Origin of the sequence: Sphingomonas sp., from assembly GCF_050725575.1 — a bacterium.
Classification (GTDB): Bacteria; Pseudomonadota; Alphaproteobacteria; order Sphingomonadales; family Sphingomonadaceae; genus Sphingomonas.
The window spans coordinates 1-113,457 of record NZ_JBOHHW010000003.1; the positions used below are offsets into that span (position 1 = coordinate 1).

Genomic DNA, 113,457 nt, shown 5'->3' on the forward strand with positions numbered 1-113,457 from the left:
AAAGGGCGGCCAGGAGACGGTCAGAAGCGCTCACTGACCATCTCTTCGCTTTTCGCCCACAGCGCTTTGGCGTGCTCGGGGTCGAGCGCATAGGCTTGCACACCGCCGCGAAGGCCCTGGCCATGGACGATTTCAGCGACATGGCAGTCCTCGCAATAGCCTCCGCCAATTTCCTCGGGCGCGGCAACGATCGCCGCCCAGACTGATGTGGCGGCACCTTGCGGCACGGTCTTGTAAGTGAACGGCGGCAGGCCGGCGGCCAATTGTCCAGCATTGATCGATTCGATCAGCGCATCGGTCGCTTCCTCGGTCATATGGCGGGCGAGTTCGGTCCTGATCCCGCCGGGATGGACCGCAGTGGCGCGAACACCCCGCTCCTTGTGACGACGGTCGAACTCGACGGCGAACAGGATGTTCGCGGTCTTTGACCGGCCATAGGCGACGAATTCGGCATAGGGCGTATGGTCGAAATTCGGGTCGTCGAGATCGACATCGGCATAGCGATGCCCCGCCGAGGACAGGTTCACCAGCCGTCCGCCCGGCTTGAGCAGCGCGGCGATACGGTTGACCAGCACGAAGTGGCCGAGATGATTGGTGCCGAATTGGGTTTCGAAACCATCGGCCGTTTTGCCCTGCGGACAGGCCATCACGCCGGCATTAGCGATGATCACATCGAACGGACGGCCATCGGCGTTGAGCGCATCGGCACAAGCCCGCACGCTGGCCAGCGAGGCCAGGTCGAGCTGGACCAGTTCGAGGCCGCCGCCATTGGCCGCCTGATCGCGGACCTGGGCAGAGGCGCGTCGCCCCTTGTCGAGGTCGCGCACCGCGCCGACCACCTGTGCACCCCGTGCCGCCAACGCCCGAGCCGTTTCAACGCCGAGGCCGGCTGAGGCACCCGTCACCAGGATCCGCTTGCCCGACAGATCCACCCCGTCAAGCACGTCGTCCGTGGTCGATTCTGCTCCAAATAACCGGGTCATTTTCTGTTCTCCTGAAAAAAAGGGGCCGGACGCGATCGGTGCGGCTGCCTCTATCTGGGAATAGGGTCGATCAGACCGACGCCCGATCATGTCGATCTCTTGCCTATTCCTATCAAAAGCCGGGCCGCGTTGGTCATCCGGTCTTGTTTGCCGCCGGCGTTGCGCCAATCTTGGCGGCATGCGCGAACAACTGAGCGAGATGTGCCGACTTGCTGAGCGCCATGCCGGCCCGACCGGGCGCGCCACGGTGCTGCCGCGCATGTCATTGTTCGTGACCGGCGCGATGACCAGCCCGACGGCGTCGCTCTATCAGCCGATGCTATGCCTCGTATTACAGGGGGCAAAGCAAGTGATGGTTGGCGACCGTGTGCTGCGTTTCGACCCGGCAAGCTATTTCATTGCTTCGCTGGAACTCCCGGTATCGGGCCGGATCATCGAGGCAAGCGAAGAAAGCCCCTATATCTGCGTCAGCCTCGCGCTCGACCCCGATGTGATCGCCGCGCTGATCCCCGATGTGCCGGCCAGGCCCGACGGTCAGACTGCCGGTTTCGCGGTCAGCCCGGTCACACCGCAAATACTCGATCCCTGGGCGCGGCTGTTAACCTTGCTCGATACGCCCGATGATGTCCCGGTCATTGCGCCGATGCTCGAGCGCGAGATTCTCTATCGCCTATTGCAGGGGCCGCAGGGCGGCGTGCTGCGCCAGATTGCGCGCGCCGACAGCCGCGTCTCGCAAATCCGCCAGGCGGTCGGCTGGATCCGCCTGCATTTCGACCAGCCATTGCGAGTCGAGGCGCTGGCTGACCTTGCCGGCATGAGCCCCGCCTCGTTCCATCGCCATTTCAAGGCGGCAACCGCGATGAGCCCGTTGCAGTACCAAAAGACGCTGCGCCTGCAGGAAGCGCGCCGCCTGATGGTGACCAGTACCGATGCGGCACGCGCCGCCTATCGTGTCGGCTATGAGAGCGCATCGCAGTTCAGCCGTGAATATGCGCGCATGTTCGGGGCGCCGCCGTCGCGCGATGTGGATCGGTTGCGCGGGCTCGATGTGGAGGCTCTTGGCGAGCTTGCCTGAAGCACATGCCTTGCAGACCCGCCGCTGCAGTGCGAATTTGGGCAATTGCAACCGGAGAACTGGCCATCGCGCACGACGAGGATAAACGACTTGCGGCACTTGCCGCCGCGGCAGAGGTGGAGTCCGGCATGATCGTCGGGCTCGGCACCGGTTCGACCGCCGCCTGGCTGATCTATCATCTGGCGGAGCGCGTCCGGGGCGGCCTGTCGATCACTGCCGTCGCCACCTCTCACGCCACTGAGCGCGCCGCACGTGGCGCCGGTATCGCGGTCCTCGCGTTCGACGATCTCGCTACGATTGACCTCGCCATCGACGGCGTGGACGAGATCGACGACGGGCTTCTGGCGATCAAGGGAGCGGGCGGCGCGATGCTGCGTGAAAAGATCGTCGCCACTGCGGCGCGGCGCATGATTGCCATCGCCGACGGATCGAAACGTGCCGTGGAAATCGGGCGTGCGCCGGTACCGGTGGAGATATTGCCCTTTGCCCGCACATTCGCACGCGACCGGTTGAAGGCGCTGGGCGGGACCCCGACATTGCGCATGACGAATGATCGGCCATTCGTCACCGATCAGGAAAATCTGGTGATCGATTGCAGCTTTCCCGCCTTGCACGATGCCGCCGCGACGGCGGCACGGATTGCAGCGATCCCCGGCGTGCTCGGTCACGGCCTGTTCCTGAGCGAGATCGATACGGCCTATATCGCTGAAAACGGCCGGGTCAGCCGAATGGATCGTCTATGACGCCTGTCGCGGCAACCGGGCGGCCCGTGTCGCGTTGGGGTGGCAGCATAAGGAAACCGTGCATATGAGCGATACCGAAGCGCCCGCCCGTCCCGTAACCGGCCTGCACGAAGACGGGTCGCTTCCCCGGTTGACCATCGATACGATCCGCACGCTGGCGATGGATGCGGTGCAAAAGGCCAACTCTGGCCATCCCGGCACGCCGATGGCGCTGGCGCCGGTCGGCTACACGCTCTGGTCGGATTTTCTGCGCACCGATCCGGCGGTGCCCGACTGGCCCAATCGCGACCGGTTCGTGCTCTCGGTCGGGCATGCGTCGATGCTGCTTTATGCGCTGCTCCATCTCGCCAAGATCCGCGAGATCGACGCCGATGGGAAGCCGACCGGCAAGCCCGCGGTCAGCCTTGATGATATCAGGGAGTTCCGCCAGCTCGATTCCAAGACCCCGGGCCATCCCGAATATCGCATGACCACGGGCGTCGAAACGACCACCGGGCCACTCGGTCAGGGCTGCGGCAATTCGGTCGGCATGGCGATCGCCGAGCGGCATCTCGCGGCGTATTTCAACCGCGACGGCTTTCCCGTGTTCGATCATGACGTCTATGTGCTGTGCGGCGATGGCGACATGATGGAGGGCGTGTCGGGCGAGGCCGCCTCGCTTGCCGGGCATCTCAAACTGTCCAACCTGTGCTGGATCTATGACAGCAACACGATCAGCATCGAGGGGCATACCGACCTCGCCTTTATCGAGGATACCGGCAAGCGGTTCGAGGCTTACGGCTGGAACGTGATCCATGTCGATGACGCGAATGATTGCGGCGCGGTGGCCAAGGCGCTGGAGACATTCCGCGCGACCGACGACAAGCCGACCTTCATCGTCGTGCGCTCGATCATCGGCTGGGGAAGCCCGCGCGCCAATAGCGAAAAGGCGCATGGCGAGCCGCTCGGCGAGGATAATGTCCGTGCGACCAAGAAAGCCTATGGCTGGCCCGAGGACGCACAATTTCTCGTGCCCGACGGCGTGGCCGATCATTTCCACGATGCCATCGCCGGGCGCGGCGAGCCGCTGCGCCAGGAATGGGAGGCGATGTTCGAGCGCTACCGCGCGGCGCATCCCGATCTCGCCGCGGAACTCGACCTTGCGCGCAAGGGAGAACTGCCGGATGGCTGGGATGCCAACATTCCGGTGTTTCCTGCCGATGCCAAGGGCATTGCCTCACGCGAGGCAAACGGCAAGGCGCTCAACGCGATCGCCCCGCACCTCCCGCTGTTAATGGGCGGCGCGGCCGATCTGTCGCCCTCGACCAAGACCAATCTGACCTTCGATGGTGCCGGGTCGTTCGAGGCGAGCGACTATGGCGGGCGCAACATGCATTTCGGGGTGCGCGAACATGCCATGGGCGCGATCGCCAATGGCATGGCACTGTCATACATGCGTTCCTACACTGGCACCTTCCTGGTCTTTGCCGATTATATGCGCGCGCCGATCCGGCTTGCCGCGATCATGGAATTGCCGGTGATCTTCGTCTTCACCCATGATTCGATCGGCGTCGGCGAAGACGGTCCAACGCATCAGCCGATCGAGCATCTCGCTACGCTGCGCGCGATCCCCGGGCTCGACACGATCCGCCCCGGCGATGCGAATGAGGCGGCCGAGGCGTGGAAGGTCGCACTGACTCACACGCATGAGCCAAGCGTGCTGATCTTTTCGCGCCAGGCGATCGCGACGCTCGACCGCAGTAAATACGCCCCCGCATCCGGTCTGGCCAAGGGCGCCTATATCCTCGCCGATGCAGAAGGCGGCGATCCCGAGATCATCCTGATCGGTACCGGCAGTGAAGTCCCGATGGTGGTTGCGGCGCACGAGCAGCTGACCGCGTCGGGCGTACGCTCGCGCGTAGTGTCGATGCCGAGTTGGTATCTGTTCGAACGGCAGGATCGCGCCTATCGCGACTCCGTCTTTCCCCGTTCGGTCACCGCACGGCTCGCGGTCGAGCAGGGCGGCGAGCTGGGTTGGGACCGCTATGTCGGGCTCGACGGGCGAACGATCACCATGTCGACCTTCGGCGCCTCCGCGCCGCTGGCGAAATTGCAGGACAAATACGGCTTCACCGTCGAAAATATCGTCGCGGTGGCTGAGCACATGTTGGAGAAGAAATAATGGGACGGCTGAACGATCTCGCGGCGAAGGGCCAGGCAGTGTGGCTCGATTTCGTCGATCGCAAATTCCTCGCGGCGGGCGGCTTGCAGAAGCTGGTCGATGAGGATGGGCTGACCGGGGTCACCTCCAATCCCTCGATCTTCGAAAAGGCAATGGGGCAGGGCGATGCCTATGATGCGGCACTCGCCGAGTATGACAAGGCCAATCCCGGCGCCTCGACCATGGCGCGCTACGAGCATCTCGCGGTCCAGGACATCCAGGCCGCGGCCGACACGCTGCGCCCGGTCTATGACCGGCTCGACGCGAAGGACGGCTATGTCAGCCTTGAGGTGTCGCCCTATCTCGCCGCAGACACCGACGCGACCATCGCCGAGGCGGCCAAGCTATGGGCCGAGGTCGACCGCGCCAACCTGATGATCAAGATTCCCGGCACGCCGCAGGGCGTTCCCGCGATCGCGGCGACGATCGACGCCGGGATCAACGTCAACGTCACGCTGCTTTTTTCGATCGACGCCTATAAGGCGGTCGCGCTGGCCTATGTCGCCGGCCTTGAGAAGCGCGCCGGACGCGGCGAGCCGATCGACCGCATCGCCAGCGTGGCGAGCTTCTTCGTCAGCCGCATCGATACCAAGATCGACGACGCGATCGATGCGCGCGTGAAGGACGGCGATGCAGAGGGCGACGCGCTGAAGTCGGTTCGCGGCAAGGTCGCCATCGCCAACGCCAAGCTCGCTTATGCCTGGTATGAGGAGTTCATCGCCTCGGATCGCTGGCAGGCGCTGGCCGCCAAGGGCGCGATGCCGCAGCGGCTGCTCTGGGCGTCGACCGGCACCAAGAACCCCGACTATCCCGATACGCTCTATCTCGACACGCTGATCGGCGCCGATACGGTCAACACCGTGCCGCCCAAGACGCTCGATGCATTCCGCGATCATGGCATTGTCGCGGAGACGCTGAGTGCTGACGTCGCTAGTGCGCGCCATACGCTGGCGGAGGCCGAACGGCTCGGGCTTGACCTGAACGGCGTGACCGACACGCTGGTCGAGGAAGGCGTGCACAGCTTCGCCAAGGCGTTCGACGACCTGCTCGGCGCGATCGCTGCCAAGCATCCCGAAGCGGTGGCCTGACCTATCTGCTTCCCCCGGCGAAAGGCCGGGGTCCAGTCGGAATGGCCGAAGTAACCAGGCGCATCGCTCAGTTATCAACGTCTCCCAACTGGACCCGGCCGTCGCCAGGGGAAAGCCAATCTTTTTCGACCGTGTTTGAAAGGCGTACGCTGCAATGAAGATCGGTATCATCGGCCTCGGCCGGATGGGCGGCAATATCTCGCGTCGGCTGATGCGCGCGGGGCATGAGACGGTGGTCTATGACCGCAATCCCGATGCGATCGCGGCGCTGGCCGGCGATGGCGCCATCGCGGCCGACTCGCTTGAGGATATGAAAGGCAAGCTCGACAGCCCGGCGATCTTCTGGGTCATGCTGCCGGCGGGCGATCCGACCGAGCAGACGATTGCGACCATCGCCGGCCTGTCCGGCGACGGCGACATCATCATCGATGGCGGTAACAGCTTCTACAAGGACGATATCCGCCGTGCGAAGGAGCTGGCGGACAAGAAGATCCGCTATGTCGATGTCGGCACATCGGGCGGCGTCTGGGGCCTGGAACGCGGCTTCTGCATGATGGTTGGCGGCGACAAGGCGGCGGTCGATCATATCGACCCGATCCTCGCAGCCCTTGCGCCCGGCATCGGCACCATTCCGCGCACCCCCAATCGCATGGCCAATGAAGGCGAGGATGCGCGCGCCGAACAGGGCTATATCCATGCCGGCCCGGCGGGTGCGGGGCATTTCGTGAAGATGGTCCATAACGGCATCGAATATGGCCTGATGCAGGCCTATGCCGAGGGCTTCGATATCCTCAAGTCCAAGGCCTCGGAACGCCTGCCCGAGGATCAGCGCTTCGACCTTAACCTGACCGACATTGCCGAAGTCTGGCGGCGCGGCAGCGTGATCTCGTCCTGGCTGCTCGATCTGTCAGCGGCGGCGCTGGCCAAGGACATGGCGCTCGAGCAATTCTCCGGCAATGTCGCGGATTCGGGCGAGGGGCAATGGACGATCGACGCCGCGATGGAGGAAGCGGTGCCGGTCAACGTCCTCTCCGCCGCGCTGTTCGCGCGCTATCGCAGCCGTGTCGATCATACCTTCGGTGACAAATTGCTCTCGGCGATGCGCTACGGCTTCGGCGGCCATGTCGAGATTCCGCAATGAGTTCACCCGGGGGTGAGCCGGTCAGGCTCGTCGTCTCCGACCTCGACGGCACGCTGGTCGACAAACACAAGCAGCTGACTCCGGCAGTGATCGCTGCGGTCGCACGGCTGCGTGCGGCGGGCATTGGCTTCACCATCATCAGCGCGCGGCCCCGGTCGGGAATGATGCCGATCGCCGATGCGCTGCAGATCGACGATCCGATGGGTGCGTTCAATGGCGGCACCGTATTCCGCCGCGATGGCACCATCCTGTGCCAGCATCGCATCGATCCGGATGTGGTGCGGACGATGTTCGATTTGGTCGGCGATGCCGCCGTGGATCGCTGGGTGTTCGCCGACGATATATGGTATGCCAGCACCGATCAGGGCGCGCATGTCGCCAGCGAGCGCATCGCGTCGAACCAGGCGCCGGTCATCACCAGCGACTTCTCCGCGCTCTATGATCGCGCCGACAAGCTGACTTTCGTCAGTGACGACCCCGCCTTGCTGGCTGATCTCCGTGATCGAGCGACGGGACTGTCTGCACGTGCCACGATCGTTCAGTCGCAGACCTATTATCTCGATGTCACGGCGCTCACCGCCAACAAGGGCGATGGCATCACGCTGCTTGCCGAAGCGATGGTGACGCCGCTCGCCAATGTCGCGGCAATCGGGGATCAGGCCAACGATCTGCCGATGTTCGAACGCGCTGGCCTGTCGATCGCGATGGGGCAGGGGCCGGCTGAAGTGCGCGCCAAAGCGGATCTGATCACCAGCGGGAATGATGCCGATGGTGTGGCGCGCGCGATCGGGGAGATGATCCTGGGTGTCGCTGTTTGAGCGTGCGCGCGACTCTTTTTGAGTTGCGCCGATTCACGACCCCGGTTCGTCTCGAACGGAAGGGTGAGCGGACCCCGTCTTAATCCTCGCTCCGCGCATCGAATTCGGCCCGGCTGCGCTCGATTGCGTCGATATTGGCCATCGCCCAATTGCCCAGCCCGGTCACCGGCACGCACAGCGAATGCCCGAGATCGGTCAGCGCATAATCGACCCGCGGCGGGATCGTCGGGAAGACGGTGCGCGTGACGAGCCCATCGCGCTCCAGCCCGCGTAACGTCAGGGTCAGCATACGTTGCGAGATGCCGTCAATATTGCGCTTCAAGTCATTGAAACGGCGCGGTCCCTGCGACAGGATCATCACCACCAGGATGCTCCATTTATCGCCGACCCGCGCCAGAATCGGCGCGACTGGACGGCAACTTTCCTGAGTCACAGGGAGCTTGACCATGGTCACATCGGTGTGCCCGGGTAACAAAATAGTGCCTCCTTGCGGGCTGTGTGGACAGTCACATATCCAGCCTCGGTTACTGATTGATACCACAAGGACTCGCAAACATGAAACTTCTCCATATCGACTCCTCGATCCTCGGCGACAATTCGGTCAGCCGTGCCTTGTCGGCCTCGGCCGTCGCCCGGTTTCGCGCGATCGATCCGTCGCTGCAACTCATCCGGCGCGACCTGGCGACTGACCCCCTGGTGCATTACGACCTCGCCGCGATGGCAGGTGAAACACCGGGCCCGGCCGCCGAGAGCGCAGCAGTGCTTGAGGAGTTCCTGGCCGCTGACGTGGTGGTGATTGGCGTGGGGATGTATAATTTCTCCGTCCCCAGCCAGCTCAAGGCATGGATCGATCGCTTCCTGGTTGCCGGCAAGACGTTCAGCTATGACGAGAACGGTCCCAAGGGCCTGGTCGGCGATAAGCGCGTGATCATCGCGTTGTCGCGTGGCGGCTTTTATGGCGGGGATGGGGCAATGGCGGCCGCGGAACATACCGAAAATTATCTGCGCACGGTATTCGGCTTTATCGGTATCACGCCCGAATTCGTCATCGCCGAGGGCGTGATGGTGAGCCCCGAGCACAAGGTCAGCGCAATCGATGCGGCCGAACGCCAGATCACCGCGCTGGCTGCCTGAACTCAGCCGCCCAATCTCAGGGGGAATAGGGATTTCGCCCAACCCAATGTCGTTCTAGGGTTCCTCCAACGCCAGACACGGGAAACCGCTTCGCCATCACAAGGTGGCGGGGCGGTTTCATCGTTCCCGCAATGAGGTTCTTCGATGACGCATGATTACGATCCACAGCTCGGCCTGTATATCGGCGGTGAATGGCTGAGCGAGGGCGGGCGAGACACGCAGGACGTGCTCAATCCGACCACCGGCGCAGTGCTCGCGGTGTTGCCGCTCGCGACTGCCGACGATCTGGATCGCGCGCTAGAGGCGGCACAGCGCGGCTTTCTCGCCTGGCGTGCCACGGCGCCTGAGGCGCGCGCGGCGGTGCTGACCAGAACCGCGGCGCTGATCCGCGAACGCATCGACCGGCTCGCCCGGCTGGCGACGCTCGAGCAGGGCAAACCCTTTGCCGAGGCGCGCGGTGAAGCGCTGGCAGCCGCAGCCATGCTCGATTTTCATGCCGGCGAAGCCGTCCGCATCTATGGCCGCGTCCTGCCACGCCCGTCGGGGATGCGCTCGCTGGTGCTGCAGCAGCCGGTCGGCCTGGTCGCCGCATTCTGCGCCTGGAATTTCCCGATCCTGAATGTGGTGCGCAAGCTCTCGCCGGCGCTTGCCTCGGGCTGCTCGATCATTCTGAAGCCAAGCGAAGAAACCCCGGGCAGCGCGGTCGAGACCATACGCTGTTTCCAGGATGCCGGCCTGCCCGGTGATGTCGCGCAATGCGTGTTCGGCGTGCCCGATCTGGTGTCACGGCAACTGCTGACCTCATCGATCACGCGCAAGCTCAGCTTCACCGGCTCGGTGTCGGTCGGCAAGCACTTGCTGCGGCTCGCCGCCGATACGGTGATGAAGACGACGATGGAGCTGGGCGGCCACGGGCCGGTGCTGGTGTTCGACGATTGCGACCTCGACAAGTCGCTCGACACATTGGTCGCGCATAAATTCCGCAATGCGGGTCAGGTCTGCGTCTCGCCGACGCGCTTCTATGTGCAGCAGGGCATTTATGACCGTTTCGCCAGCGGCTTTGCCGAGCGCACCAAACGGCTGAAGGTCGGCGACGGGCTGGAAGCGGGCACGCAGATGGGGCCAATGGCCAATCCGCGCCGTCCCGACGCGATCGCGGCCATGGTCGAGGATGCGCGCAGCATCGGCGCGCGCGTGCTGGCCGGCGGCGACCGGGCGGAGGGAGCCGGGTTCTTCTATAACCCAACCGTCATCGCCGATGTACCGCTCAGCGCGCAGGCGATGAATGAGGAGCCATTCGGCCCGATCGCGCTGATCGCGCCGTTTGCCACGCTGGAGGAGGGGATTGAACAGGCCAACCGCCTGCCGTTCGGGCTTGCCGCGTATTGCTTCACCGAAAATGGCCGGCGGCAGAACATGCTCGGCGATGCGATCGAGGCCGGGATGGTCGCAATCAACAGCGTGCGGCTGACCTGGCCCGACAGCCCGTTCGGCGGCATGAAGGATAGCGGTTACGGGTCGGAGGATGGCCCCGAGGGGATTGCCGCGCACATGATCACTAAATCGGTGCATATCGCATAAGGCGTCAGGCCCTTGGCGTGGCATTCATCCCCGATCCTGGCGTCCGCCCGAACAGGAGCGGCAGGCAGAGCAGATAGAGCGCCGCGCCGGCGACCCAGACCAGGCCCGGAAAGGTCCCGCGCGAGGTGAAATAAGCTTCGCTGATGATCAGCGGACCGACGATCGACACCAGGCTGGTCATGCTGGTCAGCACACCCTGCAGCCGGCCCTGATCGGCATCGTCGACCTGATTCGACAGCAGCGACTGCAGCGCCGGTGCGCCGATCCCGCCGATACAGAATAGCGGGAAGAGCAGAAAGGCGAACCATCCCCTGGTGGTGAAGGCGATCGCGACATAGGCGATGGCATCTGCCGCGATGCCGATGATCACGGCACGGCGCTCGCCCCAGCGCTCGCTGACCGGCCCGGCGACAAATGCCTGTGCCAGGGCGTGGAACAGGCCGAACCCGGCGAGCGAGAGCCCGACCGTGATGCTGTCCCAGGCGAATTTGTCCTGGCCGTACAGCACCCAGATGGTGCCGCCGACTTCGCCGACCAGCGCCAGGATGATGAACATCGCAAGCAGCGGCAGCAAAGCCGGAAAGCTGAGCGCCCAGCGCAGCGGTGCGAAGGGGTGAAAAGCCGTGCGGTCGAGCGTGTCGCGCCGCGCGGTGTGCGATTCAGGCAGCACGAACAGCGTGACGAGCAGATTGAGCGCGTTGAGCAACGCCGCAGCGGCAAAGGGCGCGCGCAGCCAATAGGCGCCGAGCACGCCGCCAAGCGCCGGGCCGATGATGAAGCCGAGCCCAAAACAGGCGCTGAGATAGCCGAATGCCCGGGCGCGCCGGTCCTCCGGCACGATGTCTGTCAGATAGGCGGCGGCAACTGATCCGTTCGCCGCGGTGATCCCGGCAATCGCGCGCCCGAGAAACAGCCACCAGAAGGATGGGGCGAGCGTCATGAAGATATAATCGATCACGGCGCCGGCCATCGAGACGAGCAGCACCGGCCGTCGTCCGAACCGATCACTCAAGCTGCCGAGGATCGGCGCGCAGAGGAACTGTAACAGCGCGTAGAGCGACAGGAACGCGCCGAACCGCCAGCCAAGATCGTCGCTGTGCAACAGCGCGCGCAGCATGGCGGGCAGGATCGGCATGACCAGGCCGATGCCCATGGCGTCGAGGATGACGACTGACAAAATGACGGCGAGGGGTTTGTTCACAGTGATTCTTTATCGTTGATAAGTTCCTTATCGGCGATAAGGTGCTTGTCCATCATAAGTCAAGACGAAGCCGGGAATTGCATGAAGATCGACCGTCAGCAGATCGTCGCCACGGCGCTGGACGTACTCAACGATGTCGGGATCGACCGGCTCACCACGCGGCTGATCGCTGACCGGCTCGGCGTGCAGCAGCCGGCGCTCTACTGGCATTTCAAGAACAAGCGCCTGCTGCTCGATGCGATGAATGGCGAGATATTGACGCGGGGGCACCGTGAGCGGACGCCGCTGCCGGGGGAATCCTGGCAGGCGTTCATTCGCCGCAATGCGTACAGCTTCCGGTCGGCATTGCTCGCCTATCGCGATGCGGCGCGCGTCCATGCCGGTACCGAGGGCGATCCGGAGGATGTCGGTCATTTCGAGGCGCAACTGGCTTTCCTGGTCGCGGCAGGGCTGCCGGTCACTGATGCGTTTCGGCTGCAGATCGCGATTGGCCGCTACTGCGTCGGCTGCGTGATCGAACAACAGGCGGAACTGGCCAGCCCGCCCGACAAGGATGCGCTCGACCGGGCCGTGAAGGACCATCCGTTGCTGTCCGCGGCGATCGTCATGTACCGCGACGGCGGACATGATGCGCTATTCGAATCCGGTCTCGACCTGTTCATCGCGGGGGCGGAGGCGAGACTGAGGCACGCAGCGCCCAATTCGACCCGGTCGGGCTGAGCCGAGACCGCGATTATAGGGGAAGAAAATGGGGGAGAGCGCCCTGGGCAGCTCGATCCCCCACACTGCAATCGCGCCGTTGCCGGTCTCACCGGCTGGCTCCACTCCTCGAACATTATTATTGTTCGGCGTGACGACAGCGACTCCGGCGTAGCGCAAAGCGCGGGCAAAAAAAAGGGCCAGCCCCTCGAAAGGGACCGGCCTTGAAAGTTTTAGGAGAGGATGCCTGAAAGGCACGGTCTTTGTGCACTGCAGCGTGAATTATCGCAAGTGCGAAAAATGCGTGTATGATTGCGTTTTGTGCAACTGTAATCATTTATGCGCAACCAGCGCATGTGGCGGAATTGCGTGGATTTTTCCGGGATTACCGTACCGGGCGCTGTGACCTTGGCGTGCAATAATATTATCTTCACCAAGATTTGAGCATAACTGCTGCGTTGCGGCGCAACGATTTGGGCACGAAACTGAGCGTCGGCTTCAGCTTTTTTGCTGAAGCGAAAATGGAAATAATGGCTAAGGGGTGGGCCGTTCCGCTCCGAAAGACCATCCGCCATCATGCCTCGTCCGATCAGCCTGCCGCTCATTGCCCTGATGCTGCCGATTCCCGCGCTCGCGCAGCAGGCGCCGTCGGGTCCGGCCGATGCCGGTGGCGACATTGTCGTGATCGGCGCCGGCCTGCCATTGCCGCCGGGCACGTCTGCCTATGGCTCCGTGGTGATCGACCGCGACCGGCTGACCGACGAGGCATCGGGCCGCGTCGAGAATGTCCTGAAGGATGTCGCCGGCTTTCAGCAATTCCGCCGCTCGGACAGCCGCTCGGCCAACCCTTCTGCACAAGGCATCACCCTACGCTCGCTTGGCGGCAATGCGTCGAGCCGTACCCTGGTGCTGCTCGACGGCGTACCGATCGCCGATCCGTTCTTCGGCTATATCCCGTTCACCTCGCTGTCCGGCGACCGGCTTGGCGCGGTGCGCGTCACGCGCGGCGGCGGATCGGGGCCGTTCGGGGCCGGCGCGGTCGCGGGGACGGTCGAACTGGTCAGTGCGGGACGCGATGACCTTCCTCTTGCCTCGGGCGAAGGCTTCTACGGCAGCAACGATGCGATGAGCCTGTCCGGGGCCATTTCGCCCGATCTTGGTGGCGGCTTTGCGACTCTGTCGGGCAAGTTCGAGCGCGGGGACGGCTTCTTCACCACGCCGCCGGCGCAGCGCGTTCCAGCCACGGCGCGAGCGCGGTATCGCGACTGGTCGGCCGGTCTGCGTGCAGTCGCGCCGCTTGATGCCCAGACCGACCTGCAATTTCGCGGCACCGTGTTCGGCGACAATCGCACATTGCGCTTCACCGGTGCGGACAGTTCGTCGGAGGGCCAGGATGCCAGCGTGCGTCTGGTTCATCGCGGTGATTGGCAGGTCGATGCGCTTGCCTATGTCCAGGCACGCAACTTCACCAACAAGGTGATCAGCGCGACGAATTTTCGCCTGACGCTCGATCAGCGGAACACGCCCTCGACCGGGCTTGGCGGCAAGATCGAGATCCGCCCCCCAGTCGGGCCCGACCATGTGCTGCGTATCGGCGTCGATGCACGGCTCGCGGAGGGGGGGCTGTTCGAAGATGCCTATAGCGGCGTCACCGGCCTGGTCACGGCACGACGCAATGCCGGCGGCAGGACCAGCACGATTGGCGCGTTCCTTGAGGATGACTGGTCGATCGGCAAGCTGGTGCTGACCGGCGGGGTGCGCGGCGATCGCTGGACGATCACTGACGGTTTCTACCGCGAACGCGGTGCGGCGGGCCTGCCGATCGCCAATAATGACTTTGCCAACCGCGACGGGTTTGAAGGTACTGGCCGGGTCGGCGCGCTGTTCCACGCGAGCAATGCGATGGCGTTTCGTGCGGCAGGCTATACCGGCTTCCGCTTGCCGACCCTGAACGAACTGTATCGCCCGTTCGTGGTCTTTCCGATCACCACTCAGGCGAACGAGAATCTTGGTCTCGAAAAGCTCAAGGGTGTCGAGGCCGGGATCGATGTCACGCCGCTGCCCGGGGTGAAGATCGGCGTGACGGCCTTTTACAACCGGCTCGATGACGCCATCGCCAATGTCACGATCAGTCCCATATTGCGCCAACGCCGCAACGTCGATGCGATCGTCGCCAAGGGGGTTGAGGTCACCGCAGACATGCGTTTCGGCGCGGTCAGTTTCGACGCGTCTTATGCCTTCAGCGATTCCACGGTGCAGACATCGGGCAGTTCCGCTGGCCTTGACGGCTTCACCCCGGCGCAGAGCCCGCGCCATTCGGCCAGCGCGACCTTGGGCTGGGCTCCGCTCGGCGGCCCGGCCTTGTCGGCGACGCTGCGCTATGTCGGTGCGCAGTTCGAGGATGATCTCGAGAAAGATGTCCTGCCCGATGCGCTGACCGTCGATGCGACCGCGCGCATGCCAATGACAAAGCATGTGTCGATCATCGGGCGGGTGGAGAATCTGTTCGACGAAACCGTGGTCACCCGCAATGCCGGGGGATCGATGGACTACGGTACGCCACAGACCTTCTGGATTGGTGTCCGCTTCAACTGATCAGGGAGGGGCCCAGTGCGTGCAGAGCTCGGCACGCAACCCGGTACCGGCGACCGGCGTGCCCGCGCGCAAATCCAGATAGTGTTGTGCCGCGTCATAAGCCGGCCAGCGCGTCAGGCCGGCACCATTCGGGTCGCCGCTGCGGATGAAATTCGCCCAATAAGCCTGGAGCGGCGGCGCATCGGCGGCAATGCCGTCCTCGCCCGGATTGCTAAAGACATGGCGTAACTCACTCGAATGCCCCGGCTGATAGGTGAAATTGTAGCGCCACACCGGAATGCCCGACCGCTGGCGCATCCCGGCGACATACCCGGTCGGGCAGGTGAAGACGATGTCGGTGCCGATCTGCATCCGCGTAGGGCCGCGTATCGGGTCAGCGGGCGGCGCATCGGTACGGTCGAAGCCGTAGAACCGAGCCGCTGTGGTTCCATTCGCGCCGAATGCCTGGAGCAGCCGCCTGCGCGCGCCGGGCAAGTCGGGGTAGAAATCGATCTCCTGCGCATTGGTGCCGATCAGCAGCGGTACGCGCTGGCCGCCGCCTCGAGCCAGCGTCTTTGCGGGCGGCTCGGTGATGACATGGCCGTCAATCGTCGCCTGCACCCAGGGACTGCCGGCCTCAGGCAGACCGGGCAGGGTAATGCCGCGCGCCGCCTCCAGCAGCGCAGCCACGGGCAGCGCCCGTAGCGCGGTGGCACTGGCATGAGGCTGGCCGGCCAGTGCGGCGAGCCGCTCGCCAATCGCCTCGGAAGCGTGCAGATCGCGGGCTGGAAAGCCAAACCCCGCCGTGCCGCTCTCCTCGATCGCGCGTCGGAACAACCCCTTGGCCAGCGGCGAAACCTGTAGCAGCCCCACGCCCATTGCGCCGGCCGATTGACCGCCAAGCGTCACCTGTGCCGGATCGCCGCCGAACCGGGCGATGTTGCGTTTGATCCAGGCCAGCGCCGCTTGCTGGTCCATCAGCCCGTAATTGCCCGAGGCATGAAAGGGCGATTCCGCGGTCAGTGCCGGGTGCGCCATGAACCCAAGCGCGCCGAGCCGGTACTGGATCGACGCCAGAACCACACCCCGCCGTACCATCGATGATGCGATCGTACCTGCGCCCCCGCCAGCCTTGTTTCCGCCGCCATGGACCCACACCAGCACCGGCAGGCGCCGCGCCGGTTTCAGGCTGGGCGTGGCGATTTCCAGATACAGGCAGTCCTCGGCGCTATAATCGGCATTGGCCTGGTTCCAGCTGTCACTGAGCTGCGCGCACGCAGGTGCCGAGCGCGTCGCATCGCGCACGCCTGTCCATGGCTTGACCCGAACCGGCGGTCGCCAGCGCAGCGCGCCAACCGGCGCCGCCGCGAACGGCACACCCCGAAAGGCGATGCGGTCGGCAAGCCGCTCGCCACGGATCTGCCCGCCATCGACGCTGACGATAGTCGTGTCAGGTGCCGCTGCTGTGAGAAGCATCAGGCCGGCAAGGGCCGTCGCGCGCCAGAACATCATCGACCATCGTCCCGATCAAAGGTCGCGCCGGGCCTCAAAGGGCACGGCACCTCGTATATACCTACTGTTTGGACGCGTGTTGCCAACAACCTGATCGCGGACGATTCAACATCGAGGCAAGCCGTGAGAGCGTGAGGCGAACGAAACATCAGCTGGTGTTCGCTCCGCTCTTTGACATGACTGGTAGATATCGAGCGCGTCTGCGTCCGCTGTTTCGGCAATAACAGCGGTCAGCTCACCGCTGTTATTCCGCTGTTCGACCCCTGTTCGACCGCTGTTCCACCCCTGTTACCGAATATCGGCAGATAGGGATCAAGGCGCTGAAAATAAGCGATGAATCCGCATTTTGAATCCAACTTAACAGGGGTGGTTTTTTTATTCCCCGAATAACAGCGGAAAAACTGGGTCCAATGTTGAATGCGACTCGTGTTCCGACAGCGACACTCGCCGAATGTCGGCGGGTCTAAGTTCCGCTTCCGAGTGTTTGCCGCAGGCGTGGTGCCGCGAAGTCGAGGAAGCGGCGCATCTTGAGCGGCATCTGGCCACGTGCTGCGTGGATCAGATTGATCGGCGCTGGCTCGGGTTCGAACGCTTCGAGGATGATCTCCAGCGTGCCGGCCTCGACTGCCTGTGCCACCTGATAGTGCAGCAGGCGCGCGACCCCGACCTGACGAACCGCCGCATCCACCGCCGCCTCGGCTGTGGAGACTGTGAGCCGCGGCACGATCGGGATTTCGCCCGCTATGTCTGATCCCGTCGACCGGAGATGCCAGCCCGGCGACGGCAGCGGGATGGCGAGCGTGATACAGGGCAGGCGAGCGAGATCCTCCGGCACTTGCGGCACGCCGTGCCCGGCCAGCAAGGCGGGGCTGGCGCAGATCACGGTGCGCATCGACCCGACCCGCGTTGCGATCATGGTGCTGTCCGGCAGCCTGCCGATGCGCACCGCCATGTCGACATGATCGTCGATCAGATGGACGTTCCGGTCCGACAGGAAGAGGCGGATGTTAATCTCCGGGAACAGTGCCAGGAAATCGATCACCACGGGCAGGACATGCAGGCGGCCGAACAGCACCGGCGCAGTCAGCACCAGTTCGCCTTTCGGCGTGACGAACTCGCCCGCCGCCTCGCGCTCCGCATCCTCGACCTGTTCCAGGATGCGCCGCGCCGCCGCGACATAGGCGATGCCGGCATCGGTCAGGGTCAGCTTGCGGGTGGTGCGGATCAGCAGCCGGGTGCCGAGCAGCGCCTCCAGGTCGGAGATCTTGCGGCTCAGCGTCGGCACGGGAACGCACAGCGCGCGTCCGGCGGCGGACAGGCTGCCCTGTTCGATGACGGTCAACAGCATCGACATGGCTTCGAAACGATCCATCGATCTTTCCATTTTTCGGTAAGGTGAGTTCCAGTCTTATCGGATTATACGGTGAAGTTAAAAGAGCCATTTAACGGCTTGCGGGTCGGATCGGCTCGCGCGTCACAGGAGGTGATCAATGTCCCGTATCGCTATTCCGACCCGCGATGCAGCACCCGAAGCGTCCCGCGCGACGCTCGACGCGGTCCACCGCCAGCTTGGCGTCGTGCCGAATCTGTTCCGACTGCTCGCCATCAGCCCGGCAGCATTGGCGAGCTACACGGGCCTGTCGGAGCCGCTCAAGAAAGTGCTCGACGTAAAGACACGCGAGCGGATCGCGCTGGCGGTCGCCGAGGTCAATGGCTGCGACTATTGTCTCTCGGCACACTCCTATCTCGCGCTCAACCTGGCCAAGATTGGCCCGGAGGAGATTGCGCTCAACCGTCGTGGTGGCTCGTCCGATCCGCACGCCGACGCGGCGGTGCGCTTCGCCGCCACTGTGGCGCGGGAGCGCGGCCATGTGAGCGACGCTGACCTCGCCGCGGTGCGCCTGGCCGGCTTTGGTGATGCCCAGATCATTGAGATCGTCGCGCTGGTGGCTGAGAATGTCTTCACGAACTTCCTCAACGAAGTCGCGGCGACTGACATCGACTTCCCGGCGGTCCGCGCCGCCGCCTGACACTTTTCGACGCCGGAGACCGATCATGTCCTATGGTTTTCTCGACATTGCCGTGACGCCCAGCGTCCGTGCCGCGCAGGCGGCGATGGGCGTCGAGGAGATGTGGACCGGTTTCAAGGGCCACCGCGCCTTTGATCGCTTCACCGAGAATGAGGCAGCGTTCATTGCCGATCGCGACAGCTTCTACATGGCGACGGTGTCGGAGACCGGTTGGCCCTATGTCCAGCACCGTGGCGGGCCGCGCGGATTTGTGAAACTGGTCGACGACCGCACGCTCGCCATTCCCGATTATCGCGGCAACCGGCAATATATCAGCGTCGGCAATCTCGCGGCGAGCGACCGGGCGGCGCTGATCCTGATGGACTATACGCGGCGCGCCCGGCTGAAAATCTATGCGCATATCGAGGCGGTCGCGCTCGATGCCGATCCGGCGTTGACCGCACTGGTCACCATCCCCGACTATAAGGCGAAGATGGAGCGTATCTTGTTGCTGCGGCTGGAGGCGTTCGACTGGAACTGCCCGCAGCACATCACGCCGCGTTTCACCGAGCCGGAGGTTGCCGAGGCGGTCAGGCCGCTACGTGATCGCCTGGCTCAGCTGGAAAGCGAGAATGCCGCGCTGCGCGCCAGACTCGGCGCTGAAGGAGATCGATGATGGAGCCCCAACGTCCGCCCGTGCCACCGTTCACCCTGGCGTCGGCGACCGAGAAAGTCCGGCTCGCCGAGGATGGCTGGAACAGCCGCGACCCGGCGCGCGTCGCGCTGGCCTATACGCCGGGCAGCCGGTGGCGGAATCGCGCCGAGTTTCTCGAGGGCCGCGACGCGATAGTCGCCTTCCTGACGCGCAAATGGGAGCGGGAGCTCGAATACCGGCTGATCAAGGAGTTATGGGCATTCCGCGACAACCGGATCGCGGTGCGCTTCGCCTATGAATGGCGCGACGACAGCGGTCAGTGGTTCCGATCCTATGGCAATGAGAATTGGGAGTTCGATGAAGCGGGGCTGATGTGCCTGCGCATCGCCAGCATCAACGATGCACCGATCCGCGACTGCGATCGCTGCTATCACTGGCCGCCAGGCCGGCGACCCGACGACCATCCGGGGCTCAGCGACCTGGGCTTCTAGCCCCTCCAACCCTTTCGACCGACCCGATTACCACCAACCCGGCGGCGCCTGCCGTTCCGGCAATGAGGAAGCATGTCATGACCAATACCACCTACCGCACCGCCGATGTCGATGGCTTCGAGATATTCTATCGCGAGGCCGGCGATCCGGCAAAGCCGACGCTGTTGCTGCTGCACGGCTTTCCGACCTCGGGCCATATGTTCCGCGACCTGATCCCGCTGCTTGCCGATCGCTTTCACCTTGTCGCGCCCGACTTGCCCGGCTTCGGCCGCTCGGCGCTGCCGTCGCGCACCGCCTTCACCTACAGCTTCGACCAGCTCGCCAGGGTGATTGACCGCTTCACTGAGGTGATCGGGCTCGACCGTTTCGCAATCTATATCTTCGACTATGGCGCACCGACCGGGTTGCGCATCGCAATGGCGCATCCGGAGCGGGTGACCGCAATCATCACACAGAACGGCAATGCCTATGTGGAGGGGCTCAGCGAAGGCTGGAACCCGATCGAGCGCTACTGGCGCGAGCCGACCGATGCCAATCGCCAGGCGCTGCGTGCGATGCTGACCGTGGACTCGATCCGCTGGCAGTATGAGCACGGCACGGCGGATGTCGCAGCAGTGTCGCCCGACGGCATCGCGCTCGACCTCCATTATCTCGAGCGGCCTGAGGCCGATGAGGTGCAGCTCGATCTGATGCTCGACTATGCCAGCAATGTGGCGCTCTATCCCGCTTTCCAGGCCTATTTCCGCGATCATCAGCCAAAGCTGCTGGCAATCTGGGGCAAGAACGATCCGTTCTTCCTGCCGCCCGGCGCTGAGGCCTATCGCCGCGATCTGCCGAACGCCGAGATCCGGTTTCTCGACACAGGACATTTCGCGCTCGAAACCCATGCGAGCGAGATCGCGGAAGCGATCGCCGGCTTCCTCGACAAATAGCGGGGCGGTTCCCATTTAGGGCGGGATTGGAGACCCATCATGGCAGACTATCGCAAGACCGCCGAAGCCGTCGCAGCGCTCACCCCGGAACAGTACCGCGTCACGCAGCAGAGCGGGACCGAGCGGCCGGGTACGGGCCCGCTGCTCGCCAACAAGGAGCCGGGCATCTATGTCGATATCGTGTCGGGCGAGCCGCTGTTCGCCTCGTCCGACAAATATGAATCCGGCTGCGGATGGCCGAGCTTCACCAAGCCGATCGAACCGGCGAATGTGAGCGAATTGCGCGACGACACACACGGCATGGTGCGCACCGAGGTCCGCTCGGCGCATGGCGACAGTCATCTCGGCCATGTCTTCCCGGACGGACCGCAGGATCGCGGCGGCTTGCGCTACTGCATCAACTCCGCGTCGCTGCGCTTCGTGCACCGCGACGACATGGTGGCGCAGGGCTATGGCGCCTATCTCGATCAGGTCGAAGAGGTGGCGTGAACCAAGGATCGGGCGGACGCGAGGCGCAGCGTCCCCCCGGTTCGAGCGCAAGCGAGAGATTGAGATGAACGACCGAAGCATACGGGCGGCGCTGGAGCGCCATTGGGAAGCTTCGGACGCCAATGATTTCCCGGCCGAGCATGATATCTACCGCGCGGATGCAGTGCTCTTCTACCCGCAGTCCGGCGAGAGGATTAGCGGCCGGGACAAGATCAAGGAAAGCCGGCGCGTCCAGCCGAGCAGGAAGCGCTTTACGGTCCGACGCATTATCGGCGACGGTGATCTGTGGGTCAGCGAGTTCGTGCTCACCTATGACGGCGCACCCTCTTTCGTGGTGAGCATTATGGAATTCCGCGGCGGGCTGGTGGCCAGGGAAACGCAGTATTTCGCCGATCCGTTTGACCCCGGCCCGTCGCGTAAGCATCTTGTTGAGCCGATGTAACCGGCCAGATCTGTTCTAGCGCCCACGCCCGGCCGGGCGGATCAGTGGCTCGGGTGCCTCGACCACGCTGTCAGATGGGACATCGCGCCGCAGCCAGACATTGCCGCCGATGTGAGAGCGGGCGCCGACGGTCAACGGGCCCAGCAGGACCGCGCCCGCAAAGATCACGACGTCATCTTCGATCGCGGGATGGCGCCGAGCCGCACCTTCGCCTCCCATCTGAGCCGCACCTGCTGCCACTGGTTCGCCGCCCAGCGTGACGCCCTGATACAGCCGGACGCGGTCGCCGATCGTGGCGGTCTCGCCGATGACGATCCCGGTGCCGTGGTCCATGAAAAATCGCCGCCCGATGCGCGCGCCGGGATGGATGTCGATTCCGGTTTCGGCATGGGCGATCTCGGCAATGACGCGGGCGACCAGCGGCGCGCCAAGGCGATGGAGGAGATGCGCCAGCCGGTGATGAATGATCGCCGCAAGCGAAGGGTAGGACAACAGGACTTCGTCGACACTGCGCGCCGCCGGGTCATTGGCGAAGCCGGCCTCGACATCGTCGTCGAGCAGGCGCCGGATGCCGGGCAGGCTCGCCGCGAATGCGCCGATGATGCGATCGGCTTCCGCGCTTTCCTCGACGCTGCCAATTCCGGGATGAGCGATGCGAAGTTCGATGACGATCTGCGCGGCAAGTTGCGACAGTGTCGATTCCAGCGTCGCCTCGATCCAGCGATTCTCGTTGCCGGCGGTCAGTTCCGGCGGACCCAGACGCAACGGAAACAGCGCCGAGCCCAACTCACGCAGGATTCGCTCCAGCGCCCGACGGGCAGGAAACTGCAGCCCACGCTCGGCATGTCGGGCGTGGCCCGAACGCCAGTCCTGCCGCGCGCGCTGCAGCCCGTCGATCACGATGTTCAGGTCATCGGGAAACGCGATCGTCGATGCGGTTTCGCCATGATCGGTCATGTCATTCCCTTTCAGCTACAGGCCCCCGAGTTTCCACGTCAGTGGTCAGGCCCCAGTCATGAAATCACATCACGCAACAGGCGGATGGCGGCATCAGTCTCGGCGGGCAGGCCGACCGTGATCCGGATCCAATCGTCGAGCGGCGGAAAGCTGCGCGCGATCTGGATGTTGCGCTTCACTGCCGCACGGCGAAGATCCGCTGCGGCCGTGGTCTGGAAGAAGACGAAATTTGCCCGGCTATCGGTGTGCCGCAGATCAAGCGCGTCCAGCGCGGCGGTCAGCCGGTGCCGCTCGGTCAGGCTCCGCTCGCGCACCGACCGGACATGCGCCTGATCGCTCAGTGCTGCCGCGGCGGCGACCAGAGCGAGCCGATTGAGCGAATGCGGTGCGCCGATCCCGGCCTTGCGCAGCCCATCGGCCAGCGCCGTCGGGGCAAGTGCGTAGCCGATCGACAAACCAGCCAAGCCGTAGACTTTGGCGAGCGTGCGGAAGACCAGGACATTTGCGCCGTCACGAAGGTGCCGCACCGCGCTGCGGTCGGCGAGGTTGTCATATTCCAGATAGGCCTCGTCGACCACGACGAGGGTCCGGCGCGCGGCATCGCGGATGAAGGCATCGAGCGTAGTCTGGTCACTCACCGTGCCCGACGGGTTATGCGGATTGACCAGATTGACCGCCAGCGTCCGCGCGTCGATTGCGCGGGCCAGCGCCGGCAGGTCATTCTCGAGCTGCGCATTGAGCGGAACTGGCACCGCCACCCCGCCAAGCGGCGCGCTGGCATCGACCAGCGCAGTATAGCCCGGCGCCGAATAGACAATGCCGCCGCCGCCCGGGCGCTGGCGTGCCAGGAAAAGACCGAGCGGTTCGAGCACCTCGCCGATCACGACCTGCTCAGGGGCAACCCGTTCGAGCGCGGCAATCTGGTTTACCAGCGCATCGACTTCGCCTTGCTCGACATAGCGTTCGATCCCGCGAAGATGAGTGGCGATCGCCTGCCCTACCCTGGGTGAGGGGCCAAATGCATTCTCGTTGAGGTTGAGCCGGATCGGGCCGGCCGGACGGCCCGATCCGGCCGCAAAGGCCGAACTGGTGGTTGCGGCGAGCAATCCGGCACCGCCGACTTGCAGCCATTGGCGGCGGGTGAGGGGGGCATGGTCAGACATCAGAAGCTGAATCCCACACGCGCATAATAAAAGGCTCCGCTAAAACCGAACGGCGAGAACTCGCTGTACGGGAAAACCCCGAACGTATCGGCCCCGGTCAGGGCCGGTGTCGATGCGATGTTCTTCGTCGGATAGACGTTGAAGATATTGTTCGCCCCGACCGTGGCGGTGATGTTGGGCGTGACCTGACCGGTGAAACTGAAATCGGTGACCCATTTGGGATCGAGCCGCTGGATCACATCGACATTGCCGGCGCTGCCCGATTCCGTCGGGAGCGTCCGGAAGGGTGTCGAGCCCTGTGCGATCAGCGCGACATTGGCCGGCGTCTGGTTGGTCAAGGCGACCTGCTCGACCCGCCCATAGCGCGTGGTGCGGGCATCGAAGGTGATCGGCCCGATCTTCCAGTTGGCGCCGAGCGCGACCTTGTCGCGCGGCCGGCCATGTTCGATGCGGGTGCGTTCGTTGATGTCGAACAAGGGGGTGGTGATCCCCAGCGCGGTGATCTGGCCGGGTGTCCTGCCGACCCGGCGAAGCCGGACCTGATTGTAATTGTACGCAGCACTCAGCCGCAGCACGCTCCAGCTGCCAAGCCGGGTGGTATAGGCGGCCGTCGCATCGATACCCCGGGTGCGCGTGTCGATCGCATTGGTGAAATAGCGCACGCTGGTCACGCCCGGGATGCCGATCGACGCGAGATAGTCGCGCAGGGCACGGCACCCTGCGGCATCGACATAGTTGGATGACAGCGCGATCTGGTTGTCGATATCGATCTGATAATAATCGACCGATGCGGTGAGCCCGCCGCCGGCAAATGTCAGGCCGCCGCCGAAATTGGTCGATTTCTCGGGCTTCAGGTCCTGCGCGCCCAATGCCCGGGCGAGCGGCGACCCGACCGGGGCCGTGCGCACCAGCACGAATTCGGGAAAGCCGGTGCTATTGTTGACGATGGTGCGGCTGCTGGTCGAACTGAAATATTGCTGCGCGAGCGAGGGGGCATGGAAGCCGGTGCTGACCGAGCCGCGCAGGGCAAAGCCGGCCGGCAGCTGGAGGCGAGTCGATGCCTGGCCGTTCCAGGTATCGCCGAAATCGCTATAATCCTCATAGCGGCCGGCAAGGTTCACCTGCCAGCCCTTGACCGGCTCGGCATTGAGTTCAGCGAACGCGCCGATCGCGTGGCGATCGGCCTTGACCGCATCGGCCGGCTGGATACCGGCAAAGCCCTGTGATCCGATCGTCGGCACGGCGCCGGCATTGGGGCCGTCCAGGATGCGGGCCGGACCAAAGGCATAGCTGTTCGGCTGGCCCGGCGTGATCTTATAGCCATCGTAGCGCAGCTCGGCGCCCACCGCCAAGCCGATCGGCGCCGCCAGGCCGGCATCGAAATCGCGCGACAGAGTGAGGTCGGTGGTCGACTGCCAGTTGCTGAACTTGCCGGCGTAGAAGCGGGTCGGGCTTGCCGTGCCAAGTGTCGCATTGAGCGTGTTGGTCGGACGATAGTCGATGCTGTTGCCGCCATAGACCGAGGACAGGTCCCAACCCCAGCCCGCCAGATCGCCGCGCAGCCCCAGCCCGGCCGAATAATCCACGCTCTTGGTGTCGATGAACGGCAGGAAGCCATTGGGGTAGATCGCGCGGACATTCTCGTCCTGGCCGGCGCGGCGGAACGAAGCGTTGGAATGCGCCTTGCTCTCGCGATAGCCGCCAAAGCCGTACAGCTCGGCATCGCCGATCGGCTTCTTCAGATTGACGACGAGGCTTGCATCCTTCGTGTCCCCTTCATCGGCGAAACGCCACACATTGCGGTCGACCGTCGCCTCGCGCGGGTCGAGCGTGGTGCCGGCGACGCCACCCGGCGGATTGAGCCCGAGGCCGGCGCCATAGCGTGCGGACAAAGGCTGCGGCGTACCGGTGGGCGAGATGCCGAAATAGAATTGGCGCGTATCGGGCAGCGCCCGGTTCGCACCCTTATGGTCGCGATAATAAGCGGTTGCGTTGATGAACCCGTCATCGCCAAGCTTGAAGCCGCCGCCGAGCGAGAACTCATAGGTATCGCCGCCGCCATCATAAGTGGTGCCGGCGCTGGCCGTGCCGTGGAATTTGGTGTCTTCGCGCAGCAATATGTTGATCACGCCGGCAATCGCGTCGGAACCATATTGCGCCGATGCGCCGTCACGCAGGATTTCGATCCGGCCGATCGCGGCCGCGGGGATTTGGTTGAGATCGGTCGGCGTCGCTCCCTTGCCGATCGTGCCGCCGGTATTGACCCAAGCCGCATTGTGAAGGCGCTTGCCGTTGACCAGGACCAGAGTCTCATCGGGCGACAGACCACGCAGCGAGGCCGAATGGATATGCGTGTTGCCGTCCGGCGTGGTCGGCGTCGCAAAGGCGAAGGACGGCGCAAGCTGGCGCAGCACTTCAGTGGTTTCCTGATAGCCCGATGCGCGCAGATCATCGCCGCGCAGCACATCGATCGGTACCGGTGACGTGGTGACCGTACGATCCGAAAAGCGCGTGCCGGTGACGACGATCTCATCGCCGGGCGCGATACTTGCTGCCGTCGATGTGTCGGGGGCCACAAGATTCTGAGCATTCGCCTGGAGCGAAACAAGTGATGTGGCGAACAGCCAGGCGGATTTTCTCGGCATGTGGTAACTCCCCGTTTTCTACCTTCAGCCGATACCCTATCGAATTAGTAGGAAAACAAAGAAAATCTATCATGCCATCGCTTGGTCGCGCTTTGCGCGGGACAGTCTGATGATGGCGGGCAGGAGAAAATCTACCTCGCACGCGTTGTTGGATGCGTCGTAGTTTTCGCCCTGGATGGTCCGGCTGCCGGACCCGCCGTCAACGTTCAGCAGGCGGGTAAAGAGATGTTCGAGATCCATCCCCTATATTCGCTCGCGGGCGTCGCGGTGGGGCTCCTGGTCGGCCTGACCGGTGTCGGGGGCGGATCGTTGATGACACCGCTGCTCGTGCTGGCATTCGGCTTCCACCCGACCACGGCGGTCGGCACCGATCTTCTTTATGCATCTGCGACAAAGACGGTCGGCACCGCGGTCCATGGTTTCAACCGCACGGTGGATTGGAAGGTCGTGCGGCGGCTGGCCTTGGGCAGTGTGCCAGCGACGCTGGTAACGCTTCTGGCACTGGCTTATGCCGGCACGAAATTTGACGGCACGGAGCATGTGATCACCGTCACGCTTGGCTTCGCGCTGATCGCAACGGCGATCGCCATGGCGTTCCGTCGTCAGATCCTGGCCTATTATGCCGACGCGATAGACGCGATGACCGACGACAAGGTGAAGCGCCTGACTGTCATTCTCGGCGTCGCGCTTGGCGTTCTGGTGTCATTGTCGTCGGTGGGGGCGGGGGCACTCGGCATGACCGCGCTTCTGGTCCTGTATCCCAAGCTGCCGACCAACCGCCTTGTCGGGTCCGACATCGCTCATGCCGTGCCGTTGACCCTGATCGCAGGCATGGGACATTGGGCGATGGGCTCGGTGGATTTCGGGCTGCTGGTGTCACTGCTGATCGGATCCGTGCCGGGGATCATTATCGGCAGCCTGGTTTCGGCACGCATTCCGGATCATGTCTCGCGCGCGGTTCTCGCCGGGACGCTGGCCATCGTCGGCGGCAAGCTGATCTTTTAGAGCATCGGGCGCACGCGTTACCCTCTGGCCCGGCGCGCGACCATTGCGCTGCCGGCGCCACGCCGATGCTGTTGTCGACACTGAGAAAGAGCCTGCCGCACATGTCGGCAAGCGATGACATAGCCGGTCCGGCGTGATGGTTGAATCGCTACCGGCACTCTGCTGGGTGGTCGGGCCGCGGGAGATATGGGACACCGGTTTGTGTCATTTCCCACACCATGGCTGCGGCGAGAGCCTGTGAGAATATTGTCATATATCAAATACTAAGATGGATGATGCTGGAATGGGAGGGTACGTCGGTCCTTCCCGTGCCGGCATGATTTGAAGAATAGAAAACGTATCAAGCCCTAAAGAGCGCAGACGATTGTTACGCCTGAATATCCTATCATTTTAGTGGGATATATTAGGCGGGACACTGAACACGATGATGGCACGACAGGTTTCGCTCCGCTCCGGGGTAGGGGGATTGGCGCTGATCTGCGGTGCGGTGCCGGCATATGCGCACGTGCCGCCGGCTCAGGCGATTCAGCGCGCATCGGCAGGTATCGTCGCCACGGACGAGGGGGCCGAGGCGGCGTCCGCCGGCGAGGAATCGGAGGATATTCTGATCACGGCACGGCGTCGCGATGAGCGGTTGCAGGACGTGCCGATCGCGATCAGCGCGGTGTCGGGCGAGGCGCTGCAGACACAGCATATCGATCGCATCGCCGATTTCGCGGCGAAGTTGCCCAATTTTTCCGCGGTCCAGCAGAACACCCGCGTATCCGGCCTGTATGTGCGCGGACTTGGCGGCAATGCGAACAATGACGGCGCGGAATCCGGCGTCGGCCTGATCGTCGACAATGTGTTCTTCACTCATATCGGCTTCAGCTGGCTCGATTTCATCGATCTCGACCATATCGAACTGGTGCGTGGTCCGCAGGGCACTCTGCTCGGCAAGAACACCACCATCGGCGCGCTGGTCGTGACCACCAAGCGGCCGAGCTTCACACCGGAACTGAACCTGGAAGCCGGGTACGCGAATTACGGCCGGTACCAGATCCGCGCCAACGCGACGGGGCCAGTGATCGGCGACACGCTCGCGTACCGCGTGACGTTTTACCAGGACCAGTCGAACGGCTGGGCGCGCAACAAATATGACGGGCAGAAATATCTCGACATCAACCGCTGGGCGGTGCGCGGGCAGCTGCTGTTCGACAGCGGACCGGTCACCAGTCGGCTGATCGCCGAGCATTACGAGACCAGCGAATTCAACAATTATTATCCCAACTTTGCCGACGCGACGACCTTCGTCAACGGCGCGGTCCGTACCGGAAGCTGGGATACCAAGATGCGCACGCTGTTTGGCTACACGCCGGATTACACGGTGGGCAAGAATGCCGACCTGAACACCCAGCAGCGTATCGACAGCCGGGTCAACGGCATCTCAAACGAACTCAACATCAAGCTCGGCAGCCATACGCTGACGGCGGTGACGGCGTGGCGCCAGCTGCGCTTCCGACCCAAGAACGACAGTGACCAGTCGCCTTTCTCGATCCTGCGTGCCGGCTTCGATGTCGATGTCGACCAATATTCGCAAGAGCTGCGGCTTGCATCGCCAACTGGTGGCACGGTCGATTACCAGGTCGGCGGTTATTTTTTGCGCGAGGACCTGATCAGTAACAACCGCTCGATCTTCCAGTCTGATGCGACAAAATGGTTCCTGCCCGGCGCGCTGCCGTCCGCGATCCTTGATGGGGTCGAATATGATCAGCTCGGCAAGCTCCAGGTGACAAGCGGCGCCGCATTCGGCCAGGCGACCGTACATCTCAACGACCGCGCCTCCGTGACCAGCGGTGTGCGCTTCACTCGTGAAACGAAAAAGGCGTCGAATACCGCTATTACCTTTGGCGGAGCGTCACTCCCGGCAGTATTCGCGGGGGCGCGAACCGCGATCCTCACCGCGTTTGGAGGGCTGTTCACGCCGGTAGCGGACACGCGCACCACCGATAGCTGGTCCTGGCTGATCAACCCGTCCTACAAGATCAGCGACGACGTGCTGCTCTATGCCTCGGTCAGCTATGGCGAGAAATCGGGCGCCGCCAATCTGAGTGCGTCGGGCGACAAGCCGGTGATCATCGATCCGGAAAAGTCGACCGATTATGAAATCGGGCTGAAGGCGACGCTCGGGCGCGCGACGCTCAATGCCAATCTCTACTGGAACGATATCAAGGATTATCAGGCGGTTCAGCTTGATCCAACGCGCGTCTCACTGGGCAATTTCCTCGGCAATGCCGCCCGGGTGCGGCTGCGCGGTGTGGAGGTCGAAGGCGAGGTTAAGATCGGCGCGGGATTCAGCGCATCAGTCAGTGGATCGTACAACGACGCCACATACCGGTCATACAAGAATGCGCCGGTGCCGGTCGAATACAGCTATCCCGGTGGACCGGGGACTCTCGATCTGTCCGGCAAGCGCGTGGTCGGGTCGGCCAAATGGAGCGGCCAGGCCAGCATCGCCTATGACGCACCGGTCAGCGACCGGTTCAACCTCAACGGCTATGTCAACCAGACCTATCGCAGCGCGACCAACCTGCTCAATCCCTATTCCGCTTATGGCGCGCAGGACGGCTATGGCCTGACCAATGCCGGGATCGGCATCCGCACCGCCGACGATAAATATTCGCTGCTATTCTGGGGCCGGAACGTCTTCGACAAACGCTACGCGGTGGGCGTTGGCCAGGCGACCGCGGTCAATCCTTTCATCAAAGTACTCGGCGACCCGCGCACCTTCGGCGCCACCGTCAAGGGGCGGTTCTGATGCCCGCCGGACCATCACGCTTCGTTCTCACAGGAGAAAGATCATGACGTCGCTTGCGAATGCGTATCTCAATGTTCCCGATCCCGACAGCCCGATCGAGATCGTCGCGGTTGGCGGCAGGATCGGCGCCGAAGTGCGCGATGTACGGCTTGGCGCCGATCTGGATGACGCGACGCTCGCCGCGGTTCGCGCCGCGCTGGTGCGGCACAAGGTGCTGTTCTTCCGCGCGCAGGGGCATCTCGACGATGCCGGGCATGAAGCATTCGGCAAGCGCTTCGGTACGCCGGTCGCGCACCCCACGGTGCCGAGCCGGGGCGGCGATTTCCTGTTCGAGCTCGATTCCCAGCTCGGTGGGCGCGCCAATAACTGGCACACCGATGTCACCTTTGTTGAGGCCTATCCCTTCGCCTCGATCCTTCGTGCGGTGACCATTCCGCCGGCCGGGGGCGATACTGTCTGGGCCAATACCGCGGCCGCCTATCAGAACCTGCCGGAGGATCTGCGGGCTCTCGCCGACCGGCTGCGCGCGATCCACACCAATGCCTATGATTATGCCGCGGTGCGCCCCGAGGCGAGCGAGCGCGAGCTTGCGATCCACCGACATGTCTTCGCATCGACCGTCTACGAGGCCGAGCATCCCGTGGTGCGCGTGCATCCCGAAAGCGGCGAGCGGACCTTGCTGCTGGGCGCATTCGTGAAGCGCATCATCGGCCTGACGACGACGGAGTCGCAGCGCATCTACGACATCCTGCAAAGCTATGTGACGCGGCTGGAAAACACCGTGCGCTGGCGCTGGACCGAGGGGGATGTGGTGATCTGGGACAATCGCGCCACCCAGCATTACGCGATCGACGATTATGGCGACCAGCATCGCGTCGTGCGCCGCGTGACGCTCAACGGCCAGGTCGCGGTCGGCGTCGATGGACAGCCGAGCCGTCAGCTCCTGCCCGAACCAGCCGCTCTTCAGGGGATCGCAGCATGAACCGCCGTCAGATCCTCGCCGCTATTGCCGGCTTTGCCGCTACGCTGTCGCTCGCTGCATGCGGCGGCGCGCCGAAGCAGGCGGCCGCGAACAAGAGCATCGTGTTCGCCACCCAGAAGAACGGCGCTCCGTTCGTGGCACAGCAGCGCGGCGAGTTCGAAAAGCGACTGCAGGCACGCGGCTTCGGGCCGGTCAAATGGGTCGAATTCTCCTCCGGACCGCCATTGATCGAAGCCTTGCGCGCCGGGGCCGTCGATATCGGCCTCGTTGGCGATACGCCGGTGGTCTATGCCCAGGCTTCCAAGACCGATCTTTATTATGTCGCGACGCAGAGCTTGCCGGGCCTGGTCGGCAGTGGCCTGGTCGTGCCCAAGGCGTCCGCGATCCGTACCTTTGCCGACCTCAAGGGAAAGAAGGTCGCCTATACCAAGGGGTCATCGTCCGAATATACCATTGCCTCCGCGCTTGGCAGCATCGGCCTCAAACTGTCCGACATCGAACCGGTCAATCTCACCCCGGGTGATGCGCAGACCGCGCTCGCCAATGGCTCGATCGATGCCTGGCTGACCTGGGACCCCTATTTCACGCTGGCGCAGTTGCGCGGTGGTGCGCGCGAAATCGCCGTGCCGCAGGCCGATCTGCGCACCGTGGCCTTTTACGTCGCCTCGGGGAGCTTCGTGCGCGATCGGACCGATGTGCTGAAGGCGACGCTCGACGAGCTCCGCACAGAGGCAGAATGGGGCAATGCCAACCGCAGCTATTACCGTGACGAAGTCGCCAAGGCGACGCGATTGCCGCCGGCGGTGCTGCAGGGCATGCTCGATCGCTACAAGGATTTCCTCTTCGCGGTCGATCCGGTCACGCCGGCCGATATCGCCACCCAGCAGCGCGTGTCGGACTATCTGTTCGACGCCAAGGTGATCCCGGTCAAGGTCGATGCGGCGAAGGCGGCGTGGCGGGGCTGGACGCCGGCGCAATGACCGCCGCACGGTGCTGGCGGCTGAGCGACAGCGCGATCACCCCGGCGATCGTGCCGGTCGGACTGCTGCTTGCCTGGCAACTGGCGTCGACCGCGGGGCTGCTGCCATCGAATATCCTGCCCGCGCCGACCGCGGTGGTGAAGGCGGCCGGCGAACTGATCGCCAATGGCCAGCTTGTCGCCAATCTGGCGGTCAGCACGGCGCGGGCGCTGACCGGCCTGGTCGCGGGCGGGGCGGTCAGTTTTCTGCTTGGCCTGTTGTGCGGCGTGTCGCCGACCGGCCGCCGGCTGCTTGACCCGACCTTGCAGATGGTGCGGACTATCCCGCACCTCGCGCTGCTGCCGCTGGTCATATTGTGGTTCGGGATTGGCGAGCAGGCCAAGATATTGCTCGTGGCGTGGGGGATCTTCTTCCCGATCTACCTCAATACCTATCACGGCGTCGTCTCGACCGATCCGCAGCTGATCGAAATGGGCAAAAGCTATGGCATGACGCGGTGGGAGCTGTTCCGGCGCGTGATCTTTCCCGGCGCACTGCCATCGATCCTGGTCGGGCTGCGCTTCGGGCTTGGCATCATGTGGCTGACGCTGATCGTCGCGGAGACGATCGCGGCCAATTCGGGCATCGGCTATATGGCGATGCAGGCGCGCGAGTTCAGCCAGACCGATATCATCGTGCTGTCGATCTTCGTGTACGCCACACTTGGCAAGCTTGCCGACAGCCTGACGCGCCTGCTCGAACGGCGCCTGCTGCGCTGGAACCCCGCTTATGCAAAGGCCTGAACCATGAGCGCACCGCATCTGCGGGTAATCGACCCCGGCCATACGCCGCGCGCGGGAGCCTCCGTCGCGGTGCGCGGGCTGACCGTCGAGTTCGGCGCCAATCGCGTGCTTGACCGGCTCGATCTCGACCTGGCCGCCGGCGAGTTCGTCTCGATTGTCGGGCGATCAGGCTGTGGCAAGAGCACCTTGCTGCGCGCCGTGCTGGGATTGTTGACCCCGAGCGAGGGGCGGGTCGAGACCGATATCGCCGCATCGCGCGTGGTCTTTCAGGAGCCGCGGCTGCTGCCCTGGGCGACGGTGCGTGACAATGTCGCGGTCGGTGCGCGCGGAATCGCTGACCGGGCGACACGCAACCGGCTAATCGATGAACGGCTGGAAGAAGTGGGACTGGCCGACAAGGCGGGGGAATGGCCGGCCAATCTGTCCGGTGGGCAACGCCAGCGCGTGGCACTGGCCCGCGCCCTGATCAGCCGGCCACGGCTGCTGGTGCTGGACGAACCGCTCGGCGCGCTCGACGCGCTCACCAGGATCGAGATGCAGGGGCTGCTCGAGCGCGTCTGGGCGGCGGAAAGCTTCTCGGCACTGCTGGTGACGCACGACGTTGCCGAAGCGGTGGCGCTGGGCGACCGGGTGATCGTGCTGGAGGCGGGACGGATCGCGCTCGACATCCGCGTCGATATCCCGCGCCCGCGCCGCCATGGCGACGCTGAACTGGCGCGGATCGAGGGGGTAATTCTGGATCGGCTGCTGGGGCGCTGAACATGTCGGTTTGAGCGCACTCACATCTGCCGTTCGTGCTGAGCTTGTCGAAGCACCGCTTTTCCTCATCCAGGTCAGAGAAAGAAGAACGGCTCTTCGACAAGCTCAGAGCGAACGGAGGTAGGGGCAGTCGATAACCTTGTGGCTCAGGTCATTCGCCCCGCCGCCTTCTGGCCGGCGATCGGCGGCAGGAACGGCAGGACCGGGGGCAATGTCTCGCGCCAGTGATGCGGCAGGTTGAGTTTTGGGAACAGCAGTTCGGCAACACGGTACGCTTCCTCGAGATGCGGATAACCTGAGCCGATCACCGTATCGATGCCGATATCGGCATATTCCTGCAGCCGCTCGGCAATGCTGTCCGGGCTGCCGACCAGCGCGGTGCCGGCGCCGGTTCGGACCAGGCCAATGCCGGCCCATAGATTGGGGGCGATCTCGAGATTGTCGCGGCTGCCCCTGTGCAGCGCCTGCATCCGGCTCTGGCCAACCGAATCCGTTCCCTTGGTCAGCATCGCCTGGAACTGGGCGATCTGTTCGTCGGAGACATGCTGGATCAGGTCGTGCGCGGCGGCCCAGGCCTGGTCGTCGGTGTCGCGCACGATGAAATGGATGCGAAGACCAAAGCGGATCGTCCGACCGCGTTTCGCGGCGCGCGCGCGCACATCGTCGATGACCTCTTTCAGCTGCTGCGGCGGTTCGCCCCAGGCGAGATAGACATCGACATGCTCGGCAGCGATCTCGCGCGCGATGTCGGAGGAGCCGCCGAACCAGATCGGCGCATGCGGTTGGTGGACAAAGGGAAACAACAGCTTGCCGCCATTGATCGAGAGGTATTTTCCTTCCTGCGTGACAGTGTCGCCGCGCGCCAGCTTGCGCCAGATGTCGAGGAATTCGGCCGTCTGCTCATAGCGTTCGGTATGGCCGAGAAAGATGCCGTCCTGTGCCAATGTCACCGGGCTGCCACCGGTCACCACGTTGAGCAGCGCGCGGCCGTCGCTCAGCCGGTCGAGCGCGGCCGCCTGACGTACCGCCTCAGCCGGTGCGGTCAGGCCGGGGCGCAGCGCAACGAGCAGTTTCAATCGCTCGGTGAACGGCGCGATCGAGGCCGCAGTGATCCAGGCGTCGGCACAGGCAGCGCCCGTCGGCATCAGGACGCCGTAATAGCCAAGCCGGTCAGCCGCGACGGCGATCTCCCGCAGGTAAGCGGGTGTGGGTGCGCGTTCGCCGGTCGGCGACGCCAGATAGCGGGCGTCGCCGCCCGACGGGATGAACCAGAGAAAGTCGAGCGGGCTGCGATCGGCTGCCGCGACGGGGCGGATCTGGGTGGCGACGTTCATGAGTGCTCCTGTGCGCGGCTTCCTGCTAGGAAGCGGGTGGCTTCCCTGGATGCAGTCTTTTCAATCTCCATTAATCTAATGGGATATGCAACACACACAGAAACTCACGGCGCAGAAGTTTTGCTTTGGCGCGGAGATGGGGCGGCGGGCGGCCTTCGGCTCAAGCCGATGACTTGCCGAGGAAGACACTGTCGAAAGGGGATGGTGGACGCACTTGGGCTCGAACCAAGGACCCGCTGATTAAGAGTCAGCTGCTCTACCAACTGAGCTATGCGTCCATATCCGGGGCGGCTGGATCGGTGCGTTGGAAGGCACCGCCGCGTCGGGAGGGCGCGCGTTACCATTGCCGCCGCGAAATGCAAACCCGAAATTCGCCTTTTTTGCCTACCAGCGTGAAGTTTGCCGATTTTGCCGGTCGATCGACATCAATATGCCAAGACAGGTCAGCACGGTCAGCTGAGCCGAGCTGCCGAAGCTGATAAAGGGCAGGGGGATGCCGACCACTGGTGCGATACCCATCACCATCGACATGTTGATTGCGACATAGAGGAATATCGTCGTGGCGAGGCCCGCCGCGGTCAGCCGGCCGAAACGCGTCTGCGCCTGCAGCGCGACATTTACGCCCCAGAAGATCACGGCGAAAAAGGCGATGATCAGCAAGATGCCGCCGATCAGGCCCCATTCCTCCATCATCGTCGCTAGCGCAAAATCGGTATGTCCTTCAGGGAGATAGTCGAGATGGCTCTGAGTCCCATTGAGGAATCCCTTGCCGAAAATACCGCCCGATCCGATCGCGATCTTCGACTGGCTGATATGATAGCCGGTACCGAGCGGGTCGCTTTCGGGATTGAGGAACACCAGGATGCGGTTGCGCTGATAGCCGTGCAGAACGAAATTGACTGCGAGCGGGATCGCCGCACCCAGCGCCAGCGCACCGCCGATGAACAGCCTGAGCGGTACGCCGGCCAGGAACATCACCACCACGCCGCCCATGCAGATCATCAGCGCGGTGCCGAGATCGGGCTGCAGCATGACCAGCGCCCCCGGTACACCGATCAGCAGCGCCGCGGGCCAGATCGCGCCGAAGCGCCGCGTCTCGTTGGGCGGCAGCATGTCGTAGAATTTGGCGCAGGCGAGTACGATGAACGGCTTCATGAACTCGGAGGGCTGCAGCCGGATGATACCGAGATCGAGCCAGCGCTGGCTGCCGCCACGTACCGCGCCGAGCAATTCGACCAGCACCAGCGCAACGACCAGTCCGACATAGACTGGCAGCGCGATATTGCTCCACACCGATTCCCGGACCCGTGACAGTGCGATCGCACCGGCCAGCAGGACGAAGAACCGGATTCCCTGATTGAGCGCCCAGGGCCGGAGCGAGCCGCCGGCAGCGGAATAGAGCACGACCAGCCCGAAACAGCCGATCAGGATCACCAGGAGGATGATCCGCCACGGCAGCTGCGCGAGCGGGGCAGGGACGAAGTTGAGGCCCGGGTTCATTCCTGCGACTCCGTCGATCCGACCTGAGCGATGCCGTTGCCCGACGCGGTCGCCGCGCCCAACGCCTCGGCGGTTGCGTTCTGCGCAGCGGTCGCGGCCTCCACCGCCGGTGCGGCGGTCGGTTGCGTCGCGTTGGTCTCGGTTGCGGCGCCGGCACCGGGCGCCGGCGCATTGGCGGCGGCGCGATACGCGGCGGCCTGTGCCGCGCCGCGTGTCGCGATATCGCCGCCCCAGGTGGGCTCACCCTCGGCCAGCGACGCCAGCGCGCGATCGCGATCGAACATATAGGTCATGATGTCGCGCGCGATCAGCGGCGTGTCGAGATTGCGGATCAAATGGCCGTTATGTTCCAGCACGATGCCAGCGGCATATTTGGGTTTGTCGGCCGGCGCGAAGCACACGAACAGGGCGTGATCGCGCAGCTTGAACGGCAGCTGCCGGTTGTTGAGCACCCCGCTGCCGCGTTCGGCCATGGTAATGCGGCGGACCTGCGCCGTGCCGGTCTTCGCCGCCAGCGTGATGCCGGGGACCTGGAGGCGGGCTGAGCCGGCAGTGCCGCCCTGATTGACCACGCCGAACATCGCGTCGCGCACGATCGCGAGATGCTCGGCACTGGCCTCGAGCGGAGCGGCGAGCGGCGCCCGCCCATTCATCAGCAGGCGTGGTTGGAGATGCCGGCCGGAGCCGATCCGCGCCGCCATCACCGCCAGTTGCAGCGGATTGGCAAGCACATAGCCCTGGCCGATCGACGCGTTGAGCGAATCCGCGACGGTCCAGGCATCCTTGTATTTCTTCAGCTTCCACGCGCTGTCCGGGACGGTGCCGTACCGCTGCGTATCGAACGGGAGATGATATTTTTCGCCAAGGCCGACCATCCGCGCAATCGGGGCGATCGCATCATAGCCGACCCGGCGGATCATTTCGTAGAAATAGATGTCGCAGCTCTGCATGACCGCATTCTTCATGTCGAGCGGCCCATGCCCACGGCGCCTGTGGCAATGGAATACGCCATTGCCGACCCGCATCGCGCCCGAGCAGCTGACCCGCGCATGCGGATCGACCCCGGCCATCAGCAGGGCGAGGGCGTTCATCGGCTTGACCGTCGATCCCGGCGGATACAGTCCTTGCAGCGTCTTGTTCATCAGCGGCACGTGATCGTCGTCGGACAGCATTTTCCATTCGAGATGGCTGATGCCGTCGGAAAAACTGTTCGGGTCGTATGCGGGCATCGACACCATCGCGAGGATGTCGCCGCTGTCGCAATCGATCACCACTGCCGAGCCGCTGTTGGTGCCGAGCCGCCGTGCGGCATATTCCTGCAGCCCGGCGTCGATCGTCAGCCGCGCGGTCTGGCCCGGCGTGTCGCCGCGCGTCTCGAGCTCGCGGACCACCTTGCCGCGCGCCGTAACCTCGACCCGCTTCGCGCCGGGTTCGCCACGCAGCGATTTTTCCAGCGTCTTTTCAAGGCCATCCTTACCCAATTTGAAGCCGGGTGTGACCATCAACGGGTCCTTGGTCTTCTGATATTGTTCCGCCGACGCCGCGCCGACATAGCCGGTCAGGTGCGCGACCGCCGGGCCTGCCGGATAGCTGCGTGCGAAACCGCGCGTCGGAGCAACGCCCATCAGTTCGGGCAGGCGCACGCTGACGGCGGCGAATTGCTCCCAGTTGAGATTCTCCGCGACCTGCACCGGCTGGAACCCTGCCGCATGTTTCAGGTCAGTGGCGATGCGATCCATTTCCTCGGGCGGAAGCGCCAGGATATCGCGCAGCAGCGCCAGCACCCGGTCCTTGTTCTCGAGCCGGTCGGGGATGATGTCGACGCGGAAATCGGTGCGATTATTGGCCAGCGGCGCACCGTGACGATCGACGATCCAGCCGCGGCGTGGCGGCACCAGCGTCATGTTGACCCGGTTGCTCTCGGACAGCATGCGATAGCGCTCGTTTTCGGCGACGGCGAGCCAGGTCATCCGCCCGGCCAAAGTCACCGCGACAAGACCTTGCCCAACGCCGAGCATCATCGCCCGGCGGCTGAAACTGTAGGTTTGGGACGCTTCGGTAACGTTCCGCATGGTCAGGATATGCGCCTTTTCATGCGCCTTCGCGTTTGCCATCCAGCCACGCGCAGAACCGTGCGACCAGCGGGAACAACATGATCGAGATGATCGTCTGCATCAAGAGCACGGTGTCGACATGGGCGCCGATCGGTGCCGCGATCAGCCGCCCGACGATCAGGCAGAAGGCGGTCGCCCCGGCCGCGATCAGCCAGTTCTGCCAGAAATCGCGGAACACGAGGCGCTGGTCGATCGTGTCGATGACGAAAAAACAGATCATCCATAGCAGCATTGCACTGCCCAAAGGCTGACCCGAGACGAGGTCGTCGAAAAATCCCAGCGGCAGCGCTGCCCAGATCGCGAAAGCGTCGGGTCGCATCAGCCGCCAGCCAAGCAGCACGAGCAGGCCGAGCGGCGGCAGCAACGGGAAGCTCGCGACATAAGGCCAGATGGTGATCAGCGAAGCGATCATCACCGATGCGGCGGGGATGATCCGCTGCAGCACGGGCGCCGGTACCGGGTCGAACGGGTTGCGGACCGGTGCTCTCATGGGGTGGCGGGCGCGCCGGCATTGGTGGGGGCATTGGCGGTGGCGGGCGGTGCGGGCGGCTGGATCGGCATAAAACCCTGCTGCACCAGCGCGAAATCGAGCGTGTCGGGCTGTGCGAAGCTGCGCGCGAGTGCGGTATCGCGCGACCGGCGCACGATACGCGCGACCGGGATATTGGGTGAATAAATGCCACCGGTGCCGGACGTGACGAACACGTCACCGGCCTCGAACGCGGCATTGGACACCATGACCGATCGGACATCGATCATGCCGTCGCCGCGTCCGGCGGCCAGGGCCGGCAGCCCGTCACGCGTGCGTCGCACCGGCACGATGCTCTCGGGATCGGTGATCAGCAGCACGCGCGCCGTGTTGGGGCCGGTTTCCAGGATCCGGCCGATCAGCCCTTCCGGGCCGCGGACTGGTTGCCCGATACGCACGCCCTGCCATGAGCCGGCGTTGAGGACGGCATAGCGGCGGGTGCTCGCCGCCGAAGAGCTGACCAGCCGCGCCGCAACCACCGGATCGGCAACGCGCTCGCGCAAGTGCAGCAACGTCTTCAGCCGGTGATTGTCATAAGACAGGGTACGGGCACGCAGCAGCAGGGCGCGGTTGGCCTCGAGTTCCTTACGCAGCGTGGCATTCTTCTGCATGACCGTGAAGTGATTGCCGATTCCAGCCGGAATTGATGCGATACCGCGCCCAAGCCCGGCCAGGCCCGAAGACACTGGTGTGGTTACCTCAGCGATGGTCGCGCGCATCGGGGCGAAGGCGGGCGGGTTCAATCTGGCGAGGACGAGCAGGATCACCGCGACAATCGCACCGGCGACCGCGATCACATAACCCAGGAACAAGCCATATTGCGCCCGCCGCGAAAAACCCGGGCGCCGGTTGCGGGACGGCGCCATCTTACCCCCTTAAAAGCCCCGTGCCGGTTCTGAGGCACGGGGACAAAAAAGCATTACGCCGTCGGGGCGCACCCGATCAGGCGCTGTGCAGCACACCGCGGAACACCGGGTCCTCGAGCGCGCGGCCGGTGCCGAGCGCGACGCAGATCAGCGGATCGTCGGCGATCGTCACCGGCAGGCCGGTTTCGTCGCGCAGCACTTCGTCGATACCCTTGAGCAGCGCGCCGCCGCCGGTGAGCACAATGCCCTGGTCGACAATGTCCGCGGCCAGTTCCGGCGCGGTATTTTCCAGCGCGATGCGCACGCCCTCGACGATCTGGCCGACCGGTTCGGACAGGGCTTCTGCGATCTGGCCCTGGTTGATCTGGATTTCCTTCGGCACACCATTGACCAGGTCGCGACCCTTGACGTGAATGGTCAGGCCAATGCCGTCGGGTGGCGGCTTGGCGACGCCGACTTCCTGTTTGATACGCTCGGCGGTCGAATCGCCGATCAGCAGGTTATGGTTGCGGCGGACGTAGGAAACGATCGCTTCATCCATCTTGTCGCCGCCGACGCGCACCGAAGTGGTATAGGCAAGGCCGCGCAGCGAGAGCACTGCGACTTCGGTCGTGCCGCCGCCGATATCGACGACCATCGACCCGATCGGCTCGGTGACGGGCATATCTGCGCCGATCGCGGCCGCCATCGGTTCCTCGATCAGCCAGACCTGCGATGCGCCGGCATTCGATGCGGCGTCACGGATCGCGCGGCGCTCGACTGAGGTCGAGCCCGACGGCACGCAGATCACGATCTGCGGCCAGCGGAAGAAGCGCCGTTGCCCGCCATGAACCTTGTGAATGAAATGCTTGATCATCTGCTCGGCGACGTCGATGTCGGCGATCACGCCGTCACGTAAGGGGCGGATCGCCTGGATGCTGTCGGGGGTCTTGCCCATCATCAGCTTGGCGTCGTCGCCGACCGCCTTGACTCGCTTGACGCCGTTCAGCGTCTCGACCGCGACCACTGAAGGTTCGTTGAGCACGATGCCCCGGCCGCGCAGATACACAACGGTATTCGCGGTCCCGAGATCGATCGCCATATCGTGCGATGAAAACCTGAAAAGTTTCGACAAGAAGCTCATTGATGATTCCGTTTCAGGCCGCCCCCGCGTTTACGGGAACCAGCAGTTCGCACCGATCCTCCGCGAAACGATTATATCCGAAAGATCCAGGGCGGAAATTCCACGCTCTGGATGCCTGTAGATGCGGGTCGCGGGATGCCGTCGCTTGGGCTACAGCATCACCCATGTCAATACGGCGCCTCCCTGAACATCTCGTCAATCGTATCGCTGCCGGTGAAGTGGTCGAACGGCCCGCCAGTGCGTTGAAGGAACTGGTCGAAAATGCGGTCGATGCCGGGGCGACTCGCATCGATATACGCCTGCGCGCCGGCGGCGTGGACGGAATCGAGGTGATCGACGACGGTTGTGGCATGACACCGCCCGATATGGCGCTGGCACTGGAGCGTCACGCGACCTCGAAGCTTCCTGACGAGGCGATCGAAGCGGTCACGACGCTCGGTTTTCGCGGTGAAGCGTTGCCCTCGATCGCCAGCGTCGCGCGCATGACGCTCGAAAGCCGGGTGCGCGGCGCGGAAGGCTGGTCGCGCGTGGTCGACAATGGCGTGCTCGAGTTCGAAGGACCGGTGGGAATCCCGCCAGGGACAAGAGTGCGCGTCGAGGGTCTGTTCGAGCGCGTGCCGGCGCGGCGCAAGTTCCTGCGCTCGGCCCGATCGGAATACGCTGCCTGTCTCGACGTGGTGAAGCGGCTCGCGATGGCGAATCCCGATATCGGCTTCTCGGTCGAACATGACGGCCGGCGCGTCCTGTCGGTGACGGGTGGGGAGAGCCTGCCCGACCGTGTCGCCGCACTGACCGATCGCGGGCTGGTCGAAAACGGCATTGTCATCGAGTTGGAGCGCGAAGGCCTGAAGCTTGGCGGGATCGCCGGCCTGCCGACGTTCAATCGCGGCATCGCCGATCATCAGTATCTGTTCGTCAATGGCCGCCCGGTGAAGGACCGGCTGCTGGTCGGCGCGGTGCGCGGCGCTTATGCCGAGCTGCTGGCGCGCGATCGTCACGCGGTGGTCGCCCTGTTCCTCGACGTGCCGAGCGACGCGGTCGATGTGAATGTCCACCCGGCCAAGACCGAAGTCCGTTTCCGCGAGCCCGCCATGGTGCGCGGCCTGATCGTCAGCGGCCTGCGCCGCGCACTCGACGAGGCGGGCCACCGCAGCGCGCAGCGCCCGAGCAGCGACGCGATGGCGGCATGGCAGAGCGAACCCGTGCCACCGCCCGCGCCGCAATTATGGGACCGGCAGGACGTCGGGCAATGGGATGCGCCGCCGGCGGCCCAGACACAGACACAGACACGCTATGCCGTCCAGGATCGCCGTCCAAGCTTCATCCCGCCACCCATGGCACGTGCCGAGCCAGCCTATGCGCCGCCGCCGGAGACGACGAGCTATCCGCTTGGCGTCGCACGCGGCCAGGTGGCGAAGACCTATATCGTCGCCGAGGCCGAGGATGGTCTGGTGCTGGTCGACCAGCACGCCGCGCATGAGCGCCTGGTGCTGGAGCGCATGCGCAAGGCCATGGCGACCGGCGGTGTCGCGAGCCAGGCGCTGCTGCTTCCCGAAGTGATCGAACTCGACGAACCCGCCTGCGATCGGCTCGAGGCGCGCGTGGAAGAGCTGAGCGAGTTTGGCCTCGACCTTGAACGCTTCGGCCCGCGTGCGATGCTGGTTCGCGCGGTTCCGGCGATGCTGGGGCAGGGCGATGTGATTGGCCTGGTCACTGACCTGGCCGACGAACTCGCCGCGTTCGACGAAGCACTGAGCCTGAAGGAACGGCTCGACCATGTTGCCGCGACCATGGCCTGCCACGGCTCGGTCCGCGCCGGCCGTATCCTGTCAGTGACCGAGATGAATGCGCTGCTCCGCGAAATGGAGGTCACGCCGCATTCGGGCCAGTGCAACCATGGACGGCCGACCTGGGTGAAGCTGGCGCATGGCGATATCGAAAAGCTGTTCGGACGGAAGTAAATGACGGTGCCTTTGATCAATCAATACCGTTGAACCGAACAGTTCGGCTAGTCCGTTGCAGACTTTCCCAAGCCGCAACGACAAGGCTAACCTGCGAACCGAGATCAGGACGGGAGTAGCTCATTTTGACAGTATCGGACCTGCCTCGGGACCTGGACGGAGCAATCGCAGCCCCTACGATCGAAACCTCGCGGTGGAGCGGTAAGCTTCCGGCGAACGAATATACGCTGCGAGCGGCAATTTTTACCGGCTCCAAAGCGCTCAGCGAAAAGCCTTCGATATTCACTGACATTATAATCCGACGCACTGATGGCAGTGCTATAGATGCGGTGTCCGATACATCGGGTTGGACCATATCGATGGCCACCGACGGCAGAATAAGAAATCGTCTCGTCCTTCCCACGGGAACCGATACCAAGGTTTCGACGATCAAAAAGGGCTTCTGGAAACGTCGGTTCGGCGGGTGGATGAGAGGCAGATTTAGTGATGCGGAGGCTGAAACCATTATTCTCTCCATTCTCACCGACAACGGCGCTTTGCCGAGTTTTGTGAGGTGGGTCGAAATAGAATAATGCTGATACCGCCATATTGATGTCGCAGGCTGACTCCCGCGGAAGGCGAGATCGGACGACCGTTCGCAGCCACTATCGGCGCGGTTTGCTGGCTGTTCCTGGCTGTTAATTTGGAAAATGGAATTTGCTGGCTGTTAAACTGGCTCGTTCGGGCAAAAATACCGATATATCTCAATGGTTTTAAAAGCGCTGGCTGTTATCCAATAACAGCCATGGAACAGCCAGCATAACAGCCAGGTAACAGCCAGGTAACAGCGAAGATGCTGGCTGTTCCGGCCGGAACAGCCAGCGCAGCATGGCGTAATATTTTCCAGTCATGTCAAAGAGCGGGAAGGGAACCTGGTGGCGCCTCGTCCGGAGTCGTACTGCCATGGTCCATCCCGGCGTTGAATCGGGAAACGACACGCATCGCGGCCCGGATGCCCACCACTATGGTTGCGGCGCCAAGCTTCCCTGTTAAAGCGCCGCATGCACCTCACAATCGAGATCATCGGACTGCTCTGTGCGGTCGCTTTTCTGGCCGGGTTGATCGATGCGCTGGCTGGGGGCGGGGGATTGCTGACCATCCCGGCGCTGATGGCGGCGGGGATTCCACCGGTCTCCGCACTGGCGACCAACAAACTGCAGAGCACTTTCGGGACGGGCGGGGCGTTCATCGCCTTTGCGCGCAAGGGGCATATCGATTTTCGCCGCTTTGCCTGGCCGGCGCTGGCGGCGTTGGTTGGGGCCGGGCTCGGCTCGTTCGCGGTGCAGCAGGTCAATCCGTCCTTTCTGGCAGGGTTCGTGCCGGTGCTGCTGATCGCGATGGGGATCTATTTTCTCGTCGCGCCGAAGATGAGCGACATGGACCGCCACAGCCGCCTTGGCATCGCCGGGCTGACGATGACCGTTGGCGTGATCGGGCTGTATGACGGTTTTTTCGGGCCCGGTACAGGATCGTTCTTTACTACCGTGCTGGTCGCACTGGGCGGGCTTGGCCTGGTCCGCGCCATCGCTCACGCCAAGTTCCTCAACTTCTGCACCAATCTTGCGGGGCTGACGGTAATGATCGCCGGCGGCAAGGTGATCTGGTTGCTGGGGTTTTCGATGGCGGCCGCCAGTATCGGCGGCAATCAGGTCGGCGCGCATCTCGCGATGCGTTTCGGCGGTCGGGGCGTTCGTCCGTTGCTGGTGCTCATGTCGTTCGCCCTGACCATCAAGCTCCTGTCCAACCCGGCGAACCCGCTGCGCACCTATCTCGGCTGGTAAGGGCGAACATCCCCGGTCGATCACCGCGAACGAAAAGGATAGCCTTGACTATTTTATCTTCCTGAGGCTAGATCGGGATGACCCGAAACCATTCCGGTAATTCCTGGACGAGAACGGCGTCACCGAACTCGACTCCGGAAGGCTTGCGGCATGTGCGCGATCATTGTTCGACGCGAAAAGGTTCCGGGATATCGCGAAAAGATTCTTGTTCAGCTGAGGGCAACCTTTGCGTCCGACGCGCATTTTCAGCGTAAGTCCTCAAAACAGAACAGTAGCATCATGAAAACCATCGTCCCGCTGTTTCTCGCTCTGCTTCCCTTGGCCGCCGTGGTCGGCGCCTGCGTCGTGGCGCCCTGATCCGATCATTTGACGGCTCAATCATTTGACAGCACCGCCTCGGGCACTCGCTCTGACTGAGCGCGATTAACCAACACTTGACTCACCGTTCCGATCGTCTGCTGATGCGGGTGGCGCGGACCCTGGTCGTCGGATCTTGGCCGCGACCCATTGAGAGGTGCTTATGCAATATGTGAGCATGGTGATCGTCGGCCTGATCGTCGGCATTCTGGCGCGGTTCTTCTATCCCGGCCAAGTCCATATGAGTCTGATCATGAGTGCCGTTCTCGGCATCGCAGGGTCGTTCCTCGCGGGCTTTGTCGGCCGGCTGCTCCACCCGGCAACGAAAGACCAGCCCTTCCATCCGGCCGGCTTCGTCTATTCGATCCTGGGTGCCATCGTCCTGATTTTCCTGGCGCGGACCTTCGGCCTGATCGGATGACCGTGATGTGACGTTGCCGCGATCTGCTTCACGGCAAAAGAAAAGGGCCGCCCGGATCGCTCCGGACGGCCCTTTCTTCATCTGTCACACCGAAAGGCTCAGGCCTCGGTGGTCTCTTCGTCGGCGGCAGGAGCCTCAGCCGATACCTCGGCAGTGGCGCCCGGCTCGGCGTTGGGATCATAGGCTTCGACAAAGCCCGCTTCGTCCTTCTCGAACATTGCGGACATGACGTCGACGCCCTGTGCCTGCATCTCGGCCTCTTCAGGCGAGCGGGCGACATTGACCTTGATCATCACCGCAACTTCGGCGTGGAGCGAGACCTTCACGTCGTGCACACCGATTGCCTTGATCGGCTTGTTGAGCACGATCGCCGACTTCGGTACCTTGTGGCCCTCGGTCTCGAGCAGCTCAAGCAGATCGCGAACCGCGACCGAGCCGTAAAGCTGGCCGGTGTTCGACGCCTGACGGATCAGGGTCAGCGTGATGCCGTCGATCGACTTGGCCTCAACCTCGGCTTCGCCGCGGCGTGCATTGTTGTCGGCGACGATCTTCTCGCGATTGGCTTCGAAGACCTTCTTGTTGGCGTCGTTGGCGCGCAGCGCCTTCTTGTTGGGCAGAAGGAAGTTGCGGGCAAAGCCGTCCTTCACCTTGACCACGTCGCCGATCTGGCCGAGCTTCTCGACGCGTTCCAGCAGGATAACATCCATGGGTCCGCTCCTTACTTAACGATGTAGGGCAGCAAGCCCAGGTGACGCGCGCGCTTGATCGCCTGGGCGAGTTCGCGCTGCTTCTTGCCGCTCACCGATGTGATGCGGCTCGGGACGATCTTGCCGCGCTCGGACACGAAGCCCTGCAGCAGACGGACGTCCTTATAGTCGATCCGGGGCGCATCCTTCGCGGAGAAGGGGCAGCTCTTGCGACGGCGGAAAAATGGGCGTGCCATTGTCTATATGCTCCTTATTCGCCGTCGAAGTCGCGACGAGGGCGGTCGCCCCGGTCAGGACGATCGCCACGACCGCCTTCGCGGTCACTGCGGCGCTCACGGTCACGATCGCTCTTGCGCATCATCACGCTCGGGCCCTCTTCAAGGGCATCGACCTTGACGGTCATGTAGCGGATCACGTCTTCGTTGATCTGGGTCTGGCGCTCCAGCTCGGCGACGACATCGCCGGGGGCGTCGATTTCGAGCATCACATAATGCGCCTTGCGGTTCTTGGCGATCTTGTACGCCAGGCTGCGCAGGCCCCAGGATTCGGTCTTCACGACCTTGCCCTTATTGTCGGTGATGATCTTGGTGGCGTTTTCCGCCAGTGCGTCCACCTGCGCCTGTGCCAGATCCTGGCGCGCAAGGAACACATGCTCGTAAAGAGCCATGTCTTGTCCTTTCGTCTTGGCCGATCGCTGACGGACGCACCATGCGCACCGCCCCTCCGGCTATCGTCTCACAGTCCTGCTTCTTGCAAAGCAATCAGGGGCGAAGAGCCATGCTCTCCACCCCGGATGCGGCGTCCTTAGCGATTTTCAGGCGGAAGGCAAGCTTAGAGGATTGGTTGAGCGACCAGCCTGGCCTCCGCGTCGCACCCTGTGGGCTTCGCGGTTGCCGGATTTGCCCGCAGTGCGGCCAGTTCGGCCTTGGCGGCGGCCACATCGGCCTGGAAGCTTGCCTGGCCATGATCCGCGGCGAGCGTTGCCGAGGCGGTGGTCCGCCCCCCCTCGACCGCGCTGGCATTGTGCGCGCCACAGACGATGCGGCTTTCACCATAGGCGCGACCGCGCGCGAGGATCGGCGTGGCGCGGTCGGGTGCCAGTTCGGCCAGAATCAGCGCCCAGGTCCAGCCCCAGGTGGTATGGCCCGAGGGATAGTCGAAGCTGTTCTTCAGCTCATCGGCCGGCTGGCAGATCTTGCCCTCGTCGATCTGGAAGGGGCGCAGCCGCTTGAAGGCATTCTTGGCGGCGCCGGACTGGGTGTTGGCATCGATTCCGGACTTGGCGATCAGCTTGATCGTCAGCGGGGCGTTCTCCGGGGTGATATTCACGCCGATCGCGCAGCTATAGGCGCTTGCCATATAGGGGATGCCGGTCGCGACATCGCGCGTGGCAAGATCGCCGCGCGGCGTCGTCAGCATTGCCCGGGTCGCCTTGAAGACCTGGCGATCATGTTCGTAGCGCAGGTCGCCCTTGACCGGTGCCGGCGGCAGCACCTGGATGATGTCGAGCGTACCCGACGGCAAATAGCCGGCGCGGACCTGGCCGATGACGATATACGGAACCGACGCGGCGGCGGCGACGGCCGATGCCAATATCCACGGACGAATGCGCATTCTGAAAAGGCTCCGACTCTGTTGCCGGCGGCTTATGGCAGAGCGGCCTTCGCTTCGCCAACCCCATTGGAAACGTGGAGCGGCAAGGAAAGGGCGGCGGAAACTATCGTCTCCGCCGCCCGTCCGTGGTTAAGGCCAATGTGCCCGTTATGCGCTTAGTTCAGAGCACCCGCGATCACCGCGGCGATGATGCCCGAGGTGACGCCGACCAGCACCGCGTCATTGCCCGACTGGACATAATGATAGCCGCGCGGCGGGGCCTTCAGCTTGCGGTACTGGCGATAATCGATCTGGCGATAATTGCGCGCCTGATGATAATCGAACCGCTCGCCCTTGCGCCAATTGCTGCGATAGGTCCGGGCGGGCGTCCGCTTGACCACCTTCTTCACCACCACCTTGCGCTGCTGACCGTGATAGCCGCGGTCGTTATGCTGCTGCGGGGCGGCCAGGGCCGGCGCTGCGGCGATCGGGCTGAGCGCGACCGATGCGGCGAGCGCTGCGAGAATGAGCTTCTTCATGGACTTCCTCCTCAGGAAATATCGGCGCCTCATTGCGGCGTCCTCACTTATCTGGGGGCCGGGTGTCGCAACGATGTGCCGCCGCACCGGCTAATTGGTCGCAAAATGTCGCGACTTGCCTTCACCCGTCCATCTTCCTAGTCCGGCGCGCCTGATCAGGAGCCAGACTATGCGTGCATTTATTTTTCCCGGACAGGGCAGCCAGGCCGTCGGCATGGGCAAGGCGCTCGCCGATGCGAGCCCGGTCGCCCGCGCGGTCTTCCAGGAAGTCGACGAGGCGCTTGGCCAGCATCTCTTCCGGCTGATGACCGAGGGCCCTGAGGACCAGCTCGTGCTGACCGAGAATGCGCAGCCGGCGATCATGGCCAACGCGATCGCGACGCTGCGGGTGCTGGAGCAAGAGGGCGGCATCCGCCTGGCCGACAAGGCCGATTATGTCGCGGGCCATTCGCTCGGCGAATATACCGCCTTGTGCGCGGCGGGGGCATTCGACCTGGCGACCACGGCGCTGCTGCTCAAGCATCGCGGCCAGGCGATGCAGGCCGCGGTGCCGGTCGGCGAGGGCGCGATGGCCGCGTTGCTCGGCGCGGATGTCGACAAGGCGCGTGCGATCGCGGACGCCGCGGCCGAGGGCGAGGTGTGCACCGTCGCCAATGACAATGACCCAGGCCAGGTGGTGATCTCCGGCGCGCGCGCGGCGATCGAGCGGGCGATCGCGCTGGCCAAGGACATGGGCGCCAAGCGCGCGGTTCTGTTGCCGGTCTCAGCCCCGTTTCATTGCCCGCTGATGCAGCCTGCTGCCGACGCGATGGAAAAGGCACTGGCCGAGGCGCGACTCGATTCGCCGCTGGTGCCGGTCTTCGCCAACGTCACCGCGACGCCGGTCGGCGATGCCGACACGATCCGCCGCCTGCTGGTCGAGCAGGTCACCGGCATGGTGCGCTGGCGCGAATCGGTGATCGCGATGGCGGCGACCGGGGTCGAGCAGTTCGTCGAATTCGGCGGCAAGGTGCTGGGCCCGATGGTCAAGCGCAGCGTCGCCGATGTCGAGGTGACAAGCGTGGTGACGATGGAAGATATCGAGGCGCTGGCGAAAGCGCTTTAATGTAGTTCTCCCTCTCTCCTGCGGGGAGAGGGTCGGGGAGAGGGGCAGTCAAGAGCGGCACCTCTCCGTACAGCCCCTCTCCCAACCCTCTCCCGGAGGGGAGAGGGCTCTAAGTGGAGATCAAGAAATGTTCGACCTGACAGGCATGACCGCGCTGGTGACTGGCGCTTCGGGAGGAATCGGTTCGGCCGTGGCGCAGGCACTGGCGGCGCAGGGTGCGCGCCTTGCAGTTTCCGGATCGAACACCGACAAGCTGGAAGCGTTCAGGGCAAGCCTCGGCGGCGATCATGTCGCGCTGCCGTGCAATTTGTCGGACGGTGCAGCGGTCGATGCGCTGGTGCCGTCGGCGGTCGAGGCGCTCGGCAAGCTCGATATTCTGGTCAACAATGCCGGCGTGACGCGCGACAACCTCGTCATGCGCATGAAGGATGAGGAATGGGATCAGGTGATCCGCGTCAATCTCGAGGCTGCATTCCGCCTCGCTCGCGCCGCGGCACGCCCGATGATGAAGGCGCGCTTCGGCCGGATCATTTCGATTACATCCGTTGTGGGTACGACTGGCAATCCCGGCCAGGCCAATTACGCCGCGTCCAAGGGCGGCCTGACCGCCATGTCCAAGGCGCTGGCGCAGGAACTCGCGTCGCGCGGCATTACTGTGAATTGCGTCGCGCCGGGGTTCATCACCTCGCCGATGACCGACGAATTGCCCGATGCGCAGAAGGAGGCGCTCAACGCGCGGATCCCGGCCGGCAAGATGGGCGAGGGCGCGGATATCGGCGCGGCAGTGGTCTATCTTGCCAGCAAGGAGGCAGGATATGTCACGGGACAGACGTTGCATGTGAACGGCGGGATGGCCATGATCTGAAGGACGCCCCCTTGCGCGGGCACCGGACGCGTTCTACGTGCGTTCGGGAATTACCAAAACCCCCAGCAATAGAGGGACGATACCATGAGCGAGACCGCAGACCGCGTTAAGAAGATTGTCGTCGAGCATCTCGGCGTCGAGGCCGAGAAGGTGACCGAGGACGCGAGCTTCATCGACGATCTTGGCGCGGACAGCCTCGACATCGTCGAGCTGGTGATGGCATTCGAGGAAGAGTTCGGCGTCGAAATCCCTGATGACGCCGCCGAGAAGATCACGACCGTCAAGGACGCGATCACCTTCATCGACGAGCATAAGGACTGATCGGCGGGCTTGGGCGGATGCAGATGCGTCGCCCGCGCCCATCGTTTGGCTGACCACATGACCGGCTCCCCGTCCCAGCATATTGCACCGGGGCGGGGGGCCGTTCGTTTTTGCAGATGAATTACGGAGATTCGCCATGCGCCGCGTTGTCGTAACCGGACTTGGACTCGTCACCCCGCTCGGCGCAGATGTCGAAACGGCCTGGGCGAACATTCTCGCGGCCAAATCGGGCGCGGGCACCATCACGCGTTTCGATGCGAGCGACTATGCCTGCAGCATCGCTTGCGAGGTGAAGCCGCCCGAGCATGAATATGGCTTCGATCCCGGCAAGCGCGTCGATCACAAGGTGCAGCGCCAGGTCGATCCGTTCATCATCTATGGCATAGACGCGGCCGGCCAGGCGCTGGAAGATGCCGGCCTGCTCGACATGACCGAAGAGCAGAAATATCGCGCGGGCTGTTCGATCGGCGCCGGCATCGGCGGACTGCCGGGCATTGCCAGCGAATCGATCGTGCTCCACGAAAAGGGCCCGAGGCGTGTCTCGCCGCACTTCGTCCATGGCCGCCTGATCAACCTGATCACAGGCCAGGTGCAGATCAAATACGGCCTGATGGGCCCGAATCACGCCGTCGTCACCGCATGCTCGACCGGTGCGCATTCGATCGGCGACGCCGCGCGGATGATTGCGATGGACGATGCCGATGTGATGCTCGCGGGCGGCGCGGAAGGCGCGATCTGCCCGCTCGGCATTGCCGGCTTTGCCCAGGCGCGCGCGCTCTCGACCAATTTCAACGCGACGCCGGAACGCGCCAGCCGCCCCTATGACGTCGATCGCGACGGTTTCGTGATGGGCGAGGGCGCAGGTATCGTCGTGCTCGAGGAATATGAGCACGCCAAGGCGCGCGGCGCGAAAATCTATGCCGAGGTGATCGGCTATGGCCTGTCGGGCGATGCCTATCATGTCACCGCACCGCATCCCGAGGGCTCGGGCGCGTTCCGGTCGATGGAAATGGCGATGAAGAAGTCGGGCCTGTCGCTGTCGGACATTGATTATATCAATGCGCACGGCACCTCGACCCCGCTCGGCGACGAGCTCGAGCTGAACGCGGTGCGCCGCTTGTTCGGCAGCAATATCGACACGCTGTCGATGAGCTCGACCAAATCGGCGATCGGGCATCTGCTCGGCGGCGCCGGCGCGGTCGAGAGCATCTTCTGCATCCTCGCACTGCGCGACCAGATCGTGCCGCCGACGCTCAATCTCGACAATCCGAGCGAGAATTGCGTCGGGGTCGATCTCGTCCCGCACAAGGCGAAGGAACGCAAGGTGAAGGCAGTGCTGAACAATTCGTTCGGCTTTGGCGGCACCAATGCCAGCCTTGTCATGCGCGCGATCTGATTTGGTGTGCGCAAATTTGGCTGTTCCGCGCTGATCCTGGCGCTCATCGCCGTCGTGGCGGCGATGAGCGTGGTCTATTACTGGGGCGGCAGCGGACCGCTGAAGCGCAATACGACAATCAGCATCGCGCCCGGCACCAGCATGGCGCAGGCGGCCGATCAGCTCGAAAAGGCCGGCGCGATCGGTTCGGCGAGCAATTTCAAGCTGCTCGCGCGTATCTTCGGCGGCGGTCAGGGGATCAAGGCAGGCGAATATAATTTGCCCGCGCATCTCAGCCGGGCCGACATCCTGAAACTGCTGCAGGGCGGCAAGACGCTGCAGCGCTTCGTCATGATCGCGCCGGGCTGGCCCTCAGTGGTGGTCAAGGACGCGCTGATGAAGAAAGACGAGCTGGAAGGGCCGGTCGCTGTACCGGCCGAGGGCTCGATCATGCCCGACAGCTACAGTTTCCAGCGCGGCGACACGCGCGCGTCGATGGTGAAGCGGATGCAGCACGCCATGACGCAATATCTCACCAGCGCCTGGGCGAAGCGCAAGCCCGGCATTGCCGTGACGACGCCGCGCGACGCGCTGATCCTGGCGTCGATCGTCGAGAAAGAAACCGGCAAGGCGAGCGAACGCCGCCTGGTCGCCGCCGTCTATTCGAACCGGCTGAAGCGCGGCATGCCGCTTCAGGCCGATCCGACCGTGATCTATCCGGTGACCAAGGGCCGTCCGCTGGGGCGCCGCATTCTGCGGTCGGAACTACAGGCTGATAACGGCTACAATACCTATGCGATGACCGGTTTGCCGGCGGGGCCGATCGCTAATCCGGGCCGCGGCTCGATTGATGCGGTACTGGATCCCGCGCAGTCGAACGCGCTCTATTTCGTGGCTGACGGCACTGGTGGGCATGTCTTTGCAGACACCCTCGAACAGCATAATGCCAACGTCCAGAAATGGTATGCGATCAGGCGTGCGCGCGGGGAAATGTAATCTCGTCGTTCAGACCGCGGCGATGGTCTCCAGCACCCGGCGATAGACAGTCTCGAGCGGCATTTCTTCACCCAATAGCTGGAAGGTACCGTTGAGGGTGAAGAAGCAATGGCCATGCACCGTCGCCAGCAGCGAGCGAGTCAGCGCGTCGGCCTCATCCACCTTGTCCTCCGGCAGCACGGCGGCAATCTCGTCGCGGACGATTCCGGTCAGCGATCTGATCTGCTCGCGATAATATTCCGGTGCGCGCACATCGTCGGGCAGGCGGTGATCGTATAATGCGGTCCAGGCATGACGGTGGAGGATGGCGAATTCGAAATAGGCCTCGACCAGAGCGCGCAGCCGGCGTTGCTCGACTCCGTCCAGCCGCGCTTGGAGATGGGCCTGCCATAGCGCCAGCGTTCGCGCGTTGATCGCCAGCACCAGCAGGTCATAGGATTCGAACACGTTATAGATCGTGCCGATCGAATAGCCGATCCGCTTGGCCACTTCGCGCGCCGAGAAATGCGCGAAGCCGACTTCGGATATCTGGCGATGGCCCTCGCGGACGATCATCGCCTTCAGTTCCTCGCGGGTATGATCCGATCGTCTGGCCATGATCCCTCATCGTCGAGCCGAGGGAACCATTAGACAGCGTTCAATAAAAATCCAATCCCGCTGGAGAAAGGAGCGGGGGCCGGATTATCGCCGCAGCGCGTTTGCCGCGCGCGCCTTCGCCTCGACCTCCGCCATGGTGCCGCCGGTCACCCAGCTGCCGCCGACACACAGTACCGGATCGAATGCCAGCCAGTCGGGTGCGCTCGCCTCCGTGATTCCACCGGTCGGGCAGAATTGTGCCTGGTAGAAGGGCGCGGCCAGCGCCTTCAGCGCCTTCAGGCCGCCCGACGCCTCGGCCGGGAAGAATTTGAAATGCGCCAACCCGAGATCGAGGCCGCGCATGATATCCCCGGCATTGGCCACACCCGGCAGGAAGGGCACGCCGCTATCGACGATCGGGCGGCCAAGCGTCTCGGTCAGGCCGGGCGAGACGATGAATTCGACATCCAGGTCCATCACCTGCTCGAACTGCTCAAGCGTTACGACCGTACCGGCGCCGACGATCGCGCCGGGAACCTGCTTCATCTCGCGGATCGCGTCGAGCGCCGCAGGGGTACGCATCGTCACTTCAAGCACGCGCAGGCCGCCGGCAACCAGCGCTTCGGCCAGCGGGCGGGCGGTCGCGGCATCGTCGATCACCAGCACCGGGATGACCGCACTGGTGCGCATGATGGTTTCGATGCCGGTCATGATGTGTATTCCTGTGCAAAGGCGGCAGCGGCGCCGTAAAGGCCCGGTTGCGGATGAATGATCAGTTTGACCGGGATCGCGGCCATCATCTGCTGGAAGCGGCCCTTGGCGGCGAAGCGCTCGGCAAAGCCCGACCGCGCGAAATGCTCCTTGAGCCTGAGGCCTAGGCCGCCGGCGATGACCACGCCCTTGGCACCATGCGCCAGCGCGAGATCGCCGGCCACTGCGCCGAGGCTGAGGCAGAAGCGGTCGAGCGCGGCGAGCGCGAGGCTGTCCTTGCCCTCAAGCGCCATGGTCCAGATCGCCTTGTCGTCGAGCCGCGGGATGGCGCGATTCTCGATCTCGGCGAGCGTCTCGTAAATGCCGACAATGCCGGGGCCGGCGACGATGCGCTCGGTCGAGACGCGGGTGAACTTCTTGCGCAGATGCTTGACGAAGGCGTCCTCGATCCCGTCGAGCGGGGCATAATCGACGTGGCCGCCCTCGGTTTCGAGTACATGATAGCGCAGCGGCGTGCGCAGCACCTGCGCCACACCCAGGCCAGTGCCGGGACCGCACACGGTCAGCACGCCGGCCGGCGCGAAGGGCTGGTCGGGACCGGCCAGGTGCAGGAATTCGCTGTCCGGCGCCTGGGCGACGGCATGGCCGATCGCGCCGAAATCGTTGATCAACACGAAATCATCGACGTCGAGACGCTCGGGAATCAGCGCCGGGCGGATGATCCATGGATTGTTGGTCAGCTTGATCACTTCACCGCCGACGGGGGACGCGACCGCGATCGCCGCCGCACGAGGCAAAGGACGCTTCTGCGCCGCGCCGAACGCCTGCCAGGCGGTCTGCAGGCTGGCATGCTCCGCGGTCTTGTGAGTGGTCGGCTCACCGAGCGAGACGACGCGGCCATCAGCCACTTCGGCAATCGCGAAGCGGGCATGAGTCCCACCGATATCGACCGTGACGACTTCCATGCCCACCATCCCAATCCTACCAGCCCATTGCTGCGAGCATGGCGGAACCGCCGCGCTCCGCTTCGTTCGCGCGGTCGCGCATGATTGAGAAGAGCTCACGGCCCGTGCCCATCGCCGGTGCCGGCGCGGTCGCGAACTCGCGCGCCTCCCATTCCGCCGGGTCGACCAAGGCGACCAGTTCGCCGGTATCGGCGGACACGCGGATGATGTCGCCGTCGCGCACCTTGCCGAGCGGTCCGCCACCGAGCGCTTCGGGGCTCGAATGAATTGCGCACGGGACCTTGCCCGACGCGCCCGACATGCGGCCGTCGGTGACCAGGGCGACGCGGAACCCGCGATTCTGCAGCACGCCAAGCGGCGGCGTCAGCTTGTGCAGTTCGGGCATGCCATTGGCGCGCGGCCCCTGGAAGCGCACCACCACGACCACATCGCGGTCGAGCTCGCCTGCCTTGAACGCGTCCTGCACTTCCTGCTGAGTCGAAAAGACCCGCGCCGGCGCTTGGATCGTCCAGCGATCGCGCTCGACCGCGCTGACCTTGATGCATGACCGGCCGAGATTGCCGGCGAGGATGCGGAAGCCGCCTTCAGCCGAAAACGGCGCGCTTGCCGGACGCAGGATGGTATCGTCCTTGCTCTCGCCGGGGTCGACCCAGCTCAGCGTCTCGCCATCGAGCGTCGCGGTCCTGCCGTAATCGGCCAGGTCATTGCCGGCGACGGTGCGGATATCGCGGTGCATCAGCCCGGCGTCGATCAGTTCGCGGATCACGAACGGCATGCCGCCCGCATCCTCGAAGCCGTTCACATCGGCTGAACCATTGGGATAGACGCGTGCGATCAGCGGGACGGCGCTCGACAGCCGGTCGAAATCCTCCCAGTCGATCACGATCCCGGCACAGGCAGCGATGGCGGGCAGATGGATCAGATGATTGGTCGATCCGCCCGTCGCGAGCAGCCCGATCGCCGCGTTGACGATCGCCTTTTCATCGACACATTCGCCCAAGGGGCGGTAATCGTCACCCTTCCAGCCGATCCTGGCCAGCTGATGGACCGCGGCGCGGGTCAGCTCCTGACGCAACTTGGTGCCGGGATTGACGAAGGCAGCGCCGGGCATATGCAGGCCCATCACTTCCATCATCATCTGGTTGGAGTTGGCGGTGCCGTAAAAGGTACAGGTGCCCTTGCCGTGATAAGCGGCGATCTCCGCCTCGAGCAGCTCGTCGCGGGTCGCCTTGCCTTCGGCATAGAGCTCGCGAACGCGGGCCTTTTCCTTGTTGGGGATGCCGGTGCGCATCGGCCCGGCGGGGATCAGGATCATCGGCAGGTGACCAAAGCGCAGCGCGCCCATCAACAGGCCGGGGACGATCTTGTCGCAGATGCCGAGCAGCGCTGCGCCTTCGAACATGCCATGGCTCAGCGCGATGCCGGTGCTCATCGCGATCGTGTCGCGGCTGAACAGCGACAATTCCATGCCGGGATAACCCTGCGTCACGCCATCGCACATCGCCGGCACGCCGCCCGCGACCTGCGCCGTGGCGCCGGCTTCGCGCGCCCAGACCTTCATCTGTTCCGGGTAGCGGTAATAGGGCGCATGGGCCGACAGCATGTCGTTATAGGCCGTGACGATGCCGATGTTCATCGCCGTGCCCGGCTTCATCGCGTCACGGTCTTCGTCGGTGCCGGCATAGCCATGCGCAAGATTGGCGCAGCCAAGCATCGGCCGCTCGATGCCGCTGTCGCGCTCGTGCCGGATCAGCGCGAGATAGGCGTCACGTGTCGGCTTCGATCGCTCGATGATCCGATCAGTGACGGCCGCGACAGCAGCGTTGAGCGTCATGCGGGGCTCCAGTGGATGTCGACGGGCAACTCCGCATCGGCAAGCACGCGACCGATCGGATAGGGTGAGGCAGGGCCTTGCTTGATTGCCTGTTCGATCACTGTGCGCTTGGCGTCGCCGGTCACGGCGAGCGTGAGCGCGCGGGCCGAGACGATCGCAGCGCGGCTCAGCGTCACGCGTGCCACCGGCGCCTCGGGCGGCAGCGGATCGGGCATCACGCCAAGCGCGCGGCGCTCGCGCGGGCCGGCAATCGCTTCCTCATAGTCAGGGCCGGGGAAGATCGAGGCGGTATGGCCGTCCGCGCCCACACCGAGCAGGCACAGGTCGAGCGGCCAGTGATGGTCGCCGAGCCGCGAATCCGCCGCGCGGCCCGCTGCCTTGTAGTCGGCCGCCGCTTCGCTGACGATCGGGATCACCCGTGCGCCCTTGGGAATGAACACCTTGCCGATCGCGGTGATGTTCGACAGCGGGTCGCCCAGCGGCACGATGCGCTCATCGGTCGGGATGATCGTGACGCGCTTCCAGTCGAGCTTGGTCGCGGCGAGTTTTGCGTAGATGGGCAGGGGGGTCTTGCCGCCGGCCAGGGCGATCACGCACGCGCCGCGCGCATCGATCGCGCTTTCGATCACAAAGGCGATGTCGCCCGCGACCGCATCGGCCATCTCTTCGGCGTCCTCATAGTCCCACCATTCGATTTCTTCGCTCATCTGTCTTCCTTGATATGTGTTTGGGCGGGAACGGCTCGAACGCGATAACGCGCGTCAATCGTCCTGCCAGGTGACCCCGTCGCGCTCGGTCAGCGCGATCGCGGCCGACGGCCCCCATCCGCCCGAGGCATAGGCTTTAGGCTTCACCCCATTCGCTTCCCAGCCTGCGCGGATCGCATCGATCCATTGCCACTGCGCCTCGACCTCGTCGCGGCGCACGAACAAGGTTGGGTCGCCTTCGATCAGGTCAAGCAGCAATCGTTCATAGGCGATGCGCCGCCGCGTGCCGGCAAAGGCGCTGTCGAGGCTGAGGTCGAGCGGCACTTCGCGCAAGCGGATGCCGTCGCGGTCGAGCCCGGGTTCCTTCGCCATGACCAGCAGCCGGACATACTCCTCGGGTTGCAACCGGATGATCAGCATGTTGGGCTGGAGCAGGCCGCCACGATCGCCGAACATCGAATGCGGCACGGCCTTGAACTGGATCGCGATCTCCGACCGACGTGCCGGCATGCGCTTGCCGGTGCGCAGATAGAAGGGCACGCCCTGCCAGCGCCAATTGTCGACATGCGCCTTGATCGCGACAAAGGTCTCGGTGTTCGACGGCTTGCCCAGTTCATCGGCATAACCCTTCACGATCTCGCCATTGACCGCGCCCGAGCCATATTGGCCGGTGACGGTCAGATGCGGCACGTCGGCCGGTGCCATCTGGCGCAGCGAGCGGAACACCTTGGCTTTCTCGTCGCGAATCGCCGTGCCGTCGAAGCGGGCAGGGGGCTCCATCGCGATCAGGGCGAGCAATTGCAGCATATGGTTCTGGACCATGTCGCGCAGTGCGCCGGCATTCTCGTAATAGCCCGCGCGATCCTCCAGCCCGACCGTCTCTGCGATGGTAATCTGGACATTGTCGATCCCGCGCGCATTCCATACCGGCTCGAAGAAGGAGTTCCCGAAGCGCAGCGCGAGGATGTTCTGGACCGTTTCCTTGCCGAGATAATGGTCGATCCGGAAGGTCCGCTCCTCGGGAAAGGCGAACGCCACCGCATCGTTGATCTCGCGGCTGGTGGCGAGATCATAGCCGAGCGGTTTCTCCAGCCCGATGCGTACCGTCGCGCCGGCCAGGCCGACCGATTCGAGACCCTTGATGGTCGGCTCGAACAGGAAGGGCGCAGTCGACAGGAAGATGGCGAGGCCGCCCGAAACGTCGCCGATCTTCTCGGCCAGTGCCCCGAACCCGTCGACCTTCGACGCGTCGAGCGGTTGGTAGCTCAGCCGTTCGAGGAAGCTCTTGATCGCGGCCTTGTCCTTGCGATCGTCGGGCAGGAACTCCTCGAGCGCCTTGGCCGCGAAGCTGCGATAGCTCTTGTCGTCATGGTCCGAACGCGCCGTGCCGGTGATCGCCAGCCCTTCGGGCAGCAAGTTATCGGCGTGCAGGCCATAGAGCGACGGGAGCAGCATGCGCTGCGCCAGATCGCCGGTCGCACCGAACAGGAGCAGCTTGGCCACTGGATTGCGCATGATATCTCCTTATGTCGCCGTGCCGCGCGGTAGCCTGAGGGAGGCGCGCCGCCAACGGGAATATGTATGCGTTAGACGGTCAGCCCGGTGATCGGGTCGAATCCCGCCATAATGTTCAAATTCTGCACAGCGGCACCCGCCGCACCCTTGCCGAGATTGTCGAGCGTCGCGATCAGCCGCGCCTGGCCGGTTTCGGGATTGCCGCAGACACGAAGCGTCAGGCGGTCGGTCCCGGCATCGGCCTCAATCGCAACGGTGGCGGCGTCGCCCTCGGCGATATTGATCAGCGCACAGTCGCGATACGCCTCGCTCAGCACCGCTTCGCAGACATGCAGGCTCGGTCGGCGTGGAAACGCATGCAGCGGCAGCGGCACCTCCACGATCATGCCGCGATAGGTATTGGCAACCGAAGGCATGAAGATCGGTGGATGCTCGATCCGCGCATGTTTCTGCATTTCCGGCACATGCTTATGCGCAAGGCTGAGCCCATAGGTGCGCGCGGCCGGGGGCGGATTGGCCGCCTCGAACTCGGCGATCATTGCCTTGCCGCCACCCGAATAGCCCGACACCGCATTGACCGTGAGCGGCCAGTCGACCGGCACCAGCCCCATGCGCACCAGCGGACGCACCAGTGCGAGGAAGCCGGTCGGGTAACACCCCGGATTGCTCACCCGCTTCGCCTCGGCAATCGCGGCCTGCTGGCCGGGCTCAAGCTCGGGAAAGCCATAGCTCCAGCCCTCCGCCGTGCGGAACGCAGTGGAGGCGTCGATCACCCGGGTGCGGTCATTGTCGATCAGCGCCACCGCCTCGCGCGCGGCGTCGTCAGGCAGGCACAGGATGACGAAGTCGGCGTCGTTCAACGCCTCGGCACGGGCGGCTATATCCTTGCGCCGTGCATCATCGATCTCGATGATCGAGATATCGGTCCGTCCGGCAAGCCGCTCGCGAATCTCCAGGCCGGTGGTGCCCGCTGCGCCGTCGATGAAGACATTGACGCTCATTGGACGCGCGGCGCCAGAGCGGCGGCGGCGATATAGCCGACCTGGCCGTGAGCCGGCGCGATTCCCCAGGCGTCGTCGCCGGCATATTCAAGCACCTCAAACAGGTCCTCGGGCATCAGGATGGCGATCGACGCGGAATCCAGCGGTCGTTCGCTCCGCAGAATCGTCTGCGTCGCAACCACCATCGGCAACGGCGCCGCATAATGCGGCGCGAAGACATGTTCGGCGAGACGAATGTCCGCGATATCACGGCGGACGGCGTTGGTACGCGGATCGAGCGTGACCGACGGCCCGGTAAGCGCGAAGCTCCTACGCGCTGGCCCGGCGGACGGCGGGTTGCTCGGCATCGCCGAGGAATTGCCCGAACTCTTCAAGAAACTCTGCCCCTTCACTGGTCTTCGCGACGAAGATATTACGCTTGTCTGTATCGTCGCGCTGACGGCGCAGATAGCCCAGCGCACCAAGTCTGTTCAAGGCGCGCGTGACGACCGGTTTAGAAACATTCAGCACGCGGGCAAGCCCACGCACCGTATGCGGACCCGGTCTGAGGTAAACGACAAGAAGCAACGCCATCTGGCGGTTGGTCAGATCCGGTTCACCTGATCGCACATAATCGACCAGTGCCTGCATCCAGGAGCCGAGGGTGGAACCCGCCGCTGCGGGGGAACGTTCGAGAATGGTGGCCACAATAAAATTCCACGTTACGCAATGCCCGAAGGCAGGACATCGATGTTCATAACGCCCACAAACGCACCTGGTTTCAGTGCGGAGGCGAAATGTTCATCTTAGCGGCCAGAACGTTTCGCTGGCGCGGTGGTTGATCGAACCGGCCGCCTCGCCTATGTGGCCGCTTTCCGCAGCAACTCCTTTAGCCAAAGATCGCGCACCCACTCATGTTCACCTTCATCCTCGTCGTTCATGCCGTTGTCGCGGCCTTCCTGGTCGGCGTCATCCTGATGCAACGGTCGGAAGGCGGCGGGCTGGGGACGGGGGGCAGCCCATCGGGGCTGATGTCGGCACGCGGTGCGGCTGATTTCCTGACTCGCGCGACCTCGGTCCTGGCGACAGTGTTCGTCACGCTGAGCATCGTGCTCGCGGTGCTTGCCTCGACCCGCCAGGCGGTGACGATCGATCCGACCCTCGCGCGCAAGCCGGTGGCGGCCCCGGCGGCGGCACCTCCCGCCGACGATGCGGCAGCGGCAGCGGCACTGGCGGCGAACGTGACCGCGCCGGTGAACAACAGCGCAGTTCCGCTCGCGCAATAATCTCAGCCACAATCCGCACCTTAGCGGATTTTCAACAGCTTTTCGGAGTCGCGCGCTTGTCGCGCGACCCTAAACGACGCTAGGCCTTTGCTCCCATGGCGCGGTTCATTTTTATCACCGGCGGCGTGGTTTCCTCGCTCGGCAAAGGTCTCATGGCGGCGAGCCTCGCGGCTCTCCTGCAAGCGCGCGGCTATCGCGTGCGCATTCGCAAGTTCGATCCCTATCTGAACGTCGATCCCGGCACGATGTCGCCCTATCAGCATGGCGAAGTCTATGTGACCGACGACGGGGCGGAGACGGATCTCGACCTCGGCCATTATGAGCGCTTCACCGGCGTGCCGTCGCGCCAGTCGGACAATGTCACCTCGGGCCGGATCTATCAGCAGATCATCGCGCGCGAACGGCGCGGCGATTATCTCGGCGCGACAGTGCAGGTCATTCCGCACGTCACCGACGCGATCAAGGAATTCGCCCAGGCGGAGACCGACGATCTGGACTTCGTGCTGTGCGAAATCGGCGGCACCGTCGGCGATATCGAATCGCTGCCGTTCATCGAGGCGATTCGCCAGCTTCGGAACGATCTTGGCCGCGGCCAGTCGGTCAGCATCCATGTGACCCTGGTGCCGTACATCGCGGCGGCCGGCGAACTGAAGACCAAGCCGACCCAGCATTCGGTGCGCGAACTCGCCGCGCTCGGCGTGCAGCCCGATGTGCTGGTGTGCCGCTGCGAACAGCCGTTGCCGGTCAGCGAGCGCGCGAAGATCGCGCTGTTCTGCAACGTGCCGCAGGCCGCGGTCATCCCGGCGCTCGACGCCAAGAGCATCTATGCCGTGCCGATGCAATATCATGCGGAAGGGCTCGATTCGGAAGTGCTGCGCGCCTTCGGTATCGAACCTGGTGAGCCACCCAGGCTCGACCGCTGGATCGACATTGTCGACCGGCTGGAAAACCCCGAGGGCGAAGTCACGATCGGCGTGGTCGGCAAATATGTCGGCCTGCCCGACGCCTATAAGTCGCTCAACGAGGCGCTGGTCCATGGCGGCATCGCCAACCGGGTCAAGGTCAACATTCAGTGGATCGACGCCGAGCTGTTCGAGCAGGCCGACAGCGACGTCGCCGCCAAGCTCGAGCCGCTCCACGCGATCCTCGTCCCCGGCGCGTTCGGCGAGCGCGGCGCGGAGGGCAAGATCGCCAGCGTGCGCTTCGCACGTGAGCGCCGCGTGCCCTATTTCGGCATTTGTTTCGGCATGCAGATGGCGTGCGTCGAGGGTGCGCGTGACCTGGGCGGCATCGCCAATGCGTCGTCGACCGAATTCGGTCCGACCGACGAACCGGTTGTCGGCATGATCACCGAATGGATGACCGCCGATGGCATACAGAAGCGCGAGGAGGGCGGCGATCTGGGCGGCACGATGCGGCTCGGCGCCTATGAAGCGAAGCTCGACGGCAACAGTGTGGTCGCCTCAATCTATGGCAGCGACGACATCAGCGAGCGTCACCGCCACCGCTATGAGGTCAATACCGGTTACCGCGATGTCCTGGAGAAGGGTGGGCTGGTCTTTTCCGGCATGTCGCCCGACGGCACCTTGCCCGAGATCGTCGAGCGGCCCGACCATCCCTGGTTCATCGGCGTGCAGTTCCACCCGGAATTGAAGAGCAAGCCGTTCGACCCGCATCCCCTGTTCGCCAGCTTCGTCGAAGCGGCGGTCAAGCAGAGCCGACTGGTCTGAAAACCCGCGCTTTCTCCCTGTTTTGCGCGATTAACAGGGAGATTATCAGGGAGCGGCATTTATTTTGGCCGTTTTTGAGCCTGAAAACGCGTTTTTCGTGGCAAATACGTCATTCTATCCAATAACTTACCGACGCCTCTCCCTGTTATTCAATAACAGGGAGAGGCGTCGGGATAACAGGGAGATCAGCTCCCTGTTATTCGAGCGGAACAGGGAGTGATCGCCTCCCTGTTTTTTCCAGCAATGAGAAAGAGCGAAGTGCTGCGACCCGTCGTACCGGCGCACTATGCACATGCTGCCCGGCCGTTGAATCAAGCCGGTCGATAGCGCCACGCGGCGCTGATTTGGGTCGCTTCACCGAAGTATCAAAGCGAAAAAGCGCGCAATTGCGGGGGCGTAAAGTTCAACTTTAGCGCGCTCAAGAACGCAGCGGCTAGAACTCCCACTGGAATAGTAGAGTTTAGGCTCTTCTCTAGGGGGAATCGTTAATGCTCGCTCACACACTTTCCGCGTTGCTGGCTTCGACCGCGATTGCGCAAACCTCTCAGGAACCTCCCGCTCCACCACCGATCACGGTCACTGTTCCCGGGACGGAAGGTCGTAGCGAGGAAGATGTTCAGCGCAGCTCGGTCGCGGCCGACATCATCGTCACCGCGCGCCGGCGTGCGGAAGCGGCGCAGGACGTACCGATCGCCATCTCGGTGGTCGGGGTGAAGGAGCTGGACACCACCGGCAGCTTCAATGTGCAGCGGCTGCAGCAGCTTCAGCCGACGCTGCAATTCTATTCGTCCAACCCGCGCAACTCGTCGGTCAATATCCGTGGCCTCGGCGCGCCGCTCGGCCTGACCAATGACGGGATCGACCAGGGCGTCGGCGTCTATATCGACCAGGTCTATTTCAGCCGCGTCGCGGTCGCCACGCTCGATTTCCTCGACGTGCAGCAGGTCGAGACGCTGCGCGGGCCGCAGGGCACGCTGTACGGCAAGAACACGGTCGCCGGCGCGATCAACATCACGTCGAAGGCGCCGAGCTTCTCTTATGAGGGGCGCGCCGAGGTTACCGTCGGCAATCTCGAGTTCAAGCAGGCCAAGGCGTCGGTCTCCGGCCCGATCAGCGACAAGGTGGCCGTGCGCATCGGCGCCTCCGTCACCAGCCGCCGCGGCACGATCTACAACGTCGCCAGCGGCAATTATGTCAACGCACAGGACAATATCGGCCTGCGTGGCGCGATCCTGTGGAAAGCGAGCGACAGCCTGAAGGTGACGCTGTCCGGCGATTACAACCGCCAGAACCCCGAATGCTGCGCGCAGATCTATGTCCGTTACGGCCCGACGCAGCGCGTCGACACCCGGCAATATCCCAAGCTCACCGCCCAGTTCGGCTATGCGGTGCCGAGCACCAACCCGTTCGATCGTCTGACCGATCTCGACGCGGACCTTAATGCCCGCAACATCCTGGGCGGGGCATCGCTGCGCGCCGAGCTCGAGCTTGGCTCGGGCACGCTGACCTCGGTCACCGCATGGCGTTTCTGGGACTGGCTGCCCGCGAACGACCGCGATTTCACCGGCTTGCCGATCACCACCTTGTCGCAGAATCCAACCAAGCAGGACCAGTACACCCAGGAACTCCGCTATGCCGGCGAGGGCAATGGCTTCGACTATGTGGTCGGCGCGTTCGCCTTTTATCAGGACATCCATACCACCGGCACGCAGCGTCAGGGTTCTGCCGCGAGTCGCTGGTTGATCAGCCCGACCGTGCGTGACACGTCGGTCCCCGGCCCTGACAAGCCGTTGTTGTATCTCGATCCGACGGTGCTTGATGGTCTGAACGCCAGCAATGACATCCGCCTAAAGAATTTCAGCGGTGCGGTGTTCGGCAAGCTCAACTGGAAAGTCACTGACGAGATCACCCTCTCGCCCGGCGTCCGCCTCAACTATGATGACAAGGTCGGATCCTATGTCAGCATCGTCCGCGACGGGCAGGGCAATCTGGTGCCGGCCACGGGCGGCACGCCTCGCCAGATCGAGCAGCGCACCGCGTTGACCCCACAAGCGTTCAAGGACGAAGCCTATCGCGCCTGGAACTTTTCATATGATTTCACCGCGTCGTACAAACCGTCACGCGATCTCCTGCTCTATGCGACCTATGCGCATACCTTCAAATCGGGTGGCCTTAATCTCAACGGCGTGCCCGTGGTGGCCGGTGTCGCCCAAACCCAGTTTGCCCAGGTCAAACCGGAAAAGGTCGACCATTTCGAGATCGGCCTGAAGTCGCAATTCTGGGATCGCAAGGCGACACTGAACCTCACCGGCTTCTGGACCTCGATCAAGGACTATCAGGCGCTGGTCAACGATGGCGCCAATGCGACCCTGCGCGGCTATCTCGCCAATGCCGACAAGGTGCGGGTGCGCGGCATTGAGGCCGATTTCTCGATCCGGCCGTCCGAACGCTTCAGCCTGTACGTCAACGGCGCTTTCACCGATCATGAATATTCCAAGTTCACCAATGCACCATGCCCCCCGGAATTGTCGGGCGGGGGCAGTGGCGCGGTGATCGGTAACCCGGGTGTTCCCGGGACCAACAGCCCGCTGGTCTGCAACATTTCGGGCCAGTGGCTGCCGGGCATCTCGAAATGGGCGTTTTCGTTCGGCGGCGAATATAATGTGCCGGCGACGATCCTCGGCAAGGATGGCGAGGTCTATCTCGGCGCCGATGCCAACAGGCGCTCGAAATTCTCCTCGAATGCCTCGCGCTCGATCTACACCGATATCAACGGCTATACGCTGGCCAATTTCCGCCTCGGCTATCGCACCGACGACTTCAATATCTTCGGCTGGGTGCGTAACGCCTTCGACGCGAAATATTTCGAGCTGCTGGCAACCACGCCTGGCAATACAGGCCTGATCTCCGGCAATCCCGGCGATCCTCAGACCTATGGCCTGACGCTCAGCGCCTCGTTCTGATCCATCGACAGCCCTCTCCCGGATGCGGGAGAGGGCAACGATGTCAGGATCATGGCGATATAATGGGACCGGAAAAGCAAACGCCCGGACCGTTTCCAGCCCGGGCGCCTGCGTGACGATCGCTCGTCAGCCCCCTTGTCCCGCCCTCGCTGCACGCCCTGTTTTCAAGGCGGCGCTGAAAGCATTCCCCGAACCACGGCCATTGCCTGTGTCTCAGTGTTGGAAGTGCTAGGATCGGTGCCGGCGTTTGTCACCGGCAATGTGGCCAGTTTGGTTCGATTGCGGCGATCCTGTGGCGATTGCGCAACAGGGTGAATCAGTTGCCTACAACGCACGCGTACCCGTGACGCCGTGCTCGTCCGCGACAAAACCCCCTCCGCTCCGGCCATTGCGGTAAACGAGTAGTGACCCTAGAGCGGCCATGTCATCCCTCGGCGAGCGTTACCGGCACCCATGATATTGTCACGCTACGAACGCATGATCGCGCGGCGCTACCTCCTGCCGGGCAAGGGGGAAGCGTTCATCTTCCTCGTCGCCGGCATCAGCCTGGTCGCGGTGATGCTGGGCGTCGCCGCCCTGGTCATCGTGATGAGCGTGATGAACGGCTTTCGCGCCGAATTGTTCGACAAGATCGTCGGCCTGAACGGCCATGCGGTGGTGCAGGGGATCGGCGGGCGAATCCCGGACTGGCGCGACATGGTCAAGACCGCGCAGGCGACGCCAGGCGTGACCAGCGCGACGCCAATGATCGAGCAGCCGCTGATGACCAGCTATAATGGCAGGGTCGAGGCGGTACTGGTGCGCGGCATGCGTATCCAGGACATTCGCGGCAACCAGACGATCAGCACCAAGGTGGTGATGGGATCGCTGGCCAGCCTGGCGCCGGGCAGCGGCAAGATCGCGATCGGATCGCGGCTCGCCGATGCGCTGGGCGCACAGGTCGGCAGCGAAATCTCGCTGATCAGCCCGCAGGGGCAGACCACGCCGTTCGGCACTGTCCCGCGCATCGTTTCCTACACCGTCGGCGCGATCTTCGAGATCGGGGTGTATGATTACGACAAGGCCTATGTGATCATGCCGATGGAGGACGCGCAGACCTTGCTGCTGCTCGGCGACAGTGTCGGCATGATTGAAGTGCAGACGGTCGATCCGGACCGGGTGGCGACGATCCTGGCGCCGCTTGCCGACAAGATCGGGCGGCGCGCGGTGATCGCCGACTGGCGCCAGATGAATGCGCAATTGTTCGAGGCGCTGGCGGTCGAGCGAGTCGCGATGTTCACCGTGCTGTCGATCATCATCCTGGTCGCGGTATTCAATATCCTGTCGTCGCTGATCATGCTGGTGCGCGCCAAGACCCGCGACATCGCGATCCTGCGCACCATGGGGGCGACGCGAGTCGGGCTGATCCGCATCTTCATGGTGGTCGGCACGACGATCGGTGCGCTCGGCATCGTTGCCGGCCTGATCCTCGGCTTCATCTTCCTGTATTACCGGCAGGGCGTGGTGAATTTCGTGCAGTTCGTCACCGGGCAGAATCTGTGGGATCCGGCGATCCGCTTCCTCACCGAGCTGCCGTCAAAGACCGATCCGGTCGAGATCGTCGTGATCGCCTTGATGGCGCTGGTGTTCAGCTTCCTCGCCACGCTCTACCCGGCATTCAAGGCGGCGAGCACGGATCCGGTCCAGGTGTTGCGTTATGAGTGAGCCGATCCTGGCCGTTTCGGGCCTGACCCGCAGCTTCACGCAGGGCGATGCCACGATCGAGGTGCTGCGCGGCGTCGACCTGACAGTCGGGGCAGGGGAGATCGTTGCACTGCTTGGGCCCTCGGGTTCGGGCAAATCGACTCTGCTTCAGGCGATCGGCCTGCTTGAGGGCGGTTTCGGCGGCTCGATCCGCATCGCCGGCAAGGAAGCGGCCAAGCTTGATGCGCATGGCCGCACCCTGGTGCGCCGCGACTATCTCGGCTTCATCTATCAGTTCCACCATCTGCTGCCCGATTTCAACGCGGCGGAAAATGTCGTCCTGCCGCAGTTGATCCGCGACCGCACCCGCGCCCAGGCCGATGATCGTGCCGAATCGCTGCTCACCGCACTTGGCCTTGGCGAACGCCTGACTCACCGGCCGAGCCAGCTATCGGGCGGGGAGCAGCAACGCGTCGCGGTTGCCCGCGCGCTGGCCAATCGACCCGCGCTGGTGCTGGCCGATGAGCCGACCGGCAACCTTGATGAGGCCACAGCGGATATCGTCCTCGCCGAGTTCCTCCGCCTGGTCCGCCATGAAGGATCGGCGGCGCTGGTCGCGACTCATAACGAGCGCATGGCGTTGAAGATGGACCGAGTGGTCCGGCTTCATGAGGGAAGGCTCGCATGACGGCGCTGCGCCGTGGCTCAGCGGGCTGATCCGATGTCGGCATGGACCGCCACACCGATCCTGTCCGGACGGCATGTCACGCTCCGTCCGCTCTTGCCCGAAGACGCCGACGCGCTGGTCGCGGCCATCGCGGATGATCTGGCCGACCAATTCTACACGTTCGTGCCCAATGCGGATACGGTCCAGGCCTGGATGGCGAAGCTGATCGGCGAGCGCGACGCCGGCCGGGCGATGCCCTTTGCGGTGCTTGACGCCAAGGGCGCGATTGCCGGTACGACCCGCTTCATGCGCATGAGCGAGTCGCATCGCCGGGTCGAGATCGGCGGCACGCTATACGCACGCCGGGTGCAGCGCACCGGGCTCAACAGCGAGGCAAAGCGGCTGCTGCTAACTCATGCGTTCGAGACGCTCGACTGCGGCTGTGTCCAGTTGCGCACCGACTGGCTCAATCAGCGTTCGCGGCGCGCGATCGAACGGCTTGGGGCGAAGCTCGACGGCGTGCTGCGCAACCATATGCTGATGCCAGGTGGTCATTTGCGCGACACCGTGGTCTATTCGATCACCGCGACCGAATGGCCGGGCGTCCGCGCCAATCTCGATTATCTGCTCGCGCGCCATGAAGGAGCGACCGCATGACCGCAGTGACCGATCTGAGCGTCAAGGCCGCCGATGGCGGCACGGTCGATCTGTCCGCCTATGCCGGCCAGGTGCTGCTGATCGTCAACACCGCCTCCAAATGCGGTTTCACGCCGCAATATGAGGGGCTTGAGGCACTGCACCGTAAATATGCCGATCGCGGGTTCGAAGTGCTCGGCTTTCCCTGCAACCAGTTCGGTAGCCAGGAGCCGGGAGACGCGGCGGAGATCGCCAATTTCTGCACCCTGACCTATGACGTGACCTTCCCGGTGTTCGCCAAGGTCAACGTCAACGGCTCCGACGCCGACCCGCTGTTCCAGAAATTGCGCAGCGACGCCCCCGGGCTGCTCGGCTCGACCGGGATCAAGTGGAACTTCACCAAATTCCTGGTCGATCGCAGCGGCGAGACGATCGCCCGCTATGCGCCGACGACCAAGCCCGAGGATATCGAGGCGGATATCGAAAAGCTGCTGGCCGCGCCGCGCTAAAGGAAGAAGTCACCACTGACGAGACTGACCGCGCTGCTGAAGCCAATGGCCATATCGGCGATGCCGTCGCCATTGGTATCGCCATAGACGGTCGTCACCCCGCCCGCGATTTCGTAGCGCAGCTGACCCGCCACGCCGGTGAACGATCCTGTCCCGATAAAGGAAAAGGCGTTGTCGAAGCCGCCCGCGACGGCGTCGATGTCCGACAGGCGGATCCTGTCACCCGCCGCATGGCTGAAATCGGTGATCAGGTCTGTCGTCGCCCAGGTCGTGCCGCCGATATCGCCCGCGGCAAACACGAATTCATCACTGCCGCCGCCGCCGGTCAGGGTATCCGCACCAGTGCCGCCGGTCAGCGTGTCGCTGGCCGAGCCCGCGATCAGCGTGTCATTGCCGTCCCGGCCAAAGAGCGATGCCTTGGTCGATGCCGACCCCGCGTTGATGGTATCGCCATACAGCGAACCATATACCCACTCGATGTCCTCGACGCTATTGATATAGGTGCCGAGAATGGTGTCGGTGCCGGTGCTGAACAGGGTCGTGAAGTCGATCGTCACGCCGGTCGCGCTGGCGCCGGCATCGAACTCAAGCGTATCGAATCCGGAGCCGCCATCGACATAATCGCCAATTCCGAACGACAGGACGTCGTCGCCGCCAAGGCCGATGAGCACGTCATAATAGATATCCGTTCCCAGCGCCGAAAGGCCGCCCATTCCCGCCGTCAGATGATCGTGACCGGCACCGCCGGTGAGCGAATCACCGCCGCCCTGGCCAAGCAGGCTGCAGATCTTCCCTGCGAGCGACCCTGAGATCATGGTGTCGTTGAAGGCCGTGCCGACGGCGGAATCGAGATTCTCGAAGCCCTGGATCGTGCCGCCGCCCAATGTGGCGCTGCCGCCGAACCACAGGCCGGTAAAGTCGATGTTTACGGCGGACGAGGCGTTGTTCATGAAAAGCAACAGGTTATCGGTGCCGTTGCCGCCATTCGCACTGTCGCCATAGCCGATAAAGATATGGTCGTTGCCATCCCCGCCAAGCAAGGTGTCGGCGGAGGTATCGGTGTCCAGCCCGAGATAGGCGAAAAGAAAGTCGTTTCCCGACCCGCCATCGATATAATCCGAACCCGCTCCGCCGGCCAGGTCGTCGTCACCACCATTGCCGTAGATGAAATCTCCCGACGCGGTGCCGGTATAAAAATCAGCTACGCTGGTGCCGTTGAACGTCGCCATACAAGTTGCCCCCGTATCTTATCTGGCCGATGCGCCGGATGTGACTCTAATTACCTGCTATGGCGAGAGTTTCACAGGTCCATGTCAATCGCAAGACATCCTATTCTTGTTTGCGATAAGTCGAACGGGTTGAAACCATAATGGCTGTATTTGCTTTGCCTGGCGCCTATTAACCAAGCGGCGTTTCCAACGAAATTCTCTCTGCAAGCGCGGCGTATCGGCCTCGTCATCCCGTCATGGGAATGGTCGCCGGCATCGAAGTTAGCCACAGCTTTTTGGCGCCTCGGCGCTTCCCTTGGCGCGCCACTATCCGCATAACGGCACCATGCCTCACTCCGCGTTCGTACCCCTACGTATCTTCTCGTCCTACACGATGCTCGATGGCGCGATCGAGCCGAAGGCGATCGCCAAGCGCGCCCAGGAACTGGGCTTTCCCGCCGCGGCGCTGACTGACCGCAACGGGCTTTACGCCGCGATGGCCTTTTCCGATGCGGCGAAGGGCGCCGGCGTGCAGCCGATCATCGGCGCGATGCTCGGCGTCGCGCGGCCCGACATGCCCGAGGGCGTGGAGGCGCCGCTCGACTGGCTCGCGCTCTATGCCCAGGACGAAGCCGGGTATCAGAATATCTGCGCACTGGTGTCGATGGCGCATCTTGACCGCCCGATCGAACAGGCACCGCATGTCGATTTCGCCACGCTGGAAGGGCGCACCGACGGCGTGATCGCGCTCACCGCCGGGCGCGAAGGCGGCCTGACCCGGCTGCTGGCGGAAGGGCAGGAGGATCGCGCGCGGGCCTATCTCGACCGGCTGCAGTCGCTGTTCCGTGACCGGCTCTATATCGAACTGACGCGGCGGCTCGACGAGACCGAGGGCAGGGCGGAGCCGGGTTTGCTCGATCTGGCCTATGAGCGCGACTTGCCGCTGGTTGCGACCAATCCGTGCTGTTTTGCCGATGAGGATTTCAGCGAAGCGCATGACGCGATGCTGTGCATCGCCAATTCGACCTATATCGCCAGCGACGATCGCCCGCGCAGCTCGCCCGATGCCTGGATGAAGCCGGCCAAGGACATGCGCATGCTGTTCGCGGACCTGCCCGAAGCGATCGCCAACACGCTGGTCGTCGCGCAGCGCTGCGCCGTGGCGGCGCCATCGCGCAAGCCGATCCTGCCGAGCCTTGCCGGCGACCGTGATGCCGAGTCCGAGGCACTGCGCGTCGATGCGCGCGCCGGGCTCGACATGCGGCTGCGGCGGATCGCCGAATTGCAGGGTCTGTCGCTGGACGCGAACGGTGTGCCGGCCGAATGGACCATCGCCTATCGCGAGCGGCTGGAGTTCGAGCTCGACGTCATCATCCAGATGGGTTTTCCGGGCTATTTCCTGATCGTCGCGGACTTCATCAAATGGGCCAAGGATCATGACATCCCGGTCGGCCCGGGCCGTGGTTCAGGTGCCGGCTCCGTCGTCGCCTGGGCGCTGACCATCACTGATCTCGATCCGATGAAGCTCGGCCTGCTGTTCGAACGTTTCCTCAACCCGGAACGCGTGTCGATGCCCGACTTCGACATCGATTTCTGCGAAACGCGGCGCGAAGAAGTGATCCGCTATGTGCAGCGCAAATACGGCTCCGATCATGTTGCGCAGATCATCACCTTTGGACGGCTCAAGGCGCGCGCGGTGCTCAAGGACACCGGCCGCGTGCTGCAGATGAGCTATGGCCAGGTTGACCGGTTGGCAAAGCTCATCCCCAACCATCCGACCGATCCCTGGACGCTGGATCGCGCGCTCAACGGCGTCAGCGAACTGGCGCAGGAATATCGTGGCAATGAGGGTGTGAAGCACCTTCTCGATCTGGCGATGAAGCTGGAGGGGCTGCCGCGGCACAGTTCGACTCACGCCGCGGGTGTGGTGATCGGCGATCGCCCGCTCAATCAGCTCGTCCCGCTCTATCGCGATCCGCGATCGGACATGCCGGTCACTCAGTTCGACATGAAATATGTCGAGGCGGCGGGTCTGGTGAAGTTCGACTTTCTCGGCCTGAAGACGCTATCGGTTCTCAAGAAAGCGGTACAACTCCTTGTAAGGCGTGGAATAAAGATCGACCTGGATGCGCTCGCCTGGGATGACGAAGGCGTCTACAAGCTGCTTCAGAAGGGCGACACGGTCGGCGTGTTCCAGCTCGAATCCGAGGGCATGCGGCGGACGCTGGCGGCGGTCCGCCCGTCCAATTTCGGCGACATCATCGCGCTCGTCTCGCTCTATCGGCCGGGCCCGATGGACAATATCCCGAGCTTCGGCGCGCGCAAGAACGGGCGCGAGCCGATCACGTATCCGCATCCCTTGCTCGAACAGATATTGTCCGAAACCTACGGCATCTTCGTCTATCAGGAACAGGTGATGCAGGCGGCGCAGGTGCTCGCCGGCTACAGCCTGGGCCAGGCCGATCTGTTGCGCCGCGCGATGGGCAAGAAGATCAAGAAGGAGATGGACGACCAGCGCGCCGGGTTCGTCGAGGGCTGTATGGCGGTCAACAAGATCGCCGCGCCCAAGGCGAACGAGCTGTTCGACTTGATCGACAAGTTCGCCGGCTACGGCTTCAATAAGTCGCACGCCGCCGCTTATGCGCTGCTCGCCTATCAGACCGCCTGGCTGAAGGCGCATCATCCGCACGATTTCTTCGCGGCATCAATGTGTTACGACCTGCATCTAACCGACAAGCTCGCCATCTTCGCCGACGATATGCGACGCATGGGGGTCAAGTGCCACGCGCCGTGCGTCAATGAGAGCGAGGCGGAGTTCAGCGTCGAATATGACGATGACGGGCTCGCCGTACGCTATGCGCTCGCCGCGCTGAAGGGCGTGGGCGAGGGCGCGATGGAGAAGCTGGTCGACGAACGTACCGCCAATGGCCCGTTCGACACGCTTGACGATTTCGCACGCCGCGTCGATCCGCGCCTGCTCAACAAGCGCCAGCTCGAAGGACTGGCCGGGGCCGGGGCGTTCGATACGATCGACACAAATCGTGCCGGCATCTTCGCCACCGCCGAAACCTTGCTCGCGACCGCTGCCCGCACGCAGGAGATGAAGACCAGCGGGCAGGGCGGCCTGTTCGGCGAAGGCGAGGCGCAGGAACCCGCGATCAAGCTGCCGCTCAGCGCGCGCTGGACGCTGGCTCAGCGCATGGAGCAGGAGAAGGAGGCGTTCGGCTATTATTTCTCCGCGCATCCGGTTGATCGTCACGGGCATCTCGCCCGGGCGCATGGCGCGCGAAATTTTGCCGCGCTTGGCGACCTCTCCATTCCCGACGATGGCAGCCGCGCCGGTGCGACGATGGCCGCACTGGTCGAGGATGCGCGCTGGCGCACCTCCGCCAAGGGCCGGCGCTACCTGATGGCGACCTTGTCCGATCCGTCGGGCCAGTTCGTCGCGACCTGTTTCGACGACATGGTGGCGGCGGAGCTGGAGGAGGCGGCGCGCAATGGCGGTTGCGGCATCCTGACCGTCGAGCTTGATCGCCGCCCGGGCGAGGAATCGCCCCGCGTCACGATCAAGCGGATCCAGCCGTTCGAGGGGCTGGCCAACCATGCCCGCTTCACCATTGAGGCTGCGGTCGGCACACCCGCGGCGGTCGCTGCCCTTGCCGAAATGCTCGCCGAGCATCGCGGCGGGCGCGGGCAGGTCTGGATCAGGGCTGCGCTTCCCGATGGCGGCGAAGCGCGCCTCCTGCTCGGCCGCGACTTTCTGCTCGACGGCGAGCTTGCCGGACGCATCGAGACCCTGCAGGATGTCGGCGATGTCGAGCTGAAGACTTCGGAAACGAGGCTCGCTCTGGTTGGATAACAAGAGAGGGTGTGAATGCTGGGTGGAATGCAGGATTTCGAGCTTCGGGTTCCGAGGCTGATCGACCACGCCGCGCGCGAGCATGGCACCAGGGAGATCGTCAGCGTCTATGCCGATGGGCAGGAGGTTCGCACCAACTGGGCCGGCATTTCGCGCGATGCGCGCAAATTGTGCCAGGCGCTCGAACGGCTTGGCTGCGGCAAGGGCGACCGCATCGCCACCCTGGCGATGAACCATAGCCGTCATCTCGTCTCCTGGTACGGTGCGATCGGCATTGGCGGCGTGATCCACACCATCAATCCGCGCCTGTTCGACGAGCAACTGGTCTATATCGCCAATCATGCCGAAGACCGGGTGCTGTTCTACGACAAGCAGTTCCAGTCGCTGGTCGACCGGCTCAAGCCGCAATGGACCAGCATCAAACATTATATCGCGTTCGACGATGACGGCCCTGATGGCTTCGAGGCGCTGATCGCTGCCGAGGACGGCGATTATGCGTGGGTCGAGGGTCCGGAGCGTGATCCGTGCATGCTCTGCTATACCAGCGGGACCACCGGCAACCCGAAAGGCGTGCTCTACGAACATCGCTCGACCATCATCCATGCGATGGCTGAGGTGGCGCCCTGGGTGTTCAATCTGTCGGCCAATGCCGTGGTGCTGCCGATCGTGCCGATGTTCCATGCCGCATCCTGGGGGCTGCCCTATGCCGGCGCGATGGCGGGCGCGAAGTTCGTCTATTCGGCGGTCAACGACCCGAAGGTGCTGTGCCGGCTGATGAATGACGAGAAGGTGACGCATTCGGCCGGCGTGCCGACGGTATGGCTGTCGATGTTCCAGCATATGGATGCGACCGGGGAGGAGCCGCGCCACCTGCAGCAGGTGACGATCGGCGGCTCGGCGGCGCCGCGCGCGATGATCGAGCGGATCATGGGGATGGGCGTGGTGGTCAAGCACCTCTGGGGCATGACTGAGACTTCGCCGATCGGCACCGCCGGTTTCCCGCCGCCGCATTGGGACGAGATGACCCTGGGCGAGCAGCTTGACCTGGTGTCGCGCCAGGGATCGATCCCGTTCGGCGTCGAATTGCGCGTGCTCGATGACGAGGATCGCGAACAGCCGCGCGACGGCGTCAGCTCCGGCCGGCTGCAGATCCGCGGCCCCTGGGTGGTGAAGCGCTATTTCAAGGCTGAGGCCGATGCGGTCGATGCCGACAATTGGTTCGACACTGGCGACGTCGCCGTGCTCCATCCCGACGGGACGATGCAGATTACTGACCGGGCCAAGGACGTGATCAAGTCGGGCGGCGAATGGATCAGCTCGGTCGAGCTTGAGAACGCCGCTATCGGCTGTGCCGGGGTTGGCGAGGCCGCCGCAATCGGCATTTATCATCCGAAATGGGATGAGCGTCCGCTGCTGCTGGTGGTCAGAAAGCCGGGCAGTACCGTCACGCCCGACCAGATCACCGCGCATCTCAGCAATCATGTCGCGAAATGGTGGCTGCCGGACGAGATCGTGTTCGTCGATGACTTGCCGCACACCGCGACCGGCAAGCTGCTCAAGACCGAGCTGCGCGCGCGGTTCAAGGATTACAAGCTGGCGGCTGCCTGAAAGCTGGCTGGATCACCGATCCGGCGGCACATGCCGGATCGGCGAACCTCAAGCCCGATTCAGCCGGACGCCGTCCAGCTGGACAATCTCCGCCGGGTGAACCGTTCTGCTGGGCTCTGCGCCGGGCTTGCCGAGCAGAAAGCCCTGCAATTGTGAGCAATTCTGTTCGGTGACGATCAGGCGCTGAGCCTCGGTTTCGACGCCCTCGGTCACGACTGGCAAATTCAGGCTATGGCCAAGGCCGATGATCGCACGGACAATCGATCGCGCGGCCTCGTCATGCTCGATCGCCGCAGTGAAGCTGCCGTCAATCTTGATCTTGTCGAACGGGAAGCTTTGCAAATTGCTGAGCGACGAATAGCCGGTGCCGAAATCGTCCATCACGATGCGCACGCCAAGCGCGCGCAGGCGATGCAGCAGCACCAGGACGGCGTCGCGATCGCGCATCAGCACGGCTTCGGTGATCTCGAGTTCGAGCCTGGTGCCGTCCAGCTTCGTCCGGTTCAGCACGTCCGCGACCTGTTCGCAGAAATTGGGCAGCTGAAACTGCACCGGTGAGACATTGACCGCGATGGTGAGCGGTTCCGCCCAGCGCGCGGCTTCGGCGCAGGCCTGTTCCAGCACCCACGCGCCCAGTTCGACGATCGTGCCGCTCTCCTCCGCGATCGGAATGAAAATGGCCGGGCCGATCACCCCGCGCTCCGGATGGACCCAGCGCAGCAGTGCTTCATAACCGGCGACCTGACCGGTCCGGGCGGCGATCAGCGGCTGATAAGCGACGGAGAGCTCATTGCGCAGGATCGCGCGACGCAGATCATGACCCAGTTCACGCCGGATGCGGGCGGCTTCATCCATTGCGGCGTCGAAGAAGCAGGCGGTGCCGCGCCCGGCACCCTTGGCGCGGTACAGTGCCGTGTCGGCATTGGTGCGCAGCTCATCGCTGTCCGATCCATCGGCCGGGAACAATGCGATGCCGATCGTGACCCCGACGGCCTTGGGGTCGCGGGCCATGTTCATCCGCTCGGCGAAGCCGGCGAGTACACGGTTTGCGAGCTGACTGGCCGATTCCGGCTGAGCGGCGCCGGACTGGATGATCGCGAACTCGTCCCCGCCAAGGCGCGCGATCGTGTCGGTCGGGCCAGTCACATCGCGGAGAATGTCGGCCACCTTGCGCAGGATGCGATCGCCTTCGCCATGGCCGAATATGTCGTTCGCCGCCTTGAAACGATCCAGGTCGAGGCAGAGAATCGCGACTTGCTCGTCACGCTGCGCGGCCAGGCGCAGCGCCAGGTCCATGCGATCGTCGAACAGCGCGCGGTTGGGCAGGTCGGTCAGTGCGTCATGATGCGCCAGATGCTCGATTCTGCGCTCCGATTTCTTGCGCTCGGTGATATCACGAACCACCAGGACGTGAGATTCGCGACCGCGATACTCGATCGTGCGGCATAAGATCTCGATCGGAATTTCGCCGCCATCAGCGTGCAGAAGCGTTATTTCGGACGGACCGTCGGTGTCGCTGCAGCAATTCAGGCCCTCCGGTCCCAGAACGAGTATGGCGGTCGGCGAACGGCCTGTCAGGTGGGACGATGTCCAGCCCGACAGTTCGACAAGACGTTCATTGATGTCGAGGATCCGATCGTCCCTGACGATCAGCAGGCCTTCGAGCGAGGCATTGGCCAGCCCTCTCAGATCCGTGAGATGGCGGTCGAGATAGGCCGCGCCGAACGCTGCAAGGATGAGAGCTGTGGAAACGGCAATGACGATCCCGGCGAGCAGCGATCGATCGATCGATACGCCGGTGACAATAATGGTCGGGTCCGGCCGCAGCGTGACGCCGCTCATCGAGGTGAAATGAAGGCTGCAGATGGCGAGGACGAACAGCGCCGTGGCAATGGTAAATCGCCGGATACCGCGAAACGCATGGAATGCCAGCAAGGCGAGGGACGCGAATATGGTGCCGGCCAGCACGGCCGATACAGTCACCGGCACATCATAGCTAAGCCGTGCCGGCGCTTCGATTGCGGCCATGCCCGTGAAATGCATGGCCGCGACGCCAAGGCCAAGGACGGCACCGCCGATGGCGAATGATGCGGCATTGCCTCGCCCATGCGCGACGATGCTGGCGACGCCTGCGGTGGCGATCGCGACGATGATCGATAGGGCCGTTGCGTATGGCGCGTAGCTGATCGGAAAATCGCTGTCATAAGCGAGCATCGCGATGAAATGCGTCGCCCATATGCCGGTGCCGCAAGTAATCGCAGCAGTCGCCATCCAGCGATATCGGTGCGCACGTTCACATTCCTGCACGCGCTGGAACAATAGCATGGTGGTGAAGCTGCCGATCAGGCAAATGACCGCCGCGACGACAATGAGCCGCCAATCATGCTGGTGCTGAATGCAAGCTAGGACAGAAAACATCGGTTTCTCCTATGCTTGTGTTGCTAAAGGCGCCTCGCTAACGAAAAATAAAAATGTCCTGCAATCTCAGTGCGTTTACTCCATAATGGATGTTCTTGATGAGTCGGGGCGTGGAAGAGGGAAATCTTGAAGTTCTGCTTCATTGCGTTCAGCTTCCCAGGGACAACCACATGCCCGAAATAACCCATCACAGCCTGAAACAGCCACGCTGTCCGTGCTGCCGCGGCGAGGGCGCGCTGATCTTCGCCTGCTGCCCCGACTGTCGCGCGATGTTCGGCGTGTGCGAAGAAAGCGGCGCGATGGTCGATCTGCGACGGTTCGAGATTATCCCTTTCACTTGCCCCGGCTGCGCGACCGCTTTCGCGACATTTGCCGATATCATGCCGGCGTCCGAAGAGATGTTGCGCCGATTGGGTTATGCCGGTGACCAGATAAGGGCCGAAACCGGCCGGGTATTCAACTGAGGGCAGGGCGTCCTGCTGAGGGTCACCTGATTCCGGCGCAGGAACCCTCATCGCTTGTCGAAGGCTCGGCCTGATAAAATCTTCGCAGTTCCACGCGTGGCATCATCAATTTAGTATAAGTATCTGATATTGAATAATATTATTCTGGATCTCGCTGAAGCGACGGCGGGAGATATGGGACACAACCGGTGTCCCATATCTCCCGCCTCTGATCCCCGCAATCCAGTCGATTGCGGCGATTCAACCATCACCCCGGACCGGGCATGTCATTCCTTGCCGGACTGTATCGGCACGCTCTTTCTGATTGTCGAAAAACAGGATTGCCGCAGCGCTACCGGCGCGATCAGGGCCGGATGAGCCGCGGCTTGCCGACGCGCATCGCTGCGACGAGCAGCGCATAGTTCAATTGCAAACCAGACCCGCCGTTGAAAACAGCGGCTCCCGGATGGGCCGTGCACCATGCGGGAAGCTTACCCGGCGGGAAGACTGTCCATCCTGGTCAAGCGCGTCTACCCGGTAGCGCTTATCCGAACAGGTCGCCTTGCGCACCCTTTGGCGGCCGGAACAGATCACTGCGTACGATGATGCGCTCGTTGTTCAGCCCGTATTTCCGGCAGGCGATGTGAAATCGCGTCCTGAGCAGTTCGGCCCATGGCCCTTGCCCGCGCATTCGTGTGCCGAAATTCGGGTCATTGTCGCGCCCGCCGCGAATGTCCCGGATCGTCGCCATCACCTTGCTGGCCCGGTCGGGAAAATGCGTATCGAGCCAGGCGCGAAACAGCGGTGCGACCTCGTGCGGCAGCCGCACCGGTAGATAGGATGCGCTGCGCGCGCCGGCTTGTGCGGCCCGTTCGAGGAGATGCTCCATCTCGTGATCGGTAATCGCCGGAATGACCGGTGCGATCGAGGCGTGGGTCGGAATGCCGGCGTCGGTCAGCTTGCGCAGTGCGGCGAGCCGCCGTTCCGGCGCGGGCGCGCGCGGTTCGATCGTCATGGCGATGCGCGGATCGAGCGAGGTCACCGACAGTGCCACCGCCACCAGCCCGCGTGCCGCCATGGGGGCGAGCAGGTCGATATCGCGCACGACGCGATCCGATTTGGTAGTGATGGTCAGCGGGTGGCCGGTCTCGGCCAGCACCTCGATACAGGCGCGCGTGATACGCCATTCGGTCTCGATCGGTTGATAGGGATCGGTGTTGGTCCCGAACGCGATCGGCCGGGCGACATAACCCGGCTTCGACAGCTCGGCGCGCAGCAGGGTCGCCGCGCTTGGCTTGGCGAACAATCGGCTTTCGAAATCGAGACCGGGCGACAGGTCGTGAAAGGCATGCGTGGGCCGGGCGAAGCAATAGATGCAGCCATGTTCGCACCCGCGATACGGATTGATCGAGCGGTCGAAGCCGACGTCTGGCGACTGGTTGCGGGTGATGATGGTGCGCGGCTTTTCGACTGTCACCGTGGTGCGCAATTTGGGTGCTTCGCCATCGACCTCGCCCTGCGCATCGAGCCAGTCGCCGTCCGCTTCTCGTTCGGGCAGGTTGAAGCGGACACTGTCACGATTGAGCGTAGCGCCGCGCGTGGGGCGATTTCCGGCCATTCGCTCCAGCTAGCGGGATGAGTAGAACATAGCAAGAACAATATGATCGGCCCGGCTACGGTATGCGCGCAATGACCTTGATCTCGAAATCAAAGCCCGCCAGCCAGTTCACGCCGACGGCGGTCCAGTTTGAGTAAGGCGGCTCGCCGATTTCCTTCAGTCGGACGGTGTTGATAGTTTCCCACTGAGCGGCCGGATCGGTGTGAAAAGTGGTCACATCAACGACGTCGTCAAAAATGCAGCCTGCGGCTTTCAGCACCGCCGTGAGATTGTTGAAGGCAAGCTGGACTTGTTTCTCGAAAACCGGCTCGGGCGATCCGTCCTCGCGGCTGCCGACCTGACCGGACACGAACAAAAGATCGCCGGAACGGATTGCCGCCGAATAACGATTGATTTCATAAAGAGCTTGCCTGCCGGCTGGGAAAATTGCGTCACGCTTGGCCATTTTTCGCTCCTATTCAGAGAACGTCCACACGCCATCATGAGCGAGCAAGCATTCATATACGTCTCGTATGTGATTACGTGGTAACATACGCGTTGTATGTCAATGAGCCTGTGCATCCTATGTGAGCTTATGACGGCGGACAGCGATCCGAACCGCGTAGCTGCCGGAATGCCGGAAACTGAGCCTTCTCGTTGAAGGACAGTGGAGATCGGCCATTTCGATAATGGCGCATCCACAAAGGTGATCAAGGGATGTCGGCCATGTAGCTGGATAATATTACGATGGATTGCTGAAGCCCGCAGCCAGATGTTACCAGATTGGTGTAAAACTCGATCGCGTCATTTCGAATAACGCGATAAAAGCAACATGAAAAAAAATGAGAGGGAGATGCCGCAATGAAAATATTTTCAAGAGCAGCCGTGACCACCTTTCTGGCTTTGGGCCTGATCGCTACTCCAGCCTTGGCAAATCCGATCACTTCGCCGACCCTTGGTCAACCTGTAACGCTTGCGGGCAGCCTCACGATTAGCGTATTCGGTCTTGGCACTTCGACTTGTACTGCAGTGCTGAACGGCGCCGTGACCAGCGTGGGATCCGCATCCGTACCGGGAGTTGTCACGTTCACATCAGGCGGCATAGCGGGGCCAACGGGATGTTCATCGAATAATTTCGCGTACCCCGTGGTCGTTCGGACCGTATCCAAAACCCTGGTGAGGGTTGATAATTTAATCCTTGCTACCCCTGTGGGAAATTGTTCCAAAGCGCTTGTCGACTTGAACTATAACAATGCGACAGGGGCAGCGACATTGCCGACGACAAATATGCCGCCCTGCATCCTTTCGGGAACACTGCAAACATTATTGTCTCAGCTTGTTATCGGCTGACATCTGGAAACGCTTGGACCACTCGGCCAGAATGGCCAGGGCAGGTGGCGGTAACGCCGTTGGCTAGCTTTTTTCCGCAGCAATAAAGGCGAGCAGCGCTTTTTCCAGCGGATCCAGCCTTTGGTCGGCATCGATCCGTGAGGTCAGCCATGCCTGTTCGTCCGCAACCACGGCGCGATCGGCGGCGACGGCGGCATCATGATCGACCGGCTGAGGCTTCTTGCCGAAAACGCTGCGGAATCCGTCATTGATGTTTGATTCTGCAAGGCGACCGAGAAAACCGCCGACGCCGGATCGCGTATCGTTCATGACGCTATCGAGCTCGGTGGCGCGCTCATGGCTGAGTGGCTGATAATCGCTATGCGCCATCAGGTGATTGCCGACGGCCTGGACGAACAGAGTCTGCCATTCCGGTGCATTGGCGGCAGCGAGCGTCGCGTCCTTGATGCGGAACAGCATGTCGGCCTCGGCGCGGCTGACCAATGCCGGGCCGTCACCGGCCTGCGCGTAGAGCAGCCGACGCAGCAGCTTGACCTCGGTGGCGTTGATCGACCCGGCGTCAAGCGATCCGCCGTCGCGGGTCGGGCCGGTGCTGGTCAGCACGATCGTCTCGATCTGGCGCAGGGCATAGGTTTTCAGCGCCTCGGGCACGTTGGTCGCGCTTTCCAGGACCTTGACCAGCAACTCCAGCTCGCCGAGCGAGTCCACACGGCCATCGCCGTCGACCCTGGCCATCAGCCAGCCGGCCTTGGCGTCATCGACATAGCCTCTCGGCGATTGCTGTTCGACGAGATAAGCATTCATCGCCTCAACGAAGAAATCGACCCACTCGCGCGATTTGCTCTTCACGCTGGTGTTCAGGTCGAAGATCGCATCGGCCTCGGCCGGCTCGATCGCGCCGTCGGGCCAGACGATCCGACGCATCGCCAGCGTATCCTCGGACGTCAGCTCGGCCTTGGCTTTCAGCCTGGTGGTCAGATCGAAAATCGGCGCGGTCATACGAAAATGCCTCTCGAGGGATCGAGGGCATAATAGCGTCAGGGATTTAACAGTCGCTTACGGGGCCTGCTGCGGGGGTTCGGAACAAACTCCGGTTGATCGCCACGATTGCCGCGGTAGATCGACAGGGGCTTCAGGGAGAAAACAATGTTCAGAATGGCCATTTCCGCGCTGGCGCTGTCCGGCGCCCTGATCATCGCCACGCCGTCGCTGGCCAAGGACGAGGTGCAGGACCGGGTTATCGACGTCAGCGATATCAAGACGGTCGCCGGGGTGATGATGCAGGCCGGATACAAGGCGGACATCAAGAAAAGCTAGTCCGGTCAGGAATATATCGTCAGTGGCGCCAATGGCAGCGAGTTCACCGTCCGCTTCTATGGCTGCAAGAACAACACCGGATGCGATTCGCTCGAATTCTTCTCGTGGTACAAGAAAAAGCCCTATTTTTCGCCGGAGCTGGCCAATGAGTGGAATCGCGACAAGCGGTTTCTGAAGGTCGCGATCGACGCCGATGGCGATCTAGTGGAATATATCTATCTCAGCGCGATCGGGAAAATGACCTATGCCAACTTCCTCGATTACATCGACTGGTATGCGCAGATGGACGCTTCGCTCGGCAAGTTCCTGAACGAAAAGGCCGAGCCGGCGAAGGAGGCAGCCAAGGACGCGGCGAAATAATGTCGCAGCCGGCTATCGCTCCATCAGCCGCGGCATCAGCTCGACGAAGTTGCAGGGCTTATGCCGGCTATCGAGCTGATCCCTGAGGATGCCGTCCCAACCGTCCATCACCGCGCCGGTCGATCCCGGCAGCGCGAAGATATAGGTGCCGCGTGCGACACAGGCGCAGGCGCGAGACTGGATGGTCGAGGTGCCGATCGTCTGGAAGCTGAGCCAGCGGAACAGCTCGCCAAAGCCCGGAATGGGCTTGTCCTGTACGCGTTCGATTGCTTCGGGCGTCACATCGCGCCCGGTCACGCCGGTACCGCCGGTGGTGATCACGCAATCGACCTGATCATCGTCGATCCATCGCGTCAGCCGGTCGGCGATTGTCGCAACGTCATCGACGACGATCGCCCGGTCGGCGAGCACATGACCTGCGGCCAGCAGGCGATCGACCAGCGTGTCGCCCGACCGGTCGTCGGCAAGCGTGCGGGTGTCTGATATTGTCATCACCGCGATCCTGACCGGCAGGAACGCGGCGCTTTCGTCAATTGGCACTGAAGGACACGTTTGGCGCCTTTGCGCTCAGCCTGACCGACGACGCGCCGGGAAGGCCCGGGAAACGCGGCCACATGCCCTGCGACAGCGCGACACGGCTCGGCGACACGGTCTTGCCGCTCTGGCTTTCATACATCCAGTAATTGCGCAGCACGGTCGAGACATAACCGCGCGTTTCCCAATAGGGGATCGATTCGATGTAGAGCAGCGGATCGCCGCCATCGCGCGACTGCGCATTCCAGATCTGCACCGGCAGCGGCCCGGCATTATACGCCGCGATCACCTTGGGCAGCAGCCCGCCGGTCAGCGGCAGGTCGCGCAATTGTTCGAGATAGCTTTGTCCGACCTCGATATTGGTCGAGGGGCGGGTAAGGGCCGAGCGATCGAAGCTACGGCCCTGCTTGCGTGCAATATCGCTCGCCGCGCCTGGGCGCACCTGCATCAGGCCGTAAGCACCCGCGCTGCTCACCACGTCGGTGCGGAATTTCGATTCCTGCAACGTGTGGGCATAGACCAGCGAGCGATCGACTCGCCAGCCGCCATCGGGCGTCCAGTTGGGGGCAGGGTAGCGCGCCTCGATCGAGGCGGTCGCGCCAACCGGGCCGTTATGGGCCAGCCATACCAGGGTGCCGGGCAGGTTGAGCGTTGAGGTCAGCCGGACCAGCGAGCCGAATTCGCTTGGATCGCCCAGCTTGGCCTGCTGCTTGATCACTTCGTCGGCGAGGTTGTTCTCGCCGATTTCGACCAGCGCCGCGGCGACGCGGATATTGGGCCGACGGCCGAGCGCCTGCCAGTCACCCGCGATATAGCTGGCGGTGTGCGGAGCTGCGTCGCGGATGCCCAGCGTCTGGCGCGCGAGCAGGCCGTAGAATGTTTCACGGTATTGCGACGCGCTTTTCAACCGCGCCTCGATCCGCTCGGGCCGGCCGCAAGCCATATCGGCGCGTGCCGCCCAATATTGGCCCGCGGCACGCAGTTCGATGTCGCTCGCCCGCCCGGCGACCGTCTCGAACCCGCTCTCCGCTGCCGTACAATCATGCTGACGCCATGCGGCAAGCGCATTGACCCAGTCGCCCTGAACCGCCCAGTCGCCGACGCCGCGTGCCGCCTTGGCCGCCATCGTCCGCGCATTGGCGTCGTCGCCCTGCAGATAATAGATCCAGGAGACTTTCTGCTCCCATTCGGTCTGGGCTTCCGGGCTCAGCCCTTCGGTGGCGTCGAGCAAAGCCTGCGCCTCGGGGCCCTGGTCGGCTTTGACGAAGGGCTGCATCTTGATCGCCAGTTCAGCGGCAACCAGGTCGCTCTTGATGCTCTTGGCGCGCGTCCGGACCGGCGCGCTGCCCAGCCAGGTCAGCCGGCGCGTTTCGGGCAGCGCGGGCAGGTCGATCGCGCCGCGCGATTTCGCCATGGTCAGGATCTGCGTCGCCTGTGGCAATTCCGGCGCTTCGTTGAGCAATTTCATCAACGGGTCGAGATCGGCCTTGGGCGATCCCTTCGCGGTGAGCAGCTCGGCCCGGGCGATGGCGTGTAGCGGGCCGGGCTTCATCGAATCGAGCTGGATTTGCGCGTCGAGCCACTTCTGTGCCCGGATGCTGGCGAAGACCGCGCGATATCCCTCGCGTTGGGTAGCATCGAGCTGGGTCGGGATGCCGGTCCCTGAACGAGCCGTATCGGCGCGCGCGATATCGGGGATGGCACCATCGGCGGTGTCGGCGGCATGAGCCTGGCTCAGCGGCACTACAGCTAACGCACAGGCCAGCATGGCCTTTCCGGTCGCGTTTCGGATCATGAATCCAATCCCCCGATCAACATCTGCAGGTCTTTCCAGGCCTCGGCCTTGAAAGCCGGTTTTTCGAGCAGGAAGCGCGGATGGAAACTCGCGACCGCCTCAATCTCGGTTTCTACCGTGCCAACCTTAAGGTTAAGCGTTCGTAAACCACCGCGCGCGCGCGCCGCATCCGCCCCAAGCAACGCACGGCTCGGCGCATTGCCGAGCAAAAGCACCCGTTTTGGGGCGGCGAGCGCGACATGATGCCGCACCAGTTCGTTCAATCGCTCCTCGATCTCCGGAGAAATACGTCCGCTGCCCGGCCGGGCGGTGCAGACGGCGGCGAGATAGATCGATGCACGGTCGCGGCCGATCGCGGCGAGCATCCGATCGAACAGCCGTCCGACAGGGCCGCTCATCAATGTGGCGGCCGCGGCATCCTCGCGCTCAGGCAAGTCGACCAGCACCATCAGATTGGACGAAGCAGCACCCTGCGCCGGGATCATCTGTTCGGGCCAGCCCGCTTCCGGCGCGTCCGAGCCCGATCGCCAGGTGTTAAAGGCGTCCAGCGTATCCGGCAGCACGAATGGTGCGGCGACCTCGGATATGGCTTCAACCGGTGCCGGCTCAACGCGCGCCAGCCAGTTGCGCGGCGCTTCGTCGATCGTCGCATCGACGCCGGCCTCGCGCCACCAGTCGATTGCGCTCGCCGCGGCGTGTCGCCAGTCGAAATTTTGGTCAGCCCCCATCACTTGCCTTAGAGTCACTAGTTGACGGCGCGGTCAATTCGCTGGCACCGGGACAAGGACAAGACGTTCCCGGGACGCGACGAGCGCGCGTACGAGGGTGTCATGACGGAGGACGAAGATGAGCGACCGTGAGTCGATGCCCTATGACGTGGTGATCGTCGGCGCAGGCCCGGCGGGGCTGGCCGCGGCGATCCGACTGAAGCAGCTTGCCGCCGAAAAGGGCAGCGAATTGTCGGTCTGTGTGCTCGAGAAGGGCTCCGAAGTCGGCGCGCATATCCTGTCGGGCGCGGTCGTCGACCCCAAGGCGCTTGATGAATTGATCCCCGACTGGCGCGAGCGGGGCTGCCCGATGGCGGAAGTGCCGGTCAACGACAACCAGCACTGGATCCTGACCAGGACCAAGCAGTTCGGCATGCCGCACTTCGTCACGCCGCCGTTCATGCATAACAAGGGCACCTATACCGGCAGCCTTGGCAATCTGTGCCGCTGGCTGGCAGGGCAGGCGGAGGAACTCGGCGTCGAGATTTTCCCCGGTTTCGCGGCCGCCGAGGTGCTGTTCAATGACGATGGCTCGGTCAAGGGCGTCGCGACCGGCGATATGGGCGTGGCGCGCGATGGCACGCACAAGCCGGATTATACGCCGGGTCTTGAGCTCCATGCCAAATACACCTTCTTTGGCGAAGGCGTACGTGGGCATTTGTCCAAGGAACTGATCCGCAATTTTGACCTGGCCAAGGACAGCCAGCCGCAAGTCTATGGCCTCGGCATCAAGGAATTGTGGGACATTGATCCCGAGAACCATTTCCCCGGCCGGGTGATTCACACCCAGGGCTGGCCGCTGACCGAGACCGAGGGCTCGAACGGCGGCGGTTTCCTCTATCATCAGGCCAATGGCCAGGTCGCGCTCGGCTTCGTCACCTGGCTCAACTATTCCAACCCCTACCTCTCGCCGTTCCAGGAAATGCAGCGCTGGAAGACGCATCCGGCAATTGCCGCGATCCTGAAGGGCGGCAAGCGCGTCTCCTATGGGGCACGTGCGATCAGCGATGGAGGGTTCCAGTCGGTGCCGAAGCTGGTTTTCCCGGGCGGCGCGCTGATCGGCGACAGCGCCGGCTTCCTGAACGTGCCGCGCATCAAGGGCAGTCACACCGCGATGAAATCGGGCATGATGGCCGCCGAGGCCGCGTTCGATGCGGTGACGGCGGGCCGCGAGCATGACGAGCTGGCAGCCTATCCCGACGCGTACAAGACCAGCTGGGTCGCCAAGGAATTGTCCAAGGTGCGCAACGTGCTGCCCCTGGTCGAAAAGTTCGGCGAGCTGATCGGGTCGGGCCTGGCCGGCATCACCATGTGGGCCGAGCATCTGGGCATAAAAATGCCCTTCACGATGAAGCAGCATAAGGACAATGAGACGCTGTGGCGCAAGGATCTGGTCAAGCCGATCGTCTATCCCAAGCCCGACGGCGTGCTGACCTTCGACCGCCTCTCCTCGGTGTTTTTGTCGAACACCAATCATGAGGAGGACCAGCCGGTCCATCTGACGCTGAAGGATCCGGCCATCCCGGTCGAGTATGATCTGCCAATGTATGACGAGCCGGCGCAACGCTATTGCCCGGCGGGCGTTTACGAGATTGTGGGTGAAGAAACCGGCGATCCGAAGTTCGTGATAAACGCGCAGAATTGTGTCCACTGCAAGACGTGCGACATCAAGGACCCGACCCAGAACATCAATTGGGTCGTCCCCGAAGGCGGCGGAGGGCCGAATTATCCGAACATGTAACCGCCTGTTGCTGCTGGGGCTCACGCTGGGCAGCGCCGGTTCGGTGTCGGCCAATGTCGGCCCGACCGTCGATCTGACCGCCTATGCACGAGCTCGCGCTGCCGATGGCGATGGCCGTACGCAAATCGCGGTGGCGGGTTACGACAAGGCACTGCTGCAGGCGCCGGAAAGCGTCACCGTCGCGCGGCGCGCCTATCGCGAAGCGCTCGAGGCGGGCGATGACGCGCTGATTGACCGGTCGCTGGCTGTCCTCCAGAAAAATGGCGAGGCGCCACCCGACGCGGCGTTGCTGTCCCTCGCCACGGCAATCAGGAAGAACGACCTTCCCGCCCAGAATGCCGCACTGGAACGCATTGGCAAGGGCCCGTTCGAATTCGCCCAGGCATCACTCCGGGCCTGGGTGGCCTTCGGCGCTGGCGGCGATGCGCTGACCGCGCTCGATCCGGCAAAGGGCAAGGCGGTCGCGCGCCGCTTCAATGCCGAAAACCGCGCCCTGCTGCTGATCGCGAGCGGGCGGATCGACGAGGGCGTGATCGCGCTCCAAGCATTGCTCGGCACGGACCAGGCGAGCCTCGATCTGCGTGTCAACGCGGCGCAACTGCTTGCCGGGGAAGGGCGCGGCGAGCTCGCCCAGGCGCTGTTGCGCGGGGATGACCGGGTGATCGTCGCGTTCCGTTCGCGGCTCGGTAATGGCGTGAAGCCATCGGCCGCGTTCGGCCTGTCGCGCCTGCTGCTGCGGCTTGCCGCTGATCTGGCGGAAGGTGATCCGACGCCGATCTCGATTGCCCTGATCCGCGCGGCACTGCGGGTCGAACCCGACAATGACCGGGCAAAATTGCTGCTCGCTGACGCCTTGTCGCGCAACGATGCCAGTGAGGGCGCGCTGCTGGCGCTGCAGGCGATCGGCCCCGACAGCCCATTCCATGCCGTCGCGCTCGATGCGCGCATCACTGTACTCAATCGCGCCGGGGATTCGGCGCGGGCGCTGCTTGCGGCGACTGCGCTGTCGGCCGCGCCCGGCGCGGACAGCGAAGATGCGACACGGCTCGGCGGCCTGTTTCTCACGGCGCGGCGCTATAATGATGCGGCCAAGGCCTTCACCTTGTCGATCAAGCGCGTCGGAAACGACGTCACCTGGGCGCATTATCTTCAGCTCGGCAGCGCGCTCGATCAGGCGAAACGCTGGCCGGAAGCGCGCAAGGCGCTGGAAAAGGCGGTTGCGCTCGCACCAGATGAACCGCTGGCGCTCAATTATCTCGCCTATGCCCGGATCGAGCGCGGTGAGAAGGTCGCGGAATCGCGCGCGATGCTCGAACGCGCCAGCAGCCTGGCGCCCGACGACGCCTCGGTCACCGATTCGCTCGCCTGGGCGTATTTCCGCACCGGCGACGCGCCCCGCGCGCTGCCACTCCTCGAACGTGCCGCGCGAGCCGAGCCTGCCAATGGCGATATCGCCGAGCATCTCGGCGATGCCTACTGGGCCGTCGGTCGCCGCTATGAAGCGCGCTATTCCTGGCGGGCCGCGGCAATCGTCGCCAATCCGGGCGATACTGCGCGGCTGGCCGCCAAAATCGCCTCCGGCCCGATCGAGGGCGCCCGGCGCCCGTGATCACCGAAAAAGCGCCGGCCAAGATCAACCTCGCGCTGCACGTCCGTGCACGCCGCGCCGACGGCTATCATGAGATCGAGACGCTGTTCGCGTTCCTCACAGATGGGGACGAGATACGACTGACGCCGGGCCCCATCCGGTTCGACATTGAAGGCCCGTTCGCGGCTGGACTGGCGAGCGAGGACGGGAATCTGGTGACACGTGCAATCAGGATATTTTCACAAGAGTTTCAATTATCAGGTGAAGTGTCGGTCGTTCTGCAAAAGAACCTGCCCATTGCCTCGGGTATTGGCGGCGGTTCGGCGGACGCCGCCGCGACCTTGCGCGCGCTGGCCGGCTTGCATGGCATTCCACTCGACGATCGCCGCCTGGTCGCCTGTGCCGAGGCGCTCGGCTCCGATGTTCCGGCCTGCCTGCTTGGCCGGAGCGCGATGGGTACGGGCAGGGGGGAGCGACTTCAGCCGTTGGATGGCCTGTCGGGGACACCGGTGTTGCTGGTCAATCCCGGCGTCGCTGTGTCGACCGCAACGGTGTTCGGCGCATGGGACCGAGTCGATCGCGGCCCGATCGGCGATGGCGCCCTGCTCGATCGTGCGCGAGGCGGCCGAAACGATCTTGAAGCGCCGGCCCGAGCCGCGGCGCCGGTGATCGGCGAGGTGCTCGGTCGGCTGACGCAGCATGCCGATCCGATTCTGGTTCGCATGTCCGGGTCGGGCGCGACCTGCTTCGCACTTTATCGGACGGCGCAGGAGCGAAGCGCCGCCGCTGCCGAAATCCGCGCCAGCCAGTCGGACTGGTGGTGTCTCGAATCGACACTTGCATGACAGTTTTCCGTCCTGAAATGGTACAAGGCGAAGCCAGTCGATGTCGGTCGCCTTCGCGCGATGCATCTGGCACCACTCTTGCTCCGTATCGATTGAACGGATCCGTCGCCTTGCGTGTCGCGTCCGCCGATGGTCCACGGTCCTTCCGCGCGCCATCCGACCTGAAGGGCGGTGGGCAATGGCCCGCCGCTCTTCTCGTCTCCGCATGAGCCTCCCCACGCTAATCGACGGCAGGAGCGGTGGCATCCTGCTGATCTGCGACCATGCGTCCAACGCCGTGCCCCCGGGCATCGACCTTGGCATCGATCCGGCCTTGCTCGACAAGCATATCGCAATCGATATCGGTGCAGCCCCACTGACCGAAGCATTGGCGGCACAACTCGGGGCGCCGGCAATCTTCGCCACCGTATCGCGCCTGGTCATCGACCTTCACCGCCAGCCCGATCACCCGTCACTGATGCCGGCAATCAGCGACGGGCATGCCGTCCCGGGCAATATCGATGCAGACCGCACCTCGCGTATCGCTCGCTTCCATGCGCCCTATCATCGGGCACTGGCTCAGCTGATCCGGCAGCACCGACCAACCTTGCTTGCCTCAATCCACAGTTTCACGCCCGAACTCGAACAGGGCGGGGCAGGGCGTCGCCCGTGGGAGGCGGGCATTCTCTATAATCGCGACACCCGCGCGGCGCGTCTTGCCGTCGCGCTCCTTCGCGAAGCCGGCATCCCGACCGGCGACAATGAGCCCTATTCCGGCCGGATCCTCAATGCGACGCTCAACCGGCACGGGGAGGCCAATGGCATTGCCAGCCTGGCGATCGAAGTCCGCAATGACGAGATCGCCAATGCCCCCGGCGTTGCACGCTGGGCCGAAATTCTTGGCCCGATGCTCGAATCCGTGCGCAATAGACTTGCGCGAAAGGCATCTCCCGCGACATAGGCTGTCGCATGACCCGCATATTCGACAAGTCTCGCCTGCCGAGCCGCCATGTTTCAGTCGGTCCGGAACGCGCCCCGCATCGCAGCTATTATTATGCCATGGGCATTTCCGAGGAGGATATCGCCCGGCCGTTCGTCGGGCTTGCCAGCGCCGGAAACAACTCCGCGCCGTGCAACACCACGCTCGATGCCCAGGCCGATGCGGCGCAGGCCGGCGTCATCGCGGGCGGCGGGATGCCGCGCCGCTTCAATACCATCACCGTCACCGACGGTATCGCGATGGGCCATCAGGGAATGAAATCCTCGCTGGTCAGCCGCGAGGTGATCGCCGATTCGGTCGAACTGAGCGTGCGTGGCCATTGCTATGACGCGCTGGTCGGCTTTGCCGGCTGCGACAAATCGCTTCCCGGCATGATGATGGCGATGCTGCGCCTCAACGTGCCGAGCATCTTCGTCTATGGCGGGTCGATCCTGCCCGGCAGCTATCACGGCAAGGACGTCACCGTGGTCGATGTGTTCGAGGCGGTCGGCCAATACGCCGCCGGCGGATGCCCCTTGCAGGAACTGATCGAGCTCGAAAAGGTCGCCTGTCCGGGGCACGGCGCGTGCGGCGGTCAGTTCACCGCCAATACCATGGCCTGTGTCGGCGAAGCGATTGGCCTGTCGCTGCCCAATTCCAACATGATGCCGGCGCCGTATCGCGGCCGTGACGAGATCGCCCGCGCCGCCGGCGATCAGGTCATGGCTTTGCTCGAGGCCAACATCCGTCCGCGCGACATCTGCACGCGCGAGGCGTTCATCAACGCTGCCCGCGTCGTCGCGGCGACCGGCGGATCGACCAACGGCGCGCTGCATCTTCCCGCCATGGCCAATGAGGCGGGGATCGAGTTCGACCTGTTCGATGTTGCAGAAGCTTTCAAATCAACACCTTACATCGCTGACCTGAAGCCCGGCGGGAAGTATGTCGCCAAGGATATGTACGAAGCGGGCGGCGTCTATATGCTGATGAAGACGATGCTTGAGGGTGGATTCCTCGACGGCAATTGCCTGACCGTGACGGGCAAGACCCTCGGCGAGAATATCGATCAGGTCACCTGGAACCCCGACCAGAAGGTCATTTATGACGTCAAGACGCCGATCACCGCGACGGGCGGCGTGGTCGGCCTGCGCGGCAGTCTCGCGCCCGATGGCGCGATTGTGAAAGTCGCCGGCATGCACCGCCTGCAGTTCAGCGGTCCGGCACGGGTGTTCGATTGCGAAGAGGATTGCTTCGCGGCGGTCGAGGCGCGCAACATCGTCGAGGGCTGTGTGATCGTCATCCGCTATGAGGGGCCCAAGGGTGGCCCCGGCATGCGCGAAATGCTGTCGACCACCGCCGCGCTCTATGGACTTGGCCTTGGCGAGAAAGTCGCGCTGATCACCGATGGCCGTTTTTCGGGCGCGACGCGCGGTTTCTGTATCGGCCATGTCGGACCCGAGGCAGCCGATGGCGGGCCGATCGCGCTGGTCGAGGATGGCGATATCATCAGCATCGACGCGGCTGTCGGCACGATCGACCTCGATGTCGCGGACGATGTGCTGGCGGAGCGGCGCGCGCGTTGGCAGCCGCGCACGAACGAGTACCAGTCCGGTGCGCTGTGGCGCTATGCGGCGACGGTCGGCCCGGCTTATAAGGGCGCGGTCACGCACCCGGGAGCCAGTGCCGAACGCCATGTCTATGCGGATATCTAGCGCAAGCCTGCTTGTTCTCCCTATCGCGTTCAGCCTTGCCGCGTGCGGCGAGACCAAGACCGACCATTCCACCCTGGCCAAGGTCGAGGCCGAACAGCGCGCCGCGGTCGAGGACAAGGGCGAGCTGGTCTGCGCCCGGGGCGGTTCGAATGATTTTGCGCGCGTCTGTACCGTCGACCGCGAAACCACCGCCGATGGCCTGATCCTGACCGTGCGCCATCCCGACGGGGCCTTTCACCGCCTGCTGGTGACCAAGGACGGGCGCGGCGTGGTTGCGGCCGACGGGGCGGAACAGGCCAAGGTCACCATATTGGCCGACAACAAGATCGAGGTCGCATTGGGCGGGGATCGCTATCGCCTGCCGGCCACCGTGCGCGGACCCGCTGCCAAGAAGCCATGACGCCACTTGCCGGCAACCCCATTGTTACTGCAGCAGAAATGCGCGCGGCGGAGGACGTCGCGATCACCGCCGGCACGACCGTCGACGCGCTGATGGGCCGCGCCGGGGCAGAAGTCGCCCGGGCGATCCTGCGGCTCGCATCGGGCAGCGAGGTGCTGATCCTGTGCGGTCCGGGCAATAATGGCGGCGACGGCTATGTCGCGGCCGCGGCGTTGCGCGAGTGGGGCTTGCCCGTGCGTGTTGCCGCGCTCGCGCCACCGGCGACCGAGGCGGCGCGCACTGCCTGTGCAGGCTGGACCGGACCGGTCGAGACGCTGGCCGAGACGAAATCCGCACCGATCCTGGTCGATGCCCTGTTCGGTACCGGCCTGTCGCGACCGCTCGATCCGGCGATCGTCGCGGTGCTGAAGCGGTTGAATGCCCGCGCACGGCTGTCGATCGCGGTCGACCTGCCGAGTGGTTTGGACACCGACCGCGGTGTGGCGCTTGGCGATATTCCCACGGCTGACGTCACGCTGGCGCTCGGTGCGCCGAAACCTGCGCATCTGCTATATCCGGCCGCCGGCCTGTGCGGGGCGGTCCGTGTCCTCGATATCGGCGTAGCGGTCTCGAGCGATGCCGCAGTGCTGGCCGCGCCCGATCTGCCGAACCCTGGCCCGGACTCGCACAAATATTCGCGCGGCATGGTCGCGATCATCGGCGGCGACATGCCCGGCGCCGCCGAACTGTCGGCGATTGCCGCACTGCGCGCCGGTGCCGGCTATGTCCTGCTGCTCACCGACCATGGCGCGCCGCAGCCGCATGCCGTGGTGCGCAAGGCGTTTGCGCCGGATGCGTTGACCGACAAGCGCATCGGCGCGGTGATCATTGGTCCCGGCCTTGGGCGTAGCGATGCGGCATGTTCACGCCTCGACCAGGCTCTGATGTCATCGGCGTCGCTGGTGATCGATGGCGATGCACTTCATCTGCTCGACACGGCGCGTCTCGAAACCCTTCGCGATCGCGCCGCGCCGGTGATCATGACGCCACATGCCGGTGAGTTCGATGCGTTGTTCGGGAAGGGCGACGAGAGCAAGATCGACCGCGCCCGCGCGGCCGCAAAACGGTCTGGTGCGACAATCGTCTTCAAGGGCGCCGATACCGTCATCGCGTCGCCACAGGGAGCAGTTCGTATTGCGCAAGCGGCCAATGCCTGGCTGTCGACCGCCGGCACCGGCGACGTCCTGGCCGGTGCGGTCGGCGCTTTCCTGGCGGGAGGTGGAAACAATGCTTTCGATGCCGCCTGTGCCGGCGTATGGGCGCATGCCCGCGCCGCACAGCGACTGCGCGGCGCCTTTATCGCCGATGATCTTGCAGACGCCCTGACGGCCGTCAGGAGCAGAGTATGACCGACACCATCGTCCGCGTCGCCGCCCGAGGCGAGGGCATCACCGCCGATGGCCGCCACGCCGCACTGGCCGCGCCGGGCGATCTGCTGACGATCAGCGGCGACGTCATTCCGGGCCCGCATCATCAGGCGCCGCCATGCCGCCATTTTCCGCGCTGTGGCGGGTGCCAGCTGCAGCATCTCGATGACGCCAGCTATAGCGACTTCATCACGGACCGCATCGTCGGCGCGCTGGCGGCGCACAGCCTCGACACCGACATTCGTGCGCCGTTGCTATCGCCGCCGGCCAGCCGCCGCCGCGCCGCGCTGCAGGCCGAGATGAAGGGCGGCCGCATCCAGATCGGTTTCAGCGAAAATGCCAGCCATGTGCTGGTCGATATTGAGGAATGCCATATCCTCACCCCGGCGCTGTTCGCGGTGATCGCGCCGCTGCGGCCCCTGCTCGCCAAATTCCTCAAGAAGAACCGCCGTGCGCGCCTGCATCTGACCGAGGCCGATCAGGGCATCGATCTGCTGATCGAGGGGATCGAGCCGGAGGGGCTGGCTGCGGCCGAGGCGATCAGCGATTTCTGCAGTCAACACAATGTCGCGCGCTTCGCGATCGACAGCGGCCTTGGCCCGGAAGTCCGCTGGGAACCCGAGCCGGTCACCATCACGTTGAGCGGCGTGCCTGTCGCCTTGCCAACCGGCGCCTTTCTTCAGGCGACGCGTGAGGGGGAGGCGGCGCTGGTCGCGGCAGTGCGCGAAGCGATTGGCGGGGCGACCACGACGGCCGATCTGTTCGCCGGCCTCGGCACCTTCACCTTCGCGCTGCCGGGCCGCGTTTATGCCGGTGAAGCGGCGCGCGATGCGATCGGTTCGCTCAAATCGGCGGCCGCGCTGGCCCGTCGCCAGATCTTCGCTGATCACCGCGACCTGTTCCGGCGTCCGCTGACCGTGGTCGAACTGGACCGGTTCCAGGCGATCATCGTTGATCCACCCCGTGCGGGCGCGCGTGAACAGGCATTGCTGATGGCCGAGTCTCAGGTACCCGTGATCGCCTATGTTTCCTGCAATCCCAGCAGCTTTGCACGCGATGCGGAGATGCTGTGCAAAGGCGGTTACAGGCTCGACTGGATTCAGCCGGTCGGCCAGTTCCGCTGGTCGACTCATGTCGAACTGGCGGCGCGGTTCAGCCGTTAACGGCCTATATCAGGCGCGTTGTAGCGGCCATGGCCATGCGCGAGGCCATTGCACTGATGGCATCGGGGCATTGCTGTTCTCGACACCAAGAAAGAGCGCGCCGGTACAAGTCCGGCAAGCAACGAGATGCCTGATCCCGGGTGATGGTTGAATCGCTGCCGGCAACGGACCTCCGGCGGGCGGGGCGGCGGGAGATATGGGACACCGGAAGTGTCATATCTTTCGGGCTGTCGCGTCGGCGGGATATCGGCCCCGAAATCGCGCCCAGCTCAGGCCATCCTGCGATAAGAAGCTGGAGATATGGGACACCGGTAGTCGCATATGTTGGGCCGCCGTCCGGCGGAACTGGCCGTATAATATCATTATATATCAGGTATTTAAAGACAATTGGCGACTTGGGCGTGACGTTTGCCCCCGGTCGATCTCCATCCAGGGCGAGCGACGGCGACGGCCCGTTCAGGGATAATCCGCCCGGAGAAAGAACAACCCGTCCGGCGGTGCATTAAGCCCGAGCGCCGCCCGGTCCCGGGCCTCCAGCGCGGCGCTCATATCGTCCGCCGACCATTTTCCCTGACCGACCAGCGCCAGGCATCCGACCATCGAGCGGACCTGATGATGCAGGAACGACCGCGCCGATGCCCGCACCAGGATGCGCTCCCCCTCGCGCAGCACATCGAGCCGGTCGAGCGTGCGCACCGGGCTGTCGGCCTGGCAATGCGCGGAGCGGAAGGTGGTGAAGTCATGGCGTCCGACCAGCCGGGCCGCGCCGTCCGCCATGACGTCGGCGTCGAGGCCGATCGGCACCCGCCAGGCCAGGCCGCGCTCGACGGTCAGCGGTGCGCGGCGCGTGACGATGCGATATTCATAATGCCGCGCCAGGCAGGAAAAACGCGCATGCCAATCGTCCGGCACGATCTCGCACGCCAGGATCGCCACCGGATCGGGCCGCAGCGTCGCATTGAGCGCTTCCATCAGCCGGAACGGGGTGATCGGCCGCATCACGTCGATATGCGCGCGCATACCCAGCGCATGGACCCCGGCATCGGTGCGCCCAGCGGCATGCACCGCCACCGTTTCACCGGTGATCGCCAGCGCCGCCGCCTCGATTGCCGCCTGGACGCTTGGGCCATGGCTCTGCCGCTGCCAGCCCATAAAGGGCCGGCCATCGAATTCGACGGTCAGCGCGAAGCGTGTCACGTCAGCACCGTTCCGGCCGGGATCGAAAAGCCGCGCAGCAGCTCGACTGACGTCATGACGCCACGCCCGGCACGCTGGACGTGAACCGGTGACAGCACGCCATCCGCACAGCCAATCTCCAACGCGTCACCGACGACCAGACCTGGCTCGGCCGAGCCGGCTTTCGCCACCGCTTCGAGAATTCGAATACGTTCGCCGGCGAGTTCGAAAAAGGCACCCGGGACCGGGTTGAAAGCGCGAACCTGGCGCTCGACCTCGATCGCGCTGCGGGTGAAATCGATCCGGGCCTCGGCCTTGTCGATCTTGGCGGCATAGGTGACGCCATCGTCCGGCTGTGGCTCGGGCGGATAGGCATCGAGATCGGCCAGCGCCGTCACCATCAGTCGCGCGCCCATTGCGCTCAGTTCATCGGTCAGTTCGCCAGCCGTCTTGGCGTCAACGCCGGTCGCTTCGCGTAACAGCACCGGCCCGGTATCAAGCCCGGCCTCCATCTGCATGATGCACACGCCGGTCTCGGTGTCGCCGGCGAGAATCGCGCGCTGGATCGGCGCGGCGCCACGCCATCGCGGCAAGAGTGACGCATGGACGTTCAGGCAGCCAAGGCGGGGCGCGTCGAGCACCGCACGCGGCAGGATCAATCCATAAGCTGCGACCACGGCGACCTCCGCCCCGAAAGCGGCGAATTCCGCCTGCGCCTCTGCGTCGCGCAACGATATCGGCGTTCGCACCGCCAGCCCCAGTGCCTCGGCGCGCGCCTGAACCGGGGAAGGAGTCAGCGCCTTGCCGCGTCCCGCACGGCGTGGCGGCTGGCTGTAGACTGCCGCCACATCGTGACCGGCATCGACCAGCGCCTGCAATACCGGCACCGAGAATTCGGGCGTGCCCATGAAGATGATCCGCATGGCTATGCTCTGGCCGCTTGCCGGAGGGCAGCGCAACCCCCTATCTGTTCCAAATGGCGTCTCCCGAGATCGAAGCCCTGACACAGGCATTGGCGCGGCTTCCCGGCCTGGGGCCGCGGTCGGCGCGCCGCGCGGTGCTGCATCTGCTCAAGAAGCGCGAAACCGCGCTCGGGCCTTTGCTCAATGCTCTGAACGCGGTTGAGGAAAATCTCGCAACCTGTTCGATCTGCGGCAATATCGATACGATCAATCCGTGCGGAATCTGTATCGACCCGCGGCGCGATTCGCGCGCGCTGTGTGTTGTCGAGGAAGTCGCCGATCTCTGGGCGCTCGATCGCTCACGACTGTTTCCCGGCCGCTTCCATGTCCTTGGCGGTCGACTCTCGGCGCTTGAAGGCATCCGGCCGGAAGATCTGACGATCGATTCGCTGGTGCGCCGGATCGAAGCGGGCGGCATTGACGAGGTGGTGCTTGCGATGAACGCCACGCTCGAGGGACAGACCACCGCGCATTATATCGCCGAGCGGATCGAGCGCTTCCCGATCCGCGTGACTCAACTCGCCCATGGCCTGCCGGTCGGCGGCGAACTCGATTATCTCGACGAAGGCACGCTGGCGCAGGCGCTGAGAGCGAGACGACCGGTCGCTTGACGTCAGGCCCGCTCTTTCCTAGCTCGCGGCAATGGCAATATTGGAAATCCTCGAAGTCCCGCATCCCGGCCTGCGTGCCGTCGCGAAGCCCGTCGCAAGCGTGGACGATTCTATCCGCGCGATCGTCTCCGACATGTTCGACACGATGTACGATGCCCGCGGCATCGGCCTTGCCGCGACTCAGGTCGCGATCGAGCAACGCATCGTCGTGATCGACCTGCAGGAGCCGGAAAGCGACGAGAAGGACGCCAAGCCGGTCCGCGTGCCGCATGTCTTCATCAATCCGGAGATCGTGTCGGTCAGCGACGAGTTCGCTTCCTATAACGAAGGCTGCCTCTCGATCCCCGATCAATATGCCGAGGTCGAGCGCCCGGCGCGTTGCACGATCAAATGGCTCGACGGCGACGGCAAGGCACATGAGCAGGGATTCGACGGCCTGATGGCGACCGCGATCCAGCATGAGATCGACCATCTCAACGGCGTGCTGTTCATCGACCATATCTCGCGGCTGAAGCGCGACATGGTGCTGAAGAAGCTCGCCAAGGCGCGTAAGGCAGCGTGAGCCTATCTTGCCCTCCCTCTACGGGGAGAGGGCAGACGACCCCGGCGAAGGCCGGGGGAAGTCGAGAGAGGGCAGTCCGGCACCGTCCTTATGACACACTGCCCCTCTCCCAATCCTCTCCCCGAAGGGGAGAGGGCTAAGCGCTAGAACAATCCTTCGATCTCGCCATTCGCCCCGAACCGGATCGACTCCGCCGCCGGCACGCGCGGCAATCCCGGCATGGTCATGATCTCGCCGCAGATTGCCACGACGAACCCGGCGCCCGCCGACAGCCGCACTTCGCGCACCGGCACGACATGCCCGGTCGGCGCGCCGAGCTTCGCCGGATCGGTCGAGAAGCTGTACTGGGTCTTCGCCATGCACACGGGCAGGGCGCCGAACCCGGCATCTTCCCATCGCCTGAGCTGCGCATGCACGCCGGGATCGGCGATCGCCTCTTCCGCGCGGTAGATGCGCGTCGCGACGGTATTGATCTTGTCGAACAGTGACAGCCCGTCATCATAGAGCGGCGCGAATTGCGGTGTCGCATGGTCGCACAGTTCCGCGACTTTCTCCGCCAGCGTTTCGGCGCCCGCGCTGCCATCGGCCCAATGCGTGCACAGGATCGCTTCGGAGCCCTGGGCCGCGGCGATCTCGCGGATCACCTCCAGTTCGGCATCGGTATCGGTCGAGAATTTATTGATCGCGACGATTGCCGGCACGCCGAACTGTCGCACATTTTCGATATGCCGCGCCAGATTGACGCCGCCGCGCCGTACCGCCTCGGGATCGGCGACGGCGAGATCCGTCTTGGCCACGCCACCATTCATCTTCAGCGCGCGCACCGTTGCGACGATCACGGCCGCTGATGGCTTCAGTCCCGACTGGCGGCATTTGATGTCGAAGAACTTCTCCGCGCCGAGATCCGCGCCGAACCCCGCTTCGGTCACCACATAATCGCCCAGACCAAGCGCGGCGCGCGTGGCGATGACCGAATTGCAGCCATGCGCGATATTCGCGAACGGCCCGCCATGGACGAAGGCCGGATTGCCTTCCAGTGTCTGCACCAGATTGGGCTTCACCGCCTGTGCCAGGAGCACCGCCATCGCGCCATCGGCTTTCAGGTCGCGCGCCGTGACCGGCTGCTTGCCGCGGGTATAGGCAACGACGATCCGCCCCAGCCGGGCTTCGAGATCTTCCAGATCGCGCGCCAGGCACAGGATTGCCATGACCTCCGACGCGACCGTGATGTCGAAACCGCTCTCGCGCGGATAGCCGTTGGCGGGGCCGCCAAGCGACTGGGCGATATCGCGCAGTGCCCGGTCGTTCATGTCGAGCACGCGCCGCCACACGATCCGCCGCACATCGATATCGAGCGCATTGCCCCAATGGACGTGGTTGTCGATCATCGCCGCGAGCAGATTATGCGCCGAGGTGATGGCGTGGAAATCGCCGGTAAAGTGGAGGTTGATATCCTCCATCGGTACGACCTGAGCATAGCCGCCCCCGGCCGCACCGCCCTTGGTTCCGAAGCATGGCCCGAGCGACGGCTCGCGCAGGCACAATATCGCGCGCTTACCGATCCGGTTCAGCGCGTCGGCGAGGCCAACCGATGTGGTCGACTTGCCTTCACCCGCCGGTGTCGGATTGATCGCCGTGACAAGGATCAGCTTGCCCTGTTTTCCCGTCGCCGGGACGCGGGACAGGTCGATCTTGGCTTTGAAATGGCCATAGGGTTCGACCGCCTGGGGAGGGATCGATAGCGTGGCGGCAATCTCATTGATCGGTTTCAGGGTGGCGGCGCGGGAAATCGCAATGTCGGTCTGCATGGCGCCTCTCCTAGCCAAGGGCTGGCGCAACACAATCCTCCACGCTAGGGTTCCTGCAATGTTCCATCGAGAGACCCAATGAACGGCCTGACCATTTCGTTATTGTTGATTGTTGCCCTGCTGGCGGGGCTTGGCGCGGGCTGGTTCCTGGGCGGGAGAGGCAGTGCCGAGATCCGCGCCGAGCGCGATGCGCGCGCCGAGGAGCATAAGCGCGCTCTGGTCGATCTTGCCCTGGCCGAGGAACGCGCGCGCGCGGCGGTGCAGCTTACCGGGACGCTTGAGATCATCCGCGACGAACGCGATGTCGCGCGTACCGATCTCGCCACGCTCAAGGCTCAGGCCGGCGCTTTCGAGACGCGACTGACCGAGCTGCGCGAAGCCAAGGACCTGATGGCCGCGCAATTCGCCGAAGTGTCCAATAAATTGCTGGCCGAGGCGCAGGAGACGTTCCTCACCCGGGCCGATGCCCGGTTCAAACAGTCGGAGGAAACCGCCGGCCAGAACCTCAAATCCATGCTTCAGCCGGTCAGCGACCGGCTGCTGAAATATGAGGAGACCGTCAGCAAGGTCGAATCCGAGCGCAAGGGCGCGTTCGACCAGCTCAAGGGGCAGCTTGAAGGGCTGCGCGTCGGCCAGGAGAAAGTCAGCAGCGAAGCCGCGAAGCTGGTCAATTCGCTGCGCAATGCGCCCAAGTCGCGTGGCCGCTGGGGCGAGCAGCAGTTGAAGAATGTGCTCGAAACCTGCGGCCTGTCCGAACATACCGATTTCCAGACCGAGGTGAGCATCTCCGGCGGTGACGAAGGGGGGCGGCTGCGTCCCGACGCGATCGTCACCGTGCCTGGCGGACGCAGCCTGGTGATCGACGCCAAAGTCTCGCTCAACGCCTATCAGGATGCGTTCGGCGCGGTCGATGAGGCCGAACGGCTGGTCGGGCTTGCCGCCCATGCCGCGTCGATGCGCGCGCACGTCAACGGTCTCGGCAACAAGGCCTATTGGAGCCAGTTCGCCGATGCCCCCGATTATGTCATCATGTTCGTGCCGGGCGAACATTTCCTGTCAGCGGCGCTTGAGCATGATCCGACCTTGTGGGACTTCGCGTTCGAAAAGCGCGTGCTGCTCGCCACTCCAACCAACCTGATCGCCATCGCCCGGACGGTCTCGGCGGTGTGGCGCCAGGAGCGGCTCGCCAAGGAAGCGCGCCAGATCGGTGAATTGGGCAAGGAGTTGTACGACCGGCTGGCCAAGGCGGCCGGGGATCTGCGCAAGGTTGGCGGCGGGCTGACCTCGGCGGTCAATAATTACAACGCCTTCGTCTCCAGTTTCGAAAGCCGCACCCTGGTCACGGCCCGCAAGCTGAAGGAGCTCAACATCGAGCCCGGCGCGCGCGAAATCGAGGACGTGCCACCGGTCGAGGCGCTGGCGCGCTATGGTGACGGTCCGGTGCTGATCGAGGGCGATCTGGATGAAGCAGCCGAATAGCCCGCCGGCGGCTATCCGGCTCGGCGTCACGTGACATTGACTATGGTGTTCCACCAGGTGTGGGTCGATCGCTGAATTGAAACGTCCACGGCCGCGCTGGTCGAAGGACGGCCTTCGGCCTTGACGATCTCCAGCAAGAATCGCGTTGGCGCGTCGTGGCGGATGAATTTCGGAGGCAGCGCGATGTGGCAGGCGCCGGTCTGGTCTGTTCCGGCCCCACAGTTCACACCCAGCGCGAGGGTTTCGCCCGATCCGGGAATATGCAGTTTCACGGTTCGGGGTTGGCCCGATGGCAAGTCGTCGCATCGCACCTTCAGTCTCATGTCGAATGGTGCTTCGAGAACGTCTTCATGGATCCAGAGGAAAAAATACTTCGATCGTCCGCGCGTAAAATCTTCGAGGTCGATCTTGCAGCCGCTGTTGTTATCGATCGTCCGCGCCTTGACGAATTCGTACCTGTTGGGCGACGCCAGCGGGACGACAATCGCGAGGAGCGGCACGACGGCGGCGATAAGACAACCGGCTCTGCCGGTGGTTCGCCAGCGAGTGGAATGTGCCTTTACCAATGGCTGTTCGTCATCGGTCACTCGTTTCTCGCTCAGCCGCAATTCGTGAACCACAACCACAATAGCCAATGGACCCGCAACGCAAGGTTTACAGCGATTATCGATCAGGTATCCCGTTCGTCTATGGCCAAGCTTCTCGTTCCCGGCGACCTCGCTCCCTGGTTTCACGCCGCCGCACTTGGCGGCAGTCCGCGCTACGCGTTCGATACCGTTGCCGGTCGGGCAATCGTCCTGCTGTTCCATGGCAGTGCCGGCTGGCCGGCAAGCCAGGCCGCGCTGCAAGTGGTGGAACGCCACCGCCATCTGTTCGACGATGCCAATGCCTGCTTCTTCGGCGTTTCGATCGACCCTGGCGACGTCAGTGAGAAGCGAATTGAGCCGTCATTGCCCGGTATCCGCTGGTTCCTCGACCATGACCGCGCGGTGTCAGGACGATATGGTGCGGTCGATGACGAAGGAGAGGCGCAGCGTTATCGACCGCATTGGCTGTTGCTCGATACGATGCTGCGTGTCGTCGACCGTGCCGAGATCGCTGACGGCGACAGGATCATGGCCGGGCTGGAGGCATTGATCGGGCAGAACCGGGATCGCAGCCGTGACATCAACGCGCCGGTGCTGATCGCGCCGCGCATCCTGGAACCGGCGCTCTGTCGCCAGCTGATCGAGCTTTACGAGCGACAGGGTGGCGAAGAGTCCGGCTTCATGCGCGAAGAGAATGGGATGACCGTGCTCAAGGTCGACCACGCCCATAAGCGGCGGTCGGATTGCGCGATCGAGGACGAGCAATTGATCGCCGCGCTTAGGGCGCGGCTCAATCGCTTTCTGCGCCCGATGATCAGCCGCGCCTTTCAATTCGATGCGACGCGGATCGAACGCTGGATCGTCGCCTGTTACGACGACGATCATGGCGGCGGCCATTTTCGCGCGCATCGCGACAACACCACCAAGGGTACGGCGCATCGCAAATTCGCCTGCACGATCAACCTCAACGCCGAAGACTATGAGGGCGGCGATCTGCGCTTTCCCGAATTTGGCGCGCGCACCTATCGCGCGCCGACCGGCGGGGCGGTCGTCTTTTCCTGCTCGCTGCTGCACGAGGCGACACCGGTCACGCGCGGCAAGCGCTATGCCTTTCTGCCATTCCTGTACGACGATGCCGGTGCGGCCGTGCGTCAGCAGAATTTGCAATTTCTGGCGCCCGAATTCGGCAGCTATAATGCGGGGCTTCCGGGAAACGCGCCCGGGCCGGCTGAGCTTGCGAAACCGGACGGCTGATCGTGAGGGAGTGAATGATGACAATCCTGCTCGCGCTGATGCTGAGCGCCCCACCGATCGCCGTTCAGGCGCCCAGTCAGCCCGCGACTGCCGCCAGATCGCAGGATGTCCGGCTGTCCCAGGCGCTCGAGGCCATGCTGGCCAAGAAGAATGACCTCGCGCTGCAACTGCTCGATCCATTCCTGGCCGACAGCGAAGCGCATTATGCCAGTGAAAAGCGCCGGATCTTTTGCGCCGACGGGTCGGAAGAGACATTGCTCTATCTGGCCGGAGCGGCTGCCGCGAAGCCATCGCGAGGTGCCATCGCGATCCCGGCCGATTGGTGTCTGGGATTATGGGCCAAGGGGTATATTCTGATCGACATGGGCAAGCCCGAGGCCGGCATACCCTTTCTGCAGAAAGCGATCGCGATGCGCCCGCAGCGCAGCCAGTATCTCGGCGAGCTGGGCTTTGCGTATCAGCAGCTCAAGGACTGGCCAGCATCGCTTGATGCCTATCGGCGGGCGGAGGCGGCCGCCGAAGGTCCCGGCCCGGACCGCGTCAGAGACCTGGGGCGCGCCTGGTTCGGCAGGGCCTATATCATGGTCGAGCTGGGGCGCTGGGACGAGGCGGAGGCATTGCTGCAGAAATGCCTCGAGCTCGATCCCAATAACGCCAACGCGAAGACCGAGCTCCAGTACGTCAGGGAGCACCGGCCGAAATCCAGCTGACGAGACGCGTCAGCGCCGCCCGGAGAATGCCGGCACCAGCACCAGCCTGGTCTGGCCACGCCCGCTCAGCACGAGCTTGCCGCTGCGATTGGAGCTGACGCTCAGCCGCTGATTGAACGCGCCGAGGATCGCCAGTTCCTGAGTCATCACCCCCGGCTGGCACCCCATCTGAGTCGCCATCAACGGGCCGGTGACGAGGAAGCCGCGCTCGAAGCGATAGGTGCCGCCGAAATTGTTGCAGCCGGTGCTGCCGCCGATGCGGTTCCCGGTGAAAGTTACCGATGCCAGCTTCGGGCCTCGTGTCGGCAGGCCGCCGACGCTCTCGATCCGCCAGGCACCGGAGAGTGCCGATGCCGGGGCAGGGGCGGGGGCCGCAATCGAGGCGCCGCCGCACCCGCTGACCGTGCGGCGCCCGATCGTAACCGTCACCTTGTCCGGATAGACCCGGTCGCTCATCCCGTCGCTGCACCGGACATTGGTGATGTCGACGATGATGCGGTCGGTGACATAACGCCGCCCATTGAAGCTCGGCCGCGGCTCGGGTGCCGAGGCGGTCACCCGGGTCCGGCCATAGTCGCCGACATAGCGGATCAGGTCGCGGTCGATCGCCAGTGTCCAGCCCGGCTCGGTGCCGACCGCTTCGTAAAGCGGCGCGCGCTCCCGCTGAGCGAACGCGGTACCGGTCAGCAACAGGGCAGGCGCAGTGAAGATGAGGATGACGGCGGGGGCGAACTTCATGACGGATCTCCTTGAGCCATCGCGACTATCGCCGCGTGGCTGAACCGATCATTACGCAACCGGCCGAGAGGCCATCAGCCGCGGCGCTGCGCCAATACCTCGTACGCCATCACTGCCGTCGCCACCGCCGCATTGAGGCTGTCGGCCTTGCCCAGCATCGGGATCTTGACCAGCAGGTCGCACTCGGCGGCATAATTGTCCGGCATGCCCTGTGCTTCATTGCCGGTGAGCAGGAAGGTCGGCGAGATGTAGCGCGCGGCGCGATAGTCGCTCTCGGTATCGAGGCTGAGCCCGACAAGCTGGCCTGGGCCGCTGCGCAGCCACGGCACGAACTCCGACCATTCCGCCTGCACCACCGGCACGGTGAACAGCGCGCCCATGCTCGCGCGAACCGCCTCGACCGAGAAGGGGTCGACGCTTTCGCCGATCAGGATCAGGCCGCCCGCGCCGACCGCATCGCCGGTGCGCAGGATCGTGCCGAGATTGCCCGGGTCGCGCAGCCGCTCCGCGACCAGCCAGATATCGGCGCTGCCGCGGTCGAGCGAGTCGAGCGAGCTGGCGAATTCGTCGAACACCCCCACCACCGCCTGGGGATTGTCCTTGCCCGACAGCTTGGAGAGGATGTCCGGTGTGGTTTGGATCGACTCGCCGCCCGCCGCCTCGACGTCGATCGACAGCGCGTTGACCAGCGGATGCCCGGCGCTGGCGGCGGCGTAGAAGAGCGTCTGGGGCAGGCGTCCGGTCTCGCGCGCCTCGGTCAGGATGCGCAATCCCTCGGCAAGGAACTGGCGCTGTTCGCGGCGGTGACGCTTGTCGCGCAGCTCGCGCACCCGCTTGATCAGCGGGTTGGAAAAGGCGGTAATCTCGCGCGGCATCAATCCTCGCCGAACTTGGCTTCCACCAGTTCGCACAAGGCGCCGACCGCAGCCTCGGCACCGTCGCCATCGGCGCTGATCGTGATCGAATCGCCCATCGCCGCGCCGAGCATCATCAGGCCCATGATCGAGGTGCCGGTCACGCTGCCCGCGCCGTCCTTTTCGACCGACAGCTCGACCGCCTGAGTCGAGGCGAGGGTGACGAACTTGGCGCTGGCCCGCGCATGAAGGCCGCGCTTGTTGGTAATGAGGACCGTCCGTTGCACCGGCATCAGGCAGCGGCCTCGCCCAGCACCTCGGAAGCGACGGTAATATATTTCCGCCCCGCCTCTCGCGCCGCAGCGACGGCATCGACCACTTTCATCCGCGTCCGTGCCGAGGCGAGTCGGATCAGCATCGGCAGGTTGATCCCGGCGATCACCTCCACCCGACCCTTTTCCATCAGCGAGATGGCCAGATTGGAGGGCGTGCCGCCGAACAGGTCGGTCAGCAGGATGACGCCGTGACCGGTGTCGACCTGAGCGATCGCATTGGCGATATCGCTGCGGCGCGCTTCCATGTCGTCGTCAGGGCCGATCGCGATGGTCGCGATACGATCCTGCTTGCCCACAACATGCTCCATCGCGGTCACGAATTCATCGGCGAGGCGCCCATGCGTCACCAGAACCAGGCCGATCATTGCAAAACAGTTCCACTTCCAGGCCCACTTGCCGGTGCGCCCTCCAGCGAGTCCTGGGGCGCCGCGGCAAGATCGCGGTGAGTGACCGTGGGCGAAAATCCTTCGTCGCGCAACCGTTGGGCTACCCGTTCCGTGACATGCACTGAGCGATGTCTCCCGCCGGTACAGCCGAATGCGATCGTCACATAGGATTTTCCCTCGGCTCTGTAGCGCGGCAGCAACAACAGCAGCAGCGATTCGATCTGCGCCAGTGCGGCGTCATAAGCAGGGTCGCCCGCGATATAGTCCCCGACAGCGGCATCGAGCCCGGTGCCGGGCCGAAGCGCCTCGACCCAATGCGGATTGCGCAGGAAGCGCATGTCGAACACCAGATCAGCATTGCGCGGCACGCCGCGGGCGAAACCGAATGACGTCACCGACAGGGTCGGCGCGCCGAGCTTCTCGCCGGAAAAGGTTTCGCGAACATTCTGCGCCAGCTCATTGGCGGTCATGCTGGTCGTGTCGATCAGCCGGTTGGCCCAAGCTCGCAGAGGCGCGAGCAGTTCGCGTTCGCGCGCAATGCCGTCGCTTGCTGGCCGGTCGAGCGCCAGCGGATGGCGCCGCCGCGTCTCGGAATAGCGCCGTTCGAGCTCGCCGCCGGCGCAATCGAGGAACAATGTGCCGATGTCATGGCCATGGTCCTCCCGCAGCTTCTGGATTCGCTCGACCACCCGTTCGGGGTCGAAATCGCGCGTCCGGGCGCCGATCCCAAGCGCCAGCGGCTGCGAAATGCTCTCCGCACTTTCCGGCAGCGGTGCCGACAGCAGCCGGTCGAGCAGCAGCAGCGGGAGATTGTCGACCACCTCCCAGCCGAGATCCTCAAGTGTCCTGAGGACGGTCGACTTGCCCGCGCCCGACATACCCGTGACGAGCAGGATATTCTTGGGGTCGCGGTTCATTCCGGGGCTGCGATTCGTCGCAACGCCAATTCGACCTTGATCGGCGCCGAGTTCTCATGCGCGTCCAGCGTCACTTCGGGTATCGCGATCCCGGCGACTTTCCGCTCCATCCGCTCGAGCGGCATGCGGTCGAAGCCACCGGCCAGACGCACCAGCAAGGCAGCGGGCACGCGCTCGACATAGGGCATCACGATGATGCCGATACCGCGCACCTCGATCTTGCCGGCAATCGTCACCGGTGCCGATGCAAGCAATGTTTCGCCGTTGCGCACCAGGATCGTGTAATCATCGCTGACCAGCACCGCGCCGCGATCGATCAGGCGCAGTGCAAGATCCGACTTGCCCGCGCCCGAAGGTCCTTCGATCAGCACGGCCCGGCCATCGATCGCCACGGTCGACACATGCAGCGTCTCGGTCGAGACGCCGGCAGCCTTTACGAGAAGTCTCGGGTCGCGGCTCATCGGCGATCCCTTAGGGGTAATGTCACCACGAAACGTGCCCCGCTCAATCGATCCTCGCGCGATTCGACCACGATCGATCCCTGATGCCCCTCGACGATGGTCCGCGCAATGGCGAGGCCTAAACCTGAATGCTTACCGAATTCCTCGCTTTCAGGACGCAGCGACTGAAATCGGCTGAATACCTGCTCGCGCGCTTCTTCCGGTACGCCGGGCCCTTCATCCTCGACCTTGATGATCAGCTCGTCCTGGTCGCGCGCCGCGGCGATGCTGATCAGGCCACCATCGGGCGAGAAGGACACGGCATTGTCGACCAGATTCTCGAACACGCGTTCGAGCCGCGACCCTTCGCCCATCACGATCAGCCGGTCGCTCTTGCGATGGTCGAAGCGCAGCCGGATGCCGCGTTCGATGCCGCGTTCGTTGCGCTGGGCGAGCAACCCGTCGAGCATCGCGCCAATATCGACCGGCTCGAACTTGGCGCGGCTGAGCTGCGCATCGAGCCGCGACGCTTCCGAAATGTCGGTGATCAGCCGGTCCATGCGGTGGACATCGTCGCGCACGATCGCAAGCAGCCGCTCCTGCAATTCCGGGTCGCGCACCAGCGACAGCCCCTCGACCGCGGACCGGAGCGAGGCGAGGGGGTTCTTCATTTCATGCGCGACATCGGCGGCGAACGCCTCGGTCGCATCGATCCGCGCGCGCAGGGCAAGGCTCATGTCCGATAGCGCGCGCGCGAGCATGCCGACCTCATCACGGCGCGTCGGCAGGCGTGGCACCACCACTTCGCGTGCGCGCCCGAGCCGCACCCGCACCGCCGCCCGCGCCAGTCGGCGGAGCGGCCGCACAATGGTGCGCGCAAGGAACAGCGACAACAGGATCGAGACGATCGCGACGATCAGCAGCACGACGCTCAGGCGGAACCGCTCGACCCGCACCGTCTGAGTGATGTCGGTCGCGTTCATCGTCGTCATCACCACGCCCTGTACAGTGTTGGGCCCCGCCTTGGACGTCGCCTTGGGCCCTGGCTTGGGCCCGGATATGGCGGCGGCCGCGGTGATCACCGGCGTCCGATCGGGCGCGCGCCACACTGTCGCGGGCGCTGTCTCGGTATTGCGCGCTGTGCGTACATCGGGCCAGTCGAGCCCGGCGCTGCGTTCGCGATAGAGCGGCGCGCGGGGCGTGCCGACAACCGTGTCGATCATCGCGTCAAGGAAGCGCGCCGCACCCTGACCCCAATCCTGTTTGTCGGGGTCCTGCAGCACGACATTGCGCAGGCCGAGCGTGCGAGTGTCGCTGATCAGCGTCCCGGCCTCGTCGTAGAGGCGCAGCCGCGCGCCGGTGTCACGGGCAAGACGCAGCGCGAGCGCGTCGCGGCGTTCCGGCTGGACCGAGCGCATTGCCTCGGCGATCAGCCGCACCTCGCGGCTGGCCTGGGCGACACGGCTGTCGACGATCCGGCTACGATAGGAATCGAGGTAGAAGAACCCGCCGGCGAGCAGCGCGAGCGCGAAGATGTTGACGAACAGGATCCGCGGCGTGAGCGAAACACGGCCAGACCAGCGAAGCGTCAATTCGCCGTCGTCAGTCTCCCGCCTCATTCCTCGGAGAAGCGATATCCGGCGCCATACAGCGTCTCGATGGCGTCGAATTCGGGGTCGATCTGCCTGAACTTGCGCCGCACGCGCTTGATATGGCTGTCGATGGTGCGGTCATCGACATAGATATCATCCTGATAGGCGGCATCCATCAGCTGGTTGCGCGTCTTCACGATGCCCGGGCGCTGCGCGAGGGTTTCGAGGATCAGGAACTCGGTCACGGTCAGCGTGACATTGGCGCCGCCCCAGGTCACGCGGTGCCGCGCGGTATCCATGGTCAGCCGCCCGCGCTCCAGCTCGCCGCCGACGGATTCCTCGTCCCCGGCCGGCCCGGCCTGGGCCAGTTCGGTGCGACGCAGGATCGCGCGGATGCGCGCAATGAGCAGGCGTTGCGAGAAGGGCTTGGCGATATAATCGTCCGCGCCCATCGCGAGGCCGAGCGCCTCGTCGAGCTCATCGTCCTTGGAGGTCAGGAAGATAACCGGCGTCGCCTGCTTCTCACGCAGCCGTCGGAGCAGTTCCAGCCCGTCCATGCGCGGCATCTTGATGTCGAAGATCGCCAGGTCGGGCGGATTCTCGATCAGCGCCTTCAGGGCGGTTTCGCCGTCAGAATAGACCCGCGTCACAAAGCCTTCGGCCTGCAGCGCGATCGACACGGACGTCAGGATATTGCGGTCGTCATCGACTAGCGCGATCGTCGCCGTCATTCGGGACCCTCATTATTTGTTACGGTTGAGGTAGTGCAAAGCCGGGGTCCGCTCAACCGGCTTGTCCGCTGCGCGGTCGGCGTTTGCGGAACGGCTGACCGCTGTTCTGGCGGAATAAAAAAACCACCCCTGTTATGTTGGATTTTGGCCGCAGATTTATGGCGGTATTTCAGTATCATATATTGCACCACCGCTGTTATGGAACAGCGGTGATTAACAGGGGTGGAATGAACCGGAACAGGGGTGGGAACAGCGGATAGGCGGTTCTGCCGGTGCGGGGTTCGCGGTTGTGGGGCGTTTGTGTGAGCCATGGGTGGGCTATGGCATGAACGAGCGAGGGATAGAATCGACTGGCGCGCGGGCGGATATTATCGCGCTTGGTCGAAGTACCCAAAGCCACCTGCGCGGTCGGTTGAGATGGCCGCTCCGCTCGCCCTGACTCTGTCGGAGGGATTTCTCTTTTTCTTGCTCATAAAGATGGGCAAGGTTTCGGCCGTCCGGATCAAGTCCGAGGCTGAACGGAGAATGGGCGGTTAGTCGCCGCGCAACGCCGGCACCCAGCGATTGACCGGCGCCAGCATCGCCGCTGCAAGCGGATCGGCCGGCTGCGTCCCGGCCTCGGCATAATGATAAACCATCGCCGAGCGGCGGTAATCGGCGACATTGTCGGTCGAGCGGTGCATTAGATAGCTGTGGAAGAAGAGCACGTCGCCCGGCTCCATCAGGGCAGGCTCGTCCGCCGACGTGTCCTGCGAGACGATTTCGAGATAGCCCTGCAGCGTTTCCGGGCGCCGGTCGGGGACAGGTTCATGGATGATGTTCGCCTGGTGTGAGCCCGGCAGCACCCAGAGGCAGCCATTCTCGATTGTCGCGGCGCTGAGTGCAACCCACACGCCGATCTGCGGCGCGCGGTCATAGCGGAAATAATAGCCGTCCTGATGCCAGGGCTGGCCGATCACGCCGGGGTTCTTGAAGATGAACTGGCTCTGGAAACAATCCACATCAGGGCCGAGCAGGGCGGCCAGCCGTCCGGTGATCGCCGGATCGACCGCCAGCGCATGCGCCGCGCCGACCGCGTGGCAGTTGAACACCTTGGCGATGTAATCCTCGGGGTTGCGCGC

Annotated in this window: 108 protein-coding genes and 1 tRNA gene (1 of these 109 only partly in view); 57 read left to right on the forward strand and 52 right to left on the reverse strand. The window is 63.9% G+C overall.

Annotated elements, in window-relative coordinates:
- Positions 1-20 precede the first annotated feature (20 nt).
- On the reverse strand, positions 21-983 hold the full coding sequence (locus tag ACRECS_RS02690) for an SDR family NAD(P)-dependent oxidoreductase (RefSeq protein ID WP_431581416.1): 963 nt from the start codon (positions 981-983) through the stop codon (positions 21-23).
- Positions 984-1,161: 178 nt separating this feature from the next.
- On the opposite strand from ACRECS_RS02690, the gene ACRECS_RS02695 reads away from it, so the two are divergent.
- The 6 genes from ACRECS_RS02695 to ACRECS_RS02720 all read left to right on the forward strand — a co-directional run bounded on the left by ACRECS_RS02695 (position 1,162) and on the right by ACRECS_RS02720 (position 8,048).
- A complete protein-coding gene (locus ACRECS_RS02695) occupies positions 1,162-2,058 on the forward strand; it encodes an AraC family transcriptional regulator N-terminal domain-containing protein (RefSeq protein WP_431581417.1) in 897 nt (298 codons plus the stop codon).
- Positions 2,059-2,123: 65 nt separating this feature from the next.
- A complete protein-coding gene (gene rpiA / locus ACRECS_RS02700) occupies positions 2,124-2,801 on the forward strand; it encodes a ribose-5-phosphate isomerase RpiA (protein ID WP_431581638.1) in 678 nt (225 codons plus the stop codon).
- Positions 2,802-2,865: 64 nt separating this feature from the next.
- Positions 2,866-4,962 (forward strand): transketolase, encoded by a 2,097-nt coding sequence (gene tkt, locus ACRECS_RS02705; protein ID WP_431581418.1) that lies wholly within the window; start codon positions 2,866-2,868, stop codon positions 4,960-4,962.
- On the forward strand, positions 4,962-6,089 hold the full coding sequence (tal, locus tag ACRECS_RS02710; protein ID WP_431581419.1) for a transaldolase: 1,128 nt from the start codon (positions 4,962-4,964) through the stop codon (positions 6,087-6,089). The genes tkt and tal overlap by 1 nt, the downstream gene beginning before the upstream one ends.
- A 154-nt stretch (positions 6,090-6,243) precedes the next feature.
- A complete protein-coding gene (gnd, locus tag ACRECS_RS02715) occupies positions 6,244-7,230 on the forward strand; it encodes a phosphogluconate dehydrogenase (NAD(+)-dependent, decarboxylating) (protein WP_431581420.1) in 987 nt (328 codons plus the stop codon).
- Positions 7,227-8,048 carry a Cof-type HAD-IIB family hydrolase gene (locus tag ACRECS_RS02720; RefSeq protein ID WP_431581421.1) on the forward strand — a complete coding sequence of 274 codons (822 nt, stop codon included), beginning with the start codon at positions 7,227-7,229 and terminating at the stop codon, positions 8,046-8,048. The genes gnd and ACRECS_RS02720 overlap by 4 nt, the downstream gene beginning before the upstream one ends.
- Positions 8,049-8,127: 79 nt before the next feature.
- On the opposite strand, the gene ACRECS_RS02725 is transcribed toward ACRECS_RS02720, so the two are convergent.
- Complete coding sequence (locus ACRECS_RS02725) at positions 8,128-8,496, reverse strand: winged helix-turn-helix transcriptional regulator (protein ID WP_431581422.1); 369 nt, start codon at positions 8,494-8,496, stop codon at positions 8,128-8,130.
- 107 nt (positions 8,497-8,603) lie between these two features.
- On the opposite strand from ACRECS_RS02725, the gene ACRECS_RS02730 reads away from it, so the two are divergent.
- Positions 8,604-9,182 (forward strand): FMN-dependent NADH-azoreductase, encoded by a 579-nt coding sequence (locus tag ACRECS_RS02730; RefSeq protein ID WP_431581423.1) that lies wholly within the window; start codon positions 8,604-8,606, stop codon positions 9,180-9,182.
- A gap of 144 nt (positions 9,183-9,326) precedes the next feature.
- A complete protein-coding gene (locus ACRECS_RS02735; RefSeq protein WP_431581424.1) occupies positions 9,327-10,763 on the forward strand; it encodes an NAD-dependent succinate-semialdehyde dehydrogenase in 1,437 nt (478 codons plus the stop codon).
- A 4-nt stretch (positions 10,764-10,767) separates the two neighbouring features.
- On the opposite strand, the gene tet is transcribed toward ACRECS_RS02735, so the two are convergent.
- Complete coding sequence (gene tet / locus ACRECS_RS02740) at positions 10,768-11,970, reverse strand: Tet(A)/Tet(B)/Tet(C) family tetracycline efflux MFS transporter (RefSeq protein ID WP_431581639.1); 1,203 nt, start codon at positions 11,968-11,970, stop codon at positions 10,768-10,770.
- Between the two features lie 75 nt (positions 11,971-12,045).
- On the opposite strand from tet, the gene ACRECS_RS02745 reads away from it, so the two are divergent.
- Complete coding sequence (locus tag ACRECS_RS02745; protein ID WP_431581425.1) at positions 12,046-12,684, forward strand: TetR/AcrR family transcriptional regulator C-terminal domain-containing protein; 639 nt, start codon at positions 12,046-12,048, stop codon at positions 12,682-12,684.
- A gap of 555 nt (positions 12,685-13,239) precedes the next feature.
- Positions 13,240-15,258 (forward strand): TonB-dependent receptor plug domain-containing protein, encoded by a 2,019-nt coding sequence (locus tag ACRECS_RS02750; RefSeq protein WP_431581426.1) that lies wholly within the window; start codon positions 13,240-13,242, stop codon positions 15,256-15,258.
- On the opposite strand, the gene ACRECS_RS02755 is transcribed toward ACRECS_RS02750, so the two are convergent.
- Complete coding sequence (locus tag ACRECS_RS02755) at positions 15,259-16,749, reverse strand: carboxylesterase/lipase family protein (RefSeq protein ID WP_431581427.1); 1,491 nt, start codon at positions 16,747-16,749, stop codon at positions 15,259-15,261.
- 463 nt (positions 16,750-17,212) lie between these two features.
- Complete coding sequence (locus ACRECS_RS02760; RefSeq protein ID WP_431581428.1) at positions 17,213-18,121, reverse strand: LysR family transcriptional regulator; 909 nt, start codon at positions 18,119-18,121, stop codon at positions 17,213-17,215.
- A gap of 118 nt (positions 18,122-18,239) precedes the next feature.
- Here ACRECS_RS02760 and ACRECS_RS02765 point away from each other — a divergent pair, with 118 nt between their 5' ends.
- From ACRECS_RS02765 to ACRECS_RS02790, 6 genes are all read left to right on the forward strand, one after another.
- Complete coding sequence (locus tag ACRECS_RS02765; protein WP_431581429.1) at positions 18,240-18,779, forward strand: carboxymuconolactone decarboxylase family protein; 540 nt, start codon at positions 18,240-18,242, stop codon at positions 18,777-18,779.
- Between the two features lie 25 nt (positions 18,780-18,804).
- Positions 18,805-19,434: a pyridoxamine 5'-phosphate oxidase family protein gene (locus ACRECS_RS02770; RefSeq protein ID WP_431581430.1), complete on the forward strand. Its 630-nt coding sequence runs from the start codon at positions 18,805-18,807 to the stop codon at positions 19,432-19,434.
- On the forward strand, positions 19,434-19,904 hold the full coding sequence (locus ACRECS_RS02775) for a DUF1348 family protein (RefSeq protein ID WP_431581431.1): 471 nt from the start codon (positions 19,434-19,436) through the stop codon (positions 19,902-19,904). The genes ACRECS_RS02770 and ACRECS_RS02775 overlap by 1 nt, the downstream gene beginning before the upstream one ends.
- 77 nt (positions 19,905-19,981) lie before the next feature.
- On the forward strand, positions 19,982-20,836 hold the full coding sequence (locus ACRECS_RS02780; protein ID WP_431581432.1) for an alpha/beta fold hydrolase: 855 nt from the start codon (positions 19,982-19,984) through the stop codon (positions 20,834-20,836).
- Between the two features lie 39 nt (positions 20,837-20,875).
- Positions 20,876-21,325 (forward strand): peptide-methionine (R)-S-oxide reductase MsrB, encoded by a 450-nt coding sequence (gene msrB / locus ACRECS_RS02785; RefSeq protein WP_431581433.1) that lies wholly within the window; start codon positions 20,876-20,878, stop codon positions 21,323-21,325.
- 64 nt (positions 21,326-21,389) lie between these two features.
- Positions 21,390-21,767, forward strand: a complete 378-nt coding sequence (locus ACRECS_RS02790; RefSeq protein WP_431581434.1) for a nuclear transport factor 2 family protein — start codon at positions 21,390-21,392, stop codon at positions 21,765-21,767.
- Positions 21,768-21,782: 15 nt separating this feature from the next.
- Here the strand turns inward: ACRECS_RS02790 and epsC are convergent, their stop codons facing one another.
- From epsC to ACRECS_RS02810, 4 genes are all read right to left on the reverse strand, one after another.
- Positions 21,783-22,724, reverse strand: coding sequence for a serine O-acetyltransferase EpsC (epsC, locus tag ACRECS_RS02795; RefSeq protein ID WP_431581435.1), 942 nt, complete (start codon positions 22,722-22,724; stop codon positions 21,783-21,785).
- 56 nt (positions 22,725-22,780) lie between these two features.
- Positions 22,781-23,887 carry a pyridoxal phosphate-dependent aminotransferase gene (locus ACRECS_RS02800; protein ID WP_431581436.1) on the reverse strand — a complete coding sequence of 369 codons (1,107 nt, stop codon included), beginning with the start codon at positions 23,885-23,887 and terminating at the stop codon, positions 22,781-22,783.
- Positions 23,887-26,532, reverse strand: coding sequence for a TonB-dependent receptor plug domain-containing protein (locus ACRECS_RS02805; protein ID WP_431581437.1), 2,646 nt, complete (start codon positions 26,530-26,532; stop codon positions 23,887-23,889). Before ACRECS_RS02805 ends, ACRECS_RS02800 begins: the two co-directional genes overlap by 1 nt.
- Before the next feature lie 69 nt (positions 26,533-26,601).
- On the reverse strand, positions 26,602-26,772 hold the full coding sequence (locus ACRECS_RS02810) for a hypothetical protein (protein WP_431581438.1): 171 nt from the start codon (positions 26,770-26,772) through the stop codon (positions 26,602-26,604).
- Here ACRECS_RS02810 and ACRECS_RS02815 point away from each other — a divergent pair.
- The 6 genes from ACRECS_RS02815 (at position 26,758) to ACRECS_RS02840 (ending at position 33,837) form a co-directional block, all read left to right on the forward strand.
- Positions 26,758-27,537: a sulfite exporter TauE/SafE family protein gene (locus ACRECS_RS02815; RefSeq protein WP_431581439.1), complete on the forward strand. Its 780-nt coding sequence runs from the start codon at positions 26,758-26,760 to the stop codon at positions 27,535-27,537. The two genes, ACRECS_RS02810 and ACRECS_RS02815, sit on opposite strands and share 15 nt — an antisense overlap.
- A gap of 427 nt (positions 27,538-27,964) precedes the next feature.
- Positions 27,965-30,334, forward strand: coding sequence for a TonB-dependent receptor (locus ACRECS_RS02820; RefSeq protein ID WP_431581440.1), 2,370 nt, complete (start codon positions 27,965-27,967; stop codon positions 30,332-30,334).
- 43 nt (positions 30,335-30,377) lie between these two features.
- A complete protein-coding gene (locus ACRECS_RS02825; RefSeq protein WP_431581441.1) occupies positions 30,378-31,316 on the forward strand; it encodes a TauD/TfdA dioxygenase family protein in 939 nt (312 codons plus the stop codon).
- Positions 31,313-32,296, forward strand: coding sequence for an aliphatic sulfonate ABC transporter substrate-binding protein (locus ACRECS_RS02830; protein ID WP_431581442.1), 984 nt, complete (start codon positions 31,313-31,315; stop codon positions 32,294-32,296). Before ACRECS_RS02825 ends, ACRECS_RS02830 begins: the two co-directional genes overlap by 4 nt.
- Entirely contained in the window at positions 32,269-33,078 is an 810-nt protein-coding gene (locus tag ACRECS_RS02835; RefSeq protein WP_431581443.1) for an ABC transporter permease subunit, read from the forward strand. The genes ACRECS_RS02830 and ACRECS_RS02835 overlap by 28 nt, the downstream gene beginning before the upstream one ends.
- A gap of 3 nt (positions 33,079-33,081) precedes the next feature.
- Positions 33,082-33,837 (forward strand): ABC transporter ATP-binding protein, encoded by a 756-nt coding sequence (locus ACRECS_RS02840; RefSeq protein WP_431581444.1) that lies wholly within the window; start codon positions 33,082-33,084, stop codon positions 33,835-33,837.
- A gap of 146 nt (positions 33,838-33,983) precedes the next feature.
- On the opposite strand, the gene ssuD is transcribed toward ACRECS_RS02840, so the two are convergent.
- The 7 genes from ssuD to ACRECS_RS02875 all read right to left on the reverse strand — a co-directional run bounded on the left by ssuD (position 33,984) and on the right by ACRECS_RS02875 (position 41,303).
- Positions 33,984-35,171: an FMNH2-dependent alkanesulfonate monooxygenase gene (ssuD, locus tag ACRECS_RS02845; protein WP_431581445.1), complete on the reverse strand. Its 1,188-nt coding sequence runs from the start codon at positions 35,169-35,171 to the stop codon at positions 33,984-33,986.
- A 202-nt stretch (positions 35,172-35,373) separates the two neighbouring features.
- Positions 35,374-35,449: transfer RNA gene (locus ACRECS_RS02850), tRNA-Lys, on the reverse strand.
- 106 nt (positions 35,450-35,555) lie between these two features.
- The gene (rodA, locus tag ACRECS_RS02855) at positions 35,556-36,671 is read right to left on the reverse strand and encodes a rod shape-determining protein RodA (RefSeq protein ID WP_431581446.1); all 1,116 of its coding nucleotides are present in this window, start codon (positions 36,669-36,671) and stop codon (positions 35,556-35,558) included.
- Positions 36,668-38,785 carry a penicillin-binding protein 2 gene (gene mrdA, locus ACRECS_RS02860; RefSeq protein ID WP_431581447.1) on the reverse strand — a complete coding sequence of 706 codons (2,118 nt, stop codon included), beginning with the start codon at positions 38,783-38,785 and terminating at the stop codon, positions 36,668-36,670. Before mrdA ends, rodA begins: the two co-directional genes overlap by 4 nt.
- Entirely contained in the window at positions 38,763-39,275 is a 513-nt protein-coding gene (gene mreD / locus ACRECS_RS02865; protein ID WP_431581448.1) for a rod shape-determining protein MreD, read from the reverse strand. Before mreD ends, mrdA begins: the two co-directional genes overlap by 23 nt.
- A complete protein-coding gene (mreC, locus tag ACRECS_RS02870; protein WP_431581449.1) occupies positions 39,272-40,180 on the reverse strand; it encodes a rod shape-determining protein MreC in 909 nt (302 codons plus the stop codon). The genes mreD and mreC overlap by 4 nt, the downstream gene beginning before the upstream one ends.
- Before the next feature lie 76 nt (positions 40,181-40,256).
- Positions 40,257-41,303 carry a rod shape-determining protein gene (locus ACRECS_RS02875; protein WP_431581450.1) on the reverse strand — a complete coding sequence of 349 codons (1,047 nt, stop codon included), beginning with the start codon at positions 41,301-41,303 and terminating at the stop codon, positions 40,257-40,259.
- Positions 41,304-41,467: 164 nt separating this feature from the next.
- Here ACRECS_RS02875 and mutL point away from each other — a divergent pair, with 164 nt between their 5' ends.
- From mutL to ACRECS_RS02900, 5 genes are all read left to right on the forward strand, one after another.
- Positions 41,468-43,264: a DNA mismatch repair endonuclease MutL gene (gene mutL, locus ACRECS_RS02880; protein ID WP_431581451.1), complete on the forward strand. Its 1,797-nt coding sequence runs from the start codon at positions 41,468-41,470 to the stop codon at positions 43,262-43,264.
- Positions 43,265-43,623: 359 nt separating this feature from the next.
- On the forward strand, positions 43,624-43,836 hold the full coding sequence (locus tag ACRECS_RS02885) for a hypothetical protein (RefSeq protein WP_431581452.1): 213 nt from the start codon (positions 43,624-43,626) through the stop codon (positions 43,834-43,836).
- 468 nt (positions 43,837-44,304) lie between these two features.
- Positions 44,305-45,084 (forward strand): TSUP family transporter, encoded by a 780-nt coding sequence (locus ACRECS_RS02890; RefSeq protein ID WP_431581453.1) that lies wholly within the window; start codon positions 44,305-44,307, stop codon positions 45,082-45,084.
- 150 nt (positions 45,085-45,234) lie between these two features.
- Entirely contained in the window at positions 45,235-45,441 is a 207-nt protein-coding gene (locus ACRECS_RS02895; RefSeq protein ID WP_431581454.1) for a hypothetical protein, read from the forward strand.
- A gap of 163 nt (positions 45,442-45,604) precedes the next feature.
- Positions 45,605-45,862, forward strand: a complete 258-nt coding sequence (locus tag ACRECS_RS02900) for a GlsB/YeaQ/YmgE family stress response membrane protein (protein ID WP_431581455.1) — start codon at positions 45,605-45,607, stop codon at positions 45,860-45,862.
- A 98-nt stretch (positions 45,863-45,960) separates the two neighbouring features.
- On the opposite strand, the gene rplI is transcribed toward ACRECS_RS02900, so the two are convergent.
- The 5 genes from rplI to ACRECS_RS02925 form a co-directional block, all read right to left on the reverse strand.
- Positions 45,961-46,569, reverse strand: coding sequence for a 50S ribosomal protein L9 (gene rplI / locus ACRECS_RS02905; protein WP_431581456.1), 609 nt, complete (start codon positions 46,567-46,569; stop codon positions 45,961-45,963).
- A gap of 11 nt (positions 46,570-46,580) precedes the next feature.
- On the reverse strand, positions 46,581-46,805 hold the full coding sequence (gene rpsR / locus ACRECS_RS02910; protein ID WP_034158365.1) for a 30S ribosomal protein S18: 225 nt from the start codon (positions 46,803-46,805) through the stop codon (positions 46,581-46,583).
- A gap of 14 nt (positions 46,806-46,819) precedes the next feature.
- Positions 46,820-47,236: a 30S ribosomal protein S6 gene (rpsF, locus tag ACRECS_RS02915; RefSeq protein WP_431581457.1), complete on the reverse strand. Its 417-nt coding sequence runs from the start codon at positions 47,234-47,236 to the stop codon at positions 46,820-46,822.
- A 164-nt stretch (positions 47,237-47,400) separates the two neighbouring features.
- Positions 47,401-48,183, reverse strand: coding sequence for an acid phosphatase (locus ACRECS_RS02920; RefSeq protein ID WP_431581458.1), 783 nt, complete (start codon positions 48,181-48,183; stop codon positions 47,401-47,403).
- 155 nt (positions 48,184-48,338) lie between these two features.
- Positions 48,339-48,701, reverse strand: coding sequence for an RcnB family protein (locus ACRECS_RS02925; protein WP_431581459.1), 363 nt, complete (start codon positions 48,699-48,701; stop codon positions 48,339-48,341).
- Between the two features lie 169 nt (positions 48,702-48,870).
- Here ACRECS_RS02925 and fabD point away from each other — a divergent pair, with 169 nt between their 5' ends.
- The 5 genes from fabD (at position 48,871) to mltG (ending at position 53,363) form a co-directional block, all read left to right on the forward strand.
- On the forward strand, positions 48,871-49,806 hold the full coding sequence (fabD, locus tag ACRECS_RS02930) for an ACP S-malonyltransferase (protein ID WP_431581460.1): 936 nt from the start codon (positions 48,871-48,873) through the stop codon (positions 49,804-49,806).
- A 127-nt stretch (positions 49,807-49,933) separates the two neighbouring features.
- A complete protein-coding gene (gene fabG / locus ACRECS_RS02935) occupies positions 49,934-50,671 on the forward strand; it encodes a 3-oxoacyl-[acyl-carrier-protein] reductase (RefSeq protein WP_431581461.1) in 738 nt (245 codons plus the stop codon).
- Between the two features lie 84 nt (positions 50,672-50,755).
- A complete protein-coding gene (locus ACRECS_RS02940; protein ID WP_187763464.1) occupies positions 50,756-50,992 on the forward strand; it encodes an acyl carrier protein in 237 nt (78 codons plus the stop codon).
- A 136-nt stretch (positions 50,993-51,128) separates the two neighbouring features.
- Positions 51,129-52,388, forward strand: a complete 1,260-nt coding sequence (gene fabF / locus ACRECS_RS02945) for a beta-ketoacyl-ACP synthase II (RefSeq protein WP_431581462.1) — start codon at positions 51,129-51,131, stop codon at positions 52,386-52,388.
- 6 nt (positions 52,389-52,394) lie between these two features.
- Complete coding sequence (gene mltG / locus ACRECS_RS02950; protein ID WP_431581463.1) at positions 52,395-53,363, forward strand: endolytic transglycosylase MltG; 969 nt, start codon at positions 52,395-52,397, stop codon at positions 53,361-53,363.
- Positions 53,364-53,372: 9 nt separating this feature from the next.
- Here mltG and ACRECS_RS02955 read toward each other — a convergent pair whose 3' ends face one another.
- The 9 genes from ACRECS_RS02955 to ACRECS_RS02995 form a co-directional block, all read right to left on the reverse strand.
- Entirely contained in the window at positions 53,373-53,960 is a 588-nt protein-coding gene (locus ACRECS_RS02955; RefSeq protein ID WP_431581464.1) for a TetR/AcrR family transcriptional regulator, read from the reverse strand.
- An 84-nt stretch (positions 53,961-54,044) separates the two neighbouring features.
- The gene (eda, locus tag ACRECS_RS02960; RefSeq protein WP_431581465.1) at positions 54,045-54,650 is read right to left on the reverse strand and encodes a bifunctional 4-hydroxy-2-oxoglutarate aldolase/2-dehydro-3-deoxy-phosphogluconate aldolase; all 606 of its coding nucleotides are present in this window, start codon (positions 54,648-54,650) and stop codon (positions 54,045-54,047) included.
- Entirely contained in the window at positions 54,647-55,615 is a 969-nt protein-coding gene (glk, locus tag ACRECS_RS02965; RefSeq protein ID WP_431581466.1) for a glucokinase, read from the reverse strand. The genes eda and glk overlap by 4 nt, the downstream gene beginning before the upstream one ends.
- Positions 55,616-55,631: 16 nt before the next feature.
- Positions 55,632-57,449 carry a phosphogluconate dehydratase gene (edd, locus tag ACRECS_RS02970; RefSeq protein ID WP_431581467.1) on the reverse strand — a complete coding sequence of 606 codons (1,818 nt, stop codon included), beginning with the start codon at positions 57,447-57,449 and terminating at the stop codon, positions 55,632-55,634.
- Positions 57,446-58,156: a 6-phosphogluconolactonase gene (pgl, locus tag ACRECS_RS02975; protein ID WP_431581468.1), complete on the reverse strand. Its 711-nt coding sequence runs from the start codon at positions 58,154-58,156 to the stop codon at positions 57,446-57,448. The genes edd and pgl overlap by 4 nt, the downstream gene beginning before the upstream one ends.
- Before the next feature lie 54 nt (positions 58,157-58,210).
- Positions 58,211-59,671 carry a glucose-6-phosphate dehydrogenase gene (gene zwf, locus ACRECS_RS02980; RefSeq protein WP_431581469.1) on the reverse strand — a complete coding sequence of 487 codons (1,461 nt, stop codon included), beginning with the start codon at positions 59,669-59,671 and terminating at the stop codon, positions 58,211-58,213.
- 71 nt (positions 59,672-59,742) lie between these two features.
- Complete coding sequence (gene argC / locus ACRECS_RS02985; RefSeq protein WP_431581470.1) at positions 59,743-60,672, reverse strand: N-acetyl-gamma-glutamyl-phosphate reductase; 930 nt, start codon at positions 60,670-60,672, stop codon at positions 59,743-59,745.
- On the reverse strand, positions 60,669-61,019 hold the full coding sequence (locus ACRECS_RS02990; RefSeq protein ID WP_431581471.1) for an SH3 domain-containing protein: 351 nt from the start codon (positions 61,017-61,019) through the stop codon (positions 60,669-60,671). Before ACRECS_RS02990 ends, argC begins: the two co-directional genes overlap by 4 nt.
- Positions 60,982-61,302, reverse strand: coding sequence for a MarR family transcriptional regulator (locus tag ACRECS_RS02995; protein ID WP_034158351.1), 321 nt, complete (start codon positions 61,300-61,302; stop codon positions 60,982-60,984). Before ACRECS_RS02995 ends, ACRECS_RS02990 begins: the two co-directional genes overlap by 38 nt.
- A gap of 263 nt (positions 61,303-61,565) precedes the next feature.
- Between ACRECS_RS02995 and secG the strand changes: the two genes are divergently transcribed.
- From secG to ACRECS_RS03030, 7 genes are all read left to right on the forward strand, one after another.
- Positions 61,566-61,937: a preprotein translocase subunit SecG gene (gene secG, locus ACRECS_RS03000; RefSeq protein ID WP_431581472.1), complete on the forward strand. Its 372-nt coding sequence runs from the start codon at positions 61,566-61,568 to the stop codon at positions 61,935-61,937.
- Between the two features lie 95 nt (positions 61,938-62,032).
- Positions 62,033-63,667: a CTP synthase gene (locus tag ACRECS_RS03005; protein ID WP_431581473.1), complete on the forward strand. Its 1,635-nt coding sequence runs from the start codon at positions 62,033-62,035 to the stop codon at positions 63,665-63,667.
- A gap of 488 nt (positions 63,668-64,155) precedes the next feature.
- Positions 64,156-66,630: a TonB-dependent receptor gene (locus ACRECS_RS03010; protein ID WP_431581474.1), complete on the forward strand. Its 2,475-nt coding sequence runs from the start codon at positions 64,156-64,158 to the stop codon at positions 66,628-66,630.
- A 453-nt stretch (positions 66,631-67,083) separates the two neighbouring features.
- Positions 67,084-68,334 carry a lipoprotein-releasing ABC transporter permease subunit gene (locus ACRECS_RS03015; RefSeq protein ID WP_431581475.1) on the forward strand — a complete coding sequence of 417 codons (1,251 nt, stop codon included), beginning with the start codon at positions 67,084-67,086 and terminating at the stop codon, positions 68,332-68,334.
- Positions 68,327-69,001, forward strand: a complete 675-nt coding sequence (locus ACRECS_RS03020) for an ABC transporter ATP-binding protein (protein ID WP_431581476.1) — start codon at positions 68,327-68,329, stop codon at positions 68,999-69,001. Before ACRECS_RS03015 ends, ACRECS_RS03020 begins: the two co-directional genes overlap by 8 nt.
- Before the next feature lie 33 nt (positions 69,002-69,034).
- A complete protein-coding gene (locus ACRECS_RS03025) occupies positions 69,035-69,637 on the forward strand; it encodes a GNAT family N-acetyltransferase (protein ID WP_431581477.1) in 603 nt (200 codons plus the stop codon).
- Positions 69,634-70,125 (forward strand): glutathione peroxidase, encoded by a 492-nt coding sequence (locus ACRECS_RS03030; protein ID WP_431581478.1) that lies wholly within the window; start codon positions 69,634-69,636, stop codon positions 70,123-70,125. The genes ACRECS_RS03025 and ACRECS_RS03030 overlap by 4 nt, the downstream gene beginning before the upstream one ends.
- Here ACRECS_RS03030 and ACRECS_RS03035 read toward each other — a convergent pair.
- On the reverse strand, positions 70,122-71,354 hold the full coding sequence (locus ACRECS_RS03035; protein ID WP_431581479.1) for a calcium-binding protein: 1,233 nt from the start codon (positions 71,352-71,354) through the stop codon (positions 70,122-70,124). The genes ACRECS_RS03030 and ACRECS_RS03035 overlap by 4 nt on opposite strands.
- A gap of 325 nt (positions 71,355-71,679) precedes the next feature.
- On the opposite strand from ACRECS_RS03035, the gene dnaE reads away from it, so the two are divergent.
- Together dnaE and ACRECS_RS03045 are read left to right on the forward strand one after the other, a co-directional pair.
- Positions 71,680-75,192 (forward strand): DNA polymerase III subunit alpha, encoded by a 3,513-nt coding sequence (gene dnaE / locus ACRECS_RS03040; protein WP_431581480.1) that lies wholly within the window; start codon positions 71,680-71,682, stop codon positions 75,190-75,192.
- 15 nt (positions 75,193-75,207) lie between these two features.
- Complete coding sequence (locus ACRECS_RS03045) at positions 75,208-76,800, forward strand: long-chain fatty acid--CoA ligase (protein ID WP_431581481.1); 1,593 nt, start codon at positions 75,208-75,210, stop codon at positions 76,798-76,800.
- A gap of 48 nt (positions 76,801-76,848) precedes the next feature.
- Here the strand turns inward: ACRECS_RS03045 and ACRECS_RS03050 are convergent, their stop codons facing one another.
- From ACRECS_RS03050 to ACRECS_RS03065, 4 genes are all read right to left on the reverse strand, one after another.
- A complete protein-coding gene (locus ACRECS_RS03050) occupies positions 76,849-79,218 on the reverse strand; it encodes a bifunctional diguanylate cyclase/phosphodiesterase (protein WP_431581482.1) in 2,370 nt (789 codons plus the stop codon).
- A 23-nt stretch (positions 79,219-79,241) separates the two neighbouring features.
- A complete protein-coding gene (locus ACRECS_RS03055) occupies positions 79,242-79,733 on the reverse strand; it encodes a hypothetical protein (protein WP_431581483.1) in 492 nt (163 codons plus the stop codon).
- A gap of 472 nt (positions 79,734-80,205) precedes the next feature.
- Complete coding sequence (locus ACRECS_RS03060; RefSeq protein ID WP_431581484.1) at positions 80,206-81,279, reverse strand: PA0069 family radical SAM protein; 1,074 nt, start codon at positions 81,277-81,279, stop codon at positions 80,206-80,208.
- A 55-nt stretch (positions 81,280-81,334) separates the two neighbouring features.
- Complete coding sequence (locus ACRECS_RS03065; RefSeq protein ID WP_431581485.1) at positions 81,335-81,724, reverse strand: RidA family protein; 390 nt, start codon at positions 81,722-81,724, stop codon at positions 81,335-81,337.
- A gap of 395 nt (positions 81,725-82,119) precedes the next feature.
- On the opposite strand from ACRECS_RS03065, the gene ACRECS_RS03070 reads away from it, so the two are divergent.
- A complete protein-coding gene (locus ACRECS_RS03070; RefSeq protein ID WP_431581486.1) occupies positions 82,120-82,608 on the forward strand; it encodes a hypothetical protein in 489 nt (162 codons plus the stop codon).
- Positions 82,609-82,671: 63 nt separating this feature from the next.
- Here ACRECS_RS03070 and ACRECS_RS03075 read toward each other — a convergent pair whose 3' ends face one another.
- Complete coding sequence (locus tag ACRECS_RS03075; protein WP_431581487.1) at positions 82,672-83,607, reverse strand: hypothetical protein; 936 nt, start codon at positions 83,605-83,607, stop codon at positions 82,672-82,674.
- Positions 83,608-83,754: 147 nt separating this feature from the next.
- Between ACRECS_RS03075 and ACRECS_RS03080 the strand changes: the two genes are divergently transcribed.
- Positions 83,755-83,925 carry a hypothetical protein gene (locus tag ACRECS_RS03080; protein WP_431581488.1) on the forward strand — a complete coding sequence of 57 codons (171 nt, stop codon included), beginning with the start codon at positions 83,755-83,757 and terminating at the stop codon, positions 83,923-83,925.
- Positions 83,926-83,940: 15 nt separating this feature from the next.
- Entirely contained in the window at positions 83,941-84,285 is a 345-nt protein-coding gene (locus ACRECS_RS03085) for a YbjN domain-containing protein (RefSeq protein WP_431581640.1), read from the forward strand.
- Positions 84,286-84,297: 12 nt separating this feature from the next.
- Here ACRECS_RS03085 and moaB read toward each other — a convergent pair whose 3' ends face one another.
- From moaB to ACRECS_RS03100, 3 genes are read right to left on the reverse strand one after another with little or no spacing between them, the layout of a single operon-like run.
- A complete protein-coding gene (gene moaB, locus ACRECS_RS03090) occupies positions 84,298-84,825 on the reverse strand; it encodes a molybdenum cofactor biosynthesis protein B (protein ID WP_431581489.1) in 528 nt (175 codons plus the stop codon).
- Positions 84,815-86,614, reverse strand: coding sequence for a transglycosylase SLT domain-containing protein (locus ACRECS_RS03095; RefSeq protein WP_431581490.1), 1,800 nt, complete (start codon positions 86,612-86,614; stop codon positions 84,815-84,817). Before ACRECS_RS03095 ends, moaB begins: the two co-directional genes overlap by 11 nt.
- A complete protein-coding gene (locus ACRECS_RS03100; protein ID WP_431581491.1) occupies positions 86,611-87,342 on the reverse strand; it encodes a uracil-DNA glycosylase in 732 nt (243 codons plus the stop codon). Before ACRECS_RS03100 ends, ACRECS_RS03095 begins: the two co-directional genes overlap by 4 nt.
- Before the next feature lie 118 nt (positions 87,343-87,460).
- Between ACRECS_RS03100 and ACRECS_RS03105 the strand changes: the two genes are divergently transcribed.
- The 8 genes from ACRECS_RS03105 (at position 87,461) to ACRECS_RS03140 (ending at position 97,194) form a co-directional block, all read left to right on the forward strand.
- The gene (locus ACRECS_RS03105) at positions 87,461-89,122 is read left to right on the forward strand and encodes an electron transfer flavoprotein-ubiquinone oxidoreductase (RefSeq protein ID WP_431581492.1); all 1,662 of its coding nucleotides are present in this window, start codon (positions 87,461-87,463) and stop codon (positions 89,120-89,122) included.
- 7 nt (positions 89,123-89,129) lie between these two features.
- Positions 89,130-90,731: a tetratricopeptide repeat protein gene (locus ACRECS_RS03110; protein ID WP_431581493.1), complete on the forward strand. Its 1,602-nt coding sequence runs from the start codon at positions 89,130-89,132 to the stop codon at positions 90,729-90,731.
- Positions 90,728-91,555: a 4-(cytidine 5'-diphospho)-2-C-methyl-D-erythritol kinase gene (locus ACRECS_RS03115; protein WP_431581494.1), complete on the forward strand. Its 828-nt coding sequence runs from the start codon at positions 90,728-90,730 to the stop codon at positions 91,553-91,555. The genes ACRECS_RS03110 and ACRECS_RS03115 overlap by 4 nt, the downstream gene beginning before the upstream one ends.
- Positions 91,556-91,760: 205 nt before the next feature.
- Positions 91,761-92,495 carry an N-formylglutamate amidohydrolase gene (locus ACRECS_RS03120; RefSeq protein ID WP_431581641.1) on the forward strand — a complete coding sequence of 245 codons (735 nt, stop codon included), beginning with the start codon at positions 91,761-91,763 and terminating at the stop codon, positions 92,493-92,495.
- An 8-nt stretch (positions 92,496-92,503) separates the two neighbouring features.
- On the forward strand, positions 92,504-94,225 hold the full coding sequence (ilvD, locus tag ACRECS_RS03125) for a dihydroxy-acid dehydratase (RefSeq protein ID WP_431581495.1): 1,722 nt from the start codon (positions 92,504-92,506) through the stop codon (positions 94,223-94,225).
- Complete coding sequence (locus ACRECS_RS03130) at positions 94,212-94,625, forward strand: hypothetical protein (protein ID WP_431581496.1); 414 nt, start codon at positions 94,212-94,214, stop codon at positions 94,623-94,625. Before ilvD ends, ACRECS_RS03130 begins: the two co-directional genes overlap by 14 nt.
- Positions 94,622-96,013, forward strand: coding sequence for an NAD(P)H-hydrate dehydratase (locus ACRECS_RS03135; RefSeq protein ID WP_431581497.1), 1,392 nt, complete (start codon positions 94,622-94,624; stop codon positions 96,011-96,013). The genes ACRECS_RS03130 and ACRECS_RS03135 overlap by 4 nt, the downstream gene beginning before the upstream one ends.
- Positions 96,010-97,194 (forward strand): class I SAM-dependent RNA methyltransferase, encoded by a 1,185-nt coding sequence (locus tag ACRECS_RS03140; RefSeq protein WP_431581498.1) that lies wholly within the window; start codon positions 96,010-96,012, stop codon positions 97,192-97,194. The genes ACRECS_RS03135 and ACRECS_RS03140 overlap by 4 nt, the downstream gene beginning before the upstream one ends.
- Before the next feature lie 456 nt (positions 97,195-97,650).
- On the opposite strand, the gene truA is transcribed toward ACRECS_RS03140, so the two are convergent.
- Both truA and fmt read right to left on the reverse strand, forming a co-directional pair.
- Positions 97,651-98,391 (reverse strand): tRNA pseudouridine(38-40) synthase TruA, encoded by a 741-nt coding sequence (gene truA, locus ACRECS_RS03145; protein ID WP_431581499.1) that lies wholly within the window; start codon positions 98,389-98,391, stop codon positions 97,651-97,653.
- On the reverse strand, positions 98,388-99,293 hold the full coding sequence (fmt, locus tag ACRECS_RS03150) for a methionyl-tRNA formyltransferase (RefSeq protein WP_431581500.1): 906 nt from the start codon (positions 99,291-99,293) through the stop codon (positions 98,388-98,390). Before fmt ends, truA begins: the two co-directional genes overlap by 4 nt.
- 53 nt (positions 99,294-99,346) lie before the next feature.
- Here fmt and recR point away from each other — a divergent pair, with 53 nt between their 5' ends.
- On the forward strand, positions 99,347-99,943 hold the full coding sequence (recR, locus tag ACRECS_RS03155; protein WP_431581642.1) for a recombination mediator RecR: 597 nt from the start codon (positions 99,347-99,349) through the stop codon (positions 99,941-99,943).
- 31 nt (positions 99,944-99,974) lie between these two features.
- Positions 99,975-100,505 carry a peptide deformylase gene (gene def / locus ACRECS_RS03160; protein WP_431581501.1) on the forward strand — a complete coding sequence of 177 codons (531 nt, stop codon included), beginning with the start codon at positions 99,975-99,977 and terminating at the stop codon, positions 100,503-100,505.
- 143 nt (positions 100,506-100,648) lie between these two features.
- Here the strand turns inward: def and ACRECS_RS03165 are convergent, their stop codons facing one another.
- On the reverse strand, positions 100,649-102,313 hold the full coding sequence (locus ACRECS_RS03165) for a formate--tetrahydrofolate ligase (protein ID WP_431581502.1): 1,665 nt from the start codon (positions 102,311-102,313) through the stop codon (positions 100,649-100,651).
- A gap of 78 nt (positions 102,314-102,391) precedes the next feature.
- On the opposite strand from ACRECS_RS03165, the gene ACRECS_RS03170 reads away from it, so the two are divergent.
- Positions 102,392-103,792 (forward strand): DNA recombination protein RmuC, encoded by a 1,401-nt coding sequence (locus tag ACRECS_RS03170; RefSeq protein ID WP_431581503.1) that lies wholly within the window; start codon positions 102,392-102,394, stop codon positions 103,790-103,792.
- 26 nt (positions 103,793-103,818) lie between these two features.
- Here the strand turns inward: ACRECS_RS03170 and ACRECS_RS03175 are convergent, their stop codons facing one another.
- Positions 103,819-104,379 carry a hypothetical protein gene (locus ACRECS_RS03175; RefSeq protein ID WP_431581504.1) on the reverse strand — a complete coding sequence of 187 codons (561 nt, stop codon included), beginning with the start codon at positions 104,377-104,379 and terminating at the stop codon, positions 103,819-103,821.
- A gap of 102 nt (positions 104,380-104,481) precedes the next feature.
- Here ACRECS_RS03175 and ACRECS_RS03180 point away from each other — a divergent pair, with 102 nt between their 5' ends.
- Both ACRECS_RS03180 and ACRECS_RS03185 read left to right on the forward strand, forming a co-directional pair.
- Positions 104,482-105,633, forward strand: a complete 1,152-nt coding sequence (locus ACRECS_RS03180) for a 2OG-Fe(II) oxygenase (RefSeq protein WP_431581505.1) — start codon at positions 104,482-104,484, stop codon at positions 105,631-105,633.
- 17 nt (positions 105,634-105,650) lie between these two features.
- Entirely contained in the window at positions 105,651-106,343 is a 693-nt protein-coding gene (locus ACRECS_RS03185) for a tetratricopeptide repeat protein (RefSeq protein WP_431581506.1), read from the forward strand.
- Positions 106,344-106,352: 9 nt separating this feature from the next.
- Here the strand turns inward: ACRECS_RS03185 and ACRECS_RS03190 are convergent, their stop codons facing one another.
- The 9 genes from ACRECS_RS03190 to ACRECS_RS03230 all read right to left on the reverse strand — a co-directional run.
- Complete coding sequence (locus tag ACRECS_RS03190; RefSeq protein ID WP_431581507.1) at positions 106,353-107,081, reverse strand: META domain-containing protein; 729 nt, start codon at positions 107,079-107,081, stop codon at positions 106,353-106,355.
- 74 nt (positions 107,082-107,155) lie between these two features.
- Positions 107,156-107,956 carry a TrmH family RNA methyltransferase gene (locus ACRECS_RS03195; protein ID WP_431581508.1) on the reverse strand — a complete coding sequence of 267 codons (801 nt, stop codon included), beginning with the start codon at positions 107,954-107,956 and terminating at the stop codon, positions 107,156-107,158.
- Positions 107,956-108,228: an HPr family phosphocarrier protein gene (locus ACRECS_RS03200; protein WP_183112883.1), complete on the reverse strand. Its 273-nt coding sequence runs from the start codon at positions 108,226-108,228 to the stop codon at positions 107,956-107,958. The genes ACRECS_RS03195 and ACRECS_RS03200 overlap by 1 nt, the downstream gene beginning before the upstream one ends.
- Positions 108,228-108,635, reverse strand: a complete 408-nt coding sequence (locus ACRECS_RS03205) for a PTS sugar transporter subunit IIA (protein WP_431581509.1) — start codon at positions 108,633-108,635, stop codon at positions 108,228-108,230. Before ACRECS_RS03205 ends, ACRECS_RS03200 begins: the two co-directional genes overlap by 1 nt.
- Entirely contained in the window at positions 108,632-109,573 is a 942-nt protein-coding gene (gene rapZ, locus ACRECS_RS03210; RefSeq protein WP_431581510.1) for an RNase adapter RapZ, read from the reverse strand. Before rapZ ends, ACRECS_RS03205 begins: the two co-directional genes overlap by 4 nt.
- Complete coding sequence (locus tag ACRECS_RS03215) at positions 109,570-110,034, reverse strand: HPr kinase/phosphorylase (RefSeq protein WP_431581511.1); 465 nt, start codon at positions 110,032-110,034, stop codon at positions 109,570-109,572. The genes rapZ and ACRECS_RS03215 overlap by 4 nt, the downstream gene beginning before the upstream one ends.
- Complete coding sequence (locus ACRECS_RS03220) at positions 110,031-111,632, reverse strand: stimulus-sensing domain-containing protein (protein WP_431581512.1); 1,602 nt, start codon at positions 111,630-111,632, stop codon at positions 110,031-110,033. The genes ACRECS_RS03215 and ACRECS_RS03220 overlap by 4 nt, the downstream gene beginning before the upstream one ends.
- The gene (locus ACRECS_RS03225) at positions 111,629-112,336 is read right to left on the reverse strand and encodes a response regulator (protein WP_431581513.1); all 708 of its coding nucleotides are present in this window, start codon (positions 112,334-112,336) and stop codon (positions 111,629-111,631) included. The genes ACRECS_RS03220 and ACRECS_RS03225 overlap by 4 nt, the downstream gene beginning before the upstream one ends.
- A 533-nt stretch (positions 112,337-112,869) precedes the next feature.
- Positions 112,870-113,457: the 3' portion of a phytanoyl-CoA dioxygenase family protein gene (locus tag ACRECS_RS03230; protein ID WP_431581514.1), read on the reverse strand. It continues 207 nt past the right edge of the window; 588 of the gene's 795 nt are visible here — the last part of the coding sequence; its start codon lies beyond the right edge, outside the window; its stop codon occupies positions 112,870-112,872.

Bases quoted from the DNA above. Each gene is read 5' to 3' on its own strand.
- glk (WP_431581466.1), bottom strand. From the start codon at position 55,615: ATGGAAGTCGTCACGGTCGATATCGGTGGGACTCATGCCCGCTTCGCG.
- ACRECS_RS02800 (WP_431581436.1), bottom strand. From the start codon at position 23,887: ATGTCTGACCATGCCCCCCTCACCCGCCGCCAATGGCTGCAAGTCGGC.
- fabG (WP_431581461.1), top strand. From the start codon at position 49,934: ATGTTCGACCTGACAGGCATGACCGCGCTGGTGACTGGCGCTTCGGGA.
- ACRECS_RS02760 (WP_431581428.1), bottom strand. From the start codon at position 18,121: ATGGATCGTTTCGAAGCCATGTCGATGCTGTTGACCGTCATCGAACAG.
- ACRECS_RS02735 (WP_431581424.1), top strand. From the start codon at position 9,327: ATGACGCATGATTACGATCCACAGCTCGGCCTGTATATCGGCGGTGAA.
- ACRECS_RS03010 (WP_431581474.1), top strand. From the start codon at position 64,156: ATGCTCGCTCACACACTTTCCGCGTTGCTGGCTTCGACCGCGATTGCG.
- ACRECS_RS03005 (WP_431581473.1), top strand. From the start codon at position 62,033: ATGGCGCGGTTCATTTTTATCACCGGCGGCGTGGTTTCCTCGCTCGGC.
- ACRECS_RS03225 (WP_431581513.1), bottom strand. From the start codon at position 112,336: ATGACGGCGACGATCGCGCTAGTCGATGACGACCGCAATATCCTGACG.
- ACRECS_RS02895 (WP_431581454.1), top strand. From the start codon at position 45,235: ATGTGCGCGATCATTGTTCGACGCGAAAAGGTTCCGGGATATCGCGAA.
- rpsR (WP_034158365.1), bottom strand. From the start codon at position 46,805: ATGGCACGCCCATTTTTCCGCCGTCGCAAGAGCTGCCCCTTCTCCGCG.
- ACRECS_RS02805 (WP_431581437.1), bottom strand. From the start codon at position 26,532: ATGCCGAGAAAATCCGCCTGGCTGTTCGCCACATCACTTGTTTCGCTC.
- ACRECS_RS03015 (WP_431581475.1), top strand. From the start codon at position 67,084: ATGATATTGTCACGCTACGAACGCATGATCGCGCGGCGCTACCTCCTG.
- tkt (WP_431581418.1), top strand. From the start codon at position 2,866: ATGAGCGATACCGAAGCGCCCGCCCGTCCCGTAACCGGCCTGCACGAA.
- ACRECS_RS03120 (WP_431581641.1), top strand. From the start codon at position 91,761: ATGAGCCTCCCCACGCTAATCGACGGCAGGAGCGGTGGCATCCTGCTG.
- ACRECS_RS02730 (WP_431581423.1), top strand. From the start codon at position 8,604: ATGAAACTTCTCCATATCGACTCCTCGATCCTCGGCGACAATTCGGTC.
- recR (WP_431581642.1), top strand. From the start codon at position 99,347: ATGGCGTCTCCCGAGATCGAAGCCCTGACACAGGCATTGGCGCGGCTT.
- ACRECS_RS03075 (WP_431581487.1), bottom strand. From the start codon at position 83,607: ATGACCGCGCCGATTTTCGATCTGACCACCAGGCTGAAAGCCAAGGCC.
- ACRECS_RS02690 (WP_431581416.1), bottom strand. From the start codon at position 983: ATGACCCGGTTATTTGGAGCAGAATCGACCACGGACGACGTGCTTGAC.
- ACRECS_RS02780 (WP_431581432.1), top strand. From the start codon at position 19,982: ATGACCAATACCACCTACCGCACCGCCGATGTCGATGGCTTCGAGATA.
- ACRECS_RS02725 (WP_431581422.1), bottom strand. From the start codon at position 8,496: ATGGTCAAGCTCCCTGTGACTCAGGAAAGTTGCCGTCCAGTCGCGCCG.
- zwf (WP_431581469.1), bottom strand. From the start codon at position 59,671: ATGCGCAATCCAGTGGCCAAGCTGCTCCTGTTCGGTGCGACCGGCGAT.
- msrB (WP_431581433.1), top strand. From the start codon at position 20,876: ATGGCAGACTATCGCAAGACCGCCGAAGCCGTCGCAGCGCTCACCCCG.
- ssuD (WP_431581445.1), bottom strand. From the start codon at position 35,171: ATGAACGTCGCCACCCAGATCCGCCCCGTCGCGGCAGCCGATCGCAGC.
- tal (WP_431581419.1), top strand. From the start codon at position 4,962: ATGGGACGGCTGAACGATCTCGCGGCGAAGGGCCAGGCAGTGTGGCTC.
- ACRECS_RS02815 (WP_431581439.1), top strand. From the start codon at position 26,758: ATGTTCGAGATCCATCCCCTATATTCGCTCGCGGGCGTCGCGGTGGGG.
- ACRECS_RS02825 (WP_431581441.1), top strand. From the start codon at position 30,378: ATGACGTCGCTTGCGAATGCGTATCTCAATGTTCCCGATCCCGACAGC.
- gnd (WP_431581420.1), top strand. From the start codon at position 6,244: ATGAAGATCGGTATCATCGGCCTCGGCCGGATGGGCGGCAATATCTCG.
- argC (WP_431581470.1), bottom strand. From the start codon at position 60,672: ATGAGCGTCAATGTCTTCATCGACGGCGCAGCGGGCACCACCGGCCTG.
- ACRECS_RS03030 (WP_431581478.1), top strand. From the start codon at position 69,634: ATGACCGCAGTGACCGATCTGAGCGTCAAGGCCGCCGATGGCGGCACG.
- ACRECS_RS03045 (WP_431581481.1), top strand. From the start codon at position 75,208: ATGCTGGGTGGAATGCAGGATTTCGAGCTTCGGGTTCCGAGGCTGATC.
- ACRECS_RS02995 (WP_034158351.1), bottom strand. From the start codon at position 61,302: ATGCAGGCACTGGTCGATTATGTGCGATCAGGTGAACCGGATCTGACC.
- ACRECS_RS02750 (WP_431581426.1), top strand. From the start codon at position 13,240: ATGCCTCGTCCGATCAGCCTGCCGCTCATTGCCCTGATGCTGCCGATT.
- mreC (WP_431581449.1), bottom strand. From the start codon at position 40,180: ATGGCGCCGTCCCGCAACCGGCGCCCGGGTTTTTCGCGGCGGGCGCAA.
- ACRECS_RS03220 (WP_431581512.1), bottom strand. From the start codon at position 111,632: ATGAGGCGGGAGACTGACGACGGCGAATTGACGCTTCGCTGGTCTGGC.
- ACRECS_RS02695 (WP_431581417.1), top strand. From the start codon at position 1,162: ATGCGCGAACAACTGAGCGAGATGTGCCGACTTGCTGAGCGCCATGCC.
- epsC (WP_431581435.1), bottom strand. From the start codon at position 22,724: ATGACCGATCATGGCGAAACCGCATCGACGATCGCGTTTCCCGATGAC.
- ACRECS_RS03065 (WP_431581485.1), bottom strand. From the start codon at position 81,724: ATGGCCAAGCGTGACGCAATTTTCCCAGCCGGCAGGCAAGCTCTTTAT.
- ACRECS_RS03190 (WP_431581507.1), bottom strand. From the start codon at position 107,081: ATGAAGTTCGCCCCCGCCGTCATCCTCATCTTCACTGCGCCTGCCCTG.
- ACRECS_RS02745 (WP_431581425.1), top strand. From the start codon at position 12,046: ATGAAGATCGACCGTCAGCAGATCGTCGCCACGGCGCTGGACGTACTC.
- ACRECS_RS03050 (WP_431581482.1), bottom strand. From the start codon at position 79,218: ATGTTTTCTGTCCTAGCTTGCATTCAGCACCAGCATGATTGGCGGCTC.
- edd (WP_431581467.1), bottom strand. From the start codon at position 57,449: ATGACGCTCAACGCTGCTGTCGCGGCCGTCACTGATCGGATCATCGAG.
- ACRECS_RS02840 (WP_431581444.1), top strand. From the start codon at position 33,082: ATGAGCGCACCGCATCTGCGGGTAATCGACCCCGGCCATACGCCGCGC.
- ACRECS_RS03035 (WP_431581479.1), bottom strand. From the start codon at position 71,354: ATGGCGACGTTCAACGGCACCAGCGTAGCTGATTTTTATACCGGCACC.
- ACRECS_RS03055 (WP_431581483.1), bottom strand. From the start codon at position 79,733: ATGAGGGTTCCTGCGCCGGAATCAGGTGACCCTCAGCAGGACGCCCTG.
- ACRECS_RS02990 (WP_431581471.1), bottom strand. From the start codon at position 61,019: ATGCCGAGCAACCCGCCGTCCGCCGGGCCAGCGCGTAGGAGCTTCGCG.
- rpsF (WP_431581457.1), bottom strand. From the start codon at position 47,236: ATGGCTCTTTACGAGCATGTGTTCCTTGCGCGCCAGGATCTGGCACAG.
- ACRECS_RS02925 (WP_431581459.1), bottom strand. From the start codon at position 48,701: ATGAAGAAGCTCATTCTCGCAGCGCTCGCCGCATCGGTCGCGCTCAGC.
- ACRECS_RS03135 (WP_431581497.1), top strand. From the start codon at position 94,622: ATGACGCCACTTGCCGGCAACCCCATTGTTACTGCAGCAGAAATGCGC.
- mutL (WP_431581451.1), top strand. From the start codon at position 41,468: ATGTCAATACGGCGCCTCCCTGAACATCTCGTCAATCGTATCGCTGCC.
- ACRECS_RS02790 (WP_431581434.1), top strand. From the start codon at position 21,390: ATGAACGACCGAAGCATACGGGCGGCGCTGGAGCGCCATTGGGAAGCT.
- ACRECS_RS02755 (WP_431581427.1), bottom strand. From the start codon at position 16,749: ATGATGTTCTGGCGCGCGACGGCCCTTGCCGGCCTGATGCTTCTCACA.
- pgl (WP_431581468.1), bottom strand. From the start codon at position 58,156: ATGAGCGAAGAAATCGAATGGTGGGACTATGAGGACGCCGAAGAGATG.
- ACRECS_RS02775 (WP_431581431.1), top strand. From the start codon at position 19,434: ATGGAGCCCCAACGTCCGCCCGTGCCACCGTTCACCCTGGCGTCGGCG.
- fmt (WP_431581500.1), bottom strand. From the start codon at position 99,293: ATGCGGATCATCTTCATGGGCACGCCCGAATTCTCGGTGCCGGTATTG.
- eda (WP_431581465.1), bottom strand. From the start codon at position 54,650: ATGACCGGCATCGAAACCATCATGCGCACCAGTGCGGTCATCCCGGTG.
- ACRECS_RS03165 (WP_431581502.1), bottom strand. From the start codon at position 102,313: ATGCAGACCGACATTGCGATTTCCCGCGCCGCCACCCTGAAACCGATC.
- ACRECS_RS02885 (WP_431581452.1), top strand. From the start codon at position 43,624: ATGGCCACCGACGGCAGAATAAGAAATCGTCTCGTCCTTCCCACGGGA.
- ACRECS_RS03095 (WP_431581490.1), bottom strand. From the start codon at position 86,614: ATGATCCGAAACGCGACCGGAAAGGCCATGCTGGCCTGTGCGTTAGCT.
- ACRECS_RS02900 (WP_431581455.1), top strand. From the start codon at position 45,605: ATGCAATATGTGAGCATGGTGATCGTCGGCCTGATCGTCGGCATTCTG.
- ACRECS_RS02920 (WP_431581458.1), bottom strand. From the start codon at position 48,183: ATGCGCATTCGTCCGTGGATATTGGCATCGGCCGTCGCCGCCGCCGCG.
- fabF (WP_431581462.1), top strand. From the start codon at position 51,129: ATGCGCCGCGTTGTCGTAACCGGACTTGGACTCGTCACCCCGCTCGGC.
- ilvD (WP_431581495.1), top strand. From the start codon at position 92,504: ATGACCCGCATATTCGACAAGTCTCGCCTGCCGAGCCGCCATGTTTCA.
- ACRECS_RS03200 (WP_183112883.1), bottom strand. From the start codon at position 108,228: ATGCCGGTGCAACGGACGGTCCTCATTACCAACAAGCGCGGCCTTCAT.
- ACRECS_RS03140 (WP_431581498.1), top strand. From the start codon at position 96,010: ATGACCGACACCATCGTCCGCGTCGCCGCCCGAGGCGAGGGCATCACC.
- ACRECS_RS03130 (WP_431581496.1), top strand. From the start codon at position 94,212: ATGCGGATATCTAGCGCAAGCCTGCTTGTTCTCCCTATCGCGTTCAGC.
- ACRECS_RS02875 (WP_431581450.1), bottom strand. From the start codon at position 41,303: ATGAGCTTCTTGTCGAAACTTTTCAGGTTTTCATCGCACGATATGGCG.
- ACRECS_RS02940 (WP_187763464.1), top strand. From the start codon at position 50,756: ATGAGCGAGACCGCAGACCGCGTTAAGAAGATTGTCGTCGAGCATCTC.
- ACRECS_RS02770 (WP_431581430.1), top strand. From the start codon at position 18,805: ATGTCCTATGGTTTTCTCGACATTGCCGTGACGCCCAGCGTCCGTGCC.
- ACRECS_RS02890 (WP_431581453.1), top strand. From the start codon at position 44,305: ATGCACCTCACAATCGAGATCATCGGACTGCTCTGTGCGGTCGCTTTT.
- ACRECS_RS03025 (WP_431581477.1), top strand. From the start codon at position 69,035: ATGTCGGCATGGACCGCCACACCGATCCTGTCCGGACGGCATGTCACG.
- ACRECS_RS03080 (WP_431581488.1), top strand. From the start codon at position 83,755: ATGTTCAGAATGGCCATTTCCGCGCTGGCGCTGTCCGGCGCCCTGATC.
- ACRECS_RS02955 (WP_431581464.1), bottom strand. From the start codon at position 53,960: ATGGCCAGACGATCGGATCATACCCGCGAGGAACTGAAGGCGATGATC.
- dnaE (WP_431581480.1), top strand. From the start codon at position 71,680: ATGCCTCACTCCGCGTTCGTACCCCTACGTATCTTCTCGTCCTACACG.
- ACRECS_RS03100 (WP_431581491.1), bottom strand. From the start codon at position 87,342: ATGGGGGCTGACCAAAATTTCGACTGGCGACACGCCGCGGCGAGCGCA.
- fabD (WP_431581460.1), top strand. From the start codon at position 48,871: ATGCGTGCATTTATTTTTCCCGGACAGGGCAGCCAGGCCGTCGGCATG.
- ACRECS_RS02810 (WP_431581438.1), bottom strand. From the start codon at position 26,772: ATGGATCTCGAACATCTCTTTACCCGCCTGCTGAACGTTGACGGCGGG.
- ACRECS_RS03195 (WP_431581508.1), bottom strand. From the start codon at position 107,956: ATGCCGCGCGAGATTACCGCCTTTTCCAACCCGCTGATCAAGCGGGTG.
- ACRECS_RS02765 (WP_431581429.1), top strand. From the start codon at position 18,240: ATGTCCCGTATCGCTATTCCGACCCGCGATGCAGCACCCGAAGCGTCC.
- def (WP_431581501.1), top strand. From the start codon at position 99,975: ATGGCAATATTGGAAATCCTCGAAGTCCCGCATCCCGGCCTGCGTGCC.
- ACRECS_RS03180 (WP_431581505.1), top strand. From the start codon at position 104,482: ATGGCCAAGCTTCTCGTTCCCGGCGACCTCGCTCCCTGGTTTCACGCC.
- rapZ (WP_431581510.1), bottom strand. From the start codon at position 109,573: ATGAACCGCGACCCCAAGAATATCCTGCTCGTCACGGGTATGTCGGGC.
- rplI (WP_431581456.1), bottom strand. From the start codon at position 46,569: ATGGATGTTATCCTGCTGGAACGCGTCGAGAAGCTCGGCCAGATCGGC.
- secG (WP_431581472.1), top strand. From the start codon at position 61,566: ATGTTCACCTTCATCCTCGTCGTTCATGCCGTTGTCGCGGCCTTCCTG.
- ACRECS_RS02820 (WP_431581440.1), top strand. From the start codon at position 27,965: ATGGCACGACAGGTTTCGCTCCGCTCCGGGGTAGGGGGATTGGCGCTG.
- ACRECS_RS03070 (WP_431581486.1), top strand. From the start codon at position 82,120: ATGAAAATATTTTCAAGAGCAGCCGTGACCACCTTTCTGGCTTTGGGC.
- ACRECS_RS03105 (WP_431581492.1), top strand. From the start codon at position 87,461: ATGAGCGACCGTGAGTCGATGCCCTATGACGTGGTGATCGTCGGCGCA.
- mrdA (WP_431581447.1), bottom strand. From the start codon at position 38,785: ATGGCAAACGCGAAGGCGCATGAAAAGGCGCATATCCTGACCATGCGG.
- ACRECS_RS03170 (WP_431581503.1), top strand. From the start codon at position 102,392: ATGAACGGCCTGACCATTTCGTTATTGTTGATTGTTGCCCTGCTGGCG.
- ACRECS_RS03215 (WP_431581511.1), bottom strand. From the start codon at position 110,034: ATGAGCCGCGACCCGAGACTTCTCGTAAAGGCTGCCGGCGTCTCGACC.
- mreD (WP_431581448.1), bottom strand. From the start codon at position 39,275: ATGAGAGCACCGGTCCGCAACCCGTTCGACCCGGTACCGGCGCCCGTG.
- ACRECS_RS02720 (WP_431581421.1), top strand. From the start codon at position 7,227: ATGAGTTCACCCGGGGGTGAGCCGGTCAGGCTCGTCGTCTCCGACCTC.
- ACRECS_RS03020 (WP_431581476.1), top strand. From the start codon at position 68,327: ATGAGTGAGCCGATCCTGGCCGTTTCGGGCCTGACCCGCAGCTTCACG.
- ACRECS_RS03060 (WP_431581484.1), bottom strand. From the start codon at position 81,279: ATGGCCGGAAATCGCCCCACGCGCGGCGCTACGCTCAATCGTGACAGT.
- ACRECS_RS02830 (WP_431581442.1), top strand. From the start codon at position 31,313: ATGAACCGCCGTCAGATCCTCGCCGCTATTGCCGGCTTTGCCGCTACG.
- ACRECS_RS03205 (WP_431581509.1), bottom strand. From the start codon at position 108,635: ATGATCGGCCTGGTTCTGGTGACGCATGGGCGCCTCGCCGATGAATTC.
- rodA (WP_431581446.1), bottom strand. From the start codon at position 36,671: ATGAACCCGGGCCTCAACTTCGTCCCTGCCCCGCTCGCGCAGCTGCCG.
- ACRECS_RS03185 (WP_431581506.1), top strand. From the start codon at position 105,651: ATGACAATCCTGCTCGCGCTGATGCTGAGCGCCCCACCGATCGCCGTT.